This window comes from Zavarzinia aquatilis, from assembly GCF_003173035.1.
Taxonomy (GTDB): Bacteria; Pseudomonadota; Alphaproteobacteria; order Zavarziniales; family Zavarziniaceae; genus Zavarzinia; species Zavarzinia aquatilis.
This window is the reverse complement of sequence record NZ_QGLE01000011.1, coordinates 54,867-158,309: the sequence shown is the minus strand read 5'-3', so window position 1 is coordinate 158,309 and position 103,443 is coordinate 54,867. Positions and strand designations below refer to the sequence as shown.

The 103,443-nt window shown below is 66.0% G+C and carries 107 protein-coding genes and 2 tRNA genes (1 of these 109 cut by a window edge); 66 read left to right on the top strand and 43 right to left on the bottom strand.

The annotated features are described in order from the left end of the window. Together DKG74_RS17280 and DKG74_RS17275 are read left to right on the top strand one after the other, a co-directional pair. On the top strand, nt 1–547 hold a 547-nt coding region (locus tag DKG74_RS17280), incomplete at its 5' end, for a zinc-binding dehydrogenase (protein WP_165837735.1). Nucleotides 548–582: 35 nt separating this feature from the next. Beyond that, nucleotides 583–963: a VOC family protein gene (locus DKG74_RS17275; RefSeq protein WP_109907426.1), complete on the top strand. Its 381-nt coding sequence runs from the start codon at nt 583–585 to the stop codon at nt 961–963. 57 nt (nt 964–1,020) lie between these two features. On the opposite strand, the gene DKG74_RS17270 is transcribed toward DKG74_RS17275, so the two are convergent. From DKG74_RS17270 to DKG74_RS17230, 9 genes are read right to left on the bottom strand one after another with little or no spacing between them, the layout of a single operon-like run. Further along, nucleotides 1,021–1,329 (bottom strand): 2Fe-2S iron-sulfur cluster-binding protein, encoded by a 309-nt coding sequence (locus DKG74_RS17270; RefSeq protein ID WP_109907425.1) that lies wholly within the window; start codon nt 1,327–1,329, stop codon nt 1,021–1,023. After that, complete coding sequence (locus DKG74_RS17265) at nt 1,326–1,748, bottom strand: tautomerase family protein (RefSeq protein WP_109907424.1); 423 nt, start codon at nt 1,746–1,748, stop codon at nt 1,326–1,328. The genes DKG74_RS17270 and DKG74_RS17265 overlap by 4 nt, the downstream gene beginning before the upstream one ends. 49 nt (nt 1,749–1,797) lie before the next feature. Beyond that, entirely contained in the window at nt 1,798–2,547 is a 750-nt protein-coding gene (locus DKG74_RS17260) for an SDR family oxidoreductase (protein WP_109907423.1), read from the bottom strand. A gap of 4 nt (nt 2,548–2,551) precedes the next feature. Next, the gene (dmpG, locus tag DKG74_RS17255; RefSeq protein ID WP_109907422.1) at nt 2,552–3,610 is read right to left on the bottom strand and encodes a 4-hydroxy-2-oxovalerate aldolase; all 1,059 of its coding nucleotides are present in this window, start codon (nt 3,608–3,610) and stop codon (nt 2,552–2,554) included. Beyond that, the gene (locus DKG74_RS17250; RefSeq protein ID WP_109907421.1) at nt 3,607–4,539 is read right to left on the bottom strand and encodes an acetaldehyde dehydrogenase (acetylating); all 933 of its coding nucleotides are present in this window, start codon (nt 4,537–4,539) and stop codon (nt 3,607–3,609) included. The genes dmpG and DKG74_RS17250 overlap by 4 nt, the downstream gene beginning before the upstream one ends. Next, nucleotides 4,536–4,793, bottom strand: coding sequence for a tautomerase family protein (locus DKG74_RS17245; RefSeq protein WP_279340892.1), 258 nt, complete (start codon nt 4,791–4,793; stop codon nt 4,536–4,538). Before DKG74_RS17245 ends, DKG74_RS17250 begins: the two co-directional genes overlap by 4 nt. Further along, entirely contained in the window at nt 4,789–5,586 is a 798-nt protein-coding gene (gene dmpH, locus DKG74_RS17240) for a 2-oxo-3-hexenedioate decarboxylase (protein ID WP_109907419.1), read from the bottom strand. The genes DKG74_RS17245 and dmpH overlap by 5 nt, the downstream gene beginning before the upstream one ends. Continuing rightward, nucleotides 5,583–6,380 (bottom strand): 2-oxopent-4-enoate hydratase, encoded by a 798-nt coding sequence (gene dmpE / locus DKG74_RS17235; protein WP_109907418.1) that lies wholly within the window; start codon nt 6,378–6,380, stop codon nt 5,583–5,585. Before dmpE ends, dmpH begins: the two co-directional genes overlap by 4 nt. Before the next feature lie 7 nt (nt 6,381–6,387). Then, entirely contained in the window at nt 6,388–7,848 is a 1,461-nt protein-coding gene (locus DKG74_RS17230; protein WP_109907417.1) for a 2-hydroxymuconic semialdehyde dehydrogenase, read from the bottom strand. Between the two features lie 248 nt (nt 7,849–8,096). Here DKG74_RS17230 and DKG74_RS17225 point away from each other — a divergent pair, with 248 nt between their 5' ends. Then, on the top strand, nt 8,097–9,761 hold the full coding sequence (locus DKG74_RS17225; RefSeq protein WP_109907416.1) for a sigma-54-dependent Fis family transcriptional regulator: 1,665 nt from the start codon (nt 8,097–8,099) through the stop codon (nt 9,759–9,761). A 17-nt stretch (nt 9,762–9,778) separates the two neighbouring features. On the opposite strand, the gene DKG74_RS17220 is transcribed toward DKG74_RS17225, so the two are convergent. Beyond that, nucleotides 9,779–10,684 carry a LysR family transcriptional regulator gene (locus DKG74_RS17220; protein ID WP_109907415.1) on the bottom strand — a complete coding sequence of 302 codons (906 nt, stop codon included), beginning with the start codon at nt 10,682–10,684 and terminating at the stop codon, nt 9,779–9,781. A gap of 238 nt (nt 10,685–10,922) precedes the next feature. On the opposite strand from DKG74_RS17220, the gene DKG74_RS17215 reads away from it, so the two are divergent. The 11 genes from DKG74_RS17215 (at nt 10,923) to DKG74_RS17165 (ending at nt 23,349) form a co-directional block, all read left to right on the top strand. Beyond that, on the top strand, nt 10,923–12,566 hold the full coding sequence (locus tag DKG74_RS17215; protein WP_207779398.1) for a DUF1302 domain-containing protein: 1,644 nt from the start codon (nt 10,923–10,925) through the stop codon (nt 12,564–12,566). Nucleotides 12,567–12,597: 31 nt separating this feature from the next. Continuing rightward, nucleotides 12,598–13,950 carry a DUF1329 domain-containing protein gene (locus DKG74_RS17210; RefSeq protein ID WP_109907413.1) on the top strand — a complete coding sequence of 451 codons (1,353 nt, stop codon included), beginning with the start codon at nt 12,598–12,600 and terminating at the stop codon, nt 13,948–13,950. Between the two features lie 82 nt (nt 13,951–14,032). Then, nucleotides 14,033–15,175, top strand: coding sequence for a WD40/YVTN/BNR-like repeat-containing protein (locus tag DKG74_RS17205; RefSeq protein WP_109907412.1), 1,143 nt, complete (start codon nt 14,033–14,035; stop codon nt 15,173–15,175). Further along, nucleotides 15,175–17,589 carry an efflux RND transporter permease subunit gene (locus tag DKG74_RS17200; protein ID WP_109907411.1) on the top strand — a complete coding sequence of 805 codons (2,415 nt, stop codon included), beginning with the start codon at nt 15,175–15,177 and terminating at the stop codon, nt 17,587–17,589. Before DKG74_RS17205 ends, DKG74_RS17200 begins: the two co-directional genes overlap by 1 nt. Nucleotides 17,590–17,823: 234 nt before the next feature. Continuing rightward, nucleotides 17,824–18,753 (top strand): catechol 2,3-dioxygenase, encoded by a 930-nt coding sequence (locus DKG74_RS17195; RefSeq protein WP_109907410.1) that lies wholly within the window; start codon nt 17,824–17,826, stop codon nt 18,751–18,753. A gap of 10 nt (nt 18,754–18,763) precedes the next feature. Further along, entirely contained in the window at nt 18,764–19,027 is a 264-nt protein-coding gene (locus DKG74_RS17190) for a phenol hydroxylase subunit (protein WP_109907409.1), read from the top strand. A 39-nt stretch (nt 19,028–19,066) separates the two neighbouring features. Beyond that, complete coding sequence (locus DKG74_RS17185; RefSeq protein ID WP_109907408.1) at nt 19,067–20,059, top strand: aromatic/alkene monooxygenase hydroxylase subunit beta; 993 nt, start codon at nt 19,067–19,069, stop codon at nt 20,057–20,059. Between the two features lie 11 nt (nt 20,060–20,070). Continuing rightward, nucleotides 20,071–20,340: an MmoB/DmpM family protein gene (locus DKG74_RS17180; protein ID WP_109907407.1), complete on the top strand. Its 270-nt coding sequence runs from the start codon at nt 20,071–20,073 to the stop codon at nt 20,338–20,340. A gap of 14 nt (nt 20,341–20,354) precedes the next feature. Next, complete coding sequence (locus tag DKG74_RS17175; protein ID WP_109907406.1) at nt 20,355–21,875, top strand: aromatic/alkene/methane monooxygenase hydroxylase/oxygenase subunit alpha; 1,521 nt, start codon at nt 20,355–20,357, stop codon at nt 21,873–21,875. Nucleotides 21,876–21,932: 57 nt separating this feature from the next. Further along, nucleotides 21,933–22,289, top strand: coding sequence for a phenol hydroxylase subunit P4 (locus tag DKG74_RS17170; RefSeq protein WP_109907405.1), 357 nt, complete (start codon nt 21,933–21,935; stop codon nt 22,287–22,289). Between the two features lies 1 nt (nt 22,290). Then, nucleotides 22,291–23,349 (top strand): NADH:ubiquinone reductase (Na(+)-transporting) subunit F, encoded by a 1,059-nt coding sequence (locus DKG74_RS17165; protein ID WP_109907404.1) that lies wholly within the window; start codon nt 22,291–22,293, stop codon nt 23,347–23,349. 33 nt (nt 23,350–23,382) lie between these two features. Here the strand turns inward: DKG74_RS17165 and DKG74_RS17160 are convergent, their stop codons facing one another. From DKG74_RS17160 to DKG74_RS17110, 11 genes are all read right to left on the bottom strand, one after another. Next, nucleotides 23,383–24,366, bottom strand: coding sequence for a 2Fe-2S iron-sulfur cluster-binding protein (locus DKG74_RS17160; RefSeq protein ID WP_109907403.1), 984 nt, complete (start codon nt 24,364–24,366; stop codon nt 23,383–23,385). A gap of 3 nt (nt 24,367–24,369) precedes the next feature. Beyond that, the gene (locus DKG74_RS17155; protein WP_207779397.1) at nt 24,370–24,687 is read right to left on the bottom strand and encodes a non-heme iron oxygenase ferredoxin subunit; all 318 of its coding nucleotides are present in this window, start codon (nt 24,685–24,687) and stop codon (nt 24,370–24,372) included. A 14-nt stretch (nt 24,688–24,701) separates the two neighbouring features. Then, entirely contained in the window at nt 24,702–25,490 is a 789-nt protein-coding gene (locus tag DKG74_RS17150) for an SDR family oxidoreductase (RefSeq protein ID WP_109907401.1), read from the bottom strand. A gap of 1 nt (nt 25,491) precedes the next feature. Then, complete coding sequence (locus DKG74_RS17145; RefSeq protein WP_109907400.1) at nt 25,492–26,004, bottom strand: flavin reductase family protein; 513 nt, start codon at nt 26,002–26,004, stop codon at nt 25,492–25,494. Continuing rightward, the gene (locus DKG74_RS17140) at nt 25,994–27,259 is read right to left on the bottom strand and encodes a styrene monooxygenase/indole monooxygenase family protein (RefSeq protein WP_109907399.1); all 1,266 of its coding nucleotides are present in this window, start codon (nt 27,257–27,259) and stop codon (nt 25,994–25,996) included. The genes DKG74_RS17145 and DKG74_RS17140 overlap by 11 nt, the downstream gene beginning before the upstream one ends. A 26-nt stretch (nt 27,260–27,285) precedes the next feature. Further along, nucleotides 27,286–27,765: a nuclear transport factor 2 family protein gene (locus DKG74_RS17135; protein WP_165837734.1), complete on the bottom strand. Its 480-nt coding sequence runs from the start codon at nt 27,763–27,765 to the stop codon at nt 27,286–27,288. A 2-nt stretch (nt 27,766–27,767) separates the two neighbouring features. Beyond that, nucleotides 27,768–28,106, bottom strand: coding sequence for a hypothetical protein (locus DKG74_RS17130; RefSeq protein ID WP_109907397.1), 339 nt, complete (start codon nt 28,104–28,106; stop codon nt 27,768–27,770). 10 nt (nt 28,107–28,116) lie between these two features. After that, nucleotides 28,117–29,316 (bottom strand): aromatic ring-hydroxylating oxygenase subunit alpha, encoded by a 1,200-nt coding sequence (locus DKG74_RS17125; protein WP_109907396.1) that lies wholly within the window; start codon nt 29,314–29,316, stop codon nt 28,117–28,119. A gap of 11 nt (nt 29,317–29,327) precedes the next feature. Further along, nucleotides 29,328–30,626 carry an acetamidase/formamidase family protein gene (locus DKG74_RS17120; RefSeq protein WP_109907395.1) on the bottom strand — a complete coding sequence of 433 codons (1,299 nt, stop codon included), beginning with the start codon at nt 30,624–30,626 and terminating at the stop codon, nt 29,328–29,330. Between the two features lie 25 nt (nt 30,627–30,651). Beyond that, a complete protein-coding gene (locus tag DKG74_RS17115) occupies nt 30,652–31,533 on the bottom strand; it encodes a SphA family protein (protein ID WP_109907394.1) in 882 nt (293 codons plus the stop codon). Between the two features lie 223 nt (nt 31,534–31,756). After that, on the bottom strand, nt 31,757–32,935 hold the full coding sequence (locus tag DKG74_RS17110) for a M20 family metallopeptidase (protein WP_207779396.1): 1,179 nt from the start codon (nt 32,933–32,935) through the stop codon (nt 31,757–31,759). A 108-nt stretch (nt 32,936–33,043) separates the two neighbouring features. Between DKG74_RS17110 and DKG74_RS17105 the strand changes: the two genes are divergently transcribed. From DKG74_RS17105 to DKG74_RS17030, 16 genes are all read left to right on the top strand, one after another. Then, nucleotides 33,044–33,481, top strand: a complete 438-nt coding sequence (locus DKG74_RS17105; RefSeq protein WP_109907392.1) for an SRPBCC family protein — start codon at nt 33,044–33,046, stop codon at nt 33,479–33,481. A gap of 74 nt (nt 33,482–33,555) precedes the next feature. Beyond that, entirely contained in the window at nt 33,556–34,554 is a 999-nt protein-coding gene (locus tag DKG74_RS17100; RefSeq protein ID WP_207779395.1) for an ABC transporter substrate-binding protein, read from the top strand. A gap of 41 nt (nt 34,555–34,595) precedes the next feature. After that, entirely contained in the window at nt 34,596–35,399 is an 804-nt protein-coding gene (locus tag DKG74_RS17095) for an ABC transporter permease (RefSeq protein ID WP_109907390.1), read from the top strand. Between the two features lie 2 nt (nt 35,400–35,401). Continuing rightward, a complete protein-coding gene (locus DKG74_RS17090) occupies nt 35,402–36,178 on the top strand; it encodes an ABC transporter ATP-binding protein (protein WP_109907389.1) in 777 nt (258 codons plus the stop codon). A 165-nt stretch (nt 36,179–36,343) separates the two neighbouring features. Continuing rightward, entirely contained in the window at nt 36,344–37,834 is a 1,491-nt protein-coding gene (locus DKG74_RS17085) for a YHS domain-containing protein (RefSeq protein WP_109907388.1), read from the top strand. Nucleotides 37,835–37,846: 12 nt separating this feature from the next. Next, nucleotides 37,847–38,107: a toluene-4-monooxygenase system B family protein gene (locus DKG74_RS17080; RefSeq protein WP_109907387.1), complete on the top strand. Its 261-nt coding sequence runs from the start codon at nt 37,847–37,849 to the stop codon at nt 38,105–38,107. A 9-nt stretch (nt 38,108–38,116) separates the two neighbouring features. Next, the gene (locus DKG74_RS17075; RefSeq protein ID WP_109907386.1) at nt 38,117–38,428 is read left to right on the top strand and encodes a monooxygenase system ferredoxin subunit; all 312 of its coding nucleotides are present in this window, start codon (nt 38,117–38,119) and stop codon (nt 38,426–38,428) included. A 19-nt stretch (nt 38,429–38,447) separates the two neighbouring features. After that, nucleotides 38,448–38,741: an MmoB/DmpM family protein gene (locus DKG74_RS17070; protein ID WP_109907385.1), complete on the top strand. Its 294-nt coding sequence runs from the start codon at nt 38,448–38,450 to the stop codon at nt 38,739–38,741. Nucleotides 38,742–38,769: 28 nt separating this feature from the next. Beyond that, complete coding sequence (locus DKG74_RS17065) at nt 38,770–39,777, top strand: aromatic/alkene monooxygenase hydroxylase subunit beta (RefSeq protein WP_109907384.1); 1,008 nt, start codon at nt 38,770–38,772, stop codon at nt 39,775–39,777. A gap of 2 nt (nt 39,778–39,779) precedes the next feature. Beyond that, entirely contained in the window at nt 39,780–40,781 is a 1,002-nt protein-coding gene (locus DKG74_RS17060; protein WP_109907383.1) for a 2Fe-2S iron-sulfur cluster-binding protein, read from the top strand. Further along, the gene (locus DKG74_RS17055; protein WP_109907382.1) at nt 40,765–41,943 is read left to right on the top strand and encodes a RidA family protein; all 1,179 of its coding nucleotides are present in this window, start codon (nt 40,765–40,767) and stop codon (nt 41,941–41,943) included. The genes DKG74_RS17060 and DKG74_RS17055 overlap by 17 nt, the downstream gene beginning before the upstream one ends. Nucleotides 41,944–41,961: 18 nt before the next feature. Then, nucleotides 41,962–42,879, top strand: coding sequence for a polysaccharide deacetylase family protein (locus tag DKG74_RS17050; RefSeq protein ID WP_109907381.1), 918 nt, complete (start codon nt 41,962–41,964; stop codon nt 42,877–42,879). 59 nt (nt 42,880–42,938) lie between these two features. Next, a complete protein-coding gene (locus DKG74_RS17045; protein ID WP_109907380.1) occupies nt 42,939–43,262 on the top strand; it encodes a hypothetical protein in 324 nt (107 codons plus the stop codon). Between the two features lie 29 nt (nt 43,263–43,291). Further along, complete coding sequence (locus DKG74_RS17040) at nt 43,292–44,350, top strand: CobW family GTP-binding protein (protein ID WP_165837733.1); 1,059 nt, start codon at nt 43,292–43,294, stop codon at nt 44,348–44,350. Between the two features lie 12 nt (nt 44,351–44,362). Next, nucleotides 44,363–44,986: a cupin domain-containing protein gene (locus tag DKG74_RS17035; RefSeq protein ID WP_207779394.1), complete on the top strand. Its 624-nt coding sequence runs from the start codon at nt 44,363–44,365 to the stop codon at nt 44,984–44,986. Between the two features lie 239 nt (nt 44,987–45,225). Then, nucleotides 45,226–47,871, top strand: a complete 2,646-nt coding sequence (locus DKG74_RS17030; RefSeq protein ID WP_109907378.1) for a winged helix-turn-helix domain-containing protein — start codon at nt 45,226–45,228, stop codon at nt 47,869–47,871. A 9-nt stretch (nt 47,872–47,880) separates the two neighbouring features. Here DKG74_RS17030 and DKG74_RS17025 read toward each other — a convergent pair whose 3' ends face one another. Continuing rightward, nucleotides 47,881–48,714: an SDR family oxidoreductase gene (locus DKG74_RS17025; protein ID WP_109907377.1), complete on the bottom strand. Its 834-nt coding sequence runs from the start codon at nt 48,712–48,714 to the stop codon at nt 47,881–47,883. A 169-nt stretch (nt 48,715–48,883) separates the two neighbouring features. Between DKG74_RS17025 and DKG74_RS17020 the strand changes: the two genes are divergently transcribed. The 13 genes from DKG74_RS17020 (at nt 48,884) to DKG74_RS16960 (ending at nt 62,121) form a co-directional block, all read left to right on the top strand. Beyond that, nucleotides 48,884–50,173 carry a cytochrome P450 gene (locus DKG74_RS17020; protein ID WP_109907376.1) on the top strand — a complete coding sequence of 430 codons (1,290 nt, stop codon included), beginning with the start codon at nt 48,884–48,886 and terminating at the stop codon, nt 50,171–50,173. An 8-nt stretch (nt 50,174–50,181) separates the two neighbouring features. Next, nucleotides 50,182–50,361, top strand: coding sequence for a rubredoxin (locus DKG74_RS17015; RefSeq protein ID WP_109907375.1), 180 nt, complete (start codon nt 50,182–50,184; stop codon nt 50,359–50,361). Nucleotides 50,362–50,514: 153 nt separating this feature from the next. Beyond that, nucleotides 50,515–51,444 (top strand): aminotransferase class IV, encoded by a 930-nt coding sequence (locus tag DKG74_RS17010; RefSeq protein WP_109907374.1) that lies wholly within the window; start codon nt 50,515–50,517, stop codon nt 51,442–51,444. A 94-nt stretch (nt 51,445–51,538) separates the two neighbouring features. Beyond that, nucleotides 51,539–52,519, top strand: coding sequence for a GlxA family transcriptional regulator (locus DKG74_RS17005; RefSeq protein ID WP_165837732.1), 981 nt, complete (start codon nt 51,539–51,541; stop codon nt 52,517–52,519). A 155-nt stretch (nt 52,520–52,674) separates the two neighbouring features. Continuing rightward, on the top strand, nt 52,675–53,745 hold the full coding sequence (locus DKG74_RS17000; protein WP_165837731.1) for an extracellular solute-binding protein: 1,071 nt from the start codon (nt 52,675–52,677) through the stop codon (nt 53,743–53,745). Between the two features lie 29 nt (nt 53,746–53,774). After that, entirely contained in the window at nt 53,775–54,860 is a 1,086-nt protein-coding gene (locus DKG74_RS16995; RefSeq protein ID WP_109907371.1) for an ABC transporter ATP-binding protein, read from the top strand. A gap of 103 nt (nt 54,861–54,963) precedes the next feature. Next, nucleotides 54,964–55,800 (top strand): ABC transporter permease, encoded by an 837-nt coding sequence (locus DKG74_RS16990; RefSeq protein WP_165837730.1) that lies wholly within the window; start codon nt 54,964–54,966, stop codon nt 55,798–55,800. Nucleotides 55,801–55,810: 10 nt separating this feature from the next. Next, entirely contained in the window at nt 55,811–56,602 is a 792-nt protein-coding gene (locus DKG74_RS16985) for an ABC transporter permease (RefSeq protein ID WP_109907369.1), read from the top strand. Nucleotides 56,603–56,625: 23 nt separating this feature from the next. Then, nucleotides 56,626–57,546 (top strand): phytanoyl-CoA dioxygenase family protein, encoded by a 921-nt coding sequence (locus DKG74_RS16980; protein ID WP_109907368.1) that lies wholly within the window; start codon nt 56,626–56,628, stop codon nt 57,544–57,546. A 28-nt stretch (nt 57,547–57,574) separates the two neighbouring features. Next, a complete protein-coding gene (locus DKG74_RS16975) occupies nt 57,575–58,543 on the top strand; it encodes a thiamine pyrophosphate-dependent dehydrogenase E1 component subunit alpha (protein WP_109907367.1) in 969 nt (322 codons plus the stop codon). A 27-nt stretch (nt 58,544–58,570) separates the two neighbouring features. Next, complete coding sequence (locus DKG74_RS16970; protein WP_109907366.1) at nt 58,571–59,593, top strand: alpha-ketoacid dehydrogenase subunit beta; 1,023 nt, start codon at nt 58,571–58,573, stop codon at nt 59,591–59,593. After that, nucleotides 59,590–60,678 (top strand): acetoin dehydrogenase dihydrolipoyllysine-residue acetyltransferase subunit, encoded by a 1,089-nt coding sequence (locus DKG74_RS16965; protein WP_109907365.1) that lies wholly within the window; start codon nt 59,590–59,592, stop codon nt 60,676–60,678. The genes DKG74_RS16970 and DKG74_RS16965 overlap by 4 nt, the downstream gene beginning before the upstream one ends. A gap of 15 nt (nt 60,679–60,693) precedes the next feature. Continuing rightward, on the top strand, nt 60,694–62,121 hold the full coding sequence (locus tag DKG74_RS16960; RefSeq protein ID WP_109906327.1) for an aldehyde dehydrogenase family protein: 1,428 nt from the start codon (nt 60,694–60,696) through the stop codon (nt 62,119–62,121). A gap of 58 nt (nt 62,122–62,179) precedes the next feature. Here the strand turns inward: DKG74_RS16960 and DKG74_RS16955 are convergent, their stop codons facing one another. The 7 genes from DKG74_RS16955 to DKG74_RS16925 form a co-directional block, all read right to left on the bottom strand. Beyond that, nucleotides 62,180–62,584 carry a RidA family protein gene (locus tag DKG74_RS16955; protein ID WP_109907364.1) on the bottom strand — a complete coding sequence of 135 codons (405 nt, stop codon included), beginning with the start codon at nt 62,582–62,584 and terminating at the stop codon, nt 62,180–62,182. After that, nucleotides 62,581–63,978 (bottom strand): FAD/NAD(P)-binding protein, encoded by a 1,398-nt coding sequence (locus DKG74_RS16950; RefSeq protein ID WP_109907363.1) that lies wholly within the window; start codon nt 63,976–63,978, stop codon nt 62,581–62,583. The genes DKG74_RS16955 and DKG74_RS16950 overlap by 4 nt, the downstream gene beginning before the upstream one ends. Further along, nucleotides 63,978–64,793 (bottom strand): ABC transporter ATP-binding protein, encoded by an 816-nt coding sequence (locus DKG74_RS16945; RefSeq protein ID WP_109907362.1) that lies wholly within the window; start codon nt 64,791–64,793, stop codon nt 63,978–63,980. The genes DKG74_RS16950 and DKG74_RS16945 overlap by 1 nt, the downstream gene beginning before the upstream one ends. Next, nucleotides 64,790–65,638, bottom strand: a complete 849-nt coding sequence (locus DKG74_RS16940; RefSeq protein ID WP_109907361.1) for an ABC transporter permease — start codon at nt 65,636–65,638, stop codon at nt 64,790–64,792. Before DKG74_RS16940 ends, DKG74_RS16945 begins: the two co-directional genes overlap by 4 nt. Then, nucleotides 65,625–66,833: an oxamate carbamoyltransferase subunit AllG family protein gene (locus tag DKG74_RS16935; RefSeq protein ID WP_207779393.1), complete on the bottom strand. Its 1,209-nt coding sequence runs from the start codon at nt 66,831–66,833 to the stop codon at nt 65,625–65,627. Before DKG74_RS16935 ends, DKG74_RS16940 begins: the two co-directional genes overlap by 14 nt. After that, nucleotides 66,830–68,086 (bottom strand): NAD(P)/FAD-dependent oxidoreductase, encoded by a 1,257-nt coding sequence (locus DKG74_RS16930; RefSeq protein WP_109907359.1) that lies wholly within the window; start codon nt 68,084–68,086, stop codon nt 66,830–66,832. The genes DKG74_RS16935 and DKG74_RS16930 overlap by 4 nt, the downstream gene beginning before the upstream one ends. 74 nt (nt 68,087–68,160) lie before the next feature. Beyond that, nucleotides 68,161–69,234, bottom strand: a complete 1,074-nt coding sequence (locus DKG74_RS16925; protein WP_109907358.1) for an ABC transporter substrate-binding protein — start codon at nt 69,232–69,234, stop codon at nt 68,161–68,163. Nucleotides 69,235–69,617: 383 nt separating this feature from the next. Between DKG74_RS16925 and DKG74_RS16920 the strand changes: the two genes are divergently transcribed. Both DKG74_RS16920 and DKG74_RS16915 read left to right on the top strand, forming a co-directional pair. After that, nucleotides 69,618–70,193, top strand: a complete 576-nt coding sequence (locus DKG74_RS16920) for a TetR/AcrR family transcriptional regulator (RefSeq protein WP_109907357.1) — start codon at nt 69,618–69,620, stop codon at nt 70,191–70,193. Between the two features lie 176 nt (nt 70,194–70,369). Further along, entirely contained in the window at nt 70,370–71,239 is an 870-nt protein-coding gene (locus DKG74_RS16915) for a DUF1295 domain-containing protein (protein ID WP_109907356.1), read from the top strand. A 76-nt stretch (nt 71,240–71,315) separates the two neighbouring features. Here DKG74_RS16915 and rpsA read toward each other — a convergent pair whose 3' ends face one another. The 3 genes from rpsA to aroA form a co-directional block, all read right to left on the bottom strand. Further along, the gene (rpsA, locus tag DKG74_RS16910) at nt 71,316–73,028 is read right to left on the bottom strand and encodes a 30S ribosomal protein S1 (protein WP_109907355.1); all 1,713 of its coding nucleotides are present in this window, start codon (nt 73,026–73,028) and stop codon (nt 71,316–71,318) included. 128 nt (nt 73,029–73,156) lie between these two features. Next, complete coding sequence (cmk, locus tag DKG74_RS16905) at nt 73,157–73,816, bottom strand: (d)CMP kinase (RefSeq protein WP_109907354.1); 660 nt, start codon at nt 73,814–73,816, stop codon at nt 73,157–73,159. Further along, the gene (gene aroA / locus DKG74_RS16900; protein ID WP_243404156.1) at nt 73,813–75,129 is read right to left on the bottom strand and encodes a 3-phosphoshikimate 1-carboxyvinyltransferase; all 1,317 of its coding nucleotides are present in this window, start codon (nt 75,127–75,129) and stop codon (nt 73,813–73,815) included. The genes cmk and aroA overlap by 4 nt, the downstream gene beginning before the upstream one ends. A gap of 119 nt (nt 75,130–75,248) precedes the next feature. Between aroA and DKG74_RS16895 the strand changes: the two genes are divergently transcribed. The 5 genes from DKG74_RS16895 (at nt 75,249) to DKG74_RS16875 (ending at nt 77,402) form a co-directional block, all read left to right on the top strand. Further along, the gene (locus tag DKG74_RS16895) at nt 75,249–75,755 is read left to right on the top strand and encodes a TIGR02300 family protein (RefSeq protein ID WP_109907352.1); all 507 of its coding nucleotides are present in this window, start codon (nt 75,249–75,251) and stop codon (nt 75,753–75,755) included. Between the two features lie 107 nt (nt 75,756–75,862). Next, nucleotides 75,863–75,938: transfer RNA gene (locus DKG74_RS16890), tRNA-Ala, on the top strand. Between the two features lie 80 nt (nt 75,939–76,018). Continuing rightward, the gene (gpt, locus tag DKG74_RS16885; RefSeq protein WP_109907351.1) at nt 76,019–76,519 is read left to right on the top strand and encodes a xanthine phosphoribosyltransferase; all 501 of its coding nucleotides are present in this window, start codon (nt 76,019–76,021) and stop codon (nt 76,517–76,519) included. Nucleotides 76,520–76,638: 119 nt separating this feature from the next. Continuing rightward, entirely contained in the window at nt 76,639–77,106 is a 468-nt protein-coding gene (locus DKG74_RS16880; protein WP_109907350.1) for an Hsp20 family protein, read from the top strand. Between the two features lie 71 nt (nt 77,107–77,177). Further along, nucleotides 77,178–77,402: a DUF1150 family protein gene (locus tag DKG74_RS16875; protein WP_109907349.1), complete on the top strand. Its 225-nt coding sequence runs from the start codon at nt 77,178–77,180 to the stop codon at nt 77,400–77,402. A gap of 101 nt (nt 77,403–77,503) precedes the next feature. Here DKG74_RS16875 and ptsN read toward each other — a convergent pair whose 3' ends face one another. From ptsN to DKG74_RS16830, 9 genes are all read right to left on the bottom strand, one after another. Then, the gene (gene ptsN, locus DKG74_RS16870; protein WP_109907348.1) at nt 77,504–77,968 is read right to left on the bottom strand and encodes a PTS IIA-like nitrogen regulatory protein PtsN; all 465 of its coding nucleotides are present in this window, start codon (nt 77,966–77,968) and stop codon (nt 77,504–77,506) included. Nucleotides 77,969–77,978: 10 nt separating this feature from the next. Beyond that, nucleotides 77,979–78,572, bottom strand: coding sequence for a ribosome hibernation-promoting factor, HPF/YfiA family (gene hpf / locus DKG74_RS16865; RefSeq protein WP_109907347.1), 594 nt, complete (start codon nt 78,570–78,572; stop codon nt 77,979–77,981). A 195-nt stretch (nt 78,573–78,767) separates the two neighbouring features. Beyond that, a complete protein-coding gene (rpoN, locus tag DKG74_RS16860) occupies nt 78,768–80,336 on the bottom strand; it encodes an RNA polymerase factor sigma-54 (RefSeq protein ID WP_109907346.1) in 1,569 nt (522 codons plus the stop codon). A gap of 12 nt (nt 80,337–80,348) precedes the next feature. After that, the gene (lptB, locus tag DKG74_RS16855) at nt 80,349–81,119 is read right to left on the bottom strand and encodes an LPS export ABC transporter ATP-binding protein (RefSeq protein WP_109907345.1); all 771 of its coding nucleotides are present in this window, start codon (nt 81,117–81,119) and stop codon (nt 80,349–80,351) included. Continuing rightward, nucleotides 81,116–81,712, bottom strand: coding sequence for a lipopolysaccharide transport periplasmic protein LptA (gene lptA, locus DKG74_RS16850; RefSeq protein WP_109907344.1), 597 nt, complete (start codon nt 81,710–81,712; stop codon nt 81,116–81,118). Before lptA ends, lptB begins: the two co-directional genes overlap by 4 nt. Beyond that, on the bottom strand, nt 81,709–82,398 hold the full coding sequence (gene lptC / locus DKG74_RS16845; protein WP_109907343.1) for an LPS export ABC transporter periplasmic protein LptC: 690 nt from the start codon (nt 82,396–82,398) through the stop codon (nt 81,709–81,711). Before lptC ends, lptA begins: the two co-directional genes overlap by 4 nt. A gap of 1 nt (nt 82,399) precedes the next feature. Next, the gene (locus tag DKG74_RS16840) at nt 82,400–83,317 is read right to left on the bottom strand and encodes a KpsF/GutQ family sugar-phosphate isomerase (RefSeq protein WP_109907433.1); all 918 of its coding nucleotides are present in this window, start codon (nt 83,315–83,317) and stop codon (nt 82,400–82,402) included. A gap of 155 nt (nt 83,318–83,472) precedes the next feature. Continuing rightward, nucleotides 83,473–84,084 (bottom strand): ribonuclease D, encoded by a 612-nt coding sequence (locus tag DKG74_RS16835; RefSeq protein WP_109907342.1) that lies wholly within the window; start codon nt 84,082–84,084, stop codon nt 83,473–83,475. Between the two features lie 32 nt (nt 84,085–84,116). Beyond that, nucleotides 84,117–84,203, bottom strand: a tRNA-Leu gene (locus DKG74_RS16830). A gap of 142 nt (nt 84,204–84,345) precedes the next feature. Here DKG74_RS16830 and DKG74_RS16825 point away from each other — a divergent pair. From DKG74_RS16825 to DKG74_RS16805, 5 genes are all read left to right on the top strand, one after another. Further along, on the top strand, nt 84,346–84,615 hold the full coding sequence (locus DKG74_RS16825; RefSeq protein ID WP_109907341.1) for a DUF2312 domain-containing protein: 270 nt from the start codon (nt 84,346–84,348) through the stop codon (nt 84,613–84,615). Nucleotides 84,616–84,685: 70 nt separating this feature from the next. Next, complete coding sequence (locus tag DKG74_RS16820) at nt 84,686–86,473, top strand: M3 family oligoendopeptidase (RefSeq protein WP_109907340.1); 1,788 nt, start codon at nt 84,686–84,688, stop codon at nt 86,471–86,473. A gap of 4 nt (nt 86,474–86,477) precedes the next feature. After that, on the top strand, nt 86,478–87,836 hold the full coding sequence (locus DKG74_RS16815; RefSeq protein ID WP_109907339.1) for an ABC1 kinase family protein: 1,359 nt from the start codon (nt 86,478–86,480) through the stop codon (nt 87,834–87,836). A gap of 123 nt (nt 87,837–87,959) precedes the next feature. Next, nucleotides 87,960–89,207: an aminotransferase class III-fold pyridoxal phosphate-dependent enzyme gene (locus DKG74_RS16810; protein ID WP_109907338.1), complete on the top strand. Its 1,248-nt coding sequence runs from the start codon at nt 87,960–87,962 to the stop codon at nt 89,205–89,207. A gap of 204 nt (nt 89,208–89,411) precedes the next feature. Next, nucleotides 89,412–89,618, top strand: coding sequence for a cold-shock protein (locus tag DKG74_RS16805; RefSeq protein ID WP_109907337.1), 207 nt, complete (start codon nt 89,412–89,414; stop codon nt 89,616–89,618). A 69-nt stretch (nt 89,619–89,687) separates the two neighbouring features. Here the strand turns inward: DKG74_RS16805 and DKG74_RS16800 are convergent, their stop codons facing one another. Both DKG74_RS16800 and DKG74_RS16795 read right to left on the bottom strand, forming a co-directional pair. After that, nucleotides 89,688–90,596, bottom strand: coding sequence for a response regulator transcription factor (locus DKG74_RS16800; protein ID WP_109907336.1), 909 nt, complete (start codon nt 90,594–90,596; stop codon nt 89,688–89,690). Further along, the gene (locus DKG74_RS16795; protein WP_109907335.1) at nt 90,583–93,975 is read right to left on the bottom strand and encodes a hybrid sensor histidine kinase/response regulator; all 3,393 of its coding nucleotides are present in this window, start codon (nt 93,973–93,975) and stop codon (nt 90,583–90,585) included. Before DKG74_RS16795 ends, DKG74_RS16800 begins: the two co-directional genes overlap by 14 nt. A 242-nt stretch (nt 93,976–94,217) precedes the next feature. Between DKG74_RS16795 and urtA the strand changes: the two genes are divergently transcribed. From urtA to gatC, 11 genes are all read left to right on the top strand, one after another. Next, nucleotides 94,218–95,486: an urea ABC transporter substrate-binding protein gene (gene urtA / locus DKG74_RS16790; protein ID WP_109907334.1), complete on the top strand. Its 1,269-nt coding sequence runs from the start codon at nt 94,218–94,220 to the stop codon at nt 95,484–95,486. A 144-nt stretch (nt 95,487–95,630) separates the two neighbouring features. After that, entirely contained in the window at nt 95,631–96,554 is a 924-nt protein-coding gene (gene urtB, locus DKG74_RS16785; protein ID WP_109907333.1) for an urea ABC transporter permease subunit UrtB, read from the top strand. Between the two features lie 5 nt (nt 96,555–96,559). Next, on the top strand, nt 96,560–97,681 hold the full coding sequence (gene urtC / locus DKG74_RS16780) for an urea ABC transporter permease subunit UrtC (RefSeq protein ID WP_109907332.1): 1,122 nt from the start codon (nt 96,560–96,562) through the stop codon (nt 97,679–97,681). 13 nt (nt 97,682–97,694) lie between these two features. Further along, nucleotides 97,695–98,456, top strand: a complete 762-nt coding sequence (gene urtD, locus DKG74_RS16775; protein WP_109907331.1) for an urea ABC transporter ATP-binding protein UrtD — start codon at nt 97,695–97,697, stop codon at nt 98,454–98,456. Nucleotides 98,457–98,472: 16 nt separating this feature from the next. Continuing rightward, nucleotides 98,473–99,162: an urea ABC transporter ATP-binding subunit UrtE gene (urtE, locus tag DKG74_RS16770; protein WP_109907330.1), complete on the top strand. Its 690-nt coding sequence runs from the start codon at nt 98,473–98,475 to the stop codon at nt 99,160–99,162. 37 nt (nt 99,163–99,199) lie between these two features. Then, the gene (fmdA, locus tag DKG74_RS16765; protein WP_109907329.1) at nt 99,200–100,429 is read left to right on the top strand and encodes a formamidase; all 1,230 of its coding nucleotides are present in this window, start codon (nt 99,200–99,202) and stop codon (nt 100,427–100,429) included. 52 nt (nt 100,430–100,481) lie between these two features. Further along, nucleotides 100,482–100,841, top strand: a complete 360-nt coding sequence (locus DKG74_RS16760) for an FmdB family zinc ribbon protein (protein WP_109907328.1) — start codon at nt 100,482–100,484, stop codon at nt 100,839–100,841. A gap of 310 nt (nt 100,842–101,151) precedes the next feature. Then, nucleotides 101,152–102,144: a helix-turn-helix domain-containing protein gene (locus tag DKG74_RS16755; RefSeq protein WP_109907327.1), complete on the top strand. Its 993-nt coding sequence runs from the start codon at nt 101,152–101,154 to the stop codon at nt 102,142–102,144. A gap of 227 nt (nt 102,145–102,371) precedes the next feature. Continuing rightward, entirely contained in the window at nt 102,372–102,995 is a 624-nt protein-coding gene (locus DKG74_RS16750; protein WP_109907326.1) for a glutathione S-transferase family protein, read from the top strand. 70 nt (nt 102,996–103,065) lie between these two features. Beyond that, nucleotides 103,066–103,326 (top strand): hypothetical protein, encoded by a 261-nt coding sequence (locus tag DKG74_RS16745; RefSeq protein WP_109907325.1) that lies wholly within the window; start codon nt 103,066–103,068, stop codon nt 103,324–103,326. 70 nt (nt 103,327–103,396) lie between these two features. After that, nucleotides 103,397–103,443 carry the 5' portion of an Asp-tRNA(Asn)/Glu-tRNA(Gln) amidotransferase subunit GatC gene (gene gatC / locus DKG74_RS16740; RefSeq protein WP_109907324.1) on the top strand. It continues 241 nt past the right edge of the window, so only the first 47 of its 288 coding nucleotides appear in the window; its start codon is at nt 103,397–103,399; the stop codon falls past the right edge of the window.

Here is a 103,443-nt window from a genome sequence, read left to right as displayed (position 1 = left end):
CAATGCCGTCGTCTTCGGGCTGGGCGGCATCGGCCTCAACGTCATCCAGGGCCTGCGCATGGTCGGGGCCAACATGATCGTCGGCGTCGACCTGAACGACGACAAGGAAGAGTGGGGCCGGCGTTTCGGCATGACCCATTTCGTCAACCCGAAGAAGGTCTCGGGCGATATCGTCGCCCATCTGGTCGAACTGACCAGGGGCGGGGCCGACTATTCCTTCGACTGCACGGGCAACACCACGGTGATGCGCCAGGCTTTGGAATGCGCGCACAAGGGCTGGGGCGAGAGCATCGTGATCGGCGTCGCCGCGGCGGGCCAGGAAATCTCCACCCGTCCCTTTCAGCTGGTGACCGGGCGGGTGTGGCGCGGTACGGCCTTCGGCGGCGCGCGTGGCCGCACCGATGTGCCGAAGATCGTCGACTGGTACATGGACAAGAAGATCGAGATCGACCCGATGATCACCCATGTCCTGCCCCTCGAACAGATCAACGAGGCTTTCGACCTCATGCATCACGGCAAGTCCATCCGCGCCGTCATCACTTTCTGAGCGTGTGTAACCACAATAATACCTGGGAGGAATCCATGAGCATCTTCACCCACGTCTGCGTTGGCACCAACGACCTCGCGCGCGCTCGCGTGTTCTATGACGACGTTCTCGGCAAGCTTGGTTACAAGCGGATCGCCGATCTCGGCGACAACGGCTCGATCTGGGGCGAGGACGGCCCGGCCTTCTTCGTGTTGAAGCCCGGCAACGGCCTGCCGGCGACCTATGCCAACGGCGGCACCATCAGTTTCGTCTCGCCCAGCCGGGTGGCGATCAATGCCTTCCATGCCTCCGCGCTGGCTCATGGCGGCCAGGACGAGGGATTGCCCGGCCCGCGCGGGATCGCCCCCAACGCCTATGCCGCCTATGTCCGCGATCCCGACGGCAACAAGCTTGCCGCCTATTGCTTCAAGCCCTGATACATCTTCGCGCAGCATCCCCACCGCCGGAAGCACCGGCGGTGGGGATCTCCTGTTTCAGCGGGGCGTCCAGGCCTTGGTCATCTTGCCGATGACGCGGACGGTCAGATCGCCCTCGGGGCGGATGCGGCAGGCCAGGACCCGGCCGCGGCGCTGGTCCTCCTCAGTCACATGGGCGCGGCTCATCACTTCGGGGGTATAAGTTCCCTCGACCACTTCGATCTTGCACACGCCGCAGCCGCCGCCCCGGCAGCCGGCCGGAATGCCCTTGCGGCCGAGGCGGACCATGCCGTCCAGCACCGACTGACGGGAATCGCAGGTGAAGGCTTCACCGGTTTCGTCGATGGTGACGCGATGCCGGGTCATGCGATGTCACGCCGGGTGAAGGCTTCGATGTCGGCCTTGCGCAGCTCCTGCGCCATGCGGCCGCCGATGCACCATTCCTCGGGCTGGACCCGCTTGCAGTGGCCGCGGATCAGAGCCTTCTCGACCCCGAGGAGATCGGCGACCAGATCGGTAAAGCCGGTCAGCAGGCGCTGCCGCGTCTCGAGCGGGCGCCCCTCCAGCACCAGGAATTCGAAATAGGGCGCGCTCAAGCCGCCCTCGTCCAGCATGACACCCGCGACGGCGCAGCGCGCGCGCTCATAGGGCACGACGAAGGCGCGCACCCGGTCCATGGGACATTGCAGGACCTCGGCATAGAGCCTGGACGCCGCGATCAGCAGGCGGCGTTCCTGCGCGGCGCTGGACGTGCCTTCGGCGAGATGGAAATGAATGATCGGCATGGTTTCCGCCTCCCGACGGTTGTTCGTTATCGTTGGTGCCGGACTGTAATCAGGGCAGGCCGCGCCTCCGTCCCGCGTCGAGCATCAGGGTGCTGCCGGTCATCGCCGCCGCTTCCGGCGCGAGCAGCAGGGCGACAGCCCAGGCGACATCTTCGGGGTTGGTGAAGACCCCGGTCGAAGACTCCGCCCGCATGTTGTCGAGGATCGTTTCCGCCGTCGTGCCCTGACGCACCGCCTCGGCCTCGGCGATGCGGCGCAGACGGTCGGTATCGGCGGGGCCGGGCGCGATGGCATGGGCCGTGATGCCGCGCGCACCGAGCGCGAGGCTGATCTGGCGGGAGAGGGCGATCAGCGCGGCATTGGCGACACCGGGCGCGGCCGCATAGGCCGTCGGCTCCAGCCCGTAATGGCCGGCGATGGCGACGAGGCGCGAGCCCGCCTCCAGCCGGCCGTCGACGGCGCGGGCAAGGCGCAGGAACCCGCCCGCCTTCAGGTTCACCGCCTGCGCGAGGGCGTCCGTGGCGACCGTGGTCACGCTGCCCGGCGACGACAGGCCGGGGCCGTGGACGGCGATCCGCACCGGCCCCGGCGGCAGGGCCGCCGCGATGCGGGGAATCGCCTCGTCATCGCCGATGTCGGCGGTACAGGGGATGACGCCGGGATGATTCCCGATCAGCGTCTCCAGCCCGCGCAGGCTGCGGGCGACGGCGACCACCGTCAGCCCGGCCGCGATCAGCCGGGCGACGATGGCGCCGCCGAAGGCCCCCGAGGCGCCGACGACAACGGCGGTACCCGACATCGTCTCAGGCTTCGGTCAGGGTCGGCTCGCGCAGGAGGCCGCGATCCTTGGCCATGGTCATGGCCGTGTCCTGGATCATGTCCTCCTGGCCGCCGATCATCTTCTTGCGGCCGAGCTCGATCAGGATGTCGCGCGCCGGCACGCCGAAGCTCTTCGCCGCCTTCTTGGCGTGGAGCAGGAAGGTCGAATAGACCCCGGCATAGCCGAGGGTCAGCGACTCCCGGTCGACGCGGACGAGATGGTCCATCATCGGCAGCACGATATCCTCGGCGACATCCATCAGCTTGAACAGGTCGACGCCGGTCTCGATCCCCATGCGGTCGCAGACCGCGGCGAAGACTTCGAGTGGCGTGTTGCCGGCCCCGGCGCCGAGGCCGGCGACCGAGCCGTCGATCCGGCTGGCGCCCGCGGCGATCGCGGCGATCGAATTGGCGATGCCCATGCCGAGGTTGTGGTGGCCGTGGAAGCCGATCTCAGTCTCGGGCTTCAGCACCGCGCGCAGCGCCGAAATGCGGGCCGTTACATCTTCCGGCAGCATGAAGCCGGCGGAATCGGTGACATAGACTGTATGGGCGCCATAGGATTCCATCAGCTTGCCCTGTTCGGCGATGCCGGCGGGATCGTTCAGATGGGCCATCATCAGGAAGCCGGAGGTGTCCATGCCCAGCTTGCGGGCATAGGCGATGTGCTGGGGCGAGGTATTCGCCTCGGTGCAATGGGTGGCGACGTGGACGCTGCGCGCGCCCGCGTCATAGGCCGACTGCAGCTCGCGCATCGTGCCGAGGCCGGGGATCAGCAGGACCGAGACCTTGGCCTGCGTCATCTTCTGCGCGACGGCGGAAATATAGGCTTCGTTGCTGGCGATGGCGAAGCCGTGCTGGACCGAATTGCCGCCGAGACCGGCGCCATGGGTCACCTGGATATAGGGAATGCCGGCATCGTCGAGCGCCGTCGCCAGTTTCACCATCTGCTCGACGCTGATCTGCTCGCGCTTGGCGTGCATCCCGTCGCGCAGGCACATGTCGTGGAGGGCGACCTTGCGGCCCTTCATTGTATCGGTCATTGGGCGGCCTCCGTGGCGAGGGATCTGGTGGGTTCCAGTTTCAGGGTGCCGGCGATGATCTCTTCGGCGAACATCTCGGCGGTGCGGGTGGCGGCCGCGGTCATGATGTCGAGGTTGCCGGCGTAGGTCGGCAGATAATCGCCGAGCCCCTTCACCTCCATGAAGACCGAGACCTTGTCCCCCTCGAAGGCGGGACCGTTCACCAGCCGGTAACCGGGAACGTATTTCTGCACTTCGCCGATCATCTGCAGCACCGAGCGGGTGATGGCGGCCTGGTCCGGTTCGTCGTCGGTCAGGCAATAGATCGTGTTGCGCATGATCATCGGCGGCTCGGCCGGGTTGATGATGGCGAGGGCCTTGCCCTGGCGGGCGCCGCCCACCTTCTCGACCGCGTTCGAGGTCGTATAGGTGAATTCGTCGAGGTTGGCGCGGGTGCCCGGCCCGATCGACTTCGAGGCGAGGCTGGCGACGATCTCGGCATAGCGCACGCCCTGCACGCGCGAGACGGCGTTGACGATGGGAATGGTCGCCTGACCGGCGCAGGAGATCATGTTGACGTTCATGACCTTCTTGTCGGTGTAACTCTTCAGGTTGACCGGCGGCACGCACAGGGGGCCGATGGCGGCCGGCGTCAGGTCGATCATCAGGACGCCGAGTTCGTTCAGCTTGCGGCTGTTCTCGGCATGGACATAGGCCGAGGTCGCGTCGAAGGCGATCTGGATATTGTCCTCGACGACATGGGGCAGCAGGCCGTCGACGCCTTCGGCCGTCACCTTCAGGCCCATGTCGCGGGCCCGGGCGAGGCCTTCGGATTGCGGGTCGATGCCCACCATCCACACCGGCTCGAGCACCGGGCTCCGCTGGATCTTGTAGATGAGGTCGGTGCCGATGTTGCCGGAGCCGATCAGGGCACAGCGGATCTTCTTCATGCCGGGATTTCCTTGGCCGAGCCGTTCAGGGCGGTCGTTTCCTGCGCGGATTTGCGCGGGGCGCCGGCGACATAGAATTCGTCGGCGTGATGTTCGGTGATCAGGATGCGGACGGCTTCGGGCCGCACGCCGAGGGCGCCGATCACCGCCTCGGTGATCGCGGTCGCGGCCCGCTGCTTCTGTTCGCTCGTGCGGCCTTCGAGCAGGTGCATTTCGATGATGGGCATCGCATGTCTCCGGGATGAGCGTTCAATCGACGAAACGGACGGATACCGAGCCGAGGCCCTGGTAGCGGGCGATCACATTGTCGCCGGGCTTGACCGGGATCGCCTCGGTGATGCCGCCGCTGAGCACGAAGCTGCCGGCCGGCAGGCTCTCGCCCAGGTCGTGCAGGATGTTCACCAGCATGGCCACGGCTTCCGCCGGATGGCCGAGCACGGCGGCGGCGGCGGCGAAGGCCAGCATCTCGCCGTTCTTTTCCATCACGACGCCGATGGTCGGCAGGTCGAGATCGGCGACCCGGCGCGGCCGGCCGCCACCAACGAAGAGCGCGGCCGAGCCATTGTCGGCGACGACACTCTCGAGGTCGAACTTGAAGCCGGAGAAGCGGGAGTCGATGATTTCGATCGCCGGCAGCACGAAATCGGTCGCGGCCAGCACGTCGGCGGCGGTGCAGCCGGGACCGGACAGGTTCTTCGCCGTGACGAAGGCAACCTCGCATTCGACGCGGGGATGGATCAGGCCCTTGACCGAGACTTCCGTACCCTCGGGCCGGGCCATGCGGTCGGTCAGGAAGCCGATGGAGGGCACGTCGACCCCCATCTGGATCATCTTTGCCTTCGAGGTCAGGCCGGCCTTCCAGCCGATCAGCTTGTGACCCTTCGCGAGGTATCGCGCCCGCAGGGCCGACTGCACAGCATAGCCATCGTCGATGGTCATGGCCGGATATTCCTCGGTCAGGCGGGGGATGGCGTGGCCGCGGGTCTGCGCGCCCTCGACCCTCTCGGTCAGGCGGGTGATGGCTTCGGCGTTCAGGGTGACGGTCATGCCGCGCTCTTTCCCGAGAAGGCGACCCGGCAGGTGCCGAGCCCGCCGATGGTGCAGGTGAGGACATCGCCGTCGACGACGGAGACGAGGGCGGATTGCGAACCGGAGAGGATTACCTCGCCGGCGAGGAAGGGAATGCCGAGGGTGCCGAGCGTATTGGCGAGCCAGGCGACGGCATTGGCCGGCGAGCCCTGGACGGCGGCGCCACAGGCGGTCGAGAACAGCTCGCCATTTTTCTTCAGCACCATGCCGGCGAGGGCAAGGTCGATGTCCCGCGGATCGCCCCTGACGTCGCCGAGGACATAGACGCCGCAGGAAGCATTGTCGGCCACCGTGTCGCGAATGCCGATCTTCCAGTTCCGGATGCGGGAATCGACGATCTCGAAGCAGGGCGCGACGTAATCGGTGGCGTGGATCACGTCCATCGCCGTGATGCCGGGACCTTTCAGGTCGCGCTTCAGCACGAAGGCGAGTTCAGCCTCGGCCTTGGGCTGGATCAGGGCGTTCAGGTCGATGGTCTCGCCCGCCTGATAGACCATGCCCGAGGTCAGCTGGCCGAAATCCGGCTGATAGACGCCGAGCAGGTTCTGCACCGCCTTCGAGGTCACGCCGATCTTCTTGCCGACGATGCTCTCGCCCGCCGAAACGCGCCGGGCGATGAAACGCTCCTGGATGCGATAGGCATCCTCGAGGGTGAGTTCGGGGTGGCGCTCGGCGAGGGGGGCGAGGGTGTAGCGCCCGACGAAGGCGTCATAGAGTTCGTCGCCGCAGCGGGCGATCAGATCCGCGCTCATCGCGGCCTCACAGCTTGATGCAGACATTGCTGGTCTCGGTATAGAACTCAAGGGAATGGACGCCGCCCTCGCGGCCGATGCCCGACATCTTGCTGCCGCCGAAAGCGGTGCGCAGGTCGCGCAGGAACCAGGAGTTCACCCAGACGATGCCGACCTCGATCGCCGCCGCCATGCGGTGGGCACAGGCGAGATTTGTGGTCCAGATCGTGGTCGACAGGCCGTAGTCGTTGGCATTGGCGAGGGCGATCACCTCGGTTTCGGTATCGAAGGGCCGGATGTGACAGCAGGGGCCGAAGATTTCCTCGCGCACCACCGAGGCGGTCTCGGGCAGGCCGGTCCAGATCGTCGGCTGCACCCAATGGCCGCCGGCAAGTTCGGCCGGCATCTCGGGCACGCCGCCGCCGGTTACCAGGGTCGCGCCTTCGTCGACCGCCTTCTTGTAATAGGACAGGACCTTCTGCTTGTGCTCGGCGCTGATCAGCGGGCCGTAGTCGACGCCCCTGGTCTCGGGCCGGCCGAAGGTGACGCCTTCGACCCTGGCCTTGAGGGCGGCGACGAAGCGATCGAAGATCGGGCGCTGGACATAGACCCGCTCGGTGCCGAGGCAGACCTGTCCGGTGTTGAGGAAGGCGGAGCGGAAGATGCCGTCGACCGCCTTGTCGAAATCGGCGTCGGCGAAGACGATGCCGGCATTCTTGCCGCCCAGCTCGAAGGAGACGTCGCGGATCCCTTCCGCCGCCGCCTTCATGATCGCCGTGCCGGTGCCGGTCTCGCCGGTGAAGGTGATGGCGTCGACGCCGCTGTGCCTCGTCAGGAATTCGCCGGCCGAGCCCGGGCCGAAACCGTGGATGACGTTGAAGACACCCTTCGGAATGCCGACCTTGTTCATCACTTCGCCGAGCAGGGTCGTCGTCAGCGGGGTTTCCTCCGACGGCTTCACGACGACGGCATTGCCGCAGGCGAGGGCGGGGCCGACCTTCCAGGTCATCAGCAGGAAAGGCGCGTTCCACGGCGCGATCACCGCGATCACGCCCTTGGGCCGGCGCAGGCCGTAGTTCAGCGCGCCGGCACCATCCGGTGTCGGCAGGACGAAACTCTCGGTCGGGACATTCTTCACGACATCGGCGAAGACCTTGAAATTGGCCGCGCCGCGCGGGATGAAGGCATGGGTCATCACATGGTGCGGCTGGCCGGTGTCGGCCATTTCGGCGGCGACGAAATCGTCGAAGCGGCGGGTGATCTCGTCGGCGACGCCATGCAGCAGGTCGCAACGCTGATCGGTGCCGAGGCGGCCCCATTCGCCCTTGAGGGCGGCGCGGGCGGCGAGCACGGCGGCATCGACCTCGGCCGCGCCCGCCTCGGCGATGGAGGCGATGACGGTGCCGTCGACCGGCGCGACCTTGTCGAAGCGGCGCCCGCTGGCGCTGCCCGTGAACTGGCCGTCGATGAAATTCTGAACCTGACGCATGGTTCCCCCTGGAAGCCCGGCGCGTTGCCCCTCGCCGCCGGGCGAGGGCATGGCCGATGTGGTTTGGCCGTCAGCATAGGAATCGAAAGGGATACCCGTCTAATACTAAGGGGACAGTGAGTTGATACCGGAAAGGTATGCCTTGGCCGTTCAGTTTGTGCTTGCCAGCGGGGGGGCGTTCATGGCCCGAATGAAGAAAGCGGCCCCTGAAAAAGCCGCGCGGGACATGGAAACGGGGAATTCGGGCGATGCTGCGCAAAAGGTTGATCGAACAGTTCAACCTCCGCTCCCGGCTGAAATTCGACGTCGAAGGCGGCCGGATCTGGCTGGACGAGAACCGCATGTTGCTGGTTCACGCCAAGGCGCTGGCGGCTGTCCGGCACGAGCTGTTCGATACCCTGGGGCCCCGGCGGGCGCAGGGCGTGCTGATGCGCATGGGCTTCGCGACCGGGCGCCAGGACGCCGATCTCGCGACCAAGCTGGTCGGGGCCGGCAACGATTACGATGTCTTCAATATCGGTCCCGTGCTGCACGGCTTCGAGGGCGTGGTGAAGAGCGAAATCACCGAAGCCGAGATCGACTGGGAGAAGGGCAGTTTCTTCGGCACGGTCGAGATGGACGGCTCGTGGGAAGCGCAATGTCACATCGAGCAATATGGCGTCGGCAGCGAATGCGCCTGCTGGAGCCTGGTCGGCCATGCCTCGGGTTACGTCAGCCAGTTTTTCCGCCGCTTCATCCTGTTCCGCGAGGTGAAATGCGTGGCGCGCGGCGACGACCGCTGCGTGATGGTGGCGCGCCCGGCGGAAGCCTGGGGTGACGACGCCTTTCTCGACAATTTCAAGTCGGCGGAAGGCGATGCACCGTTTCGCGAGCTCGAGGCGGAACTGTCGTCCCTGCGCGGGCGGCGGCCGTCGCGCCGGGCATCGGGGCGGCTGGTCGGCGCTTCGCCCGGGTTCCGCACGGCCTTCGACATGCTGGCCAAGGCGGCGGCGACGCCGATCACCGTCCTGCTGCTGGGAGAGACGGGGGTGGGCAAGGAAATGTTCGCCCGCTGGCTGCACGACAACAGCCCGCGGGCCGACGGCCCCTTCGTCGCCATCAACTGCGGCGCGATCCCCACCGATCTGATCGAATCCGAGCTGTTCGGCGTGCAGCGCGGCGCCTTCACCGGCGCGCAGCAGTCACGGCCCGGCCGCTTCGAGCGGGCGGATGGCGGCACGCTGCTGCTCGACGAGGTGGGCGACCTCAGCCTCGCGGCGCAGGTCAAGCTGCTGCGGGTCTTGCAGACCGGCGAGGTGGAGCGGCTGGGCGACGACAGGCTGCGCAAGGTGAAGGTGCGCGTGGTCGCGGCGACCAATGTCGATCTGAAGCAGGCGGTGGCGGCGGGGCGTTTCCGGGCCGACCTCTATTACCGTCTCGCGACCTATCCGGTGGAAATTCCGCCGCTGCGCGAGCGCAAATCCGACATCCCGCTGCTGGCCACGGCAATGCTGGAGCGCCTGTCGGCGGTCTACGGCAAGACCTTCCTCGGCATCAGCGACTGGGCGCTGCGAGTCCTGCAGGCGCATCACTGGCCGGGTAACGTGCGCGAGCTGGAAAATCTGCTGGAACGCAGCGTGATCCTCGCCCCGGACGGCGGCTGGATCGAGGCGGAACACCTGTTTCCCGACGGGCCGCCCCAGGGCATGGACGGCGTCGCCGTCGACCGCCATGGTCATGTCGGCGCCCCGCAGCCGGCCGGAAGCGATGTCGACCGCTTGCTGACCGAAGGCTTCGATCTCGAAGCGCACGAGCAGCGCCTGCTCCGCCTGGCCACGGATCGCGCCGGCGGCAACCTGACCCGGGCCGCGCGTCTGCTGGGCATCACGCGGCGCCAGCTCGCCTATCGCCTGAAGCGGGGCGGGGGCGAGTGAGACTTGCCGGATAACGTCTAGGCCTGTTTCGGCAGGCCGGCGCGAAAGGCCCGCACGGTCCCGAGGAAGGCGGCGAGGATCGGCGTTTCGTCGTCGCGGCGATAGATGCAGCTGAGATCGACAGACCAATGGGCCGGACGCTCGGAGATCGGGCGGAAGACGACCCCGGGCAACGTCAGGGCGGTCAGCGATTTCGGCACGATGCAGATGCCGAAGCCCGAGGCGACCAGGGCGACACCGGTAACGGCATCGCCCACTTCCTGCGTGATCCGGGGAAAGAAACCGACCTCGGCGCAGATCGCGATCACCTTGTCGATGAAGTTCGGCCGGCCTTCGCGTGGAAACAGGATCAGCGGGTGATCCTTCAGCGCACGGAACGGAATGCTGTCCAGGCGTGACAAGGGGTGTTTCTCGTTCACGGCAAGCAGCAGGGGTTCGGTGAAGATCAGTTCGCTGGTCAGGTCGGGCTGGGGCACGAGCATCCGGTTGAAGCCGACATTGATCCGGCGCTGGCGCAGGGCCTCGATCTGCTCGGCCTTGCCCATCTGGTGCAGATGCACCTTCACCCCGGGGTAAGTCTCGTTGAAGGCGAGCATGATCTTCGGAATGGCGTCGATGATGCCCGAGCCGAAAATCGCGACGTCGAGCCGGCCGAGACGGCCCTTCGCCGCCTCCAGCGTCCGTTCCGTCGCCTGCTCGAACAGAAGGGCGATGTTCCGCGCCTCTTCGAGAAACAGGCGGCCGACGGCGGTCAGCTCCATGCCCTTGGGAGTCCGGATGAACAGGGTGACGCCCAGTTCGTCCTCGATCTGCTTGATCTGGCGGGTCAGGGGCGGCTGCGAGATGTGCAGGCGCCGAGCGGCGCGGCCGATGTTCTCTTCTTCGGCGACGGCGATGAAATACTTCAACTGGCGGAAATCCATCTGGTCGTTCCTTGTCCGAATGGATGATGTCCATACCATATCGGTATTGAGTGGCGTCCCCAACGGTATTGGACAGTATGCACTCCGATTCATACCGTGGCCATGGGCTCGATGTCCGACCGCTCGAATGGGGGGCGGGGCATCGCTGCAACCATGAATTCAGGAAAAGGCCGGAACAGGCCGCACGGAGGACGCGATGGCAGGGGGACCAATGCCTCGGCACGACAAGAACATTTCCTTGGCTACGGCGGTTTCCGCTATCGCTCTGGCGGTTGTCGTCGGGACATCTTTTTCCGCACAGGCGGCACCGATCGACACCGGCAATCCGGATATTGCGATTTATTTCGACAATACGTTGAAATACTCGCTCGGCTGGCGCGTGGAGAACCCGTCGGCCGAGGTGGCCAATAATTCCATAGGTGTTCAGGCCAATACCGACGACGGTGACCTGAATTTCGACAAGGGCCTGATTTCGAACCGGGTCGATCTGCTCAGCGAATTCGGCCTGACCTACAAGCGTGACTTCGGTTTCCGGATCAGCGCCGCGGCCTGGTACGACGATGTCTACATGGGCAAGAACGACAATCCGGGCGCCTTCGGCGGTGCTCTGGTGAATACCACCAGCGCGCCCTACAACCGCTTCTCGGACGAGGCTCAGGACTTGCACGGCCAGAATGCCGAGCTGCTCGACGCTTTCGTCTTCGGCAAGATTGCGATTGGCGACACCGGGCTCAACCTGCGCGCCGGCCGCTTCACCCAGCTTTACGGCGAAAGCCTGTTCTTCGGCTCGAACGGCATCGCCGCGGCCCAGACCTCGCTCGACCTCGTCAAGGCGCTGTCGGTGCCGAATTCCCGTTTCCAGGAAATCCTGCGCCCCATCGGGCAGGTCACCGGGCAGATCCAGCTGTCGTCGGAACTCTCGCTCGGCGCCTACTATCAGTTCGAATGGCGCAAGACCCGGTTGCCTGCGGCCGGCAGCTATTTCAGCTTCGCCGATTTCGTCGACGACGGCGGCGAGACCCTGATCCTCGGCCCCGGGGCCATCGCCCATCGCGGTTCGGACATTGATGCCCGCGACCAGGGGCAGGGCGGCGCCCAGATCCGCTGGACCCCGGGCGATGTCGAATACGGTTTCTATGTCGCCAATTTCCACGACAAGATTCCGCAGTTCTACGTCCGGCCGGGCGTGAACGTCGAGCCGGGTACCATCGGCGACTACCTGCAGGTCTTCGGCGAGGACATCTTCACGGTCGGCGCCAGTGCCAGCACGCTGATCGGCGATACCAATGTCGCGGGGGAAATCTCTTTCCGCGACAACATGCCCCTCGTCGCCAGCGGCAACGCGGTGATCATCCCGGGCAACACCACCGCCGACGGTGGCGACAACGCGGCCTTCCCGGTCGGCCGCACGCTGCACGCCAATGTCTCGGCGATCTCGGTCTTCAACGAGAGCGCCTTGTGGCAAGGCGCGTCGATCATCGGCGAATTCGCCTATAACAACCGCCTGTCGATCGACAAGAACGCCGACCAGCTCGACCCGCTGGCGACCAAGGACGCAGGCGCGCTGCAGTTCATCTTCACGCCCGAATATTTCCAGGTCCTGCCCGGCGTCGACCTTCAGGTGCCGATCGGCGTCTCCTACGGCCTGTTCGGCCGCTCCTCCGTCAGTGGCGTGCTCTTCCCCTCCGAAGGGGGCGGTGTGATCAGCCTCGGGGTCAAGGCCGACTACCAGAAGACCTGGCAGGCCAGCCTCAGCTTCGCCCACTACTACGGCTCGGAAGGCTCGATCGTGCTCTACGACACGGCGGTGCCCGAGCTGTCCTACAAGAACTTCCACGGCGACCGCGATTTCATCGCCCTGTCGATCCAGCGCACGTTCTGAGAACGAAAAGAGTTACACGGAGGATTCCCGGATGAACAAGCTGAAAGCAGCCCTGGCGACGCTGGCCGCCATGACGGCGCTGTCGGGTGCCGCCTTCGCCGCCACGACGGCGGAAGAGGCGGCGAAACTGAAATCAACCCTGACGCCGCTCGGCGCGGAAAAGGCCGGCAATGCCGACGGCTCGATCCCCGCCTGGGACGGCGGGATCAAGGATCTGCCGGTCTCGGGCGCCATGGGCGACATCCCGACGGCGATCTTCCCGGGCGAAAAGCCGCTGTTCCAGGTCACCGCCGCCAACATGGGCCAGTATGATGCCCTGCTGACCGACGGCACCCGCGCGCTGCTGAAGAAGTTCCCCGACACGTTCCGCCTCGACGTCTATCCGAGCCATCGCACGGCGCGGGCATCGCAGGCGGTTTACGACCGCACTTTCACCAATGCGACGGCTTGCGAGGCGATCGACGGTGGCCTGTCGCTGAAGGGCTGCATCGGCGGCATTCCCTTCCCGGTGCCGGCTTCCGGCGCCGAGGTGATGTGGAACTACCTGATGCGTGTCGAGGCGCCCTCCATCGAATACAGCTTCAAGAATATCGTCGGCAACGCGGATGGCACCCATACGCTGGCGACCCGCAACCAGATCTCGTTCCAGTATCCGTTCTATTACCCGGACGCCACCGCCGACGGGTTCAAGGGCGAATACGCCATGCTGCGTTTCAACACACTGGAGCCGCCGTTCAAGGCCGGCGAATCCCTCGTCATCCGCGACAGCATCGACCCGGCCGACCCGCGCAAGGCCTGGCAGTATCTGGTCGGCCAGCGCCGCGTGCGCCGCGCCCCCACCGTCGCCTACGACACACCGGACTTCGTTGCCTCTGGCGCCAATTACTTCGACGAAGTGCAGGGCCTGTTCGGCGCCATCGACCGCTACACCTGGAAGCTGGTCGGCAAGAAGGAGCTGCTGATCCCCTATAACAACAACGGTTTCATCGGCGCGAGCGAGGCCGAGGCGGTCGCCAAGAACCACCTCAACCCCGACAAGGTCCGCTGGGAGCGTCACCGCGTGTGGGTGGTCGAGGCGACGGTCGCGGAAGGCAAGCGCCATGCGGTGCCGAAGCGCACCTATTATCTCGACGAGGACACCTGGCTGCTGTCCCTGATGGACGGTTACGATGCCGAGGGCAAGCTGTGGCGCACCACCCAGATGACGCCCTTCATCGTGCCCGCGGTGCCGGCTACGCTGGTCAAGACGGCGACCGTCTTCAACCTGCAGGCCAACACGATGAGCATCATTCAGGCCCTGAACGGCGAGACCTTCAAGGTCGTGCCGCAGAAGCCGGAAACCTACTTCACCGGCGACGCCGTCGCCGCCGAAGGGATGCGCTGAGGCGTTACACGGGCCTGTCCTTCGGGACAGGCCCCTCCGGCCCCCTGGTGCGGGCCTGCTTGTTTGGAATGGACAGACGCTTATGCCCACTTCGTTTGGCGGGCGACGCCCCCTCCTTGCCTTCGCGGCTCTGGTGCCGGTCCTTGGCCTCGCGCTTGGCGCGGGTGAGGGACGGGCGCAGGGTGAAACTGCCGCGGTGACGGCGCCCATCGTGCCCGATCTCATGGACCTGCCGGCCGCCGCCAATCCGCGCGCGACCCAGATGCTGCAACTGTCCATCGCCCGGGCCGGGCAGCGCCTGGTTTCGGTCGGCGAAGGCGGCATCGTGCTGCTGTCGGACGATGGCGGCGCCAATTGGCGTCAGGCCACATCCGTGCCGGTCAGCGTCACCCTGACCGAAGTCGCTTTCGCCGACGAGAAGCAGGGCTGGGCCATCGGCCATAGCGGCGTCGTGCTGCACAGCGCCGATGGCGGCGAGACCTGGGGGCGTCAGCTTGACGGTAATGGCGCGGCCAGGGCCGTGCTGGCCGAGGCCGAAGCCCTGAAGGCGGCGGGCAATCCGGCCGCGGATGCGGCGCTTCGCAACGCCAATTACATGATCGCCGACGGGCCGGACAAACCCTTCCTCGGCATCAGCTTCATCGACGACAAGCGGGGCTGGATCGTCGGCGCCTATGGCCTCGCGCTGGAAACCCGCGACGGCGGTGCCAGCTGGCAGTCGATCGCCGCCCGCATTCCCAACAAGGGGGGCAAGCATCTCTATGCCGTCGCGCCGCTGGATGGCGGTCTCGTTGTCGCGGGCGAACAGGGCGCCCTGTTCGCCGCGCCCGGCCTCGATGCGGCCTTCACGGCGGTCGAAAGCCCCTATGACGGCACCTTCTTCGGCCTGCTTGGCCTCCAGGGCGGCGGCCTCCTCGCTTACGGCCTGAAGGGCAATGCCTGGCGCGCCGATGCCGGCCTCGCCGACTGGCGGCGGATCGACCTTGGCGCCGATGCCACGGTCACGGCGGGGCTGCGCCTGGCCGACGGCAGCCTGCTGCTCGGCGACGAGGGCGGGCGCCTTTTGCGCAGCACCGATGAAGGGGCGAGCTTCGTCCCCATGGGCAGTGCCGGCGGCACCGGCCTGACGGCGGTCCGGCAGGCGGCTGATGGCGCCTTCGTGGTGGCGGGTCCGCGTGGCAACCACCGTATCGACAGCAATCCGAAGGCCCAGGAGGCATACTGATGGCCCACGCCCCCGCGAGTTCCGTCGGCCCCGTCATCGCCCGGCTGGAGGATTTCGATTCCCGCTCAGGCACGGTGGTCGAGCGCGGCTTCTTCAACAACCGCCTGATCGTCATTCTGCTCTGCGTGCTGGTGACCGGCTTCCTCGGCTGGCGCAGCGCCGACCTCCGGCTGAACGCGGCCTTCGAGAAGATGATCCCCACGGGCCATCCCTATATCGCCAACTTCCTCGAGAACCGCAAGCAACTGGCCGGCATGGGCAATTCCCTGCGCATCGCGGTCGAGACGAAGGAGGGCACGATCTTCGATGCCGCCTATCTCGACACGTTGCGCCAGCTGAACGACGAATTGTTCCTGCTGCCCGGCGTCGACCGGCCCTATATGAAATCGCTCTGGGCGCCGGCCGTGCGCTGGAGCGGCGTGACCGAGGAGGGCCTCGACGGCGGCCCGGTGATCCCCGACGATTACAAGGGCTCGCCCGAAGACCTGGAACAGGTGCGGCTCAACGTCGAGCGTTCGGGCGAAATCGGCCAGCTGATCGCCGCCGACTACAAGTCCAGCATCGTTCTCGTGCCGCTGCAGGAGCGTATCGCCGAAACGGGCGAGCGTATCGACTATTACGCCGTCTCCGAACGGATCGAGGCGTTGCGGAGCAAATATGAGAAGGGCGGCATCGTCATTCATGTGACCGGCTTCGCCAAGGTCGTGGGCGATCTCATCGCCGGGTTGAAGCAGGTGCTGATCTTCTTCGCCGCCGCGATCGCGATCTGCACCGCCGTGCTCTACTGGTACACGCGCTGCATCCGCTCGACCCTGCTCGTCGTGCTGTGCTCGCTGATCGCCGTCATCTGGCTGCTCGGCCTCCTGCCGCTGCTCGGCTATGAACTCGATCCCTATTCGATGCTGGTACCCTTCCTCGTCTTCGCCATCGGCATGAGCCATGGCGCGCAGAAGATGAACGGCATCATGCAGGATATCGGGCGCGGCACCCACAAGCTGATCGCGGCCCGTTACACCTTCCGCCGGCTGTTCCTGGCGGGCCTCACGGCCCTGCTCGCCGACGCGGTCGGCTTCGCCGTGCTCATGGTGATCGACATCAAGGTCATCCAGGACCTTGCCGTCACCGCCAGCATCGGCGTCGCCGTGCTGATCTTCACCAATCTCGTGCTGCTGCCCATCCTGCTGTCCTATACCGGGGTCAGTCAGGCCGTCGCCCGGCGCTCGCTGCGCGCCGAACTGGCGGAGCAGGGCGACGTCGCCCACAAGAAACATCCCTTCTGGGCCTTCCTCGACCTCTTCACCCGCCGCCGGGGCGCGACGGTCGCGGTCGTGCTCGGCGCGGTCATGGGGCTCGGCGGGCTCCTCGTCGCTCTCGACCTCAAGATCGGCGATACCGACCCCGGCGCGCCCGAGCTGCGCGCCGACTCCCGCTATAATCGGGACAATGCCTTCATGGTGCGGAACTATGCCGCCAGCAGCGACGTCTACATCGTCATGGTGCGGACGCCGCAATATGCCTGCGCCCATTACAACACGCTGATGGCGGTCGACGCGCTCGAGCGGGACTTGCGCCGGCTGCCGGGGGTCGAGACGACCAATTCGCTGGCCGGCCTCGCCAAGATCGCCAATGCCGGCATGAGCGAGGGCAGCCTGAAGTGGTATGCCGTGCCCCGGTCGCAGGACATGCTGAACGCGATCATCACCCGCGCCCCGCGTGAGTTGTTCAATCAGAACTGCGACCTGCTCACGGTCTATGCCTATCTGAAGGACCATCGGGCCGACACGCTCGACGCCGTGGTCGCCACGGTCGAGGCTTTCGCCGCCCGCTACAATAGCGCCGATATCCGCTTCCTCAACGCCGCCGGTAACGCCGGCATCGAAGCGGCGACCAATATCGTCGTGAAGCAGGCCAACCGCGAGATGCTGTTCCTCGTCTATGCCGCGGTGATCCTGCTCGCCTTCGTCACCTTCCGTTCCTGGCGCGCCGTCGTCTGCGCGGTGGTGCCCCTCATCATCACCTCGATGCTGTGCGAGGCGCTGATGGTCGGGCTGAACATCGGCGTCAAGGTCGCGACCCTGCCGGTGATCGCCCTCGGCGTCGGCATCGGTGTCGACTATTCGCTCTATGTGATGACCGTGACCCTGGCGCGGCTGCGCGACGGCATGACGCTTTCGGAAGCCTACTACCAGGCCCTCGTCTTCACCGGGAAGGTCGTCGTGCTGACGGGCATCACCCTCGGCATCGCGGTCGCGACCTGGGCGCTGTCACCGATCAAGTTCCAGGCCGACATGGGCATCCTGCTCGCCTTCATGTTCGTCTGGAACATGGTCGGCGCCCTCGTGCTGCTGCCCGCGCTCGCCCATTTCCTGTTGCCCCGCAAAGGGGGCGCGAACACTCCCGTCGGGGTTGCGTGATGACGGCGCCCGGCACCGAAGGTCTGCGTGACCATTTTGTAAGGCAGCGCCTGCGGCCTGACAAAAGCGTCCACGGGTTCATGCGATTCGGGGCGAGCGGAACGATAAAATCATAAGTATATCAATGAATTGGCGTATTTGGCACGGAACGTGCTGTGTAACGGGTGTCCGATGCGTCCGGGGTGAACCCGGGCGTCGTCGAGCCAAGAAGTTCATCGTGGAGGAAATCGCATCATGGCAATGACAGGTGTTCTGCGCCCGGGACATGCCCAGGTCCGCGTGCTCGATCTCGAAGCGAGCATCAAGTTCTATCGTGACGTTCTCGGTCTCGTCGAGACCGGCCGCGACGCGCAGGGGCGCGTCTACTTCAAGTGCTGGGATGAGCGCGATCACAGCAGCTATGTGATCCGGGAGGCCGACAGCGCCGGCATCGACTTCTTCGGCTTCAAGGTGCTGGACAAGGCGACGCTGGACCGGCTTGAGGCCGATCTCCGCGCCTATGGTCTCGCGACCACCCGCATTCCGGCGGGTGAAATGCTGGAAACCGGCGAGCGCGTCCGCTTCCAGCTGCCCTCTGGCCATCTGATCGAGCTTTATGCCGAGAAGACCGCGGTCGGCAACGGTCTCGGCACCACCAACCCGGCGCCCTGGGGCGCCAGCCGCGAACATGGCATCGCGCCGATCCGCCTCGACCATGGTCTGCTCTATGGACCCAATATCGCCGAGGTGCAGAAGATTTTCGTCGATGTCCTCGGCTTTTATCTGGTCGAGCGGGTGCTGACCGAAGACGGCCAGACGAGCGCGGCGGTTTGGCTTTCCTGCTCCCACAAGGTGCACGACATCGCCTTCGCCGAATATCCCGAGCCCGGCAAGCTGCACCATTGCTCGTTCCTGATGGAGAGCTGGGAAAGCGTGCTGCGCGCCGGCGACATCATGTCGATGAACAAGGTCGCGGTCGATATCGGACCCACCCGTCACGGCATCACCCGAGGCTGCACCATCTATGCCTGGGACCCTTCCGGTAACCGCTTCGAGACCTTCATGGGCGGCTATCACCCCTATCCCGACTACGAGCCGCTGACCTGGACCTTCGACAATTTCGGCCAGGGTCTCGACTACCCGCAGCGCAAGCTGCACGAGACCTTCCTGACGGTCGTGACCTGAGGGCGCCGCCATGAACGGCCAGCGCCCGGCAGACACGCTCGACGCCGACCGGCGCTACGTCCGGGTGCGGCGAGAGCGGGAGGACGGTTTCATCGAGTTCGATTTCGCCATCGGCGATCCCGATGTCTTCGTCGAACTCGTGCTGCGGCGCGATGCCCTCGCGGATTTCTGCGCCGCCAACAAGGTTGAACTGCTGCCGGCCGGGACGGCCGGCGGCGAAACCGACGACTGGACGTGGCGACTGGCGGACGCGAGGGACACCCGCTTCCGCTGAAGAGCCACCGAACGAACACGACGTCAGGGAGACAGCATCATGCAAATCGACCTTCGCACGGTCACCATCGAGCCGCAGCGCCAGGCCTTCGACCATCTGGTGCGCCGCTTCGGCGACAAGCCGGCCTCGCGCTATCAGGAAGGCAGCTACGATATTCAGGCGACCGAGAACCTGCACTATCGTCCCACCTGGGATCCGCAGCAGGAACTCTACGACAAGGCGATCACGCAGATCGTCATGAAGGACTGGTACGATCTGAAGGATCCGCGCCAGTTCTTCTACAACACCTATACGCTGACCCGCGCCCGTCAGCAGGAAGCGGCCGAGTCCAATTTCCGCTTCATCGAGACCCATGGCCTTGCCAATGTCGTCTCCCCCGCCCTGCGCGAGAAGGCGCTGGCGGTGCTGGTGCCGCTGCGCCATGTCGCCTGGGGCGCGAACCAGAACAACACCTATATCTGCGGCTATGGCTACGGCACGGTCTTTACCCAGCCCTGCATCTACCAGGCCATGGATCATCTGGGCATCGCCCAGTATCTCTCGCGCATCGGCCTCGCCTTCGGCGGCACCGAGGCGCTGGCAGCCGGCAAGAAGGCCTGGATCGACGCTCCGGCATGGCAGGGCCTGCGGCGTTACATCGAGGATTGCCTCGTCACCCGCGATCCGTTCGAGCTGTTCGTCGCGCAGAACGTCGCCCTCGACGGTCTGCTCTATCCGCTCGTCTATGGCGACATGGTCGACAGCGGCTGGGCCGCCGAAGGCGGTTCGGGCCTCGCGCTCGCCACCCAGTTCATGGCCGACTGGTTCGACGAGACCCGCAAGTGGATTGACGCCGTGATGAAGGTCGCGGCGGCGGAATCGGCGGCCAATCGCGACACGCTGACCGCATGGGCCGGCACCTGGGGCGCCCGCGCCGCGGAAGTCCTGCTGCCCGTCGCCCGCCTCGGTCTTGGCGAGCAGGCGGAAGAGGTGATGGCCGAGCGCCGCGCCGAACTCGCCGCCCGTCTCGCCAAATCCGGCATCAAGATCTGAGGGAGGGAGCCATGTCTTCCGTATTCATCGCCCTGCAGGCGAATGAGGAAACCCGCCCGATCATCGAGGCGATCGAGGCGGATAATCCGCAGGCCCGGGTCTCGCGCGAGCCGGCCATGGTGAAGATCGACGCGCCGGGCCGCCTGGTGATCCGCAAGCAGACGATCGAGGAAAACCTCGGCCGCGATTTCGATCTGCAGGAACTCCACGTGAACCTGATCACCCTGAGCGGCCATGTCGACGAGGACGACGACATGCTGACGCTGCACTGGGACCGCTAGGAAGGATAGCCGCCATGGACATGAAGACCCCCGAGAAGAAGCTCGGCATCAAGGAACGCTATCGGTATCTGACCCGCGATCTCGCGTGGGAGCCGAGCTATCGCTCGCACGACGAAATCTATCCCTATCTCGCCTATGAAGGCATCAAGATCCATGATTGGGACAAGTGGGAAGACCCCTTCCGCCTGACCATGGATGCCTACTGGAAATACCAGGGAGAGAAGGAGCGGAAGTTCTATGCGATCATCGACGCCCATGCGCAGAACAACGGCCATCTGAACATCACCGACGGCCGCTATCTCTCGGCGCTGAAGATTTTCCTGCAGGCGATCAGCCCGGGCGAATATGCGGCGCATAAGGGCTTCTCGCGCGCAGGGCGTGAATTCGCCGGCGCCGGCACCCAGGTCGCCTGCCAGATGCAGGCGCTGGACGAAATCCGCCACGCCCAGACGCAGATCCACGCGCTCTCGAACTACAACAAGTATTACAACGGCTTCCACGCCTTCTCGGACCACCGGGACCGCATCTGGTACACCTCGGTGGCGCGCTCCTTCTTCGACGACGCGATGGCGGCGGGTCCGTTCGAATTCATGATCGCCATCGGCTTCTCGTTCGAATACGTCCTGACCAACCTGCTGTTCGTGCCCTTCATGTCGGGTGCCGCCTATAATGGCGACATGGCGACCGTGACCTTCGGCTTCTCCGCCCAGTCGGACGAGGCGCGTCACATGACCCTCGGCCTCGAGTGCATCAAATTCATGCTCGAGCAGGACCCGGACAATCTGCCGATCGTGCAGAAGTGGATCGACAAGTGGTTCTGGCGCGGCTTCCGCGTGCTCGGCCTCGTCAGCACCATGATGGATTACATGCTGCCCAAGCGCGTCATGTCCTGGCGCGAGGCGTGGGAAATCTATGGTGTCGAGAACGGCGGCGCGCTGTTCAAGGACCTCGCCTTCTACGGCATCCGCCCGCCCAAGGGCTGGGAAGACGCGGGCAAGGCGATCGACCACATGTCACATCAGTTCATGCTGGGCTTCTACCAGTGGCGCTTCGGTACCGCCTTCCACAGCTGGATCCCGTCGGACGACGACATGAACTGGCTGTCGCAGAAATATCCGACGACCTTCGACAAATACTATCGGCCGCGTTGGGACTACATCCGGAAGGCCGAGGCCGAGGGCAAGCCGTTCAAGAACTTCGGCCTCGCCAAACTGTGCCAGTGCTGCCAGTTGCCCTGCGTCTTCACCGAGCCGGACGACCCGTCGCAACTGTGCCACCGTCAGACGACCTACAAGGGCGAAATCTATCACTTCTGCTCCGACGGCTGTCAGGACGTGTTCGAGAACGAGCCGGAGAAATACGTCCAGGCCTGGCTGCCCATGCCGCAGCTGTTCCAGGACCCGGTGAATGGCGATCTCGCCGCCTGGATGGACTGGGCCTTCCTGACCGATGGCAAGGACAACGGCGAATATCCGGGCTCGGGCGACCAGCTGAACTTTGACCGCTGGCGCGGCCTCGCCACCAGCAACACCTGATGGACACAAGGGGGCGGCGCCCATGCGCGCCGTCCCGCCACACGGGAGGATACAAAGATGACCGTCGCCGCACGCGCACCCTATGATTTCAAGCCCCGCGACCTCGTGGAGAATTTCCACGGCAAGCAGATCGTCTATGCCAGCTGGGACCGGCACCTGCTGTTCGCAGCGCCTTTCCTGATCTGCGTGCCGCCGGACACGACGTTCCGCGCATTCGTCGAGGGGCCGCTGGCCCAGTTGCTGGCGATCGACCCGGATGCCGCCGCCATCGACTGGACAACCGCCGAATGGCAGAAGGGCAACGATGCCTTCACGCCCGATTTCGACCAGAGCCTGGCCGCCAATGGCATCGCCCACAAGGAATTGATCCGGTTGCGCACGCCGGGGCTCAACAGCATCACCGCGGCGGCCTGAGATGGCTTACGAGCTGACGATCCAGCCGCTCGGCACGACGATCGAGATCGAGGAGGGGCAGACCATCCTCGATGCCGCGCTGCGCGCCGGCATCTATCTGCCCCATGCCTGCTGCCACGGTCTCTGCGCCACCTGCAAGATCGACGTGATCGAGGGCGAGGTCGATTACGGCGAAGCCTCCAGCTTCGCCCTGATGGATTTCGAGCGGCAGGAGGGCAAATGCCTCGCCTGCTGCGCCCGCCCGGAAAGCGACCTCGTCATCGAAGCCGAGATCGAGGAAGACCCGGACGCGCAGAACCTGCCGGTGAAGGATTTCGCCGGCACGGTCGCCCGCATCGAAAGCCTCAGCCCGACCATCAAGGGCGTGTGGATCAGGCTGGATGATCCCGCCGCCTTCGTCTTTCAGGCGGGGCAATATGTGAACCTGGACCTGCCGGGCGGCATCGGCACGCGCGCTTTCTCCGTCGCCTCGGCCCCGGGCGCGGCGGAGGTGGAGCTGAACATCCGCATCGTGCCCGGCGGTCGTGGCACGGCCTTTATCCACGAGACCCTGAAGGCGGGCGACCGCATCGGTTTCTCCGGCCCCTACGGCCGCTTCTTCGTGCGCAAGTCGGCGCAGGTGCCGCTGATCTTCATGGCCGGCGGCTCCGGCCTGTCCAGCCCGCGTTCGATGATCCTCGACCTGCTGGCCGAGGGTTTCGATCTGCCGATCACCCTCGTCTACGGCCAGCGCCACCGTGCCGAGCTTTATTATCACGAGGACTTCCTTGCCCTCGCCGCGAAACACGCGAATTTCACCTATGTCCCCGCGCTGTCGGACGAGCCGGCGGACAGCGGCTGGAACGGCGCTCGCGGTTTCGTGCACGATGCCGCGCGGGAACATTTCGCCAATGACTTCCGCGGTCACAAGGCCTATCTCTGCGGCCCGCCGCTGATGATCGAGGCCTGTATCGGCACGCTGATGAAGGGCCGCCTGTTCGAGCGCGACGTCTACACCGAAAAATTCCTCTCGGCCGCCGACGCCCAGCAGGTGCGCAGCCCGCTGTTCAAGGCGATCTGACAGGGTGGGGGCCGGACGTCCGGCCCCTGTCCTTCAGAAGAACCGGTCGAAGCGCAGGCGGGAGGCGGGCAGTCCCTGCTCGACCAGCAGCAGGGCTTCGAGCGCCTGCATCATCATCGGTGGCCCGGCGCAGTAATAGTCGAAATCGTCGAAACGGCCGGCGGCGAAAGCGGCCAGCGCCTCGTGGGCGAAGCCTCGGGGCAGGCCGCCCGTGTCGTCACCCGAAACGACGGGCCGGTAATCCAGCCGCGCGCCGAGGCCGATCAGCGCCTCGGCCCAGCCGGCGCCGGGCAGGTCCGCCGCCGCCCGTCCCGCGTGGATGAAATGGACGCGGCGGCCGTCGTTCGGATCGGCGGCGATGCCCCGCGCGATCGAGACCATGGGGGCGAGGCCCGAGCCCCCGGCGACACAGACGATATCGCGCGTGCCCGGCCGCAGATGGGCGAGGCCGAAGGGTCCGTCCAGTTCGACCGACGCCGGCGGGGCATCGAACAGCCATCCGGTCATGGCGCCGCCGGGCACGCGGCGGATCTGGAAATGCCATTCCCCGGCCGTGTTGGCGATATTCGACAGGGAATAGGCGCGGCGCGGTCCGCCGTCCACGCTCAGCATGGCGTATTGCCCGGGCAGGAATGCCGCCGGTGCCTCGGTCGCGAAGCGGAACTCACGGATGTCGCGGGTGATGTCGGCGGCGCCGATCAGCCGCGCCCGCTGGCGCCGGGGCGGGACCGGCGGCACGCAGGCGGGATCGAGGCGCAGGCGAATGCGGCAGTCGCCAACGGGGCGCGACTGGCAGGCCAGTACCCGGCCCTTGCGCCGGTCCCGGTCGGAAAGGCCGGGGGCGTCTGGCCAGAGCGTTTCGATGCTGCCCGCCGTCACCTCGACCTTGCAGGTGCCGCAACCGCCCGCATTGCATTCGTAAGGCATCCCGAGGCCGGCGCGCAGGCCCGCCGCCAGCAGCGTGTCGCCATCGGCGCAAGGGACGCGAGGGCCGCCTTCGATCTCGATTTCACTCATGGTTCAGCCGAGCAGGTAGAGCGCGCCGTCGCGGCACTCGAAGGCATGAATTTTCAGGGCGATGGTGCAGGGCGCGCCGCAGGGCTTGCCGGTCGCGAGGTCGAAGGCGCCGGAGTGCCAGGGGCATTCGACCACGCATTCGTCCGCGTCGATCTCGCCTTCCGACAGCGAGGCCTCGCCATGGGTGCAGGTATCGTCGGTCACGAAGAAACGGCCGCCGACGTTGAACACGGCGAGGGGCGGGCGGCCGGCGCGCTCGATCTTCAGGGCGCCGCCGTCGGGCACGTCGGCCGCGCGGCACAGGAAGGTTTCGGTGTTCATCACGCCTCCGTCGCTCATGATGTGAATGCCGCCATGGGATTGCCGCGCCCCTCGGGGCCGAGGGCGAGGTAACCGCCGTCGACCGCCAGCGTGGTGCCGGTGATCAGCGAGGCCGCCGGGGACAGCAGGAAGGCGACGGCTGCCGCCACCTCGGCGGGGTCGCCCACCCGGCCGGTCAGGTGAAAGGCGCCGGCGATGCGGTCGGCCTTGGCCCGGTCGCCACCCGAGAGGCCGGCGATGGGCGCCGACCAGGTCCAGCCGAGCGAGACGGCATTGACCCGCGTGCCCTCGGCCGCGAGGTCGAAGGCTTCGCTGCGGGTGATCTGTTCGAGAGTTGCCTTGGTCGCCGGATAGAGCCAGCGGCCCCCTTGCGCGACACGGCCGGAAACGCTGGTGACATTGACCACGGCGCCGCCGCCGACCGCCGCCATATGGGGCCGGCAGGCGGCCAGCATCATGACGCCGCCAAAGACATTCACGTCGAAGGCATCGTGCCAGTCCTGCCGGGTCGAGGCCGGACCCCGGTCGATGTAGCAGGCGGCGAGATTGACGAGACCGTCGATCCGGCCGAAAGCCGCTAGTGTTTCTTCGACGCATCGCGCGATGGCGACATCGTCGGTCACATCGGTCGAGACGAAACGGCAGGCGTCGCCGAAGCCGGCGGCGATGGTCGCCCCCGCGGGGTCGATGTCGGCGAGGGTGACCCGGGCGCCGGCCTCGATCAGGGCGGCGACCACGGCGGCGCCGATCAGGGTGGCGCCCCCGGTGACGATGGTGGCCTTGCCGGCCAGATCCGCTGTCATGTCAATTTCTCCGTGTCGGCACGCCGGTAAAGGCGCCGTTACAGAACACCAGGGCTTCTGCCCCCTCGGTCCGGCGGTGGCGCAGCACGCGGCCGATCAGGATCAGGTGGTCGCCGCCGTCGACCACCTGTTCGCGCGCGCATTCCATCTGGGCGAGGCTGCCCGGGACGAGGGGGACGCCGCCCGCCCCCGCTTCAGTGTCGAGGCCGGCGAAACGGTCCTCCCCCGGGCGGGAGAAGCGCAGGCACAGCGCCTCCTGATCGCGGGAGAGGATGTTCACCGCGAAATGACTGGCGGCCGAAAACAGGCCAAGGCGGGGCGATGTCTTCGCCAGGCTCCACAGGATCAGCGGCGGATCGAGCGAGACCGAGGCGAAGGAATTGATGGTCAGCCCGACCCGCTCGCCGCCGGGGGCCATGGTGGTGACCACGGCGACCCCGGTCGCGTAGAGCCCGAGGGCGCGGCGGAACTCCCTCGGGTCCGCCGCCACCGCCTGCGCCGCCTCAGGCGACATGGCCGACCTTGCCCGCGACATAGGCCCGAGCCGCCTCGAGGCTGGCGATCGCCGGCCAGAAGCGGCTGGGATCGTTGAAGTTGCCGACGAAATCGTCGGCGATGGCCGGGAATTTCGAGGCGGCGCCGAGGATTTCCTGGATTGACGGTGGCGGCGGCACCAGCAGGCCATTGGTGAAACCGGTGGTGAACTGGCCAGAGCGTTCCCAGAAACCGGCATAGAGGTCTTCCATCCACTCGCGGGTGAAGGGCGCGTCGCCCCGGGCGACGATGGCGTCGAGATAGGCCGTGACCATGCGGGTGGCATTATTGGCACCCTGCCCGGCGATGGGATCGTTCAGGACGACGGCGTCGCCGATACCGAACACCAGCCGGCCGGAGGGCAGCTGGCCGACGGCCTTGCGGATGACGGGCGTGAAACTGCCCTTCAGCCAGGCATTGGCGTCGGTGATTTCCATGTCGTCGGGGACATGTTCCACCTCGTCGGGGGTGAGCTGCTTCACCGCCTGCCGCACGCGCGCGACCATGTCGTCGCCATCGCGGACATCGCCGAAAATATCCATCGGGCCGCCGGGGATCGCCTCGAACAGGAAGCTGCGGCATTCGCCCTTGGTATGCGTGTAATAGGGCAGGGAGAAATATTCGCCCGCGCCGGCGATGAAGTTGAAGCGCATCGGGCGGAAGGGGATGTCGCGCCACGGCCGCGGCCCGGTCAGATTCGAGCCGGTGACGAGCACGGCGGCGAGATTGCGCGGCGGCACGCTGTGCACCGATTTCTCGTCGTCACGCTCGAACAGGGCGGCGATGGCGCCCTTGCCGGCGGCGACGATGCACAGGTCGTTCGCGGCCGAAATCTCGTCGAGATCGGCGAGGCTGACGTTCTTCACGACGAGCCGGCCGCCGCGGCGGGCGAATTCGTCCATCCAGCGGTGGAACTTGGTGCGCATGTCGAGCGCTTGGCCGTGATTGTCGTGCAGCCGGCCCTGGACGGTAAGGCCGACCGTGCCGTCAGGCGCGCGGAAGTCGACATGGATGCCCTCGGCATAGGGCGCGGCCTCTTCCCAGAAATTGAGACCGAGGGCACGCTCGACCTTCAGCGAGCTTTCGAACAGGAAGGTGGTGGAGGGCAGGCGGCTGTGCAGCACCTGTTCCGACGTGCGGTCGGAATAGATGGTGACGTCGTAACCCTTGTCGATCAGGCCGAAGCCGAGGAGGAGGCCGGCCTGGCCGCCGCCGATGATGGCAATCTTGCGCATGGGGTGGTTCCTGTAATGCTGGAAGTTCAGACCGTGGTGAAGCCATCCGCGTGCGGACTGATCAGGGACAGGGCGAGGGTGACGTGGCGAAAACGCCAGACCCCGTCCACGCGGCGCAGGCGGCTGTCATAAGTGCCGCCCAGCCAATGCGCGACGGGTGCATCGCCCGGCCGCGCCGCGATCTTCGAGGTCTCCCACAGCCACCAGCGGCAGCGGGCGGTATCGCCTCCCTCGTCGATCTCGATGATGGGCGAGGTCATGAAATGCAGGGTCCAGACGATCTGCTCGCGCGCGATGCTTGAAATCGCGTCGAGGATCGTCTCGCGCCCTTCGTGGCGGCCGAAGCCCTCGGCCTCCCAGACGGCATCCTCGGTGAAGAGGTCGCGGAAGATCGCGGGATCGTTCCGCCGGTCGGCGCCGAGGGCGTAGCGACCGACGAGGTCCCGGATCGCCTCGGCGCTTTCCAGCCGGTCGAGCCGGCCCTCGAGGGCTGCCGTCCGCGCCACGATCAGGCCGCCTCTTTGCCGTGCTCGGCGACGAAGCGGGCCTCGTCGAAGCTGAAGGGGACGCGCGGGTCGCCCTTGTAGAGCTCGACATGGGGCGCGACCTCGGCCAGCGACAGCGCCATCCAGTAGACCGGCCGCGCCTCCTCGGGCAGCTGACCGAGGGGGAACTGGTCGACATAGGTCAGGATGCGCGGCAGCAGCGGCAGGGCGGCATCGTAGAACGCGCGGAGTTCCCCGGTCGAAGCGTTGATGCGCATCTGCTGGCGCCCGTCCTGGGTCGGCTGCGCCCAGGCGAGGAAGGGGGTCAGGGTTTCGAAAGCCTTGGGAAGAAGGGTCGTCATGATCTTGTCCTCACTCCGCCGCCATGAATTTTTCGAGGGCGTGGTAACCGTGGCGGATCAGGATTTCGTCGTCCTGAAGGTGCATCACCTGCTTCGCCCCGGATTCGAGCGCAGTCTGGGTGTCCTCCATGGTCGCGGTGTCTTCCAGCCAGGCGTTGCGCTGCAGGACCTGGGCGAATTCCTGTGCCCAGCGTTCCGAATTGGTCTTCGGCTGCGGCACGCAATAGCGCCCTTCCCAGCGGGTGCGGTTGTGCGCGATGGGCCAGAACTGGTGGGTGAACCAGATGCCTTCCGAGATGTGCAGGAGGAGGTTGGGGAACAGCACGCAAAGCTCGAAGGCGAAGTCCGGGCGCTTGTCGGGATTGATCGTCGGCGGCAGCATGGTCGCTGCCTTGGCCGAAACCAGCGAGGCGCCGGACAGGCCATTGGCGATCTTGGCGACCGGCTTCGGCTCGGCGTCGAGGGTCAGGCAGACCGCCGTCGTCCGGTGCGGGCCGGCGAGGAGGACATTCTGCAGGCCCGACGAGAAGACGTTGGGGAAAGAGCCGGCGTGGATGGTGGCGACGTGATAGGCCTCGGCGAAGGCGTCGTGGGCGACTTTCCAGTTGCAGTTCAGCTCGGTGTTATAGGCATAGACCTTGGTCATGTCGCCATAGGGGAAGCCGCCCATGTGCTTGCCCATGTCGCCCAGGAATTCGGCGACCGTCTCGGTGCCGGCGGGATCGAGGTTGACGAAGACGAAGCCTTCCCAGACATCGGTGCGGATCGGGGTCAGGCCATTGTCCGCCCGCTCGAAGCAGGAATGGAATTTGCCTTCTTCCGGCACCGAGACGAGATCGCCCTTGGCGTCATAGACCCAGCCATGGAAGCGGCAGGTGACGACCGCGGCCTTGCTCGAGCCGAAGGTTTCGTCGCCATGCTCGACCACGACCTTGTTGCCGCGATGCGAACAGGTGTTGTGGAAGCCGCGGATGACGCCGTCCTTGCCCCGGATCAGGATGACCGAGGTCTGGGCGAAGGCCAGCTTCTTCACCTTGTAATCGCCGGGGTTCGGGATTTCCTCGACCCGGGCGACCTTCAGCCAGGTCTTCTTGAAGACCTTTTCCATCTCCCGTTCGAAGAATTCGGGGGAGACGCAGGGCTCGACGGGGATGGGACCGGTGCCAAGCTCGGGGTAGGCGGCGGCCCAGCGCTGTTCAGTCTGTGACATGATGGATATCCTCAGAGGCCATATTGGGCGCGGACGAGGTGGGCGATGCCCATCTTCTCGATGATGGGCATCGGGCACATGAAGGTGACGCGAACCATGCCGGGCAGACGGCTGATCTCGATCGAGCCGGTGATGGTCGCCCGGTTCAGGATCTCGTCGTAGGGCAGGCCGGTGACCTTGGCCGCCCGCTCCAGCCCGTTCTTGGTGGCGTCGTTCAGGTTTGCCGCGGTGCCGAGGAAGGTGATCGGGGCATTCTCCTCGATCTCCAGCTGGCCGTAGCGGGCGCCCAGCGCCTTGACCGCCGCCCGCTTCTCCTGGCTCATCGGCCGGGCCATGGGCGGCAGGTCGTCGGGGCGCTGCAGCAGGATCGGGCCGTCGAGGGTCAGGCCCTTGATCACCTCGACCTCGACCTCGGTCTCGCCCGAGACGTCGGTGGCGTGGCCGGCGATCTCGCCGTTGCCCTGCTGGGCGTGCATGTCGCCCATATAGATGCCGGCGCCGGGCAGCTTCACCGGACAGATCAGGATGGCGCCCTCGCGCACCGAATTGGTATCCATGTGGCCGTCGGTCTTGGCGGCGTCCAGCTGCTCCTGGCTCAGGGCGTAATTGTGCGGCGCGCCGATCAGGAAGGCGCCGAAGTCGCCGCAATTATGCGAGTCCGGAATATCCACGGACGGCGTCGTGCCGATATTGCCGAGGAAGGGCTGCATGTGCGCGGCAAGGCCGGCGATATCGGCCCGGGCGAGCGAGAGGATCGAATGCTGTTCGGCGAGATCGGGCAGCAGGGCGAATTCCTGGGCGCTGCCGGCCAGTTTCTCGGCGACATCCTTGTTCACCGTGAGCGAGACGCCGGCCTCGCGGTCGAGCACGATCACATAGCCATTCGACATGCGAAAGGCGTTCACCTCGGCACCGCAGACATCGCAATGGATGGCGTCGTCACCGATCCCTTCGACATGGGACGGCGGGCTCATGGTGCCGCAGACCGGGCACAGTTTGGCGACGAAGGGATCGCCGCGATAGCGCCCCTCGACGAATTCCATCACGCCCGACGAGGTGGCGAGGGACGTCACCTTCATGCTCTTGATCTTGATCGCGACGGCGTCGCCGACTTCGGCGCCTTCGATCGCGACGGGCTGGGTCACTTCGTGGCCGCCCTTGAATTTCGGGGTGATCATGGGGCCCCAGCAGCCCGGCGGCGTGCCGGTCCTGATGGTGCCGCCGTCGGCGATGGGGCCGAGCATGGGAACGCTCGGCCCGACGATGCCGCCGGAATAGGACTGGACGTCGATGACGGATGGTGCCGGCATGATGTGTCTCCGTAACCTTGGGGGATCAGAACGCGAGGGTGAGGTTCAGCCAGAACTTGTCGCCTTCCGGCTTGTTCTCGACCGCGAATTCGCTCTGGTACTTGGCGGTGACCTGCAGGTTGCCGGCGCCATAGGAGAGCTGCGGGCCGAGGCCGACGGCCTGACCCTTGAAGTCGCCGAGCACGGCGCCGGCGCCGCTGTCGCCGGTCACCTGCTTGTAGGCATAGCCGCCGAGGCCGACCGCGAGCGGGCCCCAGTGCTTGGCGAGGATAAAGTCGGCGTGCAACTCGTTGCCCGAGGTATAGTCGGTCGCCGTGTTCTCGGTGTTGATGTCGTACATCAGCTTGAACGAGGCTTCGTAACCTTCGGCATTCAGCCAGGTCGCGGCGAGGACCGGGGTGAAGGTCGTGTAGTTGCGGCCAACGTTGGCGAGATCGTTCTTGTCGTAGGCGCCGGTCGGCAGATAGATGTCGAGGCCGGTGATCAGGTGAAATTCGCCGAAGTGCCAGCCGATGATGAAGGGGTCGATGATGATGTCGCCGAGGCCGGAGGCGTTGTCGCTCGCGGCGCCCATGCCAACGTCGACCTTGGCGAAGGGCAGGAAGGCGTGCATGGCCCAGGTACCGCCAAGGATGCTGACATCGGTGACATAGACCGCGCGGAAGATGGTGGCGGCGACGGTCAGGTCGAAATCGGCGAAGGGCGGGGCGTCGTTCTTGAATTCGCCCGCCGTGTAATACTGGTTGTAGCTGAGGGCATAGAAGCCTGGCGGCGGCAGGGCGCCGGTCATGAAGCTTTCCGCGCCATTGGCATAGGCGCCGCCGCCCCCTTCCGTCGCCAGGGCCGCCCCCGACAGGGTGCAGGCGAATGCCGAAGCAAGGACCGACGCATAAGCGATACGAGACATCGTGACCCCCAGTTAGGGCTTGCGTCTTGGCAAGCCGTGGCCTGTTCAGCCGTGCCCCTGCAACCGACCGGGTCATTCACCGGTCCGTTGCCGCACGTCCTGGGTTTCACGATAGGAAAAACGGTTTATCGCCCTCAATTGGGGGCGATCGCAGCGTGCTAGGGGTTTTCCCGTAGCCGCTTACCTGAAGTCGAGGGCATGGGGCCCTTGCCTGGCCCGCCGATCAGGCGGAGACCTGGGCGGAGGCGTGGCGCGCCTGGTCCTGCCAGTCGGCGATGAGGTCCAGATAGATGGCGGCGGCTTCGCCGATGCGCTCGACCCGGCAGTATTCGTCCGTCTGGTGCGCCATGTGAGTTTCGCCGGGGCCGAGGATCAGGGTCGGGATGCCGCCGAATGCCGGCTTCAGGATACTGGCGTCGGTAAAGAACGGCAGCCCGAGGCAGACGTCGTCCGGGGGCGCGTCGACGCGGCCTGCCCAGCGCCGCATGAGGGGATCATGCGGCGAGGTCCAGACGCTTTCGAGATCCAGCACCTGATCGAGGCTGTGCAGGTCGGGGGCGAGATACCGGCGCAGATCTTCGATGATGCGGTCGTGGGCCATGCCGGGAACGGTTCTGATGTCGATGCCGATTTCAGCCCGGTCCGGCACGGAATTGACGTTCGCGCCCCCCCTGACGGTGCCGACGTTCAGCGTCGGCCCGCCCAATTCGGCGTGCGGAGCCCGGTTGAAGCCGAAGTCGCGCAGCTTGCCGATCACGGTGGCGCCGCGATAGATGGCATTGATGCCGAGATCGGGCATGGAGCCGTGAGCGGCCCGGCCCTGGCAGGTCGCCATCAACCAGAGAGCGCCCTTGTGTCCGAGACGCAACCGGTTCCCTGTCGGCTCCCCGACGACGATGGCCCCCGCGGTGCCCAGGACGCCATCCAGATTGGCAAGATGGCTCGCCCCTTCACATCCGGTTTCCTCCCCGGCGGTCAGGACGAGCAGGAGGCCGGGGGCTTCCCGCAGGGACGCGGCCGCGGACATGGCGGCGGCCACCATGGCCGCGACGCCTGACTTCATGTCGCTTGCCCCGCGGCCATAGAGCAGGCCGTCGACGATTTCACCGCCGAAGGGGTCGACCGACCAGTCCGCGGCCCCTATCGGCACGGTGTCGAGATGACCTGTCAGGCACAGCGGACGATGTAACTCACTACATTCCCCGATCCGCGCGACCACATTGACCCGACCGGGGCCGAAGCTGTGATAGCCGACGTCGAACCCCGCGTCCTCCAGCAAATTGCCGACCAACTGTGCGCAGGCTGACTCGTTACCTGGCGGGTTGACCGAGTGAAGGCGGACCAGGGCTTGAGTCAGCTCGACGGCATTGATTGACGGCATATCGGGGTTCCGGATCTGCACAAAATTTAATCGCAAAAATCTGCGGCGAGCCGCTTTTGGGCAGTTGACAGGCACATTGAATGCTTGTCAAGTTACTTGAACATAAGTCAACGATGTTGAGGCGCGGTTATGAAGGTGGGCGTGTCGATCGCAATTCCGCATCCCGCAGCGGATGTGTGGAGCCTGGCTGGCGGCTTCGATCTGCTGCCCGCCATCAGCACCAACACGGCTTGCAGCCGCCTCGAGGACGGGGGGCGCCTGCGGGTGCTGGTCAACCGGGACGGCAGCATTCTGTGGGAGCGGATGCTCGATTTCGACGATGCCGCCATGACGCTGGCCTACGAAATCACCGACGCCAAGGCGTTCAGTGGCGCTTACGGCCGGGGCTATCGAGGGCGTGTAACGATAGAGAGCGCAGCGGTCGGTGCCTCGCTGTTTCGGTACGAGGCGGATTTCGAGCCGGCCGCGGGTGTTTCGGAGGCCGCGGCGAAGGCCGCGGTCGAAGCCTTCGCCGCCGATTGCGCTGCCGGCATCGGCCGGGCGCTCGAAGCCGGAACGCGCGGCTGAAGTTTGGAAATCGGGAAGACGCGCACGGCACCTCCGCCGTCGCTTTGAGGCTTGAACCAGCAAGGGGTGAGGACATGAACGGATTTATCGACATGGGCCGGTTTCGTCGCGGCGCGATCGCGGGTGTCCTCGGCCTGGCCGCGCTGATGGGCGGCACAGGCGTCGCCGAGGCGGGCAAGGTCTCGATCGGTCACTTCATCTGGGTGGGCTATGGTCCCCTGTACCTCGCGCGTGACCTCGGATACTTCAAGGAGAACGGTGTCGAGGTCGACCTGCAGGTGGTCGACGATTCCTCCCTCGCCATGGCGGCCCAGGCGGCGGGCAAGCTGGATGGTGTCGCGACCACGGTCGACGACATCCTTAAATACCGCTCGGGCGATTTCTGCTTCAAGGCGGTCGCGGTGCTCGACGACAGCGCCGGCGGCGACGGTATCGTGGCGGCGAAGGATATCGCCGATCTTGCCGGGCTGAAGGGCAAGACGGTCGCCCTCAACGAAGGCTCGACCTCGCAGTTCTGGTTTTCCTACCTGATGAAGAAGGCCGGACTGGCGCTCGACGCCGTCACGGTCACCAACATGACCGCCGACGCCGCGGCCGCGGCCTTCATCGCCGGTCATGTTCCCGCCGCGGTTACCTGGGAGCCGAATCTGACCCTGGTGAAGACACAGAATGCGGGCAAGGTTCTGGTCGACAGCTCGACTACGCCGGGGGTCATCGTCGATGTGCTCGAATTCTCGTGCAAGTTCGTCGAGGAACAGCCGGAGGACGTCAAAGGTATCGTGCTCGGCGTGCAGAAGGCGATGGACTACATCAAGACGAACCGGACCGAGGCCTATGCCATCATGGCGAAGGGGGTCGGCGGCTATCTCGAAAATCCAAAGGATTTCGCGGATGCCGCTTCGGGCGTGCGCTTCTACGACAAGGACATGATGGCGGCGTATCTCGGCACAGCCGGGGCGCCGGGCGCGGTCGCGGAGGTCATCAAGCTGGCGAATGAAATCTGGATCGACCTCGGCCGCATGAAGGCGCCGGTGGCGGTCGCCGACGTCGTCGATCCCGCCTTCGTGCGCTGATCGCGGGCGGCGAGAGACAGGACCGGAAAGGGAATATCCCAATGTCGCGTAAACACTCCCTGCTTCAGGCCTGTCTCACGCCGCGGGCGCAGATACCCCGCTCCCTGGCCATGGCGGTGACCGCCGGGTTGTGGATCGCCCTCTTCGCGATCTGGTGCGGTCTGACCTATGGCGGCGTCATGCCGGCGATCTTCCTGCCGACGCCCGGCGCCGTGTTCGAGGCCCTGTTCCGCATGATCGAGGAGGGGACGCTGGGGCGCCATGTGTTCGCCAGCGTCGAGGTCGTCGTCCTCGGCTTTCTGATTTCCTCGGCGGTCGCCGTTCCGGTCGGAATCCTCTCCGGCAGCTTCAGGGTGGTGCAGGCGGCGGTCGAGCCCCTGGTGAATTTCATGCGTTACCTGCCGGTAACGTCTTTCGTTCCACTGTTCATCCTGTGGATCGGCATCGGGGCCGAGCAGCGGATCACCGTCATCGTTTTCGGCACGATCTTCCAGCAGCTGATCATGGTGGCCGATATCGCGCGGCGCGTGCCCAACGACCTGCTGAATGCCGCCTACACCCTGGGCGCGTCGCGCCGGGATGCCTTGCTTCATGTCCTCCTGCCGGCGGCGCTACCGTCGATCATCGACATGCTCAGGGTCACCATGGGATGGGCCTGGACCTATCTGGTCCTGGCTGAACTCGTCGCGGCGTCGAGCGGCCTTGGCTACATCAGCCTGCGGGCAGCGCGAGGCTTCCAGGTCGACGTGATCTTCCTCGCGATTGCGATCATCGGGTTGCTCGGCCTCTGCACCGACCAGTTTTTCCGTCTGCTTCGCCTGCGCGCGACTTCCTGGGCACGTTGACCATGAGCCAAGCCAAACTCAGCCTCGATCAGGTCCGCCTGGAATACCGGACCGCGGAGAAGACGGTGCTCGCCATCGACGGCGTGTCCTTCGATGTTCCGGAAAACCAGTTCGCGGTCATCGTCGGTCCATCGGGATGCGGCAAGTCCAGCCTGCTTTATCTGATCGCCGGCCTGTCGGAGCGCACCGGGGGCGACATACGCCTCGATGGTCGCGAAGTGGATGGCCCCGGCCCCGATCGGGGCATGGTGTTCCAGTCCTACACCCTGTTTCCCTGGCTGACGGTGCGCCAGAACGTGGAATTCGGCCTGGTCCGTCGCAAGGTTCCGGCAGCGGAGCGGGAGCGGATCGTCGATGGCTACCTGAACGCTACGGGCCTTGCCCAGTTTCATGATTCTTACCCGAAAGAGTTGTCCGGCGGCATGATGCAGCGCGTGGCGATCATTCGGGCTCTCGCCAACGATCCTGAAATCCTGCTGATGGACGAGCCCTTCGGCGCGCTCGACGCCCAAACGCGGATCACCATGCAGCAATTGCTGTTGAAGGTCTGGGAAGCGAGCCGGAAGACCGTTCTGTTCGTGACCCACGATATCGACGAAGCGGTGCTGCTGGCCGACCGGGTCTATGTGATGTCCGCCCGGCCCGGCCGGCTGAAAGCGGTGATCGACATTCCCTTGGCCCGGCCGCGGCATCCCGACGCCGCTCTGGAGCCCGAATTTCTGGCGCTGAAGCGCCGTATTCAGGGCCTGCTGGGAGGGCACGGCGATGGCGGCCACTGACTGCGCAGATATTCATTGCAATGCAGCAAGAATGTCATTCAACCTTCTTGAATTCAGCTTGCGGCAACGGGTCTACCGGATCGCTTGCGACGAGGAGCTTGGCGCGGAACGGAATTCACGCACACGAAACCAGATGCCTTTCGTTCAAACGACCGGAGATTGAAGATGGCCAAGGTAGCCACGCGCGACTGGTACGATATCGCCAGGGACACGAACTGGACCCCGACTTATGTCGCGGAAGACGAGATGTTCCCGCCGCAATTCAGCGACCCCTATGGCATTCCCCTGGCCGAGTGGGAAACGTTCGACGAGCCCTATAAGATCACCTTCCGCGACTACGTCCAGAGCCAGCGGGAAAAGGACGTCGGCGCCTATTCTGTGAAATCGGCAATCGCGCGCACCGAGTTCTACCGCAAGGCTTCCCCCGGGTGGAAATCGCTGCTGCAACTCCATTTCGGGGCGGTGTCCTTCACCGAATACGGTTCGGTCTCGGCCTTTGCCCGCATGTCGCGTTTCGCGCGGGCGCCGGGTATGCGCAACATGGCGAATTTCGGCTCGCTCGACGAAATCCGTCATGCGCAGATCCAGATGTATTTCGCCTATGAATTCATCGGTGAGAGCCGGGCTTTCGACTGGGCGCAGAAGGCCGTCCGGACAAACAACTGGGTCGTCATTTCCGAACGTCACTGTTTCGACGACATCGAGCACACCCGCGACGTCATCAGCGCCGCGATCATGACCAATTTCTCGTTCGAGCAGGCCTTTACCAATCTGCAGTTCGTCGCACTGTCGGCCGATGCCAAGAAATATGGCGACTACAGTTTCGCCACCATGCTGCAGACCATTCAGTCCGATGAGGCGCGCCATGCGCAGATCGGCGAGCCGCTGATCGAGATCATGCTGCGCAATGGTCGCAAGGCCGAAGCGCAGAAGCTGATCGACATTTCCTTCTGGCGGATCTGGAAGCAGTTCTCGGTGCTTTCCGGTGTCTCGATGGATTACTACACGCCGCTCGAACAGCGCGAGCTGTCGTTCAAGGAATTCGTCAAGGAATTCGTGGGTAACCAGTTCCTGCGCAACATTCAGGCGCTGGGGCTCGAAAAGCCCTGGTACTGGGACGAGTATTTCCTGCCGGACATCGACGTCTATCACCACGCGCAGCAGATCGGCATCTACCTCTATCGCGCGACCGAATGGTGGGACGTCATCGCCGGGGTGTCGCCGGCCGAGCGGCAATGGCTCGAGAGCAAATATCCGGGCTGGAACGACACCTTCGGGCAGGTCTGGGATGTCATCACGGAAAACATCCTGGCCGGACGTCTTGAACGTACCGAGCCCAAGCTGCTGCCGATGATGTGCAACATGGTCGGTTTCGAGCTGACCGGAGTTCCCGGCAAGAAGTGGGATGTCCGCGATTGCCAGGTCGATTACGAGGGCCGGCGGTACCATTTCGGGCACCCTGTCGACAAGTGGATCTTCGAGCAGGAGCCTAAACGTTACAAAAATCACATGGGTTTCATCGACCGTATCGTCCGGGGAATCGTCCCGGCGGGGCCGGATGGCGTCTTCGATTACATGAACATGGGCGAAGCCGATCGTGGCAACTGCGGCGAGAATTTCGCCTGGGCCGAGTCCTATCGCCGGGCCGCCGAGTAAGGAGCAGCAGAGATGGACAGTTTCCCGCTCGTGATCAATTTCCAGGGCGATTACGGCATGAAGGTCATGATGGTCGATCCCGATACGACCACCATCGGCGAGGTGGCGCGGATCGCTCACGACGAACTCGTGGGGGTCGTGGTCAAGCCGCTGCCGCCGGGCACGCGGCTCGTGGTGCGCCGTCACACGGATGGCCAGCCGCTGGACGACGGCAAGACCGTGGCCGCGGCGGGACTGGTCTTTCTCGAAGCTGTCGACATCGTCCATGGCTGAGGTCCGGCCATGAGTTTCCGCCCCATCTGCACACTTGACGATCTCTGGGAGGGCGAGATGCAGGTCTTCGAGGTCGGCGGCCGCGAGGTTCTGATGGTGAACGCCGAAGGTGGCATCGTCCGGGCCTTCGACCCGATCTGCCCTCATCAGGAGCGGGAGCTGATCGACGGTACGCTGGATGGCCGGATACTGACCTGTCCTGCCCACCTCTGGCAATTCGATATCGACAGCGGGGAAGGGGTCAACCCGACAGGGTGCAGGCTGACCGCCTATCAGGTGCGTATCGAAGCCGACCAGGTGCTGGTCGATCTGCCCGATTGAAAGCAACGAGGATTTCCCCATGTCCGAACATGAAAAAGACTTCGTCGGCCCCGTGGTAACCCGAGGGGAGATTTCAGACGCGGTGGCCGAAGCCGCCGAAATCGACAACGAAGGCCGGGAAACGCGGCTGGAGGAAAATGCCGGTTACGTCCGCATCGAGGTGCAGGGTGAATGCGTGATCCGCTTCGACACGGTCTCCGACGTCCTCGGGCATCGTTTCACCATGAGTGACCTCGAACGGAACATGCCCGCCTTCTCAGGCCTGATCCGCGTCGATAGCGAACAGGTGCGTTTCCTCGCCGTCAAGAAATGACCGAGCGACCGATTCCGAGGATAGTCCGATGACCGATGCCGTTGTTTTTCCGAAGTCGAATTCCCGCCCGGGCCTGAAGACCTGGAGCACGCTCGCGGGAACGCGCAAGCGCCCCAGCGAATACGAGATCCTGACCTATAACCTCCATGCCCGGACGCGCGACCCCCAGGCGCCCTACGAGCAGGATCCCGATACCATGATGAACTCGTGGTACAAGAAGCATGTCGTCGCCAGCCCGCTGACCCATCCGGACTGGGACGCCTTCCGCGATCCCGACCAGCTGACCTATCGCGCCTACACGACGATGCAGGACGGTCAGGAGCAATATGTCGATGGCCTGCTCGAGGATCACAGCGAGAACGGTCACGACGCCAGCTTGCCATCGGCATGGGTCGACGCGCTGGCCCGGCTCTATACGCCTGGGCGTTACACCGCGGCGGCCGGTCAGATGGCCTCGGCCTATCTGGTCCAGGTGGCCCCGGCAAGCACGATCACCAATGCGGCGGCGTTTCAGGAAGCTGACTGTTTCCGCTGGATTTCGCGCATTGCCTACCGCACGCGGGAATTGGCGAATAGCCACGCCGATCGGGGTTTCGTGACCGGGGAGCGCGCGCGTTTCGAGACCGATCCCGCCTGGCAGGGGATCCGGGAGCTGCTGGAGAAGGCGCTGGTCGCCTATGACTGGGGCGAAGCTTTTGTCGCCTATAACGTCGTCGCCGCCCGTGCGGTCGAGGAGGCATGTGTGCGTCAGCTCGGCCTCGCCGCCAGGCGCCATGGCGATACGCTGACCGCCATGCTCGCCGACAACCAGATGAAGGACGCGGCCCGCTCCCGCCGCTGGACGGCGGCCCTGGTTGGGCAGTGTCTTGCGGTCGAGAGCAATCGGGCGGTGATCGCCGGTTGGCTCGGCAAATGGCTGCCCCTGGCGGATCGGGCCATCGACATGTTCTGCGCCGCCCTGCCGGAAAGCCCGGCAGCGGGTGAAGCGGCGAAAGCCGCCTGCGCCGGTTTCCGCCGGGAGCTGGGGCTGGCCTGACCATGGGCGAGGGATACACGATCGCCGTCGCGGGGACGTCGCGCACGTTTCCCTGCGCGGCCGACGATACGCTGCTCGGGGCGGCCTTGCGCGCGGGCATCGGCATCGCCTACGAGTGCGCCTCGGGTGGTTGCGGCAGTTGCAGGGTCGACCTCTGCGACGGGGCGGTCGACCTCGCCTATCCGGCGTCGCCGGGACTGAAGCCGAGGGATTTCGAGCGCGGCCGCCGGCTGGCCTGCATGTCGAGGCCGACGCGCGACTGCGCCATCCGCTTTCGTGAAGAGGCGGCGGCGATCCCGGTCACGCCACCTCGGCGCCGCGTGGCCCGGCTGGAGGCGCGCCGTCCGGTGACCCGGGATATCGACGAATTCGACTTTGCCTTCGGGCAAGAGGCTCCCTTCCTCGCCGGGCAATTCGCGCTGCTGCAATTGCCGGGACTGCCTTCGGCGCGGGCCTATTCCATGGCCAATGTGCCAGGCGGCCGGCATTGGCAATTCATGATCCGGCGGGTTCCGGGGGGCGACGCGACGCGCATCCTGTTCGATCTGCGCCCCGGCGATCTGGTGGAAATCGACGGTCCCTACAGCACCGCCCATTTCCGCGCGGATTCCCCGCGGGATACGGTATGTGTCGCGGGTGGCTCGGGTCTCGCGCCCGTTCTCTCGGTGGCCCGGGCCGCCCTCGCCGACACCGGGCGGGCCAGATGCCGCGTGCATTTCTTCTATGGTGCGCGGACCCTCGCCGACATGGTGACACCGGAAGCACTGGGCCTCGCCGATGAACGCGTGACATTCCACCCTGTCCTGTCCGAGCCGGATGGGCAGGGTTGGCCCGGCGAGACCGGATATGTCCACGAGGCACTGGACCGTCTGCTTCCGGGCGAATGGGCCGACCACGATTTTTACCTCGCCGGCCCGCCTCCGATGGTGGAGGCGGTCAGGCGGCTGTTGCTGCTGGACAGGGGCGTCCCTGCCGATCGGGTGTATTATGACCGCTTCTTCTGAATTTCCCGCCGCCATAAGGGTGGGGGACATCGTCTATGTCGGTGGACGGAATGCCGGCGATCCGGTCGCCGGGATCGAGAGCCAGACCGCGACCGCCTTCGAGCGTCTGGTGGCGACGCTCGCGGCCGCTGGCGCGTCGATGGGCGACCTCGTCAACCTGCGCACCTATTATGTGTACGATGGCGAGGGCGGCCGGGATGTGACGGATTACTGGGAGCGGATGACCGAGGTCCGCATTCGTTACATCGCCGATCCGGGGCCGGCGGCGACGGCATTGCGGGTAAGGGGCGTTCCCGCCCGGGCCGATCTGCTCGGTGTCGACGGTATCGCGGCGACGGGCGCGGATCGCCAGCGTATCATGCCCGAACATGCCTGGGACTGGAGCATTCCGGTCACGTTGTCGCAAGGCTGGCGGATCGGCGACAGGATCTATGTCGGCGGGCAGATTTCCGCCGACCGCAAGGGCAAGGCCATCGCCCTTGGCGACATTCGCGGCCAGACCCGCAATGCCCTCGAGTACATTCGCCATGTCCTCGCCGACGGTGGGATGGATTGGCGGGACGTCGTCCACATGCGGATCTGTTTCCAGCATCGTGGACAGCAGGCAGCCGCGCGCAGGCTGCTCGCTGAAATCATGGCCGAGGTCAGGGAAACCCTGCCCGAACCCCGGCCGGCTCTCAATGCCTTCGGTGTCGATCTGCTCTATGAAGGGCTGGTGCTGGAAATCGACGCGGTGGCGCGAAAGGGGGGCAAGACGCCGCTCTATCCCGCCGGGTCTGGCGACTGGATCGCCATCGACGGATTTCCGGCCGCGTGCCGCGCGGGCGACGAACTTTATGTCGGCGGCCTGTCGGCGCCCGGCGGCGCATCGCTGCAGGCTCAGGTCGAGGCGACCTGCGACCGCCTTGCCGCCTGCTTGGCCGCCGGTGGCTTCGAGGCCGAAGACCTGGTGAAGCTGACCCTCTTCATCGTCGCCGACGCCGACGAGGCGCGGGCGGCGGAAGACCGGCGCACGGTGACGGCGCTGGTCCGGCAGTATCTGCCCGGTCCTGGCCCCGTCGTCACGCTTCTGACCCTGACTGGCCTGCCCCACGACGGCCAGCGTTTCCAGCTCGACGGGGTCGCCGTGCGTGGCGGCGACCGGCTCCATATCGAAGATTGACGCGAAAAGGATAGGAACATGATCAAGAATCCCGTGCCCTGGCCCAATGGCGCGCGCTGTGCCGTCGTCTTCACCTGGGACATGGATGCCGATGCCATTCTGCATCTCGCCCATCCGAACGACGCGGACACCCGCCTGTCGACCAACTCGATGCTGCGCTATGGCCCGCAGATCGGCGTGCCACGCATCGTCGAATTGTGCAAGGACATGGGCGTGAAACATACGTTCTTCGTGCCCGGCTGGTGCGCCGAGCAATATCCCGACGCCGTGGAGTTGATGGTGAAGGGCGGGCACGAAGTCGCGCTGCACGGCTATCTGCACGAATATCCGAGCGAGATGACCAGGGAACAGGAAGAGTTCTGGACCCGCAAGGGCGCGGATGCGATCGCCAAGGTCTCAGGCCTTTATCCTCGCGGCTATCGTGCGCCGTGGTACAAGTATTCGCGACACTCGACGGATATCCTGTCCGGTCTCGGCTTCGTCTGGGATACGTCGCTGATGGGGGACGACAATCCCTACATCGTGCGCTCGGCCGGGGGCGAACTGGTCGAGTTGCCGTCGCGCTGGCAGCTCGATGACTGGCCGCAGTTCGTGCATAATCACGATCTCGATTTCATGATGCCGATCGCGTCGCCGCAATACGCCATGGACGTCTACATGGCCGAATTCGAGGCGATGTGGGAATATGGCGGCGTCTGGGTGAATTGCTTCCACCCCTTCTGCTCCGGCCAGGTCGCGCGACTGATGATGGTGCGGAAAATGATGGAAACGATGCAGAGGAAAGGCGATGTCTGGTTCGCCACCGGCGAGGAAGTGGCCGCCCACCTGCGACAGCTGATGAGCGAGGGGAAATACGATCCACGGGTCGATCATGTCCCCTATTACACAGGCCGCCTGCCTGAATTGGCAGAGGACTATTTCATCCGGTCCCGTTGAGCGCAGGATTCAGGCGCCGGGGCTGTCTTTCCCCGGCGCAGTCCACGAGGGAGCAGGCGATGTGCGGTCTTTGCGCGGCCCTGGGCGGCAGCCGGTACTGGACGGACGCGGCGGGTAGCGACGCCTTCACGCGGAACGGCGGCAAGGTGACGCTGCGGGCCGAGCGCGAGAGACGTGTCGCATTCCTGAACCGCGTCCTCGACCATTACGGTCTGACGGTTCATGACTGGGGCGGAAATTCCTATGTCCTCTCCGATCGGCGGGGACGGCGCGAGAATGTCTATAACCTGGAGGGGATCTGGTCGCTGGTGGACAGGATGGCGGCGACGGACTGCGATCCGCTCGATCCCGCACTGCTGTCCCGGCTGGGCGGCGCATCATGACGGGGCGGACAGCCGAACGCCTGCCCGTCGTGGTGCTGACCGGCTTTCTCGGCAGCGGCAAGACCACCCTGTTGAGCCGGATGCTGGCGTCCCCGGATTTCGCCGACAGCGCGGTCATCATCAATGAACTCGGCGATGTCGGCATCGACCAGGATCTGGTCCGCATGACCAGCGAGACGGTAATGGTCATGCCCGGAGGCTGCGTCTGCTGCAGCATTCGCGGCGATGTCGAGCGCGCGCTGCAGCGCCTGTTCGACGATCGGGACGCGGGGCGTATCCCGCCCTTCCGGCGACTTGTCATCGAAACGACGGGGATTGCCGATCCCCAGCCCCTGCTTGTGACGTTGCGGGTCAATCCCCTCGCGGCCAGCCGGCTCGCGCCTGCCATGGTGGTGACGGTCGTCGACGGCATTCTCGGACGCGACACGCTCGCCACCGAGGTCGAGGCCGCGTCTCAGGTCGCGGCGGCCGATGCCATCGTCGTCTCGAAGCGCGATCTGGGGCAGGACGAAGCCTTGATGCCGGTTCTCGGCGATCTCAATCCCTGGGCGGGGCGCCGGTCGGCCAATCTGCTGGCCGATCCGCTCGGCGCGATCCTGGACGGCGAGTGCCGGGCGGGGGCTTTTCTCGGCCATTTCGCCTGCCAGCCGTCGACGATTTCATCGAGCCGTCACGGCGATATCCGCAGCCATTGCCTGGTACTCGACGAGGCATTGGACTGGACCGCCTTCGGCGTCTGGATGTCCATGTTGCTGCACCGTCACGGTCGGAATATCCTGCGCGTGAAGGGGCTCCTGAACATCGAGGGGGCGTCGGGGCCCGTCGCCTTCCACAGCGCGCAACATGTGGTCCATCCGCCGCAGCACCTGACGGCCTGGCCCGGGGATGATCGGCGGGGCCGGATTGTGTTCATTGTGCGGAAAATAGAGCCCGCGTTGATCGAGCAATCGTTGAAATTGTTCGACGCAACGGCGAAGGTAACAGGGGACGGTGGCGGTCGCGGCGGATATCTGCCGGCCGCGGCCGGGGGCAGTATCGCCGGGCGTCCGGTTCGTCGGCCGACCGCGCCGCGCTGGCTCAAGGGATAGAAGAAGATCCAAGTGAACAAGCGTGTCAAACTGGGCAATCCGCTCATCACCCGCGCCACGCCGGACCCGATGCAGGCCGCGTCGACCGCCGATCTTCAGGTCGGGCGGAGGCTGCGTCAGGCTCGCCGCGTGAAGGGGCTCCGTCTCAAGCAACTCGCCGACGCGGTAGGGTGTTCGGAAAGCCTGCTGTCCAAGATCGAGAACGACAAGGCGCGTCCTTCGCTGCAGATGCTGCACAATATCGTCGGCCATCTCGGCATTACCATCGGCGGCCTGTTCACCGATCGCGACCCTTGCGAGGGGATCGTGAAACGTCCGGGGGAAAGGGCGATCATCCGCATGGATTCGGATGGCGTGCGCCTCGAATGCCTGATCCCGGAAAGCGGCAGCAAGACCATCTATGGTTCGATCCACATCGTCGAACCGGGTTCGGGCAGCGCGGGCCAGATCAGCCACGAAGGCGAGGAAGTCGGCTATGTCCTCGAAGGCGAATTCGAACTGACGGTCAACGACCAGATCTATCGTCTGCAACGCGGGGATTCATTCTTCTTCGAGTCCCATCTGCCCCACGGCTATCGCAATCCCGGCACCGTCACGACCAAGGTGCTATGGATCAACAGCCCGCCGACCTTCTGAAGGCCGCCAAGGCGGGAGGCCCGGGAACGGTGGAAAAAACCCGGGGCAGGGCGGTGGATTTCACCTAAAACCATACTTCCGGACAGGGGCGTTCGCCGTCTGGGCCGGTCTGATGATGACCCCCTGCGTGGCGGTGACGAACGGCCCACGGGGTTCTTGTCGCGCGGCACCGGCGGCAAACGAACAAGAACGCAGCCCGGCACAGATCGGAGCGCGTCGATGGCACCAGGAGGGAGAACATGGGCAGGAACGAAAAGTTCTGTCCGCCGACGTTCAACACGGATCTGCTGAAGCGGTCCCGTCTGCTCGACGCCCTGACCGCCAGCATGGTGGGCAATACGGTGACGCTGGTCGTCGCCCCCACAGGCAGCGGCAAGTCGGCGCTGCTCGCGCAGGGCATGGAGCTGTGGCGGCGGCGGGGCGGTCGGGCGGTCTGGTATGCCTGCGACCATTTCGATGCCGAAGCCGGCCGTTTCGTCTCGATGCTGGAAGACGCGCTGACCGAGGCGGAAGGCGGTGAGGGGACCGGCCGCTCCGCGATCGAAGTCCTGATGTCGGCGCATGATCCCAAGGGACTGGCCGATGCCATCGTGGCCCGGGGCCAGCGCGTCGTCCTCTTCATCGACAATTTCCACCTGTGCGACAGCGAGGAAACATCGGCCGCGCTTGACCTCGTGATCCGCGACAGCCGGGGCCTGCTGCATGTCGTGATCGGCGCGCGGCGGGGGCCGAAGCTGGCCCTCGGCCATCTGTCGGTACGCGGACTCGTCGGGCAGATCGGGGCCGAGGATCTGGCGTTTTCGCCGGCGGAGGCGCGGGCCTTCATCGGTCATGACTGCGGCGCCCACGCGGACGCCGTCGATCGCGTGATCAGGCGCACCGAGGGCTGGGCGGCGGGGCTGCAGCTGGTTCGCCTGCTGCTTGCCGGCGGGGTCAGCCCGCGTCTTCTGGCCGAAGATTTCTCGGGGGCGGATCAGGATATCGGCCATTTCCTGAACCAGGAGGTGTTCCGCACCTTGCCGGGCCCGCTGCGCGAATTTCTGTTGCTGGTGGCGCCGCTCGACACCCTGTCGGCCGATCTGTCGGTGGCGGTGACCGGCCTTTCCGACGCTCGGCGCCTGTTCCACGAGGTGCAGGAGCGCAATCTGTTCGTCGTCCGGCTGGACCGCCAGGGCAGCCAGATCCGTCTTCACGCGATCTTCGCCGATTTCCTGTCGAAGTTGGCAGCCGAACATGATCCGGCCCTGGCCGGACGGTCGCTGCGCCGCGCCGCCGCATGGCACCGCGAGCGGGGTCACTGGATCGAGGCGATCGACTATGCCTTCCGGGGCGGCGAGACCGACCGGGCCGCCGAGTGGCTGGCGGCCTGCGCCCCTGAAGTTCTGTCCCGCCGGGGCGAGACGGCCCGTTTCCTGAGTTGCGCCGAGCGGCTGCCGGCGGCGGCCGCGGCGCATCCGGATATCGCGTTCTGGCGCACCTGGGCCGCGCTGTTTTCGGGCGAATACGACCGCGCGGGCGAGTTGATGGACGAGCGGAACCTCGAGCGGCTGCGCCAGCACGATCCGGAAGGGGGGCAACTCGGCCTGCTGCGCTTTCTCGTCGCCTATTTCACCCACCGTTACGTCGAGGCTCTCGCCCTCGGCAAATCCTGGCTGGAGCTTGGCTCGGGCGGCAGTGCCTTCGACCGCGCCACGGTCCTCGTCGCCATGGCGCTGTGCCACCGGACCCAACTGGACATGGCCGGGGCGATGCGCCACCTCGACCTCGCGCGGCATGAAATCGCCCGCTCGCGCACCAGCTACGGTCAGGCCTGGGTCGCCACCCTGTCAGCCCAGTTCTTTCTGGCGCAGGGCAGGCCGGCCGTCGCCGCCCGGGAAATCGAGGACATGCTGGCGCAGAACCGGCCGTCCGAGCTGATGTGCGGCTCCGCCGAACTGGTGCTCGCCGATGCCTATTACGAGCGGGATCAGCTCGACAACGCGCGGCTCCTGATCCGGCGCAGCCTGCCAAGCATCGCGCAGCACGGCAATATCGACGTTGCCCTTGGCGGCTGGCGGGTGGCGGCGCGGCTGGCGATCCTGGGCGCGGACGCGGCGGCCGGCCTCGATCTCCTGCGCGGTGTCGAGCCGCTCTCGATCCGCCGCTTCGGAATGCCGGCTCTGAAGCTCCTGCATCTGGTACGCGACGAGATCATTCTCGATCTGGATCAGGAAGCGCGCCGCAGCCTCGATTTCATCGACGTCTGCGCCGGCGCCGAGGGGGAGCCCGACACGCCGGAGGCGGTCGAGCTGCAGCGCCTCGTCAACGCGAAACGTCACCTGGTTTCAGGTCACCCGCGGCGTGCCGTGGCCGACGTGCTGCCCATTCTCGCGGCAACGAAGGCCAGCGGCAGGTGGCGTCTGTGGGTGCGGGCCGCCTGTGTCAAGGCCGCGGCGCATCAGGCCGACGGCGAGGCGACATTCGCATTGCGCACGATCATGGAGGCGATCGAGAAGGCGGCGACCCAGGGCTTGGTGCGCAGCATCGTCGACCATGGCGCGATACTGCGCCCACTGGGGCCCGCCATCGCGCGCCACGTCGCCTCGGCCCCATCCGCGCTCGCGCCGGAGGCGATCGCCCTGGCCGAGCGGCTGACCGGCGCCCTGTCTCCGGCGCCGCGCGTCGAGGATGAAACCCTGGGCGTTGCGGGGGCCCGGCTCAGCACGAAGGAGCGTCAGGTCCTCGCCATGGTCTCGCAGGGGCTGACCAATACCGAGATCATGGAGCGTCTGTTCGTTTCCCTGCCGACGGTGAAATGGCACCTGAGGAATATCTTCGACAAACTGGACGTCCGCACCCGCACCGCCGCCGTCGCGCGGGCGCGTTCGATCGGCATGTTGCCGTAGCGGCGGCCTTCACCGCGCAGCGGATCGCGCCCCCGTCCGTTCGCGGGCGAGCGCGGCGTTGAACAGGCTGGAGCCGGTCAGGTTCTGGCCGCCGTCGACCGTCAGCCGCGCCCCGCTGACATAGCTTGCCAGGGGCGAGACCAGGAAGGCGGCGACCTGGCCGATCTCCTCCGGCTCGGCCATGCGGCCGAGGGGGGTCATCTGGTCCCACAGGCCAGGCTCGGCCTCGCCGCCCAGGCGTTTCATGCCTTCGGTGCCTTTTACCGGACCGGGCACGATCGAATTGCAACGAATGCCGTAACGGCCCCATTCGAGGGCGAGGTTCTGCATCAGATTGTCGATGCCGGCCTTGGCGGCTCCGACATGGGCCTGGAAAGCGAAGGGCACGAAGGACTGTCCGCCCGAAACGAACAGGACGCTGCCCCGGGTCTCCCGCAACTGGGGAAAGGCAGCGCGTGTCGCGTGGAATGTGCCCAGAAGGTCGATGTCCACGACCGTGCGGAAGCCCTTGGGGCTGATTTCTTCGGCGGGTGCGATGAAATTGCCCGCCGCCCCGCAGACCAGAATGGAAATGGGGCCGAGTGCTGCCCCACAGCCGTCGATGGCGGCCTGAACGGCTTCGGCGTCGCGGACATCGGCGGTGGCGGTGAAGACCCCGGCCCCCAGGGCCTCCAGCGCGGTCCGTCCCACGGCGAGGCGTTCGGCGGAACGTCCGCAGATTCCGACACGGGCGCCGAGGGCGGCGAAGGCCTTCGCGATGGCGAGGTTCACGCCGCTGCCCCCGCCGGTGATGAAGGCCGTCCGTCCGGCGAGAAGGGTCGGTGAGAGATAGTCGGTGATCATGCGTCCTCCCTGAAATTTCCCCGGGGCTCTGCGGCCCCCCGGCCACGTCTAGCCCGGGTCACCGTCGCGGGAACTATCCTTTCGGTCAGTGAAGACGACGGAGGGCGCCGTAAGTTCGACCGGCAGAGGCGCGGGACGCCGACGCCAAGCGACGTCAGGGAGGATAAAAATGGTGGAGAGCACAATAATTCCAACGGAACTGGTCGCGCCGATCTTCGCGCCGTCGACCTTCGGCAGCCGCGAAAAAATTCAGGACATCTTCAAGACCCTGCGGCGCGACTATCCGCTTTCGATCGCCGAAGTGCCCGGCTTCGATCCGCACTGGATCGTGACCAAATATGATGATATCCGCGAGATCACCCGCCAGGACGAATTGTTCCAGAGCGCGCAACGCTCGAAGACACTGGCTTCGCAATATGCCGAACAGCTGATGCGGGAGTATACCGGCGGTCTGCCGCATATCTTCCGTACGCTGGTCCACATGGACGAGCCCGAGCACGCGGACTATCGCGGTGTCACCGCGCCCCATTTCATGCCGCAGGCGATCCAGGCGATGGAGCCCAAGGTGCGCGAGACCGCCAGACGCTATGCCGACCGGCTGGCGGCCCTGGCGCCGGAATGCGATTTCGCCTGGGATCTCGCGTTTCATTATCCGCTCGAGGTCGTGCTGAACATCATCGGCATTCCGCCTGAAGATCACGCCAAGATGCTGCGCCTGACGCAATGGCTCTTCACCTACGCCGACCCCGATCTGAAGCGCCCGGGCTCGGATCCGACCGATCCCGGCGAAATCGTGAAGACCTGGGACATCGTCTATGCCGAGTTCAAGGAATATTACGACAAGGTGATCGCCGACCGTCGCGGCTGCCCGCGCGACGACATCGCGTCGGTCATCGCCAATGGCAAGATCAAGGGCTGCCCGATGGAAGATCGGGCGATGATCTCCTATTTCGTCATCGCCTCGACCGCCGGACACGACACGACCTCGGCGACCACCGCGACCTCGATGTGGAAACTGGCGGAAACCCCTGGCCTTCTGAAGAAACTGCAGGACAATCCCAAGCTGATCGCCGGCTTTGTCGAGGAGTCGATCCGCTGGGCTTCCCCGGTGCAACAGTTCGTCCGGTCGGCCAAGGAGGACTATGTCCTGCGCGGGCGCCAGATCAGGAAGGGCGATCTGCTCTATATCTCCTACATCTCGGGCAACAACGACGAGGACGCCTTCGAGGACGCCGACGTCTTCAAGCCGGAGCGGTCGCCCAACCGGCATATCGGCTTTGGCTATGGCACGCATATCTGCCTTGGCCAGCATCTCGCGCGGCTGGAAATGCGCTGCTTCTGGGAAGAGGTCATTCCCCGGTTGCGGCATCTCGAATTGACGGGGCCGGGCGCCATGGCCGAGTCCGAATTCGTCTGCGGCCCGAAGCATGTTCCCATCCGCTTCGAGATGACGGCCTGAGGGGCGCCATGTCCGACGAACCCTACAAGATGTGGCAGTGCCGGACCTGCGGCGAAGTCTATGACGAGGCGGCGGGGGGTCCGGAAATGGGCATTCCGGCGGGCACCCGTTTCGCCGATCTGCCTGACGACTGGATCTGCCCGGCGTGCGGCAGCGGCAAGAAGGATTTCGACCCGATCGACTTTTGAGCCAGCGGACAGGGCGGTCGGCCGTTGCAGGCCCGCCCTGTCTTCATTCCCGGGGGGTCCGAGTTTTCACGAAGCGCGATGTGCCGGCGTATTTCGCAAAATTGCCGGCGCGGCCTGCCCTTATCATCCTGGGGTGCGTGATTGGAATGCCCCATGAATCCATCGAACTCCCCCCCCGATCGCCCCGCGGACAATGCCTTCGATCAGGGAGTCGCCTGGCTCGACGGTCATTTCGTTCCCCTGTCGGAAGCCAGGATTTCCGTGTTCGATCACGGCTTTACCCGCTCGGATGCGACTTATGACGTTGCGCATGTCTACCGCCGCAGGGTGTTCCGGCTGGATCGCCATATCGCACGTTTCATGCGCTCGCTGAAAAGCCTGCGGTTTGAAATTCCGTTCGACAGCGACGGTTTGCGCGCGCTGCTGCTCGAGGCGGTCCGGCAGACGGCGCTGGACGATGCCTGGATCATGATGATCTGCACCCGCGGCAGGCCGCCCTTCGGCAGTCGCGACATTCGCCTGTGTCGTAACAACCTGATTGTTTGCGTCGTGCCCTTCATCTGGCTGGCGACCCCGGCGCAGCGAGAGGCCGGCCTGACCGCGACCGTCAGCACACTCGTGCGCATTCCGCCGCATTCGGTTGATCCGCGCGTCAAGAATTTCCACTGGCTGGACTTCGTCCGCTCGATATTCGAGGCACAGGAGCGCGGCTCCGACCTCGCCTTTCTATGCGGCGAGGACGGCCGGGTGACCGAGGGGGCCGGCTTCAACGTCTTCATGGTGAAGGGGGGGGAAGTCCTTACCCCGGCGGACGGCGTGCTCGAAGGCATCACCCGGGCGAGCGTGCTCGATATCTGCGCGGACGAGGGGGTGCCCGCCAGGGTCGCCGTTTTCGATGCCGCCGCCCTGCGCGCGGCCGACGAAATTTTCGTCACGACCACCTCCGGGGGCATCGTGCCCGTGGTTCGCCTTGACGACCGGCCGATCGGCGACGGCAGACCGGGCCCGGTGACCCGGAAGCTGAATGAAATCTACTGGCGGCGGCACGAATCGGCTCCGTGGAGCGAGCCGATCGACATCTGACGCCTTACTATGCCTTGCCGTGACCGACGCCCGCCCTAAACTGCCGGACCATGACAAGGGAATATCTCTTCCCGCTCCCCTGTCCCGCCCGGACATGAGCACCGGCATTTGCCTTCTCGTCGTCCCGCCGGCGACGGACCTCGACGTCGCCCTGGTGCTCGATACCATCCGCATGGCGAATCTGTTCTCGGGGACCGAGCGGTTCGCCCTGAAGGTCGCGACGCTCAACGGGCTTCCGGTCTCGTTCACCAACGGTCGCAACATCGAGCCGACGACGCCGGCCGCCGATCTCGATACCGATATCCTGTTCGTCGTTCTCAATCTCCAGCCGGTTCCGGCGGTCGAGGAAGACCTCGTCCGCGTCGTGCGCCAGACCCTGCGGCGCAAGGCGCTGGTCGTCGCGGTTGATTATGCTCCGGTTGTGCTGGCGCGGGCCGGCCTGCTGAACGGGCGGCGCGCGACCTGTCACTTCGACGTGCTCGAACCCGCGCGCGAGGCCTATCCGGAAGTCGAATTCGTCGAGGAAATCTTCGTCCGTGACGGTCGTTTCCTGACCTGCGCCGGCCATCTGGCGATCACCGACATGCTGCTCGAGATCATCGAGGAAACGGACGGCGAACGCCTGTCCGCCATGTTGACGGAAGAACTGCTGACCCCCTATCGCCGGGTCGGCGCCACGGCTCAGCGCCGCTTCGACCGGGAGGATGCGCACCACCAGGACCAGCGCATCGAAGCCGCGATCCGCCTGATGCGCCTCAACATCGAATTGCCTCTGGCACTGACCGAAATCGCTTCCGCCGTCGGTCTGTCACTACGACAGTTACAGCATCTGTGGCGGCGTTATCACGCGGGGACGCCACAGGCCTATTACATGCATCTTCGGATAGAACACGCGAAGTCTCTTCTCCTGTTCAGCGACATGCCGGTGCAGGAAATCGCGCTCGCCTGCGGCTTCTCCTCGGGTGCGGTGTTCGCCCGCGCCTTTCGCGCCGTCACCGGGATGCCGGCCCGGCGTTTCCGGCTGCGCTTCCACAACAGCCTCTCGCCCCTCAGCCCCATGCGCGAGAAAGCGTAGAACGTCGCATTTGATCAATAACGCCGCGCCAATCGCAAAATAATTCTCCCCTTTCCTTGTGTAGGCTTTTCCTCGTGAGACCGCCGTCGGGCGGCATCATGACCAATCCTGGGAGACTAGCCGGCATGTTCGCCGGGGCGAAATTGGGGGTTCAGATGCGTAATCCTGTTCGGCTCAACATCCTCACCATCGCTCTCGTAGCCTCCGCTTCCTTTCCCGTGGCAGAGGCTTTCGCCGACGGCGAACTGAACCTTCTGACCTGGGAAGGCTATGCCGACGATGCCTTCGTGAAGCCCTTCACGGAAAAGACCGGCTGCGCCGTCAATCCGACTTATGTCAGCTCGAACGACGAGATGGTCTCGAAGGCGATCAGCGCCGGCTCGGCGACCATCGACCTCGTTTCGCCGTCGAACGACGCGACCCTGGTCCTGATCGACGCCGGTGCGGTCGAGGCGCTGGATATCTCCAAGCTGCCGCATCTGAAGGATTATTATCCCGCCTTCCAGAAGCCCGCCTGGCTGACCAAGGGCGACGATCTCTATGGCGTGCCCTATGGCTTCGGCTATATCCGCGTCGCCCTGAAAGAGGGTGCGGTTCCCGGCGCCGACAGCGTGAAGGCCCTGTGGGATCCCGCGCTGAAGGGCAAGATCGCGATCTGGGACAATCTCGAGAGCCTCTATCTCGCCGCCCGCTATGTCGGCGTGAAGGACGTCTACAACATGACGGACGAGGAACTCGACGCCTCCATGAAGGCGCTGATCGCGCTGAAGCCCAATATCGTGAAGTTCTGGGCCAGCGACGCGGAATTCACCGAACTCTATGCCTCGGGCGGCATTCTCGGCGGCAACACGACCGAACTCGCCCTCAGCAAGATCTGGGGCGAAGGCCATGGCGACCTGGTCGATATCGAGACCAAGGAAAAGCGCGGTGGCTGGTCCGACAGCTGGATGGTCGTCAAGGGCGCGGGCGAGAATCCCTGCACCTACGCCTGGCTGGACTGGGTCTCCTCGGCGGAATCCCAGGCCATCGCCTCCAAGGTGACGGGCTATGCCTATTCCAACGCCAAGGCTTTCGACCTGCTTGACGATGCCACCAAGGCGCTGCTGACCAAACTGAAGACCAACGATCCCAAAGTCCTGAACGAGGTCGACTGGTGGCAGCCGGTGGCCCGGCGCAGCAAGTATCTCGAAGTCTTCAACCAGGCCAAGGCGGCTTCCGCACCCTGATAGCTGTCGACGATACGGTGGAGGTGAGTATGAGTTACGCCATCCGCCTCATCGACCTGGAAAAGCATTTCCATGGCGAGAGGAGTGTCTTCAAGGCCGTCGATCGCCTCAGCATGGATATCCGCAGCGGGGAGTTCGTCTCCCTGCTCGGCTCCAGCGGCTGCGGCAAGACGACGACCCTGCGCATGATCGCCGGGCTGGAAATGCCCAGCGGCGGGCAGATCCTGGTCAACGGCGTCGATGTCACCGACTGGCCGGCATCGAAGCGCGACATGCGCATGATGTTCCAGGACCTTGCCCTCTTCCCCCATATGACGGTGGCGGAGAATGTCGCCTTCGGCCTGACCCTGCGCAGCTCGAAGCCGCGCCTGTCGCGGTCGGAGGTCGCGAAGCGGGTGGCGGATTATCTCGACCTCGCCCATCTGGGCGATTTCGCCGGGCGTCTGCCTCACCAGCTCTCGGGCGGGCAGCGCCAGCGTGTCGCCCTCGTCCGGGCGCTGGCCACCGAGCCGTCGATCGTGCTCTTCGACGAACCGCTCGGCGCGCTCGACGCCGGTCTGCGGCGGGCGATGCAGCTCGAGTTGAAGCGTATCCACGCCGCGCTGGGCAAGACCTTCGTCTTCGTGACCCACGATCAGGAAGAGGCGCTGTCCATGAGTGACCGCATCGCGGTCATGCATGGCGGCAACATCCTGCAATACGATACGCCCGAGGCGATCTACGACCGGCCCAGCTGCCGCTATGTCGCGCAGTTCATGGGCGCCGCCAATCTGCTCGACGCTTCCGTCGAGCGGCTCGAGGGCGGCGAGGGCATGTTGCGCCTCGACGGGCTGGGCACGGTCATCGCGGCGGTGCCGGCCGGTGTTGGCGTCGGCCAGAAGGTCACCGTCATGTTCCGCGCCGACCGCGCGATCTTCGAGGGCGAGAGCCTGAACTGGATCGACGGCGAACACCGCGAGAGTGTCTTCCTCGGCAATCGCATCGAGCATGTCGTTGGCCTTGCCGATGGCAGAGAGGTGACGGTCGAGGCCCGCATCGGCCAGCCCGGCATCGTGCCCGGCGCCGCCCTGCGGTTCGGCGTGCGGCCGGCCGATTTCCGCGTGCTGGTGCAATGACATGGCGCGCCCGATTTCGCAAGGCGCCCCCGAAGGCGCCGGTGTCGTAATGAACAAGGTTACGAGCCGTCCATTGTCCGCCAGGGCGCTGGAGCGCCGGCACATGGCCATCTGGCTGTTGCCGCCCCTGCTCTGGTTCGTGCTGTTCATGCTCGTGCCCTATGCCATCACGGTCTTCTACAGCTTCGGCCGGATGGACGGCGTGCTGTTCGCGCCGGATTTCTCGCTCGAGAATTATCGCAAGGTGTTCTTCGACGCGCCTTACGCGCCGATCATCCTGCGCTCGGCCTGGATCGGCCTGCTGACGGCGATCTTTTCGTCGCTTCTCGCCTATCCGGTCGCCATGGCCATGGCCTTCAACCTGCCGAGCGAGCGGGCGCGCCAGATCGTCTATATCCTGGTGATCCTGCCCTGGTGGGCCAGCTATCTGGTCAAGGCCTATGCCTGGAAGGCGATCCTCGGCCCGTCGGGCCTGATCAACAAGGGCCTGATGTCCGCGGGCCTCATCGACGAGCCCATCCGCATCTTCCTCTATAATGATTTCAGCGTCGTGCTCACGCTGACCTATATCTTCACGCCCTTCGCCGTGCTTTCGATCTATGCCCAGCTCGAGCGTATCCCGGGCAGCCTGATCGAGGCGGCGCGCGACATGGGGGCGAACGGCTTCGAGATTTTCCGCCGGATCGTCCTGCCGATCAGCGTGCCCGGGGTGCTGGCCGGCGCGGTCATCACCTTCTCGCTCGGCTTTGGCGATTTCCTCGCGCCCGCGCTGCTCGGCGGCTCGGACTCGCTGATGATTTCCAGCGTGGTGATCAGCCTGCTCGGCGTCGCCAACGACCGGCCGCTGGCCGCCGCCATCGGCGTCACCATCATCGTGCTCGCGGCTCTGCTCATCTCCGCCGTCAACCGGCTGGAGAAGCGGACCCAGGTCCGGCTCTAGGAGGGCGATCATGAAATCCGTGGCCCCCACGCCCGTCATCTGGTCGCTCGCCGGCGGCGTGATGCTGTTCCTCTATCTGCCGATCCTCTTGATCGTCGTGCTGTCGTTCAATTCCAGTCCGCGGGTCGGCCTGCCGTTCCAGGGCTTCACCTTCGACTGGTACACGGCGCTGCTTGACAATCGCCAGATGATGAAGGCGATCTGGAACAGCGTCTATGTCGCCTTCGGCACTGTCGCCATCGGCGTGCCGCTTGGCGTCATGGGGGCGATCGCGCTCGATCGCTTCCATTTTCCGGGCAAGGAGACGTTCCGCCGCCTCGTCCTGTTGCCCGTCGTGCTGCCGGGTGTGATCACTGGCGTATCCTTGCTCAACTTCTATGTCTGGGGCGGGGTCAAGCTCTCGCTCTTCACCATCATGATGGGGCAGGGCACCGCCCTCATCTGCATCACGGTGACGGAAGTCTTCGCACGCCTGCAGCAGCTCGGCCGTTCCCAATACGAGGCGGCGCACGACCTCGGCGCCAACGAGTGGGAAATCTTCTGGCGCGTCACCATGCCCAACATCAGGACGGCGCTGATCGGCTCGACCATGATCGTGCTCTCGCTCTCGCTCGACGAGATCGCGGTCACCTATCTGCTCACGGGACGCGACAACACCCTGCCCATGGTCCTGTGGTCGATCCTGCGCCGCGAGGCGACCCCGCTCGTCAATGTCGCGGGTACCGTCATGATCCTGCTCACCCTCGTTCTCGTCACCATCGGGCTGCGGCTGTCTCGCGGTCGCCAGCCCGGTTCCCACTGACCCCGTTTCCGGAGAAAATCGCCATGAATGCACAGCAGATGATGAAAGCCGAGCCGCTCGCGAAGCCGTCCCTGGTCACGCTGCCGGCCGATTCCGGGATCGACGCCATTCTCGAAGTTCTGTTCCGCGATGGCGCCCTGATCATCAAGGATCTCGCGACCAAAGAGGAAGTCGACGCGGTCAATCGCGAACTCGGCCCCTGGCTCGACCGCACGCCTTTCGGCGGCGGCGACTTCGTCGGTCACAGCACGAAGCGTTGCTGCGGCCTCCTTGGCAAATCGGCGGCGGTCGGCGAACTGGCGACCAAGCCACTGGTGATGGAAATCTGTGACAAGGTTCTGCTGCCCCAGTGCACCCGCTATCGGATTTCGGTCACCCAGGCGATCAGCATCCATGCGAACGAGACGGCACAGCACATGCACCGCGACGACGCGCTGTGGCCGTTCCAGCACCCGGTACAGAACCATCGCCTGATCCACAGCATCTGGGCGCTGACCGATTTCACCGCCAGCAATGGCGCGACCCGCGTCGCCCCCGGCAGTCATCTGTGGGGCGAAGGGCGGGAGCCGGTCGACGGTGAATGGTGCCAGGCGGAAATGTCCAGGGGCTCCCTCCTCGTCTATTTCGCCGACACCTTCCATGGCGGCGGCGCCAATACGACGGGTGAAGTGCGCACGGGCATGATCCTTGGCTATATCGTCGGCTGGTTGCGCCAGGAGGAAGAGCAGTTCCTCGCCGTGCCGCCCGCGGTCGCCAAGACCCTGCCGCGCAAGATCCAGGATCTTCTCGGTTACAAGACGCACGAACCCTATCTCGGCTGGGTCGACCAGAACGATTGCCGCGTGGTGCTGACCGACATTCCCGAGGACGAGCGCGGCGCCGCCGATCTGTCCGAGGAAAACGATGGCGAGCTTCAGCCCGGCACCTGGAGCGTCCTCATCTGAATTCCCCGTCGCGACAAGGAAGACCAACATGCAGCTCAGTCGTGAGGACCTGCTCCTCGCTTACCGGCGGATGCGCCGTATCCGCGATTTCGAGGACAGGGTCCACGTCGAATTCGCGACCGGTGAATTGCCGGGTTTCGTTCATCTCTATGCCGGCGAGGAAGCAAGCGCCGTCGGCGTCTGCATGAACCTGACCGACGAGGACATGATCGCCAGCACCCATCGCGGTCACGGCCATTGTCTCGCCAAGGATACCGACGCCACCGGCATGATGCTGGAACTCTATGGCCGCAAGGACGGTATCTGTGGCGGCAAGGGCGGCTCGATGCATATCGCCGATCTGTCCAAGGGCATGATGGGGGCGAATGGTATCGTCGGTGGCGGTCCGCCGCTGATCTGCGGCGCGGCGCTGACGGCGAAGACCCTCGGCACCGGCAATGTCGCGGTCGCCTTCACGGGGGACGGCGGCTCGAACCAGGGCACCACCTTCGAAGCCCTGAATTTCGCGGCCGTCCTGAAACTGCCGGCGATCTTCGTGTTCGAGAACAACGGCTATGCCGAGACGACGGCCAGTCAATGGTCGGTCGCCTGCAAGGACATCGTGAACCGCGCCGCCGCCTTCGGGATGCCCGGCGTCTCGGTCGACGGTACCGATTTCTTCGCCGTCTGGTCGGCCGCGCGCGAAGCGGTGGAACGGGCACGGGGCGGCGGCGGCCCGACCCTGATGGAGGTGAAGGTGCCGCGCTTCTACGGCCATTTCGAGGGTGACGCCGAAACCTATCGCGCCGACGGCGAGGTGGCGGCGCTGAAGCGCGACCATGATTGCCTGAAGATTTTCCGCGGCCGCGTGACCGAGGCCGGTCTTCTGTCGAATGCCGATCTCGACACCGTCGATGCCGAGGTCGCGGCCGAGATCGAGGCCGCGGTCGCTCTCGCCAAGGTAAGCCCGCTGCCCGGGCCGGAAGACCTCGTGACCGACGTCTACGTCCGCTATTGAGCCGCAATCCGACATTCAGGGGCCGACATGCCGAAGAAGACATTCAAACAGGCGCTGAACGAGGCGCATTTCCATGAGATGCGGCGCGATCCCCGCGTCATCGTGATGGGCGAGGATATTTCGGGCGGTATTGGCGCCTCGGGCGAGATGGACGCCTGGGGGGGCTCGGAAGGCGTGACCAAGGGGCTTTATCCCGAATTCGGTCCGTCACGGGTGGTCGACACGCCCTTGAGCGAAAGCGCGATCATCGGCGCCGCCGTGGGGGCTGCCACCACGGGCCTGCGCCCGGTCGCCGATCTGATGTTCGCCGATTTCCTCGGCGTCTGCTTCGACCAGATCTTCAATCAGGCGGCCAAGTTCCGCTACATGTTCGGTGGCAAGGCGGTAACGCCTGTCGTCATCCGCGGCATGATCGGCGCCGGCTTCCGTACCGCCGCCCAGCATTCCCAGTGTCTCTATCCGATCTTCACCCATATCCCCGGGCTGAAGGTCGTGATCCCGTCGAATCCATACGACGCCAAAGGCCTGCTGATCCAGGCGATCCGCGACGACGACCCGGTGATCTTCCTCGAGCACAAGCTGCTCTACGGCGTGACTGGCGAGGTGCCGGACGGTGCCTATACGGTACCCTTCGGCGAGGCCAAGGTCCTGCGCGAGGGCGGTGACGTGACCATCGTCGCGCTCGCCCTCATGGTGCAGGTCGCGCTCGACGCGGCGGAGCTTCTGTCGAAGCGCGGCATCGAGGCGACGGTGATCGACCCGCGCACAACCTCGCCCCTCGACCTCGACACGATCGTCGAAAGCGTCGAGGAGACCGGTCACCTCGTGATCGTCGACGAGTCGAGCCCGCGCTGCAATATCGCGACCGATATCGCAGCCCAGGTGGCCGATGTCGCCTTCCACGCTCTCAAGGGGCCGATCAAGATGGTGACGCCGCCCCATACGCCGGTGCCCTTCTCGCCCTCGCTCGAAGACCTCTATCTGCCTTCGGCCGAGCGGGTGGCGGCGGCGGTCGAAGCTTCTCTCCGGACCCGCAAGGGAGCCGCATGATGGACGCCATTCACGCCATCACCATGCCGAAATGGGGCATGTCCATGACCGAAGGCCGCCTCTCGGGCTGGCTGGTGCGCCCCGGCCAGAGCATCGCGCCGGGCATGGAAATCCTGGAAATCGAGACCGACAAGATCACCAATGTCCTCGAGGCGCGCGACGGCGGCATCCTGCGCCGCCGGGTGATCGAGGAGGGCCAGACCGTGCCCGTGGGTGCGCTGCTCGGTGTCGTCGCCGACGCGGGTGTCGCCGATGAGGCGATCGACGCCTTCGTCGCCGAGCGGCAGCTGGCCGCCGGGGCGGAGGGTGGCGACGATGCGCCCGCGCCCCGCGTGATCGACGTCGGCGGCCGGGCGATCCGCGTCCTCGACCTCGGGGAGCCGCGGAGCGAGGCTTTCGTGTTGATCCATGGCTTCGGCGGCGACCTGAACAACTGGCTCTTCAACATGCCGGCGCTGGCCGAAGACAGCCGGGCCATCGCCCTCGACCTGCCGGGTCACGGCGAGTCGACCAAGGACGTGGGGACCGGCGACGTCTCGGTGCTGGTCGATGCCGTGGTCGATCTGATCGCCCAGCTCGGGCTCGAGAAGGTCCATCTGGTCGGCCACTCCATGGGCGGCCTCGTCGCCATGCTCGTCGCGGATCGCCTTGGATCGCGCCTCGGCTCGCTCGCCCTGATCGCGCCGGCCGGCCTGTCCTCGGCGGTGAACGATGCCTATGCGGGCGGTTTCATCGCGGCGGAGAAGCGCAAGGATCTTAAGCCCTGGGTCGAGATGCTGTTCGCCGATCCCGCGCTCGTCACCCGCGACATGATCGAGGGGCTGCTGAACTACAAGCGGCTGGACGGTGTCGGCGAGGCGCTCGCGCTCCTGCAGGCGCGGACGCTGGCCGGGGCAGCGGCGGAATCGGTGCTCGCTGGGCTCGACGCGCCGACCGTCGTCCTCTGGGGCGAGCAGGACCGGATCATCGCGCCGCCCGCCTCCGCGCCCAAGCCGCTGACCATCCTGCCGGGCCGGGGGCACATGCTGCATATGGAAGCCGCGAGCGACGTCACCCGGGCGATCCGTGCTGTCGCCGGTCTCTGAGACGAGGGATCACGCATGTCCAATCATCTGAAATTCTATATTGACGGGGCCTTTGTCGATCCGCTGGTGCCGGCGACGCTCGACGTGATCAATCCGGCGACGGAGGAGGCCTATACGAAGATTTCGGTCGGCACCGCCGCCGATGTCGACCGGGCCGTTTCCGTCGCGCGCGCGGCCTTTCCCGCCTTCGCGAAGACGCCGAAGGCGGAACGCCTGGCGATGCTGAAGCGCATCCTCGAGATCTACAACGAGCGTTACGAGGATATCGCCCGCGCGGTCTCCGAGGAGATGGGCGCGCCGCTGTCCTTCGCCCGCGCGGCGCAGGCCTGGGCCGGTCAGGTCCATATGGAAGCCACCATCAAGGCGATGGAGGAATTCACCTTCGAATATCCCCGGGGTTCCACCCGCATCGTGATGGAGCCGATCGGCGTCGTCGGCCTGATCACGCCGTGGAACTGGCCGCTGAACCAGATCGTGTGCAAGGTCGCGCCGGCCATCGCCACGGGCTGCACCATGGTGCTGAAGCCGTCGGAGATCGCGCCGATTTCGGGCATCGTCTTCGCCGAGATCATGCACGCGGCGGGCATCCCCAAGGGCGTGTTCAACCTCGTCAACGGCACCGGGCCGGATGTCGGCCAGGTCATGGCCTCGCACCCGGGGATCGACATGGTCTCCTTCACCGGCTCGACAAGGGCGGGCATCATCGTCGCCAAGTCGGCAGCGGACACGGTGAAGCGCGTGGCGCAGGAGCTGGGCGGCAAGTCGGCCAACATCATCCTGCCGGACGCCGACCTCGAGGCGGCGGTGACGGCGGGCGTGGGTGGCTGTTTCGGCAATTCGGGCCAGTCGTGCGACGCGCCGACCCGCATGTTCGTGCCGGCCGAGCGCCACGCCGAGGCGCTGGAGATCGCCAGGGCGGCGGCCGAGACCCACAAGGTCGGCGATCCGCTGGCGGAAGACACGGTGCTGGGGCCCCTGGTCTCGCAGCTGCAGTTCGACAAGGTGCAGCGCCTGATCAAATCCGGCATCGACGAGGGCGCGACTCTGGTCACCGGCGGCCTCGGCCGGCCGGACGGTCTCAACCGCGGCTACTATGTGAAGCCGACGGTGTTCGGCAATGTGCAGCACGAGATGACCATCTCGCGCGAGGAAATCTTCGGCCCGGTGCTGTCGATCCTGCCCTATGCCAGCGAGGCCGAGGCGATCGAGAAGGCGAATGACACGGTCTACGGTCTTGCCGCCTATATCGCCTCGACCGATCTCGACCACGCCCGCGCCGTCGCGCGCGAGCTGCGGGCGGGCACGGTGAACATCAACTACCCCGACTGGGACACCCACGCGCCCTTCGGCGGTTACAAGCAGTCGGGCAACGGCCGCGAATACGCCGACTGGGGCATCCACGACTTCCTCGAGATCAAGGGCATCGTCGGCTACGGCGACTGAGCCGGGTCGGTGCGACAAATGCCGTCCCCCGGCACCTGTCCGGGGGACGGGATCGTGTTCAGGCCTGTTCCCTGAACAGCACCATGTCGATTTCGACGAGGGCGCCGCGGCCCAGCTTCGCGACGCCGACGGTGGTGCGGCCGGGCATGGTCGCATCGTCATCGTAGTAACGGTGGAAGACACTGTTCATGCCGACGTAATCGCGGTCGAAATCGGCGAGGAAGATGCGCACGAAGACCGTGTCCGTGAGATCGTAACCCGCCGCCGCCACGATGCGCCGGATGTTCAGCATCGACAGCTCGGTCTGTGTCTCGATGTCAGGGGGCAGGGGGGCGGCGGGATTGGCGGGGTCGATCGGCAACTGTCCGGTGACATGCAGGAAGCCGCCGGCCTTCACCGCGTGGGAATAGCGGGCGGTCTTGGGCGGCGGCGCGGCGTCGGCGACGGTGATGTGCTGTTTCATGTCTTCAACTCGCAGGCATGAGAGGGAATGGCGAGATCGGTGGCGATGCGCGCGGCGATCTCGCGCGCATGATCGGAAGCCTCGGGGACGCCCATGACTTCACCCAGGCGGCCCCGGCCGAGCGGACCAGCGATAAAGAAGCCGGGTTGCGGCCGTCCGGAGCGGTCGAGGACATGGCCATCCGCGCCGATGTCGAGGCCGAGGCGATGGCGGTCAGGCCGGGCGATGCCGGTGGCGAGCAGGCCCTGGAACAGGGGATCGGCGCTGCGGCCGGGGTCGGCGTCGGGCCCGGTGCAATTGACCAGCGCGGCGACGGGCGTTTCCGTCCGTGCGCCGCCGCGCGGTTGCCAGCGGGCGATGAGCTTGCCTTGGCGTGCATCGAAGCCTTCGATCCTGCCGGCGGCGACGCGCAGCCAGCCATCCCGCCGCCCTTCGGCGAGAAGCGCGGCGACCTGCGGTGCGATGCGGTAACGGTGAACATCCCACCAGGCCCTGAGGTGCCGCAGGGCGCGGTCCTGTTCTTCGGCCGGGAGGCCCGGCCACAGGCGGCGCAGGGCGCCCCTGAAGGCGTCGATGGCGGGATGCCAGCCGATGCCCTGTCCCTCGCAGGTCGCGATCAGGCGGCGAAGCGCGCGCAGGGTGCCGGTCGCCGTCGTCGGAAACGGCTCGGGAAAACGGACGTCGGCGCCGAACACGCCATGGCCGCGCGGCAGCAGCGCCCGGCGCGAGACCGCCGTGATCGGCCCCCGGTGACCGCGCCGGCGCAGGCTGACCACCGTGTCCGCCATGGTCAGGCCGGTGCCGACGATGAAGACTCCGGCATCCGGCGCCACATCCGACAGACTGGCGGTCGACCAGGGATCGCGGATCAGCCCCGGGTGCGCGGCGGCCTCGCCCGACAGGGGCCAGCGGAAGGCCGGGGCGGCATGGCTGGCGGTCAGGACGACCACGTCGGCGGCGAGGCACGTGCCATCCTCGAGCGAGATCGTCCAGCCGCGCGTGGCGGGCGTCAGACCGACCGCCCGGCCGCGCCGGTGCGCGAAGGGGCGGCGCGCCGCTTCCCGGGCGAAGAGGTCGGCCATATAGGCGCCAAAGTCGAGCCGGCGGCTGTAGTGGTCGCGGTCGGCGGTCCAGCCTTCGGGATCGGACTCGTCGCGGCCCGTCGCCGCCATCCAGCGGCCGAAGTCGGCCGGCGTCTCGCGGAACACGCTCATGCGGTCGGCGGGGACATTGATGCGATGGTCCGGCCCGGCGAGACCATAGGCGATGCCGGCGCCGAGACTGGCGCCCGGCTCCACCACCGTGACCGTACCGACGAAGGCCGGATCGCGGGCCAGATGGATGGCGAGGGCGGTGCCCGTGAAGCCACCGCCGATGACGACGACCCGGCGCATCAGGACAGCACCCCGAGCCGGGCCAGTTCGTCGGGGCCGAATTCGCCCCGGATCGCCTCGGCCTCGAGATGGGCTTCGAGGCGGCGGCAGATGGCGGCCAGCGCCGGGTCGGCCAGATCGCGCGGGCGGGGCGCGATGACGTCGATCACCTCGGTGACGCGGCCGGGGGAGCCGGACATCAGCACGATGCGGTCGGCCAGCACCAGGGCTTCGGTCAGATCGTGGGTGACCAGCATGACCGTCGCCCCGGAATCGCGCCAGGTCGCCAGCAGATAGGCCTGCATCATCCGCCGCGTCTGGTGGTCGAGGGCACCGAAGGGCTCGTCCATCAGGAGGAGGCGGGGTTTCAGCGCGAAGGCCCGGACGAGGGCGACGCGCTGGCGCATCCCGCCCGACAATTCGGCCGGGACCTTGTCGGCGAAGGCGCCGAGCCCGACATGGCCGAGCAGGCGCAAGGCCTCCCCCCGGGCGTCGCGCCGGGACAGGCCGGTATTCTCCAGCGCGAAGGCGACATTGCCGGCCGCCGTCATCCAGGGGAACAGATTATGCTGCTGGAACAGCAGCGCGGTGCCCTCGGTCGGTCCCTTGACCTCGCAGTCGTGGACGAAGACATAGCCTTCGGTCGGCGGCTCCAGTCCGGCGCTCATGCCAAGCAGCGTGCTCTTGCCGCAGCCGGAGGGCCCGATCAGCACGGTAAAGCTGCCGGGCGCGACCGCGAGGTCGATATCCTCGACGGCGGGGCGGTTGTCGAAGGCCTTGGAGACATGGTCGAAGCGGATGGCCGGGCGGATGCCGGCACCGGTGCGGGCGGTCATGTCCGGCGCTCCCACCACAACACGCGGTGCTGGATCAGCAGCATCACCCGGTCCAGCAGGAAGCCGATCGCGCCGATGGTGATGATGCCGCTCATCACCAGTTTCATGTTGTACATCTGCTGGCCCATCATGATGAGGTAGCCGAGACCGGAATTGATGCCGGCCATCTCGCCCGCCAGCACCGCCATCCACGCGCCGAACAGGCTCATCCGGGTCATGGTCATGATGCCGGGCAGCGCCCCGGGCAACAGCACGCGGAACCAGATGCGGAGCCGCCCGGCGCCTAGGGTGGTCGCGACCTTCACATATTCGCCGGGCACCGCGTCGAAGGCGGCGACGGCGGCGACCGCCATCGAGCCGAAGATCGCCATGAAGACGACGAAGATCGCGGCCGGATCGCCGATGCCGACGATGGCGATGGCGAAGGGAATCCAGGCGACCGGCGAGATCGGCGCGATGGTCTGGACGATGGGCATGAACAGGCGCCGCGCCGGCACGAATTCGACGATCAGCGCCCCGACCAGAACCGCGAGGCCAAGGCCGCAGGACAGGCCGATGGCGATCCGGCCGAGGGTCACCACAACCGCGTCAATGAGGCCGGCCTTCTGCACGCCAAAGCCGACATTGGCCCCGCCCGACAGCAGGAAGGGGATGGTCTCGCTTGGCGGTGGCAGGATGCGGTCGTTCAGGAAGCCCTGGGCCGTGCCCAGCTCCCACAGGCCGATCAGCAGGCCCCAGGCCAACGCGAACCAGAAGACGGTGGTCAGGGCGCGGGGCAGGCGCCGGGGCTTGTCGCGCCTCATCGGGCGGGTTTCCTTTGCTGCGCCGAGATCAAGGCTGGCCATCGGCGCTCTCCAGGGCGGACAGGGCGGCCGCGAAGGCGGCGTGGGGGGCGGATGCAACGCCGATGCCAATCCAGCCCGATTGCCCGTCGCGGTGGGAAATACCGGTATGGATGCGGATGTCGGCGCCCGCCGCCACGACCCGGCCCGCGTCGAGGCCGAGGCCGACGCCCTCGGCCCCGGCCAGCGCGGGGGCGATATGCGGCTGGCGGTCCAGAAAAAGGGCACGCATGGCCCGGCCGGCGGCGCATGACTCGCCCCAGTCGCGTCCCATGGCACGGCCGATTTCGGGCGCGCCATGGGCGATGCAGCCGCCGAGACCGAAAGCCTCCATGATCGCGCTGTCGCCGAGGTCGGCATGGGCATCGGCAAGGGCAAAGCCCGGGAAGAAGCCGCCCACGGGCAGGCTGGCCGGGGCGCGGAACCAGCGCCCGTCCAATCCGGCGACCTGGATCGCGCAATCAATGCCATTCCGCGTGATCGCGGTGACGATGCCGGAGCGGGCGACGCCCCGCGCGCGGTCGAGGCAGAGCTTGGCCGCCGCCATGGCGTAATTCAGGACGTGCTGCGGATGGGTCGCCAGCCAGTCGCGGATCTCGCCGGGCAGGGGCGCCAGGGCGCCGAGAAAGGCGAACATGCCACCGATATTGCGCTGGTGGACGTCGTCGCCGAGTTCGACGCCCCGGGCGATCAGGGGCATGATCTCCAGCCCGCCGGGCGGCAGCGCGGCCTCGATGGCATCGGCGACCGGGCCTTCGACGAAGGCAAGGCCCGCGGCGACATCGGGCCCGTAATGGCCGAAGCGCAGCACACGCCGGCCCTTTTCGGCCAGGGTGGCGAAGGTCGCGGTCCCGCTGGCGGCATCCTCGATCCTGAACAGCCGCTGGCCGGGGCGGACGACGCCGGCCATGGGCGAGACCGTGCCGATCTCGTGATTGGCGCGCAGGCGGATTTCGCCGGCCGCGATCATGGCGGCGGCGGTCTTGCCGTCGCGGGCCCAGCCTTCGTGCACCGCGGCGCCGCACAGCGCGTGGAGCACCGTCGGCGGCGGCGTCTGTCCCGGCTCGAAGGGCGGCCCGGCATGGCCGAGTTCCCCGTCGCGAAGGCCGAGGGCTTCCCGTGCGAGGATGCTGCCGGTCAGGCGCGGCGCCGTGGCGGCGATGCGCGCCACGGCTTCCTCATTCGCCGACACGCTCACGCGCTGGCCGCCAGCGGCAGGCGCTCGCCTTCATAGGGGGCCAGCACGTCGTCGATGGAGGCGCCGGTCACCGCGGCCATGCCCGGGACATGGGGGATGACATCGGTCCAGGGCTTCACCGTGCGGGCCCAGACGTCGACGATGGCGCGGGCGAGGCGGGGATCGCGGATATAGGCGTCCATGACCTGCCTCATGCTGTCGTCGCCCGGCGGCTCCGCCAGATGCTTGCAGAAGGCGTAGAATTCACGGGAATCCGCTTCGCGCCAGGCCGGATAGGCGGCGCGCCAGCTGCCGTCCGCGATCATGCCGGCCAGCACTTCGGCGGCATGGAAGGCATCGCCGATGCCCTGCGCGCCGGCCGGATGCTTGAAATGGGCGGCGTCGCCGACCAGCGCCCAGCCCGGCCCGGTATGGTCACGGTAATAGCCTTCCAGCCGGGGCGAGCCCATCACCTTGCTGACCTTGGTCGCGCCTTCCAGCCGTGCCCGGAGCGCGGGAATGGAACGGATACGGTTCAGGTAATAGTCTTCCCAATCCCTGATCTCGGCCCGCGCGGTCAGCGGCCCGTTCATGGTGATGACGTGATGGCCGTCGTCTGCCGGGAAATGGGCGCAGACCCAGGGCGGCTCGAAGAAGAAATCCTGGGTGTTACGGGTCTTGACCCCGGTCCAATAGGCGAAATAGAGCATGGTCTCGGTCGGCATCACCCGTTTGCGGGCGGCGCCGACGAGGCGGGCGACGGTCGAATTCACGCCGTCGGCGCCGATGACGATGGGCGCGGCGAACGTCACCGGTCCGTTCTCGCCAAGGGCGGTGACGCCGCGCACCGGATCGTCCTCGGTGCCTGCGCCGACGAGGCCGGTCACGGTCATGCCCTCGATCACCTCGGCGCCGGCCTTGCGCGCGCCTTCGACCAGGATGCCGTCGAGGGTGATGCGACGGACGCAGATCGCCCAGTCCCGCCCTTCGACCGGCGTGTGAGGGGCGACGAACATGCGACCTTCATGGTGCCACGAGGTATAGAGTGGTGGCGGCTCGTGCGCCATCACGGCATCGAGCACGCCCATGTGGTCGAGCCGGGCGATCGTGTTCGGATAGATGACGTGGGTCGAGAGGATGTCCGACGGAAAGCTGGCGCGGTCGAGCGCGACGACCTTCAATCCCGCGCGGGCGAGATGGATGGCAAGGGCACTGCCGGCGGCACGCGCGCCGACGATCACGGCATCGTAAGGCCGCACCTCGGATTCGGTCATTCTCTGTCTACTCCAGTCGTCAATCGTGCAGGGCGGGGTGGGGGACATGGCCGGTTAGACCATGCCCCCGCCGGTCAGGCCGCGCCGGGCTGATACTTCAGGTCCAGCACCTGATCGGCGATGTTGTCCTTGAAGTAACCGAGCTCGATCAGATACTTGACGCCGCCGCGGATGCCCGAGGCGCCGGCCGCATTGATGATCGGATCGGGCGACTGACGCTTGAGGGCGATGGCCAGGATTTCGCGCGGCGCGCCGTAAATCGGCTGCAGCGTGTCGAGCGCGGCCTCGAAATCGTCGTAGAAAGCCTTGGCCGCATCCTGCAGCACGGCCATATAGGCGGTCAGCAGGGCGTGGTCGGTTTCGATCGTCTTGGTCAGGGTGGTGATCACGCAGTCCGGCGCCTCAGGGCCCCAGACATCGTTGGAATTGGCGAGATAGATGCCATCGGCCTGCCGCACCACGCTTTCGGCATAGGGCTGGGCCAGGGTGCAGACATCGACCGCGCCATTCGCCAGGGCTTCGCCCATGCCGACCATCGAGGGGAAGAAGGTCATCTCGTAGTCTTTATACGACTTGCCGTATTGCGACATGGTGCCGTAACCGACCAGTTCCAGCGTGTCGAGCCGCAGGGTGCCGACGCGAAGACCCTTGCCCGCCGCCTCGATGAACTCCTTCACGTTTCGGACCGAGCCCTTGCGCGCGACGAGTTCGATGCCGGCAAGGCCCGAACCGCCGACGATGCGCAGATCCCTGGTGCCCTCGCCATAGGCCGCCATGGTGGTGGTCCAGGGATTGTGCATGGCGCTGATGCCGCCGGCGATCAGCGCCTGGAGATTATCGGCCGGGCCATTGAACTGGGTGAGTTCCACGTTGAGGCCCGCCTTCTCGAACAGGCCGCGCGCCTTGGCGAGCAGCAGATGCGAGACGCAGCCCGCCGGCAGATGGCCGATCTTCAGCAGCTTGCCGCCGGCCGCCGCCTCGGCCTTCGTGGCCCGGGCGAGCAGGGCGGACCCCGCCGCGCTGACCGACAGAAGCGCGCAGCCGCAGGCGGCGAAGAAGCCGCGGCGCGACAGGCCTTCCTCGCGGCTGACCTCGGTGCAGACCGGGCTGTGGTTGATGCCCTGCCGCGGGGGACGAATATCGCTCATGCCACTGTTCCCTTCCGTCACTAAGCCTGACTGGTGTCGGGCGATGCCTGCCCCGGCATCGGCCCGGGCAGCGATCGGCTCCCGCCACCGGTCTGTTCGGGGCCGGAGACCGATCGGTCTACCCACGGAATGTTTTCAAGAATCATGCCAGACTGCGAAGGCGAGGGGCGGCGCCCTTTAACCCGTCCGATCACACGGATCGCGACGGCGGCTGCACAGATTTTCATCGGCATTTCGCCGTTTTTTTCACCAACCCGCGGAACGGATCAGGTTGCGGCCGGACGGGAGAGTGGTTGCGTGGCGCAATCGGCGACGGTAGTTTCGTCCAGGGGTATCGCCACGCCGGTCGTTCCCCAAGAGATCAGCCCGAGGACAGAAGAGGCATGACGTCCGCGCCCGAGACCAAGCTGCTGCAGACCGCCCAGCGGCTTTTCTGCAGCGAGGGCATTCACGCGACCGGCGTCGCGCGCATCATCCGCGAGGCGGGCGTGGCGCGGAAAACGCTCTACGACAAATATGGCTCGAAGGAGAACCTGCTGCGGGCGGTTTTCAGGGCCGAGGCGGACATGTGGTTCCGCTGGTTCGATCACGACCTGCCGGGCACCGGTGCCGATGCCCGGGGGCGTATCCTTCATCTGTTCGACCTGTTGCAGCATTGGTTCGCCGGCGGCAACTTTTTCGGCTGTGTCTTCATCAACGCCGTCGCCGAACATGAGAAGGAGGGCGGCTGGGTGCGCGGCATCGCCCTCGACCACCGGCGCCGGATCAACGAGCGCCTGCATGGCCTGGTGACCGAGGCCGGCATCGAGGATGCGGAACTGGCGACGGAAAAGCTCAGCCTCGTCATCGACGGCGCCATCGTCACCGCGATGGTGACGGCCAATCCCTCGGTCGCCGCCATCGGTCGCGCCACTGCGGCCGACATCCTCGACCACGCCCTTCGCGCCCGGGCCCATTAGCGCGGCTTCCGGCGGGGCGAACGGCCGTTTCGCCGGAACTGCCGGTCCGTGCGGAGACTGTCGCCATTCCGGCGCGAGAAGCCGTGGCGCGCGCCTGTTCAGCCCGATCCCCGACGCCTAGACTTCACCGCATCGAAAATACGTCGATTAACGACGAAGGGGGGGGGGGATCGTCCATGGCGGCCAAGCCTGCCGAGTATTCGGCCATTGTCATCGCTTATGGCATCAGCCTCGTGGGCGCTGGCGCCGTGCTGTATCTCGGCGCGCTGCCCGCGCCCTGGGACGCGCTCGTCGCCGATGTCGCGGCGACCGTGTCGATCTTCGTCTTCAGCCGCCGCCATGGCAATTCCAGTGTCTATGATCCCTATTGGAGCGTGATCCCGCCGCTGCTCGCCCTCTATTGGTGGGGCACGGGCGGGGCCGTCGCCGTCGATCCTTGGCGCGCGCTTTGCGTCCTCCTGCTCGTCTTCCTCTGGGCGATCCGGCTGACCGCGAACTGGGCCGTTCACTGGGGCGGCATGAGCCACGAGGACTGGCGCTATCCGCTGGTGCGCCAGCGCGCGGGCAAGGCGGCAATCCTCGCCGATTTCGCCGGCATTCACCTGTTCCCGACCGTGCAGGTCTTCCTCGGCTGTCTGCCGGTCTATGCCGTGATGACCCGGGGCGGCGCGCCCTTCGGCCTCCTCGACATGCTCGCCGTCGTCGTCACGTTGAGCGCCATCGCGATCGAGACCATTGCCGACCTGCAACTCCACGCCTTCATCGCGAGGCGAAAGCCCGGCGGCTTCATCCGCCACGGCCTCTGGGCCTGGTCCCGCCACCCCAACTACTTCGGCGAACTCGCCTTCTGGTGGGGCCTCATGCTCTTCGGCCTCGCCGCCGCGCCGGCAGACTGGTGGTGGATCATCCCCGGCGCCCTCGCCATGACCGCCATGTTCACCCTCGCCAGCATCCCCTTCATGGACCAGCGCAGCCTGGAACGCCGGGAAGGCTATGGGGACTACATGCGGAAGGTGTCCGCGCTGGTGCCCTGGCCACCGGGGTAGGGATGAAAACAAACGGGGCGCGCCATCGCTGGCGCGCCCCGAAAGTTGGCCCGAGGTCGGGCGGAGGGGTTGAGGATTACTCCTCGTCGCCTTCCGCGTCGGCCTTGGCGCGGGCGCGGGACATGGCCGCGCCCAGGATGTCGCCGAGCGAGGCGCCCGAGTCGGACGAGCCGTACTGAGCCACGGCTTCCTTCTCTTCCTCGATCTCGCGCGCCTTGATCGACAGCGCGAGCTTGCGGGTGGCGCGATCGACGTTGGTGATCTTGGCGTCGATCTTGTCGCCCACGGCGAAGCGCTCGGGGCGCTGGTCCTGACGGTCGCGGGCGAGGTCGGCACGGCGGATGAAGCCGCGCACGCCTTCGTCGCCGATGGCGACTTCGACGCCGCCTTCATTGACTTCGACCACGGTGCCGGTCACGACCGAGCCCTTGCGGACTTCGTTCGAGTTGGCGAGCGGGTCGCGGCCGAGCTGCTTGATGCCGAGCGAGATGCGCTCCTTCTCGACGTCGACGTCGAGAACCTGCGCACGGACGATGTCGCCCTTCTTGAAGTCCTGGATCGCCTGTTCGCCAGGACGGTTCCAGTCGAGGTCGGAGAGGTGGACCATGCCGTCCACGCCGCCGTCGAGACCGATGAACAGACCGAATTCGGTGATGTTCTTGACCTCGCCCTCGATCTCCGTGCCCTGCGGGTGCTGGGCAGCGAAGGCCGACCACGGATTCTCGAGGCACTGCTTCAGACCGAGCGAGATGCGGCGCTTGTTGGCGTCGACCTCGAGGACCATGACTTCCACTTCCTGCGAGGTGGAGACGATCTTGCCCGGATGGACGTTCTTCTTGGTCCAGCTCATTTCCGAGACATGGACCAGGCCTTCCACGCCCGGCTCCAGCTCGACGAAGGCGCCGTAGTCGGTGATGTTGGTCACGCGGCCGAGGAACTTCACGCCCATCGGATACTTGACGCCGACACCATCCCACGGATCCGCCAGCAGCTGCTTCATGCCGAGCGAGATGCGCTGGGTTTCCGGGTTCACGCGGATGACCTGGACCTTCACGGTCTGGCCGATGGTGAGAGCCTCGGACGGGTGGTTGACGCGGCGCCAGGCGATGTCGGTGACATGCAGCAGACCATCGACGCCGCCGAGATCGACGAACGCACCATAGTCGGTGATGTTCTTCACGACGCCTTCGAGGATCTGGCCTTCCTTCAGGTTGGCGACCAGTTCCGAACGGGCTTCCGCGCGGGTCTCTTCGAGGACGGCGCGACGCGACACGACGATATTGCCGCGGCGACGGTCCATCTTCAGGATCTGGAACGGCTGCGGCACGCCCATCAGCGGGGTGATGTCACGCACCGGGCGGACATCGACCTGGCTACCGGGCAGGAAGGCGACGGCGCCCGACAGGTCGACCGTGAAGCCACCCTTGACGCGGCCGAAGATCACGCCTTCGACGCGCTGGCCCTTCTCGAACGCACGCTCGAGGATGGTCCAGGCTTCCTCGCGGCGGGCCTTCTCGCGGCTGATCACCGCTTCGCCCATCGCGTTTTCCATGCGCTCCAGATAGACCTCGACGATGTCGCCGGGCTTCAGCTCGGACTTCTGGCCCGGCGGAGCGAATTCCTTCAGCGCCACGCGACCTTCGGCCTTCAGGCCAACGTCGATCACGGCGAAGTCATTCTCGATCGCGACGACGCGACCTTCGATGACGCTCCCTTCGAGGGAGTTGGCGGAGCCGAACACTTCGTCCAGCAGGTCCGCGAAATTCTCTTTGGTCTCGAAATCAGTCATAGTCAGTTGAACTCCTGTATCTCATTTCCAGGCCGGCCGGTTGTCTCCGGCGGTCTTCCCCCCAATTCCCATCCGGGGGGCCAAACGACAAAAACAGAACGACAAACGGCACGGAAAACCGCGGGCCTTCAGGTCCGCGTCTGCCGCGCCTTCTCGATCATGGACTTCGCCGTGGCGAAGACCTCTTCAATACCCAAGTCCGAGGTATCCAGCAAGTGGGCATCGTCCGCCGCCTTCAGGGGCGCGGTGGCGCGGCCGGCGTCGCGGGCATCGCGCGCCTCGATCTCGGCGGTGATGGCGCCGAGGTCGGCGGCGAGGCCCTTGTCCTGCAACTCCTTGACCCGGCGCGCGGCGCGGGCGGCGACGCTGGCGGTCAGGAACAGTTTCACCTGGGCCTTGGGGCAGATCACCGTGCCGATGTCGCGGCCGTCGATCACGGCGCCAGCGGCGCCATTCGGCGGGATTTCGGCGAAGCGGCGCTGCAGCGCGTCGAGCGCGGCGCGCACGGCGGGCATGGCCGCGACGCGCGACGCCATGCCGCCCGTCGCCTCGAGCCGCAGGTCCGGATGCTTGAGCAGGGCAAGGTCGAGGCGCAGGGCGGCCTTGGTCGCCTCGCTCTCGGTCGGGTCAGTATTGCCGGCGCGGATCAGGCTGAGCGCGACGCCGCGGTAGAGCGCGCCCGTGTCGAGATAGGCAAAGCCGAAAGCATCGGCGAGACGGCGGGCGAGGGTGCCCTTGCCGGCGGCGGCCGGCCCGTCGATCGCGACGATGAAGGGCACGCCCGTCATGACAGGATGGCGCCGAGCGACGTCATCAGGCCGCCGAAGCCGGGGAAGGACGTGTCGATCATATGGGTATCGTCGACCGTCACCGGCTGGGCCGAGGCCAGGCCCATGACGAGGAAGGACATGGCGATGCGGTGGTCCATATGGGTGGCGACGGTGCCGCCGCCGGGGGCCCGCCCCGTGCCCTGCACGACGAGGTAATCCGCGCCCGCCTCGTGGGTCACGCCATTGGCGGCGAGGCCGGCGGCGACGGCGGCGAGGCGGTCGCTTTCCTTCACCCGCAGCTCGGCGAGGCCTTCCATCCGCGTGGTGCCTCTGGCGAAGGCGGCGGCGACGGCCAGCACCGGATATTCGTCGATCATCGACGGGGCGCGGGCGGCGGGCACGGTCACCCCCTTCAGCTCCGAATGGCGGATGCGCAGGTCGGCGACCGGCTCACCGCCGGCGACCCGGCGATCGAGATAGTCGATGCGCGCGCCCATCTCGATCAGCGTGTCGAACAGGCCGACACGCAGCGGATTCAGCCCGACATTGCGGACGGTGATGTCCGAGCCGGGCACGATCAGCGCGGCGACGATGGGGAAGGCGGCCGAGGACGGATCGCCCGGCACCACGACGGGGGCCGCGATCAGCTCGGGCTGGCCGCGCAGGGTGACGTGGCGGCTGCCGTCGGCGGCATCGACGATGCGCACTTCCGCGCCGAAATGGCCGAGCAGCCGTTCGGAATGGTCGCGCGTCGGTTCGGGCTCGATCACCGTCGTCTCGCCCGGGGCGCACAGCCCGGCGAGCAGGATGGCGGATTTCACCTGGGCCGAGGCGACCGGCAGGCGGTATTCGATCGGCATCGGGTCGCGCGCGCCGATCACCGCCATGGGCAGCTTGCCACCGGCCCGGCCGACGAAGCTGGCGCCCATGCGCGACAGGGGCTCGGTCACCCGGGCCATCGGGCGCTTGTTGAGGGAGGCATCGCCGGTAAAGATGGCGGTGACCGGGTGGCCCGCGACGAGTCCCATCAGAAGACGCGCGCCGGTGCCCGAATTGCCCATGTCGAGAATGTCCGCCGGCTCGATCAGGCCGCCGACGCCGACGCCCCGAACCCGCCAGTGGCCCTCGCCGACGCGGGTGACCGTGGCGCCCATCCGGCGCATACATTCGGCGGTGTGAAGAACGTCGTCGCCTTCAAGGAGGCCGGTCACTTCGGTTTCGCCCACGGCGATGCCGCCGAGAATCAGCGCCCGGTGGGAAATGGATTTGTCCCCGGGGACCGTGACGGTGCCGGTCAGGGCCGGGCTGATCTGGGCGCTTTGGGCGGGCACTTGGGAGCCTCGATGTCCGATTCGACGAGCCGTGCACTTACCACGTCGCCAATCGCTTTGACAGACCGTGCACTTCATGGCAAAGCCAGCCCCTGAATTTTCGCTTGCAAGGGAATACAATGGCCAAACCGGAATGGGGCGTGAAGCGGCAGTGCCTCGCCTGCGGCGCGCGCTTTTACGACATGGGCCGCGAGCCGATCGTCTGCCCGAAGTGCGAGACCGTCTTCGAGCCCGAGGCGGCGCTGAAGATCCGCCGCGTCCGTCCTGACGCCAAGGCCGCGAAGGCCAAGGTCGCCGCCGCCGCGGCCGCCGCCGCGGTCGTCGATGATCTCGACGACGAGGATGGCGACGACGAGGAGCGGGGCTCCGCCGTCGACGAGGACGAAGAGGAAGAGGACGTCGGCATCGCCGAACTCGATGGCGATGAGGAAGACCTGATCGCCGATGCCGACGCCGTCGACGAGGATGGCGAGGATGGCGAGGATATCGACGTCGAGGACGCGGTCGAGGATGACGAGGACGTGGACGACGACAGCCTGCTCGACGCCGACGACGAACTCGAGGACGAGGATCTCGAGGACGTGGTCGATGCCGACCTCGATCTGGACGACGAAAAGGACCGCTGAAAAAAAGCTCTTGACCGGATCGCAGACCCTGACTATTGTCCGCGCTCCGCAGGGGACGCTACCAAGCGCAAGCAAAACGGTAGCAGAATCAGCGGCTTAGACGGCTTGGGGCCATAGCTCAGTTGGGAGAGCGCTTGAATGGCATTCAAGAGGTCAGGGGTTCGACTCCCCTTGGCTCCACCAACCGTCTGAAGCAAAGGAAAGGGCGATCCGCAAGGGTCGCCCTTCTTGCTTTCTGGCCTTCTTCACATCGGGGATGATGGATGAGCGAGCCGAACGCCCAAAAGGCCTTTCCCGTGTCCTGGGAGCAATTGCACCGCGATACCCGTGCCCTGACCTGGCGTCTGACCGCCGGCGAACGGAAATACAAGGCCATCGTCTGCATCACCCGGGGCGGGCTGGTGCCGGCGCTGATCGTGGCCCGCGAATTGAACATTCGCCTGATCGACACGATCTGCATCGCCTCCTATCACGACTACAAGGAACAGGGCGACAGCCAGATCATGAAGGGCATCGGGCCCGAGCTTGCGGCGCTGGCGGCCGATGGCGGCAGCGAGATCCTGCTGATCGACGATCTGGTCGATACCGGCAAGACCGCCCGAATCGTCCGCGACATGCTGCCCAAGGCGCATTTCGCCACGGTCTACGCCAAGCCCATGGGAAGGCCCCTGGTCGACACTTTCGTGACCGAGGTCAGCCAGGACACCTGGATCTATTTCCCCTGGGACATGGGCCTGTCCTTCGTGCCGCCCATCGTATCCTGAGGCTGGCGGGCCCCGCGCCCGCTACCCCTTGATTTCGACGGGCCGATCGCCAGATCATAGGGGCGGCGATGCCTTCGGGGTCGCCGCACCGTGGCTCGCTCGATCGAGGGGTTCGTCGTATGTCCCGTCTGTCCGTGTTCAACAGTCCATTGCTGCTCGGTTTCGACCATATGGAGCGGGTTCTGGACCGGGTCGCCAAATCGGCGACCGACGGCTATCCGCCCTACAACATCGAACAGACGGGTTCTGATTCCCTTCGCATCTCCCTTGCCGTCGCCGGCTTCGCCCGCGAGGATCTCTCGGTCACGGTCGAGGAAAACCAGCTGATCGTGCGTGGCCGCCAGGCCCAGGACGACGGCAAGCGCGTCTATATCCACCGCGGCATCGCCGCCCGCCAGTTCCAGAAGGCTTTCGTCCTCGCGGAAGGCATCGAGATCGTCAAGGCGGGGCTCGATAACGGCCTCCTGCACATCGACCTGCGCCGGCCGGTGCCGGCGACGGTGGTGCGCACGATTCCGATCGACGGCGATCTGGCCGGCGAATCCCAGATTCTGGGCCCTGCGGATGGCGCGGATCAGACCCGCTGACAAATAACGGGGCCGAAACGGCCCGTTAACACTGGTGCGCCCATGATGGGGCATCAAAAGGAGGTGTTGAAATGATTGCTCACACCAACAGCGCCGACATGCGGCAGATCAGTCAGGAAGACCTGGCGGAGCTGGGCAGCGGCGCCCTCGTCTACGTCAAACCGATCGTCATCGACGGCCAGCCGGCCTTTTCCGTTCATGCCGCCGATGGCGCGCCGCTGGCGCTCGCCGTCAATCGCGACCTCGCCTTCGCGGCCGCGATCCAGCACGAGATGGAGCCGGTCAGCGTACACTGACGGCGTGCCGGTGACCGAAGGGGCCGGTGCCGGCCCGGTCGGGCCAGCACCGGAATACGGGGTTGCGTGATAATGCCGGACGAACCGGCCGTTTCGAGCGTTCAGGCCGCGTGGGGCCGGGCGCTGTCGGTCAGCAGGGCGTAGATCGCCTCGACCGAGTCGCAATGGCGCAGCTTCTCGCAGGTTTCCTTGTCGCGCAGCAGGCGCGAGACCCGGGCGAGAGCCTTCAGATGGTCGGCGCCGGCACCCTGCGGTGCCAGCAGAAGGAAAATCAGGTCAACGGGCTGCTCGTCGATCGACTCGAAGTCGATCGGCTGGCTCAGCCGCGCGAAAAGGCCGAACAGGCGGTCGATCTCGCTCAGCTTGCCGTGCGGGATGGCGATGCCCTGGCCGACACCGGTGGTGCCCAGCCGCTCCCGCTCGAGAAGGATGTCGAAGATCGTCCGCTCGTGCACGCCGGTAATGGTGGCGGCACGGGCGGACAACTCCATCAAGGCCTGTTTCTTGCCGTTCGCCTTGAGGTCGGCAATGACGCCCTCAGGGCTGATGATGGTGCTAAGCTCCAAGGGTACTGCCTCACACCGGGGCGCTTGCGGCGCGTTTGTTCGGTTCGATCCAGCCGATATTGCCGTCGGGACGCCGATAGACGACGTTGAGGCCACCGTTGGCGCGATTCCGGAACATCATCGCCGGATGCGCGCCGAGATCAAGCCGGAACACCGCTTCGGACACGGTCAGGGTCTCGATTTCCGATTCGCTTTCCGCGATCACCAGCGGATGATCGTTGGACGCGGGCGCGGTGCCGTCTTCGACATCGTCCTGACCGGGGGCCAGGATGTAGGACAGGGCCGGCTCCAGCGTGCGCGCGGCGCCGTGATGGTGATTCTTCAGGCGGCGCTTGTTGCGGCGAAGGCGCTTTTCCGCGCGCTCGGCCGCGACTTCAAAGCTCGCGTAGATTTCGGTGCCGTCGCCTTCAGCGACCACGGTCAGACCGGCGCCGAAATGCACCGTCACATCGGTGCGGAACATGTGCGCTTCCCGCGAGAAGGTCACCGTCGCGTCGATGGCGCTGTCGTAATACTTGCCGACGAGGGCGCTCAGGCGCTCGGTCACATGGGTGCGAAGGGCGTCGCCGATGTCGATTTGTTTGCCCGAGATGATCAGCTTCATGCTTTTGCCTGCGCTTGAGGAAAGGGGCGCTTGGACGTCGCTGCCGGGCCGCGGGCGACACACCGCGTAGCGGTGTCTGCTCCCCCGAGGACGCATACGGACGACAGCTCCGTCTCCTCATACTTACGAGCTAACGTCTCCGGTTTCCAGTGGGCAGCGCGGGGCGCGACCATTTTCCGCCCGGGAAACGGCGCTTCAGCGGCGGCCGAGGGCCTTCTGGCGGCGGCGCTCGGTCGACGATCCGATGCCCAGGGCCTCGCGATATTTCGCGACCGTGCGGCGGGCGATGTCGATGCCGTCACGCTTCAGCAATTCGACCAGCTTGTCGTCCGACAGGATGGCATCCGGGGCCTCGCCGTCGATCAGCTGACGCAGGCGGTGGCGCACGGCTTCGGCCGAATGGGCATCCGAGCCGTCGGTCGAGCCGATGGCGGCGGTGAAGAAGAATTTCATCTCGAACAGGCCGCGCGGCGTCCACACCCATTTGTTGGCGGTGACGCGCGACACGGTCGATTCGTGCATCCCGATTTCCTCGGCGATGGCCTTCAGGTTCATCGGCCGCAGGTGGGAAATGCCGAAGCGCAGGAAGGCGTCCTGCTGCCGCACGAGCGAGGTCGCGACCTTGAGGATGGTGCGCGCGCGCTGGTCCAGCGCCTTCACCAGCCAGTTGGCCGAGGCGAGACAGTCCGAGAGATAGGCCTTGTCGTCCTTGCGCGTGGCGTCCGAACCCGACAGCCGCGCGGCATAGCGCCGGTCGATCAGCACCCGGGGCATGGTCTCGGCGTTCAGCTCGATCAGCCAGTCGCCGTCGTTGCCGCGGCGGATATAGACGTCCGGGATGACCGCCTGCACCGGCGCCGTGTCGAAGGCGTGGCCGGGCTTGGGGTTCAGGGTGCGGATTTCCTTGATGATCTCGATGATCTCGTCCTCGTCGACGCTGGCGAAGCGGGCGAGGGCGGCGAGATCGCGCCGCGCGACGAGGTCGAGATGGCGCAGCACCGCCGCCATCGAGGGATCGAGACGGTCCGCCTCCCGGCACTGGATTTCCAGGCATTCCTGCAGCGAGCGGGCGAAGACGCCGGGCGGGTCCAGCTGCTGCAGGACGCTCAGCAGGTCTTCGAGCGCGGCCTCGTCGATGCCGAGGCGGGCGGCGATGTCGGCGCTGGTCTCGGTCAGATAGCCGGCCTCGTCGAGCGAATCGACGAGATTGGCCGCCATCAGCCGGTCGGGCCCGTCCAGCGGCAACTCGGCCAGCTGGGCCATCAGGTGGTCGCGCAGGGAGATGGCGGAAGCGAGGCGCTCGTCGCCCGTGAAGTCGCTGTCGTCGAAATCGCCGCGCCCGCCGGCGCCGATGCCGGCCCAGTTGGTTTCGGTCAGGTCATCCGGGCCGGGCGCCTGCAGGCTCGCCCGGTCGCCGACGGAATCATCGCCGAAGACATTCTCGTAGCCGTCCTGCAGGCTGCTCGCCTGCTGACCCATGTCCGCCTGGTCGCGGATGTCCCGGTCGACGCCTTCGGGCCCTTCGGCAACAGGACGCGGGACATCGCCCGGCGCCGCGCCATCCGTGGCGCTGCGGTCGCCGTCGCCGCCGTCGTCGCCACCGCCTTCGTCGCGGGTGAGCAGGGGATTCCGCTCCAGCTCCTGCTCGACGAAGGACGCAAGCTCGATCTGGCTCAGCTGCAGAAGCTTGATCGCCTGCTGCAGCTGCGGGGTCATCACCAGCGACTGGCCCTGCTTTAGCTCCAGCCGTTGCGCGATCGCCATCGTTCCTACCTGTTAGAGGCTGAACCTGTCACCGAGATAGACTCGGCGGACACCCTCGTGGGCGACCACCTCGTCGGGGGTGCCCTCCATCAGGACCTGCCCCTCATGAATAATGTAGGCCCTGTCGATCATGTCCAGCGTTTCGCGGACATTGTGATCGGTAATCAGCACGCCGATGCCCCGGTGTTTCAGATGGCCGATCAGATTCCGGATGTCGTCGACCGCGATCGGGTCGATGCCGGCAAGGGGTTCGTCCAGCAGGATGAAGGCCGGGCTGGTGGCGAGGGCGCGGGCGATTTCCACCCGGCGCCGCTCGCCACCCGACAGCGCGACCGATGACGTGTTGCGCAGGTGGGCGATGGAAAATTCGGCCAGCAGGTCGTCGAGCACGGCTTCGCGCCGGTCGCGCTCGGTTTCCACGATCTCGAGCACGGCGCGGATATTGTCCTCGACCGTCAGGCCGCGAAAGATCGAGGCTTCCTGCGGCAGATAGCCGATGCCGAGGCGGGCGCGGCGATACATGGGCAGGCTGGTGACGTCCTGGCCGTCGAAGAAAATGCTGCCGTAATCGGGCGCGACGAGGCCGGAGATCATGTAGAAGCAGGTGGTCTTGCCGGCACCGTTGGGGCCGAGCAGGCCGACCACCTCGCCGCGCTGCAGATGCAGCGAGACGCCGCGCACCACGGGGCGCTTGTTGTAGATCTTGCCGAGGGAATGCGCGACCAGACCGGTTTCCGCGGCCGGCGCCTCCGCCTCGGCCTGGGCGGCGAGCCTGTCGTTCATTGCGCCTTCTGCCCGCCGGACTTCTGTTCGGGCACGATCAGGCCCTTCACCCGGCCGTCGCTGCCACCGCCGCCGGTCATCACGCTGCGCCCGGTGCGCAGGTTGACCGTCAGTTCCTGGCCTTTCAGCACATTCTCGCCGCGGGTCAGGATGACGTTGCCGGTCATGATCACGGTGCCCGCGGCCGGGTCGTAGACCGCGTTGTCGCCCTGGGCGGTATCTTCCCGGGCGGTGACGAAGACATTGCCGCGCGCGACGATCTTCTTGATGCCCGAAGGGCCGGCGCCGGCCTCACCGCCAGCGATATTGCCGCCGGCATAAGTCACTTCCAGCCGGTCCGCGCGCAGGATCATGTCGGCCTGGGTGACCTTCACATTGCCGGCGAAAACGGCGGACGAACTCTGATCCGTCACCTCGAGGCTGTCCGCCAGGATCTCGATCGGCGCGCTCGAATTGAAATTCAGGCGGGGCGGACCCGGCTGGGCCGCGCTTTGCGCCAGCGCGGGCGCGACGAGGGCGGGCATACCAGCAACCAGAACCGAGACGAGGCCGAGAACGGTGGCATGGCGCAGGACACGTACAGCTTTCGTCATTCTCCGTTCCTCGGCTGGCCGCTCGCAGGGGTGGGGGCGTCCCGCGGCGTGATCACGACCCTGACCTGTCCGTCGAAGCGCATCACATGGCCGTTGTCGCTGGCCTGCATGGAGTTGGCTTCGATCTGTCCGGTGGGGCCGAAGGCTATTACCCGCTTGTCGCTCGAAGCCGTGCCTTTGGCAAGGTCGAGACGCACGCTTTCGAGTTTCACCTGGTGTCCGTCGGAAAGTGTGACCGTGACGCCGCCATCGAGGTCGAGGGTCTGTTCCTTCAGTAGGTAGACGCCGGTGGCGGCGATGACCTTCACCGGCTTGCCGTCCTCGGCGGCGAGATCGGCCTTGATGTCGCTCATGGTGACGCGGGTCGGCTCCAGCCCGTCGGCATTGGCCTTGGCCGCGGTCACGGCGTAGGGCCGGCCCTTGTCGTCGGCCCCGGTCAGCACGGGGGCGATCATCTCGAGCCCGTCCGCCCGCACCTCGACATTGCTGTAGGACAGGGCGGCTTCCTGCCGGCTTTCCAGCGTCGGCCACAGCAGGACGGCGCCGAGGAGGCCGATGGCGACCAGCGGCAGCACGATCTTCATCAACCCGACGAAGCGGCTGTAGCTGCGGCCGGCCGAGCGCGGATGCGGCATCTGGACCGGCAGCACCGGTCCCCGCTTCGGCGACAGCGTCGGCCGCGGCATGTCAGGCGACCTTCGCGCGGAGGAGATCGTGGATGTGCAGGACGCCCACCGGCCGGCCTTCGCCGTCGACGACGAAGAGCGCAGTGATCGCCTTGCTGTTCATGATGAACAGTGCCTCGGCGCCCAGCGCGTTTTCGGTCGTCGTGCGCGGGTTGCGGGTCATCACCTCGCCCGCGCTGAGGGCCAGCAGGTCCGGCCCCATCTTGCGGCGCAGATCGCCGTCGGTGATCACCCCGATCAGCCGGCCGGCCGAATCGACGACACCGGCGCAGCCGAAATGGCCGGACGTGATGGTCAGGATCACCTGGTCCATCCGGCTGCTGGCCCCGGCCAGGGGAATTTCCTCGCCCTTGTGCATCAGGGCGCCGACCTTCACCAGGCTGTCGCCCAGCTTGCCGCCGGGGTGGAAAGACTTGAACTGTTCGGCGGTGAAGCCGCGCCGCGCCATCAGCGCGACCGCCAGCGCGTCGCCAAGCGCGAGCTGCATGGTGGTCGAGGTCGTGGGCGCGAGGCCGAGCGGGCAGGCTTCCGGCGCCGCCGGCAGGGCGAGGAGAATGTCGCTGGCCTGGGCGAGGGTGCTGTTCGCGCCCGAAGTGATGGCGATCAGGCAGATGCCGTGGCGCCGCGTATAGGCGACGATATCGGCCAGTTCCTTGGTCTCGCCCGAATTGGACAGGCAGATCACGACATCGTCCGGCGTGATCATGCCAAGGTCGCCGTGGCTTGCCTCGGCCGGGTGGACGAATTGGGCGGGCGTGCCGGTCGAGGCCATGGTGGCGGCGATCTTGCGCCCGACAAGGCCCGATTTGCCCATGCCCGAGACGGCGACCCGTCCGGCGGCACCGGCGATCCGCGCGACCGCCGCCCCGAAATTGCCGTTCAGCGAATCGGCGAGGGCGGCGAGACCGTCCGCCTCCATGGCGATGACGCGGCGGGCTTCGGCAAGATCGGTGGAAAGATCGCTCAATTTATCATGCTCGCTTGGCAGCCATTGTCGGCCGGCACGCTCGGGGCCGGGCCGCCGGCCGGGACCCGGTGCGGAAAGCCCGTCGCGGCCGCTGCCGCGCCCAGGGCCTAGTGAGCAAATATGTCGACTTCGGGCCAGCCTTCAAGGTCGAGCAGCGCCCGCGTCGGCAGGAAGTCGTAGCAGGCCTGCGCCAGGGCGGTGCGCCCCTCGCGGGCCAGCAGGACGTCGAACTTCGCCTTCAGGGTGTGAAGGTAGAGGACATCCGAGGCGGCATAGGCGAGCTGCGCTTCCGACAGATCCCCGGCGCCCCAGTCGGACGACTGCTGCTGCTTGGAAATCTCGATTCCGGCCAGTTCCTTGCACAGGTCCTTGAGGCCGTGGCGGTCGGTGAAGGTGCGGACCAGCTTGGACGCGATCTTGGTGCAATAGACCGGCGCGGTCAGCGCGCCGAGGCCCTGATAGAGCGCGGCGATATCGAATCGGGCGAAGTGGAACAGCTTCAGGACCTTGGGGTCCGTCAGCATCCGCGCGAGGTTGGGCGCCGATTTCTGGCCGAGGGCGATCTGCACCAGATGGGCATTGCCGTCGCCGGACGAGAGCTGGACGAGACACAGCCGGTCGCGATGGGGGTTCAGCCCCATGGTCTCGGTGTCGATGGCAACGATGGGGCCGAGATCGAGCTCGGCCGGGAGATCGCCCTTGTGGAGCGTCACGGTCATGGCGCGGCCTCGATCGGGTGAGGGGGTCGCTGTGGTGCCCAGGAAAAGACTCGAACTTTCACGCCCTTACGGGCACTAGTACCTGAAACTAGCGCGTCTACCAATTCCGCCACCTGGGCAGGTGCGAGGCCGGGTTGATACCGCTCTGCCCGGGGCTTGTCAACGCCCTCGTGAAAAATTCTGCTGGCCTCGCCGATTGCCAAGGCCGGTCCGCCCCGGCTAACGTCCGCAGCCATATTCCCACAGTAGAAGAGGTCCATCATGGCCGAAGTCGTCGGCATCGCCGGTGAGCAGCTGCGCCAGTTCGTCGCCCGCATCGAGCGCCTGGAAGAAGAGAAGGCGGCCCTCGCCGCGGATATCAAGGAAGTCTATGCCGAGGCCAAGGGCAACGGCTTCGACACCAAGGTGCTGCGCACCGTGATCCGCCTGCGCAAGATCGACAAGGCCGAGCGGCAGGAGATGGATGCCATCCTCGAGCTTTATCTCGAGGCGCTCGGGATGCACGAAGGCGCCGTCGGCGGCGAAGAGTAAGGCGGAAAGCCTTGGCAGCCGGGGGCGCCGCCCCCATATCGCCCACAGGATCTTGCGACGGAACGGGTCGATGAGCGAAGCGAAGCGGAACGAGGAACTGGGCGTGCTGCCCGAATGGGATCTGAGCGATCTTTACCCGGGCCTCGATTCGCCCGAACTGGCGGCCGCCTTCGACGAGGCGGGCGCGGCGGTGAAGGCTTTCGCCGCCCGCTATCAGGGCAAGCTCGAATCGCTGCCGGGCGATGCCATCGGCGAGGCGCTGGCCGAATACGAGAAGCTGCAGGACCTGATGGGTCGCATCGGCTCCTACTCGGGTCTCGTCTATGCCGGCAACATGGCGGACGCGAAGATCGCGCAGTTCCATCAGACCGCTCAGGAAAAGCTGACCGATGTGTCGAGCGAGCTGCTGTTCTTCACCCTCGAGCTGAACAAGCTCGAGGATGAGGTGCTGGAAGCGAAACTCGCCGAATCGCCGAAACTCGCCCATTACCGGCCGTGGCTGCGGGATCTTCGCGCCTATCGTCCGCATCAGCTGTCCGACGAGATCGAGAAGCTGCTGCACGAGAAATATGTCGCCGGCCGCGCCGCCTGGACCCGCCTGTTCGACGAGACCTTCGCCGCGCTGCGCTTTTCCGTCGACGGCAAGGAACTGACCTCGGCCGAGGCGCTGCACCTGATGTCGGACCGCAGCCCCGAAGTGCGGAAGACGGCAGCCGACGCCCTGTCGGAGGTTTTCGCGAAAAATGTCCGGCTGTTCGCCCTGATCACCAATACCCTCGCCAAGGACAAGGAGATCGAGGACCGCTGGCGTCACTATGCGACGCCAGCCTCGGCCCGGCACCTGTCCAACGCGGTCGAGGCCGAGGTGGTCGACGCGCTGGTCACCGCCGTGCGCGCGGCCTATCCCCGGCTGTCCCATCGCTATTACGCGCTGAAGGCCAAGTGGTTCGGGGTCGAGGCGCTGAACGCCTGGGATCGCAATGCGCCGCTGCCCGATGGCGACGACCGCACGATTTCCTGGTCCGAGGCGAAGGAAACCGTGCTCGGCGCCTATGGCGATTTCTCGCCCGAGCTTGCCCATATCGGCCAACGCTTCTTCGACGCGGCCTGGATCGACGCGCCGGTCCGCCCTGGCAAGTCGCCGGGCGCCTTCGCCCATCCGACCGTGCCTTCCGCCCATCCCTATCTGCTCCTCAACTATCAGGGCAAGACGCGGGATGTGATGACCCTTGCCCACGAGCTGGGGCACGGCGTCCATCAGGTGCTGGCGGCGGCGCAGGGGCCGCTGATGGCGGACACGCCCCTGACCCTCGCCGAGACGGCGTCGGTCTTCGGCGAGATGCTGACCTTCCAGGCCCTGTTGCGCAAGGAAACCGATCCCGCCCGCCGCAAGATCCTGCTCGCGACCAAGGTCGAGGACATGATCAACACGGTGGTGCGCCAGACCGCCTTCTATCAGTTCGAATGCCGCGTCCACGACGAGCGCCGCAAGACCGAGCTGACGGCGGAGCGCATCGGCGAGATCTGGCTGGAGATCCAGAGCGAGAGCCTCGGCCCCGCGATCCGCATGAATCCGGGCTACGAGACCTATTGGTGTTACATCCCGCATTTCATCCATTCGCCGTTCTACGTCTATGCCTATGCCTTCGGCGACTGTCTGGTGAATTCGCTCTATGCCGTCTACGAGGGCGCGGAGGGCGGCTTCCAGCAGAAATATTTCGAGATGCTGAAGGCAGGCGGCACCCTGCGGCACAAGGAACTCCTCGCGCCCTTCGGGCTCGATGCTTCGGATCCGGCCTTCTGGTCGAAGGGCATGGACGTCGTCTCCGGCCTGATCGACCAGCTCGAGGCGATGTAACGCGATGGATGACGAGCGGGACGCGGAGGGCAATCGCCTCGCCAGCCGCGCCCGCCGTTATGCCAAGGTCACGGGCGCCGTCGGCGGCATGGCCCTGCGCGAAGCGGGCCGCCGCCTGACGGGCGGCGAGGCCGATTACGCCAAGATCGCGGCCGAGCTGCGCCGCGTGCTGGGCGGGCTGAAAGGCCCGCTGATGAAGGTCGCGCAGATCGTCGCGACCGTGCCCGACGCGGTACCCGAGGAATTCGCCAAGGAACTGGCGACCTTGCAGTCGCAGGCCCCCGCCATGGGCTGGCCCTTCGTCCGCCGCCGCATGAGCGCCGAACTCGGCCCCGACTGGCGCGGGCGTTTCGCCGAGTTCGCGCAGGACGCGGTGGGCGCCGCCTCGCTCGGCCAGGTGCACCGCGCGACGGCGCATGACGGCACGGCGCTGGCGATCAAGCTGCAATATCCCGACATGCTGTCCGCGGTCGAGGCCGACCTCAAACAGCTGAAACTCGCCCTCTCCATCCACAAGCGCCTGGACGGGGTGATCGACACCGCCGAAATCTACGAGGAAATCTCCGACCGCCTGCGGGAAGAGCTGGATTACACCCGCGAGGCCGGCCACATGCGGCTCTACGCCGAGGTTCTGGGCGGAGAGGCGCATATCCGGGTGCCCCGGCCCGTCGCCGACTTGTCGACCCGGCGCCTGCTGACCATGAGCTGGCTCGACGGCACGCCCATCCTCGACTGGAAGGGCGCAGGCGAGGGGCAGCGCAATCACCTCGCCGAAGTGCTGTTCCGCGCCTGGTGGCTGCCCTTCGCCCGGCTCGGCGTCATTCATGGCGATCCGCACCTCGGCAATTACACGGTCCATGGCGAGGCGGAAGGGATCAACCTGCTCGACTACGGCTGCGTGCGTGTCTTCCCGGCGAGTTTCGTCGGCGGCGTGGTCGAGCTTTATCGCGCGCTGCAGACGGGCGATGAGGCGCGCGCGGTCCATGCCTATGAGACCTGGGGCTTCCGCGATCTCTCGTCCGACCTGATCGAGACCCTGAACATCTGGGCGCGCTTCATCTATGGCCCGCTGCTGGACGACCGGGAACGCACCATCGCCGATGGCGTCGCCCCGGCCGAATACGGGCGGCGCGAGATGATGCAGGTCCATGGCCGGCTGAAGACGCTGGGGCCGCTGCGTCCGCCGCGGGAATTCGTCTTCATGGACCGCGCCGCCATCGGCCTCGGCGCCGTTTTCCTGCACCTCGGCGCGAGACGCAACTGGTTCCGCCTGTTCAACGAGGCGCTGGACGGTTTCGACGCCGCCCAGCTTGGCGCGCGCCAGCACGCCGCCCTCGCGCGGGCGGGCATTCCGCCGGTCTGAGGCGCGCAGGGCCCTCTGCCCTCCACCGGAATATGGAGCGCGCGGGGCCTGTTCCTCTGTCACGATAAGACCGTGGGCTTCCGCCCGCTGCCGTATCCGCGTGATCAGAGGGAAGCCGCCGCCATGAATTCCATCGCCTTTCCCGCCCCCGTCGCCTCGGTCGATGCCGATCTGCGCCGGCGCGCCGCCGCGGTCATTCCGGGCGGCATGTATGGCCACCAGGCCGCGAAGCACCTGTGGCCCGGCGCGCCCCAGTTCATCGCCTCGGGCGAGGGCGCGGTGGTGCGCGACGTCGACGGGCGGGAGTATATCGACCTGCTGTGTTCCTATGGCCCCATCGTGCTTGGCCACCGCCATCCCGAGGTCGAGGCCGCGGCACGAGAACAGGCCATGCTGGGCGATTGCTTCAACCTGCCCGGCCCGCGCATGGTCGAACTGGCGGAGCGGCTGACCGGCATCGTCGATTACGCCGACTGGGCGATGTTCCAGAAGAACGGCACCGATGCGACCACCCTCGCGCTCACCGTCGCCCGCGCCCACACGGGGCGCAAGGGCGTGCTGATGGCGACCGGCGCCTATCACGGCGCCGCGCCCTGGTGCACGCCGATCCCGCTCGGCACCACGCCCGGGGCACGCGCCGACCTCTACAACTACCGCTACAATGACATCGCCAGCGTCGAGGCCGCGCTGGCCGCCTGCGGCGACGATCTCGCCGCCATCATTGTCTCGCCCTTCCGCCATGACGCCGGTTTGCCGCAGGAACTGGTGGAGCCGGAATTCGCCCGCTACCTGCGCGCCCTGTGCGACGAGAAGGGCGCCATGCTGGTGCTCGACGAGGTGCGCTGCGGGATGCGCCTCGGCTTCGGCAGCAGCTGGGCCGGGATCGGTGTCGCGCCCGATCTGTCGGCCTGGAGCAAGGCGCTGGGCAACGGTCATCCCATCGCGGCGCTGATGGGGATCGACGTCTTGCGCCCGGCGATCGAGAAGATTTTCACGACGGGCTCGTTCTGGTTCTCGTCGGTCGCCATGGCGGCTTCTCTCGCCACCCTGGACGTCATGGCGCGGGAAGGCAGCGTCGCGCGGATGCACACCCTCGGCCAGGTGCTGTGGGACGGGCTGCTGGCGCAGGCGGCGAAATATGGCGTCGACTGCAGCCTGACCGGCCATGTCACCATGCCCTATCTGTGTTTCCCGGGCGAAAGCGACTGGGCGAAAACCGATGTCTTCGCCGCCGCCTGCGCCAAGGCCGGGGTGTTCACCCATCCGCGCCACAACTGGTTCATTTCCGCCGCCCTGAGCGACGCGCAGATGGCGCAGATTCTCGAGGCGACCGGCGAAGGTTTCGCGGCCGTCGCGGCCATCGGGGATTGATCCGCGCGCGGCCGGGACACCGGCATCGGCATTTAGGGCTTGTATCGCGGGCCGGGCTTGCCCATAGTGCCCGCGATCACGTTTCGACGTTTGGCGGCCTTGCGCTCCCGCTACCCAGCGACGGCCCCGTCCATCCCGACATTGAAATCTGACCTGTCCTGCAAACCTGCGGGATGAACACCCATTCTCGAAAGACTACCCAATATGACTATCGGCACCGTGAAGTGGTTCAATGCCACCAAGGGCTTCGGCTTTATCGTTCCGGAAAACGGCGGCGCGGACGTGTTCGTCCATATCTCCGCGGTCGAGCGTTCGACCCTCGGCAGCCTGAACGAAGGCCAGCGCATCAGCTTCGACCTCGAAAAGGGCAAGCAGGGCAAGGTCTCGGCGGTCAATCTCCAGGCCGCCTGAGCCGTCCTCGCGACGGAAAACCCCGCGGCAGCGATGCCGCGGGGTTTTTTCTTGGGCTCGACAGCCCCGTCAGTGCCCCCGATCGCCGTCGAGGGTGCGCAGCGCCAGCATGGCGGCGGCGGTGCGGTTCTCGACCCCCAGCTTGTCGTAGATCGTCTCGAGGTGCTTGTTCACCGTGCGCGGCGACAGGCCGAGGATTTCGGCGATATCCCGGTTGGACTTGCCCCGTGCCAGCCACATCAGCACTTCGCCCTCCCGCGCGGTCAGGCCGAGGCGGTCGCGCAAGGTGAGTTCCTGGGCCGGCTGATCGGTTTCCGCCAGCTGCAGCAGGAATTCATTGGGGCCGGTGCGGCCGACGAAGCCGAACTGGATCGCCCGTCCGCCCGGCGGACTCGCCGGCACGAAACGGTTGGCGCCGCCTTCGGGCGCGGCGAGGCTGGCGACCCATTGGCCGACATCGGCCGGCAGCTGGCCGCTTTCGGCCGCGCCGCCGAGCAGCACGGCGGCCTGCGGCGTCGACCACAGGATGCGGCCCTGACGGTCGGCGCCGAGGAGGTAGCGGCCGGTGGCATCGAGCGCGGCGCGCGCGCTCTGGGTCAGGCGGGCATTGGCGAGATGGACGCGGATGCGCGCCACCAGCTCGTCCGGGGCGATGGGCTTCGTGACATAGTCGACACCGCCGGCGGCAAAGCCGTTCACGATATGCTCGGTCTCGGACAGGCCGGTCATGAAGATGACGGGGACATGGGCCATGGCCGGCAGCTGCTTCAGGCGGCGGCAGGTCTCGAACCCGTCCATGCCCGGCATGATGGCGTCGAGCAGGATGACGTCGGGCGTGATCTTCTCGACCAGGGAAAGGGCGGCGCTGCCGGCGACGGCGACGAGCACGGTCAGGCCCGCCTCCTCGATGGCGTCGGTCAACATGCCGAGGGTGCCGGGCGAATCGTCGACGACGAGGACGATGTCACGCGCGGTCATGGGGTCCACCGGTCGAAAGGCGGCGCAGGATGTCCATGTATTCATCGAGGGCAAATCCTCTCACCATGGACCGCAGGGCGGTCGTGAAAGCCTGGGATTCCGGGTATTGCTGGTCGATCTCGTCGAGCTTGGCCTGGATGCCGCGCACATAGCCGATTTCACCCAGTTTCAGCAGCTCCTGGATATGGCGGACCGAGGGCAGGCCGGCCCGGTCGAAGGCGAGGCCGGGGGCCGCGGGTGGGGTTGCCGGCGCCTCGTGGGTCCAGGTCAGATGCAGCACCCGGCCGATGGCATCGAACAGGCGGCGCAGATGCACGGGCTTCACCAGGAAGTCGTCATGCAGATCGCCGTCGCCGCCCGGGCGATATTCGTTGGCATTGGCCGAGACGATGATGATCTTCGGCGGCGGGTCCTGGTCCTCGCGCAGGCGGCGGGCGACCTCCCAGCCGCTCATGTCCGGCATGGACAGGTCGAGCAGGACAAGGTCCGGCTTCGCCACTTTCGCGAGTTCGAGACAGGTCGCGCCATCGGGCGCGCCGAACACGGTAAAGCCGATGGGCGAAAGCGAATCCTGAATGAGGTCGCGGTGGTCCAGCTCGTCGTCGGCGATGAGCACGGTCTTCGGCGCGCCGAGATAGCCGTGCACCGCGGGTTCGCTCTCCCGGCTCTCGACCTGGCGGCCGGAGGCGGAGAGCAGCAGGCGGACCTTGAAGGTGCTGCCCTTGCCGAAGACCGAGGTCACGGAAATCTCCCCGCCCATGATCTCGGTCAGCAGCTTGGTGATGGTCAGGCCAAGGCCGGTGCCCAGCGCCGCGAAGACATTGGGCTGCCTTCCGCGCTCGAAGGGGTCGAAGATGCGGCCGATGTCGTCGGCATGGATGCCGATGCCCGTGTCCTCCACCTCGAATTCGGCGACCGGATTGCGATAGCGGATGCGCAGGGAAACATGACCCTGGCGGGTGAATTTGATCGCGTTGGACAGGAGGTTGATCAGGATCTGACGCAGGCGCTTTTCGTCGGTGAAGACGACCTGGGGCAGGCTCGGGCTTTTCTCGAAGATGAAGTCGATGCCCTTGCCCTGCGCCTGCAGGCGGAACATGCCGACGATCTGTTCGAGGAAATCCTCCAGCTGGACCTCGTCGCGGTGCAGGTGCAGGCGCCCGGCCTCGATCTTCGAGATGTCGAGCAGGCCCTCGATCAGGCCGGTCAGATGTTCGGCGCTGCGCCTTATCACCTTCACCGCGTCCTGCCGGTGGGCGGGCATGGCCGGATCGCGGTCGAGCAACTGGGCATAGCCGAAGATGGCGTTCAGCGGCGTGCGGAGTTCGTGGGAAATGCCAACGACATAACGCGTCTTGGCCAGATTGGCGCTTTCCGCCGCCTCCTTGGCCTTCTGCAGCTTGGCGTCCGTCACCTTGTGGGCCTCGATCTCCTGCATGAGGAGGGTGGTCTGGCGCGCCGATTCCTCTTGCGCGACATGGCGGCTTTCCTGCGCGAGGACGAAGAGCCAGGCGGCGACCCCGGTGATGATGAACAGGATGAAGAAGATCGACCACATCATCCCGGCGAGGGCGGGATCGTGGCCGCCGACGTCGATGGTGCTCTGGTAATAGACCAGCCACAGGGTGAGGCCGATCACGGCGGCGGCGATCGACTGGATGCCGAGGTAATGGCCGAGGCGGGAATTCAGCCGTTCCACCACCCGGGCGGGCAATATCTTGCCGAGAAGATGCAGGGCCTGATCGGGGATGCGCGCCTTGTCCTTGCAGCTGTCGTGGCAGCGGGCGTCGAGCGAACAGCAGAGCGAACAGATCGGCCCTTCGTAGGCCGGGCAGAAGGCCATGTCCTCGGGCTCGAAACTATGCTCGCAGATACAACAGGCGATGATGGTGCGCTTGCGCCAGTTCCGCCGGGGCGTTCGCGCGATGTAATAGCGGCCCTTGGTCGCGATGGCGATCAGCGGCGCCGTGGTGAAGGCGACGACGAGGGCGAGGAACGGCGCGAGGGATTGCAGCTCGGCCCCGAAGGCGCCGAACAGCGCGATCGAGGCGATGGCGGTCGCGAACAGCATCGAGCCGACGCCGACCGGATTGATGTCGTAAAGATGGGCGCGCTTGAATTCGATATGTTTCGGGCTCAGGCCCAGTGGCTTGTTGACGACGAGGTCGGAAACGATGGCGCCGACCCAGGCGATGGCGATCACGGAATAGAGCCCGAGGATCTGCTCCAGCGCCTCGTAGACGCCGAGCTCCATCAGCATCAGGGCGATGATGACGTTGAACACCAGCCAGACCACGCGGCCGGGGTGGCTGTGGGTGAGGCGCGAGAAGAAATTCGACCAAGCGATGGAGCCCGCATAGGCATTGGTCACATTGATCTTGAACTGGGACAGCACGACGAAGGCGCCGGCGAGGCCGAGGGCGACATTGGGGTCGCCGAACATGGCGCCGAAGGCGACGAGATACATTTCCGTCGGCTCGGACGCCTTGTCGGCCGGAATGCCCTGCTGAAGGCAGAGCACGGCGAGCAGGGAACCCGCCAGCATCTTGAGGACGCCGAGCACGATCCAGCCGGGCCCCGCCGCCAGCAGCGCCGCCCACCAGCCGACGCGCCCGCGCCGGGTCGGCGAGGTCGCCGGCAGGAAGCGCAGGAAGTCGACCTGCTCGCCAATCTGCGCGACCAGCGAGAAGACGACGGAGGCGGCAAGCCCGAAGGAAATGAGGTCGACGCTGCCGTCGGGCGCGCCGTGCCGTCCGGTGTGGCTCTGCCAGGTGCTGAAGGTGTCGCCACCCGAAAACGCCAGAAAGGCGAAGGGCATCAGATGCAGCACGACCCACAGCGGCTGGGTCCACATCTGGAACCGGCTGATCAGGGTAATGCCATGGGTTACCACGGGAATGACCGCGAGGGCGCAGACGATATAGCCGATCGACGGCGGCAGCCCGAACATCATGTCGAGCGCATGGGCCATGATCGCGGCTTCGATCGCGAAGAAGATGAAGGTGAAGGAGGCGTAGATCAGCGAGGTGAGGGTGGAGCCGATATAGCCGAACCCGGCGCCCCGGGTGAGAAGGTCGATGTCGACGCCGTATTTCGCGGCGTAATAGGTGATGGGGATCCCCGTGAGACCGATGAGGATGCCGACGACGATAATCGCCGTGGTTGCATTGCTGAAGCCATAGGATAGAGTGATCGCGCCGCCGATCGCTTCCAGCGCCAGAAACGAAATGGCGCCGAGGGCCGTGTTCGCCACCCGGAACGACGACCAGCGCCGGGCGCCCTTCGCGGTGAAGCGAAGCGCGTAATCCTCCAACGTCTGGTTCGCCACCCATTGATTGTATTGGCGGCGCACCCTGACGATGCGCTGTCGTGCCGACATCCCCTGGCCCCTGCCTTTAACGCCTCACCGCAGCCGACAATACCTCCACACCGCGACCCGCGCAGCCCCGCCGGTCGCGGCTGCCCCGCCGTCCCGCCGATGCGTAGACAGTGGTGCGCAATTGTTGCGCTGCAAATACGCAGTTCTGCGTATGGCTGCACTGCACAAAATCGACCGACCATCGCTGCGCAGGGACATTGTCCCGATCCGATCTGACAGGGACCACCCGATAGGAGGGGCGCATGGCAAGCGACGACATCAACGAGAAGACCGGCCTGACTTCGCCGCTGCGGCGGCAGTTGCTGAAGGGCATGGCGGCGGTGCCGGCCATGGCGGCCTTCGGCGGCGCGGCCCGTTCGAGCTTCGCGGCCGACGGCGTGAACACCACCGGCCTCGCCGTCACCGACACGGAAGTGACCGTCGGCATCCTGCATTCGGTCACCGGCACCATGGCGATCTCGGAGACGGGTTCGGTGCAGGCCGAAAAGCTGGCGATCGAGCAGATCAACGCCATGGGCGGCGTGCTCGGCCGCAAGATCAAATACATCCAGGAAGACGGCGCCTCCGACTGGCCGACCTTCGCGGAAAAGGCGAAGAAGCTGCTGGTCAACGACAAATGCGCCTCGGTCTTCGGCTGCTGGACCTCGGCTTCGCGGAAAGCCGTGCTGCCGGTGTTCGAGCAGTACAACGGGATGCTCTACTACCCGACCTTCTACGAAGGCCTCGAGCAGTCGAAGAACGTCATCTATACCGGCCAGGAAGCGACGCAGCAGATCATCGCCGGTCTCGACTGGGTGGTGAAGGAGAAGGGCGCCAAGACCTTCTACCTGCTCGGCTCGGATTACATCTGGCCGCGCACCTCGAACAAGATCGCCCGCAAGCACATCGAGAATTTCCAGAAGCTCGAAGTCGTCGGCGAGGAATATTTCCCGCTGGGCCACACCCAGTTCAACTCGGTCATCAACAAGATCAAGTTGAAGAAGCCGGACGTCATTTACGCGATCATCGTCGGCGGCTCCAACGTCGCCTTCTACAAGCAGCTGAAGGCCGCGGGCTTCGATCTCGAGAACAAGCAGACCCTGCTGACCATCTCGGTCACCGAGGACGAAATCCTCGGCATCGGCGGCGAGAACATCGTCGGCGCCTATGCCTGCATGAAGTACTTCCAGTCGCTCGACAACGAGAACAACAAGAAGTTCGTCGCCGCCTTCAAGGAAATGTGGGGCAAGGACATCGTTATCGGTGACGTTACCCAGGCCGCCTATCTCGGCCCCTGGCTGTGGAAGGCGACGGTCGAGAAGGCCGGCTCCTTCGACATCGACAAGGTGGCGGCGGCTTCGCCCGGCATCGAGTTCACCGGTGCACCGGAAGGTTACGTCCGCATCCACGAGAACCATCACCTGTGGTCGAAGACCCGCGTCGGCCGCGCCCGTACGGATGGCCAGTATGACGTCGTTTACGAGACGGCGGACCTCGTCGAGCCGAACCCGTTCCCCAAGGGCTACCAGTAAGTCGTTTCATCGTCGTCCCGGCGCAGGCCGGGACGACGTCGGAATTGGCCCCGGTGCCCCTGCCCGACGAGACCCCGGCCTTCGCCGGGGTGACGCCGGGTGGGGGGCGGGGAGGCATCAACCGTCGTGCGGGGTGACGCGGCCATGTTCGATTATTCATTCGCCGAGCTGAGCTCGATCCTGGTGATGCAAGGCTTCGCCGGGCTGATCCTGTTTTCGGTCTTCGTCCTGATGGCCCTTGGCCTTGCCATCATCTTCGGCCAGATGGGCGTCATCAACATGGCGCACGGCGAGTTCATGATCCTCGGCGCCTATGTGACCTATCTGACGTCACATCTGTTCACCGAGTTCCTGCCCTTCGCCTATCCGGCCTATTTCTTCTTCGCGATGATCTTCGCCTTCATCGCCGCGGGTGCCCTCGGCCTGCTGGTCGAATGGGTGATGATCCGGCACCTCTATGCAAGGCCGCTCGATACGCTGCTCGCCACCTGGGGCCTGTCGCTGATCCTGCAGCAGATCTTCCGCTCGACCTTCGGCGCGCGGGAAGTCGGCGTCGAATTGCCCGACTGGATGATGGGCTCGCTGAATGTCACGGACTCGATCGAGGTGCAGATCAACGGCCTCTTCGTCATGGGCCTGACCGCCGCAATCACCGCCGCCGTGCTCGTTCTCCTGTTCAAGTCGCGCTGGGGCCTGCAGGTCCGCGCCGTGACCACCAACCGCACCATGTCGGGCGCGGTCGGTATCGACACGCGCCGCGTCGACCGCATGACCTTCGGCCTCGGCTGCGGTGTCGCCGGTGTCGCCGGGGCGGCCTTCACCATGATCGGCTCGACCGGGCCGACCTCGGGCCAGCTCTATATCGTCGACACGTTCCTCGTCGTCGTCTTTGGCGGCGCGCAGAGCCTGCTCGGCACCGTCGCCTCTGCCTTCACGATTTCGCAAAGCCAGTCGGCGCTGGAATTCTTCATCTCCGGCTCCATGGCCAAGGTGATCACGCTCCTCATCGTCATCGGCCTCCTGATGCTGCGGCCCCAGGGCCTCTTCGTCCTCAAGGTGCGGAGGTAAGACCCATGAACATTCGCTCCCTCGCCAGTAACTGGCTCGGTTTCGCGCTGCTCACGATCCTGCTGGTCGTCGTCTTCCCGGCGCTGCTCGACGACTTCCGCCTGAACCTGGTCGGCAAATATCTCTCCTTCGGCTTCGTCGTGCTCGGCCTCGTGCTGTGCTGGGGCTATACCGGCATCCTGTCGCTCGGACAGGGCATCTTCTTCGGCCTCGGCGGCTATTGCATCGCCATGTTCCTGAAGCTCGAAGCCTCGACCCCGGAAGCGACCAAGATCCAGTCGACCCCGGGCATCCCCGACTTCATGGACTGGAACCAGCTGACCGAACTGCCCTTCTTCTGGCAGCCGTTCCATTCCTTCGGCTTCACCGTCTTCGCCATCATGGCGGTGCCGGCGGCGATCGCCTTCATCCTCGCCTATGCGATGTTCAAGCGACGGGTGGGCGGGGTCTATTTCGCCATCATCACCCAGGCGGTGACGGCGGTCCTGACCATCCTGATCATCGGCCAGCAGGGCTATACCGGCGGCATCAACGGCATCACCGACCTGCGCACCCTGCTCGGCTGGGACATCCGCACCGATGGCGCGCACAACATCCTCTATTTCGTCTGCGTCGCGCTGCTGCTCGTCTGCATCCTGATCGGGCGTTTCATCCTGAAATCCAAGCTCGGCCGCATCCTCGTCGCCATCCGCGACAAGGAGGAGCGGGTGCGCTTCTCGGGTTACGACGTCGCCAATTTCAAGACTTTCGTCTTCTGCGCGGCGGCGGCGCTCGCCGGCATCGGCGGGGCGATGTTCACCCTGCAGGTCGGCTTCATGTCGCCCACCATCATCGGCATCGTGCCCTCGATCGAGATGGTGATCTTCTGCGCCCTCGGCGGCCGGCTGTCGCTGATCGGCGCCCTTCTCGGCGCGCTCATCGTCAATGCGGCCAAGACCACTTTCTCGGAAATGTTCCCGGAACTCTGGCTCTTCGCCATGGGCGGCCTCTTCATCGGCGTGACCCTGTTCTTCCCCAAGGGGCTGGCCGGTCTCGTCGACGACTATGTTCGGCCCTGGCTGGTGAAGGTCCTGTTCGGCGGCGGCGCCAAGCCGACCGACCGGCCCGCCCCGACGCCGGCCGAGTGAGAGGAGAGACCCCATGCCCGTCATCGGTCCCATCGTCGAAAGCGATATTCTCCTCGCCCTTGAAGGCGTCACCGTCTCCTTCGACGGTTTCAAGGCGGTCAACGATCTCTCGCTCTACATCCAGAAGGGCGAGCTGCGGGTGATCATCGGCCCCAATGGCGCCGGCAAGACCACCGTCCTCGACCTCATCTGCGGCCGCACCAAGGTCTCGGAAGGTTCCATCAAGTTCAACGACACGGAAGTGACGAAACTGAAGGAACACGAGATCGTCCGTCTCGGCATCGGGCGGAAGTTCCAGAACCCCTCGATCTACGAAGACCTGACCGTGCTCGAGAATCTGGAGATTTCCTTCCCCAAGGGGCGGGGCGTCTTCGGCTCCCTCGCGTTCCGGCGCAGCAGCGAGGTGGTCGCCCGCATCGACGAAATCGCCGAGATGATCTTCCTGAAGGATCAGCTGAACACCAAGGCGGAAATCCTCAGCCACGGCCAGAAGCAATGGCTGGAAATCGGCATGTTGCTGATCCAGGACCCGGACCTTTTGATGCTCGACGAGCCGGTCGCCGGCATGTCGGTCGCCGAGCGGGTGAAAACCGCCGAACTGCTCAACCGGATCATCGAGGGCCGCGCGGTGATCGTGATCGAGCACGACATGAAGTTCGTCGAATCCATCGCCCACAAGGTCACCGTGCTGCACCAGGGCAAGGTCCTCGCCGAAGGGCGGATGGATGTGATCCAGGAAGACCCGCGCGTGCGCGAAGTCTATCTCGGCCATTGAGACAGGAGTGATGACAATGCTCGACGTCCGCGATCTCAAGGTGGCCTATGGCCAGAGCGAAGTTCTCCACGGCCTCGATTTCAAGGTGGCGCCCGGCGAGATCGTCGCCGTGGTCGGCCGCAACGGCATGGGCAAGTCGACGCTGATGAAATCCCTCGTCGGCATATTGCCCACCGCCTCGGGCACCGTCAGCCTCGGCGACATGGAGGTGCAGAAACTCGCCTCGCACCAGCGGGTGAAGCAGGGCATCGCCTATGTCCCGCAGGGCCGGCAGATCTTCGGCACCATGACGGTGAAGGAGAATATCGAAACCGGCCTCATCGTCTCGGGCCGCAAGCAGGTGCCGGAAGAGCTTTACGAGATCTTCCCGATCCTCAAGGAGTTCGCGAAGCGTCGCGGCGGTAACCTCTCGGGTGGCCAGCAGCAGCAGCTGGCGATCGCCCGCGCCCTCGCGACCAACCCCAAGGTCCTCCTCCTCGACGAGCCGACCGAGGGCATCCAGCCCTCGATCATCAAGGACATGGCCAAGGTGCTGCGCCAGATCCGCGACATGACCAACCTCTGCATCGTCGTCTGCGAACAGGTGCTGTCCTTCGTGCTCGACGTCGCCGACCGCATCCTCGTGATCGAGAACGGCCGCATCGTCCACGAGAACATCCGCGCCGAAGTCGACGAGGAAACCATCAGCCGCTTCCTCGCCGTCTAGTTGCTTTGATCCCGTTCTCAACCAAGGGAGACACACTGTGCCCGATACTCTGATCAAGGTCGACCTGTCGCAATCGGCCTATACGAACGAGATGGTCCACAACCGCTGGCACCCCGACATTCCCATCGTGGCCTGGGTCAATCCGGGCGACGACTTCATCGTCGAGACCTACGACTGGACCGGCGGCGCGATCAAGAATGACGACAGCGCCGAAGATATCCGCGATGTCGACCTGTCGATCGTGCACTTCCTGTCCGGCCCGATCGGGGTCAAGGGCGCGGAGCCGGGCGATCTGCTCGTCGTCGACATTCTCGACGCGGGCACGCTGGCTGGCCACGAATGGGGCTTCAACGGCTTCTTTTCGAAGAAGAACGGCGGCGGCTTCCTGACCGACCATTTCCCCTATGCCCAGAAGTCGATCTGGCATTACGAAGGCATGTTCACGCGGTCGCGCCACGTTCCGGGCGTGTCCTTCGCCGGCCTGATCCATCCCGGCCTGATCGGTACCTTGCCCGACCCGAAGCTGCTCGCGACCTGGAATGCGCGTGAAACCGGCCTGATCGCGACCGATCCCGCCCGGGTGCCGCCACTGGCCAATCCGCCGTTCCCGTCGACCGCCCACATGGGCAAGCTGACCGGCGAAGCCAAGGCCAAGGCCGCGGCCGAAGGCGCCCGCACCGTGCCGCCGCGCGAACACGGCGGCAATTGCGACATAAAGGATCTCTCGCGCGGCTCGAAGATCTTCTTCCCGGTCTATGTCCCGGGCGCCGGTCTCTCCATGGGCGACATGCACTTCTCCCAGGGCGACGGCGAGATCACCTTCTGCGGCGCCATCGAAATGGCGGGGGCCTGGCTGCATCTCAAGGTCGAGATCATCAAGGACGGCATGGCCAAATACGGCATCAAGAACCCGATCTTCAAGCCGTCGCCGATCACGCCGAACTACAAGGATTACCTGATCTTCGAAGGCATCTCGGTCGACGAGACGGGCAAGCAGTATTACCTCGACGCCAATGTCGCCTACCGTCAGGCCTGCCTGAACGCCATCGAATATCTGAAGAAATTCGGCTATTCCGGCGCCCAGGCCTATTCGATCCTCGGTTCGGCCCCGGTACAGGGGCATTTCTCGGGTGTCGTCGACATTCCGAACTCCTGTGCCACCCTGTGGCTGCCGACCGAGATCTTCGATTTCGACATCAAGCCCTGTGCCGCCGGTCCGACCAAATTCCTGACCGGCGACATCGACATGCCGATCGCCTACGATTGAGCCATCAGCGGAGTCCCGGCCGCGCGCCGGCCGGGACCTTCGGAGGTCGAGAATGCCGCTTTATGAATACGAGTGCCTGGACTGCGGGCCCTTCACCGAACTCCGCCCGATGGCGGATTCCGCGCTGCCCTGTCCCTGTCCCGATTGCGGCGGCGACGCCCCCCGGGCCTATCTGACCGCCCCCATGATGGCCTGCGTCGGCACCGAGCGGCGCATCGCGCTCGAAACCAACGAGCGCTCGCAGCACAATCCGATGAGCGTCGGCGAATATGCCGCGAAACAGGCGGCGAAAAGCCATCGCGCCGGCTGCTCCTGCTGCACGACGACGAAAAAGAAGAAGAGCGCCACGGCCAAGACCCCGTCCGGCGCCAAGAGCTTCCCCTCGAAACGCCCCTGGATGATCAGCCACTGAGGGCGTGCCTGTGGGCAGGCACCTGAGGGCAGGCGCCTGTCATGTTGCCCGTTCACGAGCGGACCGCATTCCGGGCGAGCGTGAGGGCCGGCACCGCGTTTCCATTTCCGGGGAAACCGATATCGCCGTGCCCAGTTTCATCGCGCGGCATGTCTGCCGACTGTCGCGGTAGAGGAAGGCGAGCCGGGGATATGCCATTCGGTATAGCGTCCCCGGAACTCCGCGGTTTTCCTGTTACGGCTTCGGCGGTTGACGCCGGGGAACAGGGCGCTTATCCCATTGCCGACGCGGGGGTGTGACCGGTGGTTTCATGGCCGATTTCCAGGGGTCTTGGCAGCAGCAATATCGCTTCCACATAGCCGCCGGGCAGGACCGGTGGCGTTGGCTCGGCCGCGTGCTCACGACCTATATGTGCAGCCTGTATCAGGTGCGTGCCCCGCTTTTTCTCGGTGACGCCGAAATGGCGATGATCGCCGATATCATCGGACTGGATGCCTTGGGCGCCAGCTTTGGCGAAAGCGCCAAGATGCCCGGCGGTGGCTGCTCCGTGGCGTCGATCACGCAGGCCACGAGCCTGCCGCGCGAAACTGTCCGGCGCAAGCTGCTGAGACTGATAGATCATGGATACGCGGTGTCCACGGACGACAGGCATTATCGGCTTCGGCCGGGAATCCTGGAGACCAAACCCTATTGGGAGGCGGTCCGGGCGGTGCACGAACTGACGCTGCAATTCGGCCGGGGCATGGTCGATGGCGGGCATGTGATCGTCGAGGCGACCGGTGCCGATGCGAGGGCATTGCCGCCCCGCGCGGCGCGAATCGTTCCCGGCGATCTGGAAGACCGCTGGTGCGATCTCCTGCGCGCCTTCACCGTTTTTCATCTGTCCGTCAACCGGATCCGCGCGCCCCATCACGACAACGATCTGGAGGCCATCGTCCTTTACGATCTGGTCGGTATTCTCAGCGTCGATCACTTCGCTGACGATCCCCGGTTTCAGGAAACCATCGTGGGTCTCGACGTTGTCCTCGGCAGTCTGCAGCGCGGATCGACGGTACAGCGATTGGCCCATCTAATCGGACTGCCGCGCGAAACGGTCCGGCGAAAACTGAAGCAACTGACCGATGACGGCGCCATCGAACGGGTGGCCGAAGGTTATATCCACAGGCCGGGCTTTCTGCAGAGCGCCCCGGTGCGGGCGGTCATGGCCCAGCTCGAGCTTTATATCATCGAACTCATGGACCGATGCCTGTCGACGGGCGTCTTCGGCGTCGTCATCGAAGCGACACCGGCCGGCAACACCTGAACTGCCGCGATATTGCGGGCGCCTCCGGTCCAGGTGCCCGCAATTCAGTGGACGCTATACATAATTCTGCCCCAACCCTTTTGCGGATAGCGGGCCATTGATATGACGACTGTACCGTCGAGAGTGAGAGTCGGGGAACGCTTCGGCGTCGGGGCGCTGACGGGTTGCTTGCTCGCGGGCTTCCGGCGCGGGAGACTGCCGGATGTCATCCACTGCGGGCCGCCTGAATGATCCTGATCGGACAATACGACTCCCCCTTCGTGCGCCGGGTCGCGGTTTCTCTGCGGCTGCTCGGGCTCGGGTACGAGCATCGGCCGTGGTCGGTGTTTGCGGATGCGGCGCGGGTCGGGGCCTATAATCCGCTATGCCGGGTGCCCGTGCTGGTATTGGACGATGGCGAGGTGCTGATCGAGAGCGGGGCCATCCTCGATCATCTCGACGAAGGGGCGGGGGCGCGGCGGCTGTTGCCGGCGGCGGGGCCGGCGCGGCGGCGGCAGTTGCAGATCGCGGCGCTGGCGACGGGCCTTGCCGAAAAGGCGGTGGCGCTGGTCTACGAGCGGGCGCTGCATGAGGCGACCTCGGCCGGCTGGATCGCGCGTTGCGAGGGGCAGGTGGCGGCGGTGCTGGCGCGGCTGGAGGCGGAGGTGGCGGCGCTGGATGCGCCCTTCTTCTTCGGGGCGGGGCCGGGGCAGGCGGATATCGCGCTCGGCTGCGCGCTGCGGTTCTTGCGCGAGGCGCATCCCCTGCTGTTCGAGGCCGGGCGCTGGCCGGCGCTCGCCGCCTTCGGCGAGACGTGCGAGGCCCTGCCGGCTTTCGCCGCCGTGGTGCAGGTCTTCGTTCCACCGAATTGACGTGCCGCCGAATTGACAGGGCGTTGTTTCGGGCGGATGGTCGGGGCCGGGGGAGAACAGGCGAGTGATCATGAGCATCAGCCGGCGGGCATTTCTCTTCGGGTCGGTTTCGGCGCCCAGCCTCGTGATGGCGGCGGCCTCGGCCCGGGCCTGGACCAGCCAACCCTTGGGGCCGGAAGACGGCGCGCTCTATGCCGCGCGCTGCACCACGACGCCGCACAGCGAGCATTTGCGGAAGGCCATGGGCCTGCTCGAACAGGCGGGCATCCGGTTGCCGCTGCAAACGGCGCAGGCCTGCCCGATCTGCGGCTGTGACATCGCACCTTCCTGAACCCTGGCGCTTGCCACCGGCCCGTCGGGGTTGCTAGGTTCCCGGCCTGCATTTTCCGGGAAGCAAGCTCATGTCGGTCGATCCCGCTACGGTCAAGAAAGTCGCGCGTCTCGCGCG

Coding starts and splice junctions, on each gene's coding strand:
- DKG74_RS17275 (WP_109907426.1), top strand. CDS start 583: ATGAGCATCTTCACCCACGTCTGCGTTGGCACCAACGACCTCGCGCGC.
- DKG74_RS17270 (WP_109907425.1), bottom strand. CDS start 1,329: ATGACCCGGCATCGCGTCACCATCGACGAAACCGGTGAAGCCTTCACC.
- DKG74_RS17265 (WP_109907424.1), bottom strand. CDS start 1,748: ATGCCGATCATTCATTTCCATCTCGCCGAAGGCACGTCCAGCGCCGCG.
- DKG74_RS17260 (WP_109907423.1), bottom strand. CDS start 2,547: ATGTCGGGTACCGCCGTTGTCGTCGGCGCCTCGGGGGCCTTCGGCGGC.
- dmpG (WP_109907422.1), bottom strand. CDS start 3,610: ATGACCGATACAATGAAGGGCCGCAAGGTCGCCCTCCACGACATGTGC.
- DKG74_RS17250 (WP_109907421.1), bottom strand. CDS start 4,539: ATGAAGAAGATCCGCTGTGCCCTGATCGGCTCCGGCAACATCGGCACC.
- dmpH (WP_109907419.1), bottom strand. CDS start 5,586: ATGACCGTCACCCTGAACGCCGAAGCCATCACCCGCCTGACCGAGAGG.
- dmpE (WP_109907418.1), bottom strand. CDS start 6,380: ATGAGCGCGGATCTGATCGCCCGCTGCGGCGACGAACTCTATGACGCC.
- DKG74_RS17230 (WP_109907417.1), bottom strand. CDS start 7,848: ATGCGTCAGGTTCAGAATTTCATCGACGGCCAGTTCACGGGCAGCGCC.
- DKG74_RS17225 (WP_109907416.1), top strand. CDS start 8,097: ATGCTGCGCAAAAGGTTGATCGAACAGTTCAACCTCCGCTCCCGGCTG.
- DKG74_RS17220 (WP_109907415.1), bottom strand. CDS start 10,684: ATGGATTTCCGCCAGTTGAAGTATTTCATCGCCGTCGCCGAAGAAGAG.
- DKG74_RS17210 (WP_109907413.1), top strand. CDS start 12,598: ATGAACAAGCTGAAAGCAGCCCTGGCGACGCTGGCCGCCATGACGGCG.
- DKG74_RS17205 (WP_109907412.1), top strand. CDS start 14,033: ATGCCCACTTCGTTTGGCGGGCGACGCCCCCTCCTTGCCTTCGCGGCT.
- DKG74_RS17200 (WP_109907411.1), top strand. CDS start 15,175: ATGGCCCACGCCCCCGCGAGTTCCGTCGGCCCCGTCATCGCCCGGCTG.
- DKG74_RS17195 (WP_109907410.1), top strand. CDS start 17,824: ATGGCAATGACAGGTGTTCTGCGCCCGGGACATGCCCAGGTCCGCGTG.
- DKG74_RS17190 (WP_109907409.1), top strand. CDS start 18,764: ATGAACGGCCAGCGCCCGGCAGACACGCTCGACGCCGACCGGCGCTAC.
- DKG74_RS17185 (WP_109907408.1), top strand. CDS start 19,067: ATGCAAATCGACCTTCGCACGGTCACCATCGAGCCGCAGCGCCAGGCC.
- DKG74_RS17180 (WP_109907407.1), top strand. CDS start 20,071: ATGTCTTCCGTATTCATCGCCCTGCAGGCGAATGAGGAAACCCGCCCG.
- DKG74_RS17175 (WP_109907406.1), top strand. CDS start 20,355: ATGGACATGAAGACCCCCGAGAAGAAGCTCGGCATCAAGGAACGCTAT.
- DKG74_RS17170 (WP_109907405.1), top strand. CDS start 21,933: ATGACCGTCGCCGCACGCGCACCCTATGATTTCAAGCCCCGCGACCTC.
- DKG74_RS17165 (WP_109907404.1), top strand. CDS start 22,291: ATGGCTTACGAGCTGACGATCCAGCCGCTCGGCACGACGATCGAGATC.
- DKG74_RS17160 (WP_109907403.1), bottom strand. CDS start 24,366: ATGAGTGAAATCGAGATCGAAGGCGGCCCTCGCGTCCCTTGCGCCGAT.
- DKG74_RS17155 (WP_207779397.1), bottom strand. CDS start 24,687: ATGAACACCGAAACCTTCCTGTGCCGCGCGGCCGACGTGCCCGACGGC.
- DKG74_RS17150 (WP_109907401.1), bottom strand. CDS start 25,490: ATGACAGCGGATCTGGCCGGCAAGGCCACCATCGTCACCGGGGGCGCC.
- DKG74_RS17145 (WP_109907400.1), bottom strand. CDS start 26,004: ATGTCGCCTGAGGCGGCGCAGGCGGTGGCGGCGGACCCGAGGGAGTTC.
- DKG74_RS17140 (WP_109907399.1), bottom strand. CDS start 27,259: ATGCGCAAGATTGCCATCATCGGCGGCGGCCAGGCCGGCCTCCTCCTC.
- DKG74_RS17130 (WP_109907397.1), bottom strand. CDS start 28,106: ATGACGACCCTTCTTCCCAAGGCTTTCGAAACCCTGACCCCCTTCCTC.
- DKG74_RS17125 (WP_109907396.1), bottom strand. CDS start 29,316: ATGTCACAGACTGAACAGCGCTGGGCCGCCGCCTACCCCGAGCTTGGC.
- DKG74_RS17120 (WP_109907395.1), bottom strand. CDS start 30,626: ATGCCGGCACCATCCGTCATCGACGTCCAGTCCTATTCCGGCGGCATC.
- DKG74_RS17115 (WP_109907394.1), bottom strand. CDS start 31,533: ATGTCTCGTATCGCTTATGCGTCGGTCCTTGCTTCGGCATTCGCCTGC.
- DKG74_RS17105 (WP_109907392.1), top strand. CDS start 33,044: ATGAAGGTGGGCGTGTCGATCGCAATTCCGCATCCCGCAGCGGATGTG.
- DKG74_RS17100 (WP_207779395.1), top strand. CDS start 33,556: ATGAACGGATTTATCGACATGGGCCGGTTTCGTCGCGGCGCGATCGCG.
- DKG74_RS17095 (WP_109907390.1), top strand. CDS start 34,596: ATGTCGCGTAAACACTCCCTGCTTCAGGCCTGTCTCACGCCGCGGGCG.
- DKG74_RS17090 (WP_109907389.1), top strand. CDS start 35,402: ATGAGCCAAGCCAAACTCAGCCTCGATCAGGTCCGCCTGGAATACCGG.
- DKG74_RS17085 (WP_109907388.1), top strand. CDS start 36,344: ATGGCCAAGGTAGCCACGCGCGACTGGTACGATATCGCCAGGGACACG.
- DKG74_RS17080 (WP_109907387.1), top strand. CDS start 37,847: ATGGACAGTTTCCCGCTCGTGATCAATTTCCAGGGCGATTACGGCATG.
- DKG74_RS17075 (WP_109907386.1), top strand. CDS start 38,117: ATGAGTTTCCGCCCCATCTGCACACTTGACGATCTCTGGGAGGGCGAG.
- DKG74_RS17070 (WP_109907385.1), top strand. CDS start 38,448: ATGTCCGAACATGAAAAAGACTTCGTCGGCCCCGTGGTAACCCGAGGG.
- DKG74_RS17065 (WP_109907384.1), top strand. CDS start 38,770: ATGACCGATGCCGTTGTTTTTCCGAAGTCGAATTCCCGCCCGGGCCTG.
- DKG74_RS17060 (WP_109907383.1), top strand. CDS start 39,780: ATGGGCGAGGGATACACGATCGCCGTCGCGGGGACGTCGCGCACGTTT.
- DKG74_RS17055 (WP_109907382.1), top strand. CDS start 40,765: ATGACCGCTTCTTCTGAATTTCCCGCCGCCATAAGGGTGGGGGACATC.
- DKG74_RS17050 (WP_109907381.1), top strand. CDS start 41,962: ATGATCAAGAATCCCGTGCCCTGGCCCAATGGCGCGCGCTGTGCCGTC.
- DKG74_RS17045 (WP_109907380.1), top strand. CDS start 42,939: ATGTGCGGTCTTTGCGCGGCCCTGGGCGGCAGCCGGTACTGGACGGAC.
- DKG74_RS17030 (WP_109907378.1), top strand. CDS start 45,226: ATGGGCAGGAACGAAAAGTTCTGTCCGCCGACGTTCAACACGGATCTG.
- DKG74_RS17025 (WP_109907377.1), bottom strand. CDS start 48,714: ATGATCACCGACTATCTCTCACCGACCCTTCTCGCCGGACGGACGGCC.
- DKG74_RS17020 (WP_109907376.1), top strand. CDS start 48,884: ATGGTGGAGAGCACAATAATTCCAACGGAACTGGTCGCGCCGATCTTC.
- DKG74_RS17015 (WP_109907375.1), top strand. CDS start 50,182: ATGTCCGACGAACCCTACAAGATGTGGCAGTGCCGGACCTGCGGCGAA.
- DKG74_RS17010 (WP_109907374.1), top strand. CDS start 50,515: ATGAATCCATCGAACTCCCCCCCCGATCGCCCCGCGGACAATGCCTTC.
- DKG74_RS17005 (WP_165837732.1), top strand. CDS start 51,539: ATGAGCACCGGCATTTGCCTTCTCGTCGTCCCGCCGGCGACGGACCTC.
- DKG74_RS17000 (WP_165837731.1), top strand. CDS start 52,675: ATGCGTAATCCTGTTCGGCTCAACATCCTCACCATCGCTCTCGTAGCC.
- DKG74_RS16995 (WP_109907371.1), top strand. CDS start 53,775: ATGAGTTACGCCATCCGCCTCATCGACCTGGAAAAGCATTTCCATGGC.
- DKG74_RS16990 (WP_165837730.1), top strand. CDS start 54,964: ATGGCCATCTGGCTGTTGCCGCCCCTGCTCTGGTTCGTGCTGTTCATG.
- DKG74_RS16985 (WP_109907369.1), top strand. CDS start 55,811: ATGAAATCCGTGGCCCCCACGCCCGTCATCTGGTCGCTCGCCGGCGGC.
- DKG74_RS16980 (WP_109907368.1), top strand. CDS start 56,626: ATGAATGCACAGCAGATGATGAAAGCCGAGCCGCTCGCGAAGCCGTCC.
- DKG74_RS16975 (WP_109907367.1), top strand. CDS start 57,575: ATGCAGCTCAGTCGTGAGGACCTGCTCCTCGCTTACCGGCGGATGCGC.
- DKG74_RS16970 (WP_109907366.1), top strand. CDS start 58,571: ATGCCGAAGAAGACATTCAAACAGGCGCTGAACGAGGCGCATTTCCAT.
- DKG74_RS16965 (WP_109907365.1), top strand. CDS start 59,590: ATGATGGACGCCATTCACGCCATCACCATGCCGAAATGGGGCATGTCC.
- DKG74_RS16960 (WP_109906327.1), top strand. CDS start 60,694: ATGTCCAATCATCTGAAATTCTATATTGACGGGGCCTTTGTCGATCCG.
- DKG74_RS16955 (WP_109907364.1), bottom strand. CDS start 62,584: ATGAAACAGCACATCACCGTCGCCGACGCCGCGCCGCCGCCCAAGACC.
- DKG74_RS16950 (WP_109907363.1), bottom strand. CDS start 63,978: ATGCGCCGGGTCGTCGTCATCGGCGGTGGCTTCACGGGCACCGCCCTC.
- DKG74_RS16945 (WP_109907362.1), bottom strand. CDS start 64,793: ATGACCGCCCGCACCGGTGCCGGCATCCGCCCGGCCATCCGCTTCGAC.
- DKG74_RS16940 (WP_109907361.1), bottom strand. CDS start 65,638: ATGGCCAGCCTTGATCTCGGCGCAGCAAAGGAAACCCGCCCGATGAGG.
- DKG74_RS16930 (WP_109907359.1), bottom strand. CDS start 68,086: ATGACCGAATCCGAGGTGCGGCCTTACGATGCCGTGATCGTCGGCGCG.
- DKG74_RS16925 (WP_109907358.1), bottom strand. CDS start 69,234: ATGAGCGATATTCGTCCCCCGCGGCAGGGCATCAACCACAGCCCGGTC.
- DKG74_RS16920 (WP_109907357.1), top strand. CDS start 69,618: ATGACGTCCGCGCCCGAGACCAAGCTGCTGCAGACCGCCCAGCGGCTT.
- DKG74_RS16915 (WP_109907356.1), top strand. CDS start 70,370: ATGGCGGCCAAGCCTGCCGAGTATTCGGCCATTGTCATCGCTTATGGC.
- rpsA (WP_109907355.1), bottom strand. CDS start 73,028: ATGACTGATTTCGAGACCAAAGAGAATTTCGCGGACCTGCTGGACGAA.
- cmk (WP_109907354.1), bottom strand. CDS start 73,816: ATGACGGGCGTGCCCTTCATCGTCGCGATCGACGGGCCGGCCGCCGCC.
- DKG74_RS16895 (WP_109907352.1), top strand. CDS start 75,249: ATGGCCAAACCGGAATGGGGCGTGAAGCGGCAGTGCCTCGCCTGCGGC.
- gpt (WP_109907351.1), top strand. CDS start 76,019: ATGAGCGAGCCGAACGCCCAAAAGGCCTTTCCCGTGTCCTGGGAGCAA.
- DKG74_RS16880 (WP_109907350.1), top strand. CDS start 76,639: ATGTCCCGTCTGTCCGTGTTCAACAGTCCATTGCTGCTCGGTTTCGAC.
- DKG74_RS16875 (WP_109907349.1), top strand. CDS start 77,178: ATGATTGCTCACACCAACAGCGCCGACATGCGGCAGATCAGTCAGGAA.
- hpf (WP_109907347.1), bottom strand. CDS start 78,572: ATGAAGCTGATCATCTCGGGCAAACAAATCGACATCGGCGACGCCCTT.
- rpoN (WP_109907346.1), bottom strand. CDS start 80,336: ATGGCGATCGCGCAACGGCTGGAGCTAAAGCAGGGCCAGTCGCTGGTG.
- lptB (WP_109907345.1), bottom strand. CDS start 81,119: ATGAACGACAGGCTCGCCGCCCAGGCCGAGGCGGAGGCGCCGGCCGCG.
- lptA (WP_109907344.1), bottom strand. CDS start 81,712: ATGACGAAAGCTGTACGTGTCCTGCGCCATGCCACCGTTCTCGGCCTC.
- lptC (WP_109907343.1), bottom strand. CDS start 82,398: ATGCCGCGGCCGACGCTGTCGCCGAAGCGGGGACCGGTGCTGCCGGTC.
- DKG74_RS16840 (WP_109907433.1), bottom strand. CDS start 83,317: ATGGAGGCGGACGGTCTCGCCGCCCTCGCCGATTCGCTGAACGGCAAT.
- DKG74_RS16835 (WP_109907342.1), bottom strand. CDS start 84,084: ATGACCGTGACGCTCCACAAGGGCGATCTCCCGGCCGAGCTCGATCTC.
- DKG74_RS16825 (WP_109907341.1), top strand. CDS start 84,346: ATGGCCGAAGTCGTCGGCATCGCCGGTGAGCAGCTGCGCCAGTTCGTC.
- DKG74_RS16820 (WP_109907340.1), top strand. CDS start 84,686: ATGAGCGAAGCGAAGCGGAACGAGGAACTGGGCGTGCTGCCCGAATGG.
- DKG74_RS16815 (WP_109907339.1), top strand. CDS start 86,478: ATGGATGACGAGCGGGACGCGGAGGGCAATCGCCTCGCCAGCCGCGCC.
- DKG74_RS16810 (WP_109907338.1), top strand. CDS start 87,960: ATGAATTCCATCGCCTTTCCCGCCCCCGTCGCCTCGGTCGATGCCGAT.
- DKG74_RS16805 (WP_109907337.1), top strand. CDS start 89,412: ATGACTATCGGCACCGTGAAGTGGTTCAATGCCACCAAGGGCTTCGGC.
- DKG74_RS16800 (WP_109907336.1), bottom strand. CDS start 90,596: ATGACCGCGCGTGACATCGTCCTCGTCGTCGACGATTCGCCCGGCACC.
- DKG74_RS16795 (WP_109907335.1), bottom strand. CDS start 93,975: ATGTCGGCACGACAGCGCATCGTCAGGGTGCGCCGCCAATACAATCAA.
- urtA (WP_109907334.1), top strand. CDS start 94,218: ATGGCAAGCGACGACATCAACGAGAAGACCGGCCTGACTTCGCCGCTG.
- urtB (WP_109907333.1), top strand. CDS start 95,631: ATGTTCGATTATTCATTCGCCGAGCTGAGCTCGATCCTGGTGATGCAA.
- urtC (WP_109907332.1), top strand. CDS start 96,560: ATGAACATTCGCTCCCTCGCCAGTAACTGGCTCGGTTTCGCGCTGCTC.
- urtD (WP_109907331.1), top strand. CDS start 97,695: ATGCCCGTCATCGGTCCCATCGTCGAAAGCGATATTCTCCTCGCCCTT.
- urtE (WP_109907330.1), top strand. CDS start 98,473: ATGCTCGACGTCCGCGATCTCAAGGTGGCCTATGGCCAGAGCGAAGTT.
- DKG74_RS16760 (WP_109907328.1), top strand. CDS start 100,482: ATGCCGCTTTATGAATACGAGTGCCTGGACTGCGGGCCCTTCACCGAA.
- DKG74_RS16755 (WP_109907327.1), top strand. CDS start 101,152: ATGGCCGATTTCCAGGGGTCTTGGCAGCAGCAATATCGCTTCCACATA.
- DKG74_RS16750 (WP_109907326.1), top strand. CDS start 102,372: ATGATCCTGATCGGACAATACGACTCCCCCTTCGTGCGCCGGGTCGCG.
- DKG74_RS16745 (WP_109907325.1), top strand. CDS start 103,066: ATGAGCATCAGCCGGCGGGCATTTCTCTTCGGGTCGGTTTCGGCGCCC.